Source organism: Paenibacillus chartarius (genome assembly GCF_042432825.1).
Classification (GTDB): domain Bacteria; phylum Bacillota; class Bacilli; order Paenibacillales; family NBRC-103111; genus Gordoniibacillus; species Gordoniibacillus chartarius.
Genome location: NZ_JBHLWN010000071.1, coordinates 54,462 through 168,190 on the forward strand (window position 1 = coordinate 54,462; position 113,729 = coordinate 168,190).

Here is a 113,729-nt window from a genome sequence, read left to right on the forward strand (position 1 = left end):
GCCCACTACTTGGAAAAATATAACGGGGGCCGCGGCATCCTGCTTGGCGGCGTGCCCGGCGTTCCTCCCGCCGACGTTATCATTCTCGGCGGCGGCATCGTCGGCACGAACGCGGCGAAGATGGCTCTCGGGCTTGGCGCGAATGTCGTCATTATCGAGCGGAGCGCAGACCGGATGCGCTACTTGGACGATGTGTTCGGGGGCCAGGTACGGACATTGATGTCCAATCCGTACAATATCGCATCGGCCGTCCAGAAGGCGGATCTGCTGATCGGTGCGGTCTTGATTCCAGGGGCTCGCGCTCCGCGGCTCGTCACCGAAGAGATGGTCAGGCAGATGAAGAACGGCTCCGTCATCGTCGACGTTGCGGTCGACCAAGGCGGCTCAATCGAGACGATCGACCGGGTGACGACGCACGATCAGCCGACGTATGTGAAGCATAACGTGCTTCATTACGCTGTCGCCAACATGCCGGGGGCGGTACCCCGCACGTCGACGCTCGCGCTGACGAATGTGACGCTGCCGTACGCAATGGAGCTGGCCGGTAAAGGCTTCGAACGGGCGGTCCGCGACAATCCGAGCTTGAAGCTGGGCGTGAACGTATACGCCGGAGGCGTCACGCATGCTGCCGTTGCCGAAGCGGTAGGCATAGCTTATACGCCTTCCCTGCCTAACTGACGGCCGTTAATAGACATATCGCGAAGAGAACCGTCATACGTTTGTCCTAAGGGAATTCCAGGAGGGATAAACGATGATCTTCTCTTATCGAAAGTGGATCGGCCGGCTGCATTTTCTGATGCTATTCATGGCGCTCACGCTGATCCTGTACCATATTATGGTGTGGCTCGAGAACTGGGTCCAGCCCCGCGACAAATACCGGGAGCCGTATAACCAAGCGGTGAAGGCGTTCACGCACGCCTCTCTCCCCGCCGAGCAGGGGACCGTAACGGATCGGCTCAAGCTGTTTTACTGGTACGGCGAGTAAACGGGCTAGGCGGAAGGAATTTCACGAGGGATTGGAGAAGTAAGGAAGCTGCCCGCCACCATGGGGGCAGCTTTGTATTTGTGTAAGCAATGATGCGAAGCATTGGCTTTGGAAATGCGGGGGCTTCCTGATAGGCATTCGAATTAGCTTCAGGGGGTAACGTCCGCTTGTCGGGGATTATGACGGAAGGAAGTCGATGAGGTTGGAACGCGATATCGAAGCGCTGCTTGCGGACATGGCGGCGGAACGCCGTCTTGCAGCGAATACATTGGAGTCTTACCGGCGGGATTTGCTGCCCTTCGTTGCCTACCTGCGCGAGCAAGGAGTGGACGAGCTCACCGGCTCGACGAAGACGAACGTTGCGGCGTACGCAGCCAAGCTCAGGCGGGACGGCCGTTCCGCAGCCACTTGTGCCAGAGCGCTTGTGTCCATTCGTGCGCTTTACGCACATTTGGTGCGAAGCGGGAGAATGGACCACGATCCGGCCCGGTTTATCGAGCCGCCGAAGGCGGAGCGAAAGCCTCCGGCGGCGCTGAACGTTGCCGATGTGGAGCGGCTGCTTGCGGCGCCCGATACGGAAACGCCTGCCGGCCTACGGGATAAAGCCATGCTGGAGCTGCTGTATGCGACCGGGCTGCGGGTGAGCGAGCTTGTCGCGCTGCAGGAGCCGGACGTGAACGTCGGCCTTGCGTTCGTACGCTGCGGCGGAGGAGGCGGGCAGGAGCGGATCGTACCGATCGGCGGCTACGCGCTGCAGTCGATTGCCGATTATTTGGCGGCCGGCCGTCCGAAGCTGTTGAAGCCAGGGCTGGCCACAACGGCGCTCTTCTTGTCCCAGCGGGGGGACGGCATGACGCGGCAGTCGTTCTGGGGGATCCTGAAACGGTATGCCGCTGCCGCAGGGCTCCCGGAGGGAGAGCTGACGCCGCAATCGCTGCGCAGCTCGTTCGCCGCCCATTTGCTGGCCAACGGGGCCGACGTAAGGGCGGTACAGGAGATGCTTGGCCATACGTCGCCTGCGGCTACTCAAGCGTATGCGCAGTCGGCCAAGCTGCTCATGAAGGACGTATACGACGCTGCGCATCCGCGGTCGGGCAAACGTACATAAGCGGTGCCCGGCTTTGATTTCGACCGTACCGCATGAGATAATGATTACCAGAATCATCAAATGGCTAGGAGGACGCTGGATGAGCTTCAAACGGATATGCTTTATTGTACTTGACAGCGTCGGCATCGGCGAGCTGCCGGACGCCGTCCGCTTCGGCGACGTCGGCTCCCATACGCTGGGCCATATCGCTCAGCGCGTTACGACGTTCTCGGTACCGAACCTGCAGCGGCTCGGACTCGGCAGAATCGCCGAGCTGGAACGTGTGCCGCCGGCGGACAAGCCGCTGGCCTACTACGGCAAGATGGCCGAGACGTCGGTAGGCAAAGATACGATGACCGGACACTGGGAGCTGATGGGGCTCAATGTGGAGATTCCGTTCCAGGTGTACCCGGAAGGGTTTCCAGCCGAGCTGATTGACGCGTTCGAGCAGGCGACGGGCCGCAAAGTTATCGGCAACAAGCCCGCTTCCGGTACGGAAATTTTGGACGAGCTCGGCGAAGAGCAGATGCGCACCGGCGCCTGGATTGTCTATACGTCGGCGGACAGCGTTTTTCAACTGGCGGCGCATGAGGACGTCATTCCGCTGGAGGAGCTGTACAACGCGTGCAAAATCGCGCGCGAGCTGACGCTGCGTCCGGAATTCGCCGTCGGGCGGGTCATTGCGCGTCCTTATACAGGGCAGCCGGGGGCTTTCAAGCGGACGCCGAATCGTCATGACTATGCGGTGAAGCCGCCCGCTCCGACGGTGCTGAACGCCCTGAAGGACGCGGGCTTGGACGTCATCTCGATCGGCAAGATCAACGATATTTTCTCGGGGGAAGGCATCACGGAAGCTTCTTCGACGAAGAGCAACGCGGACGGCATCCGCCAAACGATCGATGCGATGAAGCGGGATTGGCGCGGACTCGCGTTCACGAACCTGGTCGATTTCGACTCGCTGTACGGTCATCGCCGCGACCCGGAGGGCTATGCCAAGGCGCTCGAGGAGTTCGATGCGGCGCTGCCGGAGCTGATGGGCACGATCGGCGAGGACGATCTGCTGATTCTGACAGCTGACCACGGCAACGACCCTGTGCATGCAGGAACCGACCATACGCGCGAATATGTGCCGATTTTGCTGTACAGTCCGAGGTTTGCTTCGCCGGGCTCCATCGGGATTCGGCTGACGTACGCCGATGCGGGCGCGACTGTCGCGGACAATTTCGGAGTAAAGTGGACCGGGCATGGGACGAGCTTCTTGGAGCTATTGAAGTAACCGGATTGTTTCCAATAAGGAGGATACATACATTGGCACATGTAACGGGAGAGACCGCAGCCCGCATTCGCGAGGCGGCGGCGTACATAACGGAGAAGTCGGGCGCGCTGAAGCCTCGCATCGGATTGATTTTGGGTTCGGGTCTCGGGGTATTGGCCGATTTGATCGAAGACGCGGTTGTGCTGGATTACGGTGATATTCCCCATTTCCCGGTGTCTACGGTAGAAGGACATGCGGGCGAGCTGCTGCTCGGCACTGTGAAAGGAAAGCCCGTACTGATGATGAAAGGGCGCTTTCACGGCTACGAGGGCTACGGACCGGAAACGGTGTCGTTCCCGGTGCGGGTCATGAAGGAGCTCGGCGTACAGACGCTGATCGTGACGAACGCGGCGGGAGGCATTAACGAAAATTATCAGGTCGGCGACCTGGTCATACTCAAAGACCATCTGAATTTAACCGGCCGCAACCCGCTGATCGGGCCGAACGACAATGCGCTCGGCGTGCGTTTTCCGGACATGTCCGAGGCATACAGCAAGCGGCTGCGCACACTCGCGCACCGCGTGGCGGAGCGGCAGGGACTTGGTTTGCAGGAAGGCGTATATGTCGGGCTGATGGGGCCTTCCTACGAGACGCCGGCGGAGATCCGCATGCTGCGCATACTCGGCGGGGATGTGGTCGGCATGTCGACCGTGCCGGAAGTGATCGCCGCGCGCCATTCGGGCATCGAGGTGCTCGGCTTCTCGTGCGTATCCAACATGGCCGCAGGTATGCTCGATCAGCCGCTGTCGCACGCCGAAGTGATGGAAACGACGGAGCGGGTCAAGCCGAAATTCCTGCAGCTCGTACTCGGTATAATCGAAGAAATGGACTAAGGAGAGCTTAACGACGATGACAACTTCCGCGGAACGCAGCTATTTGCAAGAAATTCAAGAGGCGGCCGACTATTTGCGCAGCCGTCTCGGCGGCTTGACGCCGAAGATCGGGCTCGTGCTCGGCTCGGGTCTCGGCGATTTGGCCGAGCAGGTAGAGAACGCGACAATGGTCGATTACCATGATGTGCCGCATTTTCCCGTGTCGACGGTAGAAGGACATGCCGGACGGTTCGCGATCGGTATGCTGGAGGGCAAGCCGGTTATTGTCATGCAAGGCCGTTTCCACTACTACGAAGGCTACTCGATGAAAAAAGTCGTGTTCCCTATCTATGTTATGAAGCAGTTGGGCGTCGAAGCGCTTGTCATTACGAATGCTGCGGGCGGACTGAACCGCGGCTTCGCGCCGGGCGATCTGATGCTGCTAAGCGATCACATTAACATGACCGGCGATTCGCCACTGATCGGGCCGAACCATAGCGAGCTGGGAGTCCGCTTCCCCGATATGTCGGAGGCGTACAACCGCGATTATCGTACGCTTGCGAAGTATATCGGCACCGGCATTACCGGACCGGACGGCGACCCGCTGCGCCTTCAGGAAGGCGTCTACTGCGGTATTTCCGGACCGACCTATATGACGCCGGCCGAGCTCATTATGCTGGCCCGCGTCGGCGGCGACGCCGTCGGCATGTCGACGGTCGGTGAGGTCATCGCCGCGCGTCATGCTGGGCTGAAGGTGCTGGGCATCTCCTGCATTACCGACATGGCTGTAGGCGAAGAGCTGGAGCCGCTGACGCATGAGCAGGTCGTTGCGGTTGCAAACCGAACGAAGCCGAAGTTTGCGGCGCTTGTACGCGGTTTTGTGCGCGAGGTGAAGCTGTAGGGTCAGAGTGTTGAAGCTATAACGTTGTTGCTTGCTGCGGCCGCTTTCCAATGAAAGCGGCCCTTTTGCCGCTAGATCCCTAAAAACTGCTTACCCGAATGCACATTCATGCCATGATGTTCTATGTCGAATATTGAAAATAATGGAGAGGGATTATGTCGTTGGAAATAAGAGTGCTTGATTCCACCCTTCAAAGCCGTGTTGCAGAAATCTGGGGGGACATTGTAGTGTCAAGAGGGAAGGTACACCGCGTAAATGAACTGCAGGGATATGCCGCACTCCTGAACGGAGTAATCAAAGCGTCCGTCTCGTATTATGTCGACAACTGGGAATGTGAGATCGTTTCTCTGGAAAGCGCAATGCAAAATCAAGGACTGGGAAGCAAGCTCGTTCAGCTGGTCGTCGAGCAGGCCAAGGAGCGTCAATGTAAACGTGTTTGGCTGATTACCTCTAACGACAATGTGAGGGCGATCCGATTTTATCAAAAACGAGGGTTCGATATGAAAGCCATCCATTACGATGCGATTACGGAAGCAAGGAAGCTGAAGCCTGCCATCCCGTTAATCGGCGACGACGGCATACCGGTGCGTCACGAGGTTGAATTTGAAATGATTTTGTCATCATGAGCTCGTCATGGAAGGAGAGCAAGCTGTGAAACGGCTGCTGGGAGTTATTACAGGCGCATTCATCACTTATCAGGTTCAGCACATTGTAAAGGCTTATGCGTTCGGGTATACCGCGGAAAATCTTTATCATCGTTTGGGCGCCGTACTGTTCGGTATCGTTGTGCTTTTCATTTTCATGGAAACGTTCCGTCGGATGTTCGGTCAAGCCTTCTTCAATGGTTTTATCGTAGCAACCGGATTGTTTCTCAGCTTTGATATCGTGATTTTCCATTGGATATTCCGGCTGCATCGGATTACGAGCGGAGCCGAGGCCAACGTATTGGAGCCAATATTCGTAGCTTTCGGGCTCTTGTTTTTATGGCACGGGGTTCGAAGAGAGCTTCGCGGAAAGCGCAGTTAATCTTATACTGTTAACGGCAGCTTCACCGTTCCCAAGAAAGTGACGAATACCGCTCCACGGCGGCCTTCCTCCGCTCCGGTTGTGCCGGGACTCGGCATCAATCCGCAGCTGTATACAATCTCCACCTCGCGTCCGAACGGTTTTTTCTTCGAACCGACCAGCCGCGTCATCCCGCATCCGTCTGTAATGTTCATAGCTTGAAAGGAAGCAATAATCCGGCTTTCAGCAAACGCTTCCGTCACCCACGGACACAAAGAAGCCGCTATTAATCCCGATAAACCAAGCATTAGTGCGGCAAGTCCGGCTGCATGTTTCCACCCGAGCCGTTCCATCTCCCGACACCTCCCCCTGCCTTACCTTTCCAGACGACGCTTACAACGGTAGAGTTGCACGGAATGTATCCGAGTAACTTGTCAGGAGCTGGTTACACTAACCTAGAATAAGCAAAAATGTTGAGCGGGGAGGAACGTCGATGCGAATGTATAAGATGCTCAGGTGGAGCGTGCTCATGTCATTTGCCTTACTGCTCGGCTGCGCTATGGGAGGCATCAGCGGAAGCGGACAGCAGCAGGGATCGGAGAAGGCACAGAACGAGCAGCAGAAGGGCGGCGAACAAGGGGATGGCGGAGGCGAAGGCGCGTCCAAGGCGCAGTCCGAAGGGGACTCCACTGTCTTGGATAAGGAATTGAAGCGCCAAGGCGATATATATAAGGAATATATCCAGCATAACACGGAGCAGGCGCAGAAAGACCGCGAAGCCGATCAAAAGCTTTTGGAGAAGATGAGGAAGAATGAGCAAAGTGTTTTGAAAGAGGAAGGAAAACGCCAGCAAAGACTGCGGGGTCTTGATGAGGAGCAGGGGGAAGGGGCGCAGGAAGAAGGGAAAGGCGGCGAATCGGAATCATCCGGCGGTAATAAGAAATCCGATGCCGAAAGCGGTGAAAGCTCTCAGAAGGGATCCGGACAAGGACAAGGCGGCGGCAAAGGGGCCAAAAGCGGGAGCGGAATTTAGCTGTATCGATACAGCGAGCTGCATAAGTAAAGGCAGTCATATTCCTGAAAGCCGCAAAATACCGTCAAAGTTCACATATTCGTCACAAAAACTTCGAAATTTTGCCATTGGAATATTGAGACGGTGACGGCTCATTTCATGTACAATAAGTTTCGTGATGATTAACGAGGGGGACTGACAGATGCAAAAGTGGATTATGTTCGTATTGTTCGTTGCTGCGGGCGTTTTGGGGCTGGGTGTCCTCTTTAACGATATTTCCGAGAAGCAGGCCGAAGCCGCCGCGAGCAAAGCGGAAGCTGGTACGACGTTGAAGTTTACGATGAGCAATTGGAAGTTCGACAAGCCGGAATATCAAGTCAAGGCGGGCGAATCGTTGAAGGTGTCGCTCGTATTGGCTGAAGGCGTGCACGCGCTGGAAGTGAAAGACCTGGGCATCAAGCTGGACGGCCAAAATCGTTCTGTCGATTACAAATTCGAGAAGCCCGGCACGTACGAAGTGATCTGCACTCTGCCTTGCGGCGAGGGACATGCGGATATGAAAGCGAAGATTGTCGTTCAATAAATGTCGTGATCCCAAGCAGGCCGTTCCTTTTTTTGATAAAGGAGCGGTCTGCTTTTTTTTGCTTAGGGCCGGTATTGGAGCGTATACTGAACGATAGAGGAAAGTATTGACTATAGAAAAGGTGGAACGAAATCGATGCGGATGGTGGATTTGATTCAGAAGAAGCGCGACGGTCATGCGCTGACAGAGGAGGAAATCGGTTTTGTCGTGACCGGTTATACGCAAGGAACGATCCCCGACTATCAGATGTCCGCGATGCTGATGGCGATTTACCTGGTCGGCATGAACGACGAGGAAACGTCGCAGCTGACGCTGGCGATGGCGCGTTCCGGCGATGTGCTGGATTTGTCGGCGATCGGCGGCGTGAAGGTAGACAAGCATTCCACGGGCGGCGTCGGCGATAAAACTTCGTTGATCGTTGCGCCGCTCGTCGCGTCCGCCGGCGTACCTGTCGCCAAAATGTCCGGCCGCGGTCTTGGCCACACCGGCGGAACGGTAGATAAGCTGGAGTCGATTCGCGGCTTTCGGGTGGAGCTGACGACCGAGGAATTCATCCGCAACGTGAACGAAATAAAGCTGGCGCTAGTCGGTCAATCCGGGAACCTCGCTCCGGCCGATAAGAAGATTTACGCCCTGCGCGATGTTACGGCTACGGTGAGCTGCATTCCGCTTATCGCCAGCTCGATAATGAGCAAGAAGATTGCGTCCGGGGCGGACGCCATCGTGCTCGACGTGAAGGTTGGCGCCGGCGCATTTATGAAGGATGTCGAGCATGCTCGTCAGCTGGCGGAGACGATGGTGCGCATCGGCCGTTCTCTCGGACGCCAAACGGTAGCGGTGCTGAGCGACATGGATCAGCCGCTTGGAGCGGAGATCGGCAACGCCGGCGAGGTGCGGGAAGCGATTGCCGTGCTGCAGGGCGGCGGACCGGACGATTTGCGCGAGGTGTCGCTGGCGCTGGCGGCGCATATGACCGTGCTGGGCGGGGCGTATCCCGATTTTGATGCGGCGCGTGCCGGTCTGCAGCAGTCGCTGGAAAGCGGTGCGGCGCTTGAAACGTTCGCCCGCTTCGTCGCGGCTCAGGGCGGCGATGCCGAGCAAATCCGCAATCCGGACCAGCTGCCGAAGGCGGAGCGGGAAGTGAAGTTAGCCGCTGATGAAGGCGGCTACGTGGAGTTCATCGACGCGGAGAAGGTCGGACTTGCCGCCATGCTGCTCGGAGCAGGGCGGCAAACGAAGGAGGATGAGATCGACTATGCGGTCGGCGTCACGCTTCAGCGTAAAGTCGGCGATCGGGTGGAAGCGGGAGACACGCTCGCTCTGCTGCATGCGAACGGTCCGCACGACGATGGCCTGGCCATGCTGCGCAGCGCCTACCGAATTGGACCGAAGCCGCCGGCTGCCAAGCCGCTCATTTACGATGTTATTCAATAGCCGACGTATGGAAGGCGCCGGGCTGCGTGGAGCAGCCGCGGCGCTTTTTTGTCGTTATTTTTACCGGGCGCATCCCACTCCTTCCGAATATTTCCTTGTCAACTCGTCAACACTAAGAAGTAGCAAGTGAAAGATGACCATTGTAGAGGAGAAGATTGCACATGTTCAAGAAGGGCTTCATTACGATGATCAGTTTCGCTCTGATCCTGGCGCTGCTCGCGCCGGCGGCATTCGCCGAAGAGAAAAAGGCTGCGCAGCCGGTCGATCTGGCCCCGAACGCCAAGTCGGCGGTGCTTCTGGACGCGGATACGGGCACTGTCATATTCGACAAAAATAAAGACGAGAAGCTGCCTCCCGCCTCCATCACGAAAATCATGACGATGCTGCTGATCATGGAAGCGCTCGATCAAGGCAAAATCAAGATGAACGAAAAGGTGCGGACGAGCGAATACGCAGCGTCGATGGGCGGATCGCAAATTTTCCTGGAGCCGGGGGAAGAAATGACGGTCGAGGAAATGCTGAAGGGGATTGCGATGGCCTCCGGTAACGACGCTTCGGTGGCGATGGCGGAGAAGATCGCGGGCTCGGAGCAAGCGTTCGTAGCGATGATGAACGAGCGCGCCCAGCAGCTGGGGATGAAAAACACGCATTTTGTCAATCCGAACGGCTTGCCGGTTGCCGACCATTATACAACGGCTTACGATATCGCGATCATGTCTCGCGAGCTGCTGAAGCATGAGGAAATTACGAAATTTACCGGGACGTATCAGGACTATCTCCGTAAAGATACCGAGAAGCCGTTCTGGCTTGTGAATACGAATAAGCTTGTCCGTTTTTACCCAGGGGCGGACGGAATGAAGACCGGGTATACGAGCGAGGCGAAATTTTGCTTGTCGGCGACGGCAAAGCGGGACGGGCTGCGGATGGTGGCGGTTGTGCTCGGGGAGCCGAATACGAAGACGCGCAACGCGGAAGTGTCGCAAATGCTGGACTATGCGTTCTCTCAATATACGAATTATCCGATCTTCAAGACCGGCGACAGCTTGGGCTCGTTCAAGGTGAGCAAAGGCGAAGTAAGCGAGGTGCCGATGACGGCGAAGCATCCTTACAGCCTGCTGCTGAAGAAAGGCGAAGCGGCGCAGGGCATCCGCCATGAAGTGCAGTTCGATACGAACCTGAAGGCACCGATTGCCATAGGACAGACGGTCGGCAAAATCGTCATCTATAAGGACAATACGGCAATTGCCGAGTATCCGCTGCAGTCGCCGTCCGAAGTTAAGGCGGCCAGCTGGTGGAAGCTGTTCAAGCGCTCGATGAGCAATATGTTCTCGTAATCAAACGGTCCCCGCAAAGTACACGGAATAATCTTCGACAGCTTTAACGTCACTTTGTGGGGGGTTGGATTGTGGGGTCCCCGAAAAGTATTCGGAATAAACTTCGACAGCATCAACTTCACTTTTTGGGGTAGGGTGTCGCCTTTCTTCTAGTTTTGTCGGGGGGCAGGAATCCGCTTCTTCTTCGTAGAATTTGTGGGACAAGCATGAAGAAGGAGTGAGTCACCGATGAGTCTTCAAATGGAACTGGAGCATGGCAGGAAGGCGTTGATCGTTCGCCTGAAAGGCGAACTCGATCATCATACCGCCGAAGTGGTGAAAAGCCGCATGGAGGAAGCCATCGTCTCGGGGGATGTGCGCAATGTGATCCTGAGCCTCAGAGACTTGTCCTTCATGGACAGCTCCGGCCTCGGCGTCATCTTGGGGCGATACAAACAAATTTCAGCCAAAGGCGGCAAAATGGTCGTTTGCGACGTATCGCCTGCCGTCTACCGATTGTTTGAGCTGTCGGGTCTGTTCAAGATCGTAACCGTCCAGGAGAATGAAAAATCCGCAATCTCCAGTCTGGAGGCGGTCTAATGAGCGACAAGAACATGATGAAGCTGTCCTTCTCCGCTCGCTCCGAGAACGAGTCGTTCGCCCGGGTTGCGGTTGCAGCGTTCATCTCCCAGCTGGATCCTACGATGAACGAGCTGACCGACATTAAGACGGTCGTATCCGAAGCGGTGACGAACAGCATCATACACGGGTACGACAACGATCCGAACGGGATCGTCACCATCACGACCGAGATCGAAGGCGATATGATCCGCATTACGATCGAAGATCAAGGCAGCGGCATATCGGACTTGGAGCAGGCGAGACAGCCGCTCTATACGTCGAAGCCGGAGCTTGAGCGGTCAGGCATGGGCTTTACCATTATGGAAAATTTCATGGACGAAGTGGACATTACGTCAGCACCCGGCGCAGGGACCCAAATCCGTATGAGCAAGCGCATGGAATCGAAAAAAGCTCTTTACAATTAGGGGTTTGATCTATGGATGTAGATTTGAAGAACGCCTCTCACAGCTACCTCGACGATACCGAAGTCAAACGGTTGATTGCGCTCAGTCAAAGCGGAGACGGGCTGGCCCGGGAAACGCTGGTGAATTGCAATATCCGGCTCGTTTGGTCGGTCGTGCAGCGCTTCCTGAACCGCGGTTACGAAGCGGAGGATTTGTTTCAAATTGGCTGTATCGGTCTGTTGAAATCAGTGGATAAGTTCGATTTGTCGTACGACGTGAAATTTTCAACGTATGCCGTTCCGATGATTATCGGGGAAATTCAACGGTTTCTCCGCGATGACGGGACACTGAAGGTAAGCCGCTCGCTGAAGGAGCTCGCCAACAAAGTGCGCAAGACGAAGGACGAGCTGTCGAAGCGGATCGGCCGTCTGCCAACGATCAAAGAAGTGGCGGATGAGCTCGGCATTACGCCCGAGGAAGTCGTCTTTGCGCAAGAAGCCGGCAAGCCGCTGTCGTCGATTCACGAGACTGTGTTCGAGAATGACGGCGACCCGATTACGCTGATGGATCAAATCGCCGACGATACGCAGGACAAATGGTTTGAGAAGCTGGCCCTGAACGAAGCGATCGGATCGCTTAGCGAGCGGGAGCGGCTGATCGTCTACTTACGGTATTTCCGGGATCAGACCCAGTCGGAGGTCGCCTCTCGGCTCGGCATCTCACAGGTGCAGGTATCGAGGCTCGAGAAAAAAATATTGCAATCGATTCGAGACCAGATCGCGCAATAGCGGTCTGGTTTTTTCGTTGCCCGGAACCTTGGTTGAGGCACGATGAAGGCTTTATATAAGCTTATTGCAAAAGTTTGGCATCCCAACCGGCGATTAGCCGGTTCTTTGTTGTTCCATACTAGGATCATCCAGAACGGGGAGGGATTCGTATGAATGATGGCGTCCCCTGCCTCTACATACGGCTCCGGCGGCGCGCCCGGGTCCGGCGCGGGGTCGGCATCCGGCTTGGCGACATCGCGCAGATGATTGCGGAGCCGCAGATGGAGGAGACGCTCCGGCAGCTGGAGCTGATTCGTCCGAGCAAGGAAGACGGCAATCGGGTGTTGATCGATATGATGCTCATTGTCCGCAGTGTGAAGGAAGCGTTTCCGAATATTCAGATCGAACAGTTCGGAGAGCCGCACGTGCTGGTGGAAATCGAGGAGGCCGAGCGCCGTTCGAACATCGTCGCGATCGTGCTCGTTTGGCTGCTGCTTTTTATCGGTTCGGGCCTGGCGATTATGAATTTCCACGCCGATGTCTCGATGCTAGAGGTTCACCGCCGCATCTATGAGCTTGTGACCGGGCACCGCGTCGATCATCCGCTTCTCCTGCAAATCCCTTATTCGCTTGGCATCGGGATCGGAATGGTGCTGTTCTTCAATCATTTGTTCAAGAAAAAATTCAACGAAGAGCCCAGCCCGCTTGAGGTGGAGATGTTCATGTATCAGGAGAACGTGAATCATTACGTCATTACGGAGGAATACCGCAAAATCCACGACCGGGAACAGCGCGGTGACAGGCCGTGAGCGGGCTGCTGCTCGGGGCGGCGGCGGCTTTCCTCGGTCTGGCCGGCGGTCTGGCCGTAGGAAGCGGCTTTGTCGCCTTTCTTGTCGTGCTGGACATCATCCCGCGGCTGACACAGCTTACGAAATCGCGGCGATTTCTGCATACGTACGAGGGAGCGGTTATCGCCGGGGCGTTATTTTTTACATGGGCGGACTTTTACGACTGGCGTGCCTCCATGTTTCCGCTTGGAGCGGCGGCGGTCGGATTGTTTGCGGGCTGCTTCGTCGGCATGCTCGCTGCGGCGTTGACGGAGGTGATCAACGTGCTGCCCGTGCTGGCAAGAAGGGTCGGGATGGAGCGGTATATCGCTTGGCTGCTGCTCGCCATGATTTTGGGCAAGGTCGCCGGTTCGTTGTTCGAGTGGCTTTTTTACATCGGGGAGGGTTAGTATGATGAAGAAAATGTTGAATTTCGGGCGCAGTCATCACATTAGCGCGCCCGACGCTTCGGGAGCGGACGGACGTTCGGGCAACGATGAAGCGAAGCTGGAAATCGACCGTGAAGGCAATATTATTCATCGCGAGCTGGAAGACCCGAGCGGGAGGCTGCCGGAAGGCATGACAGCGGAAGAGATGCGGATGAAGCATGAGGACGATATTCCGCATTCTCTGGACGAGGTCAAACGGCTGCTTGAAGAACGGTGCGGATTGACGAAGAGCTTCGATCTGGTGCTGCGCGAGATGGTGTTCGGCGGCCGCCGTACCGGCATTTTCTACGCCAACGGATTGGTGAAGGACGCCGTTCTGACGGATGTTCTTATGCGATTGACGTTCACGGATCCCGATGAAGTCGAAGAGAAGGCGCTGCAGGCGTTTGACGAGCAGCTCGTGCCGCACATTCAGGTGGCGAAGGCCGATACGATGGAGAAAGCCGTCGACCTCGTGTTCAGGGGCGGAACGGCGCTTTTCATCGAAGGGGAGTCGACGGCGATTGTCATCGACGCCAAGAGCTTTCCGTCACGCACGACGCAGGAGCCCGATCTGGAGCGCGTTATCCGCGGCTCGCGGGACGGCTTCGTCGAAACGTTAATGACGAACGTGTCGCTCGTGCGGCGACGTGTCCGCGACCCGCGCCTTAAGCTCGAGCTCGCAGAAGTCGGGGAACGAACCAAAACCGACGTTTGCGTCGGCTATATCAGCGATATCGCCGATCCGCATCTGGTGAAGCATGTAATGGAAAAAATCAAGGAGCTAGAGCTTGACGGATTGCCGCTGGCGGAGAAGCAGCTGGAGGAGGCGATCATCAAGAAGGGCTGGAATCCGTATCCCCTTGTGCGATATACGGAGCGGCCGGACGTCGTTGCGGCGCATATGCTGGAAGGGCATGTTGTCGTGTTCGTTGATACGAGTCCGAGCGCCATGGTTTTGCCGACGACGTTCTTTCACCACCTGCAGCATGCCGAAGAATACCGGCAATCGCCGTTTACCGGCACGTATTTGCGCTGGGTGCGCTTCCTTGGCGCGTTTGCTTCCGTGTTCCTGCTGCCGATGTGGCTTCTGATGGTCAAGGATCCGGCGTACAAGCCTCCGCTGTTCGAGTTTGTCGGACCGGCGAAGTCGGCCCATCTGCCGATCATTGTTCAGTTCTTGCTGGCAGAGCTTGGGATCGACCTGATGCGGATGGCCGCCATTCATACCCCCGGGCCGCTGGCTACCGCAATGGGTCTCGTTGCCGCCGTGCTTGTCGGACAGATCGCCGTGGAAACCGGGCTGTTCGTCAACGAGGTGATATTGTATCTCGCGATCGCAGCGATCGGCATGTTCGCTACGCCGAGCTACGAGCTGTCTATGGCGAATCGGCTGAGCCGGCTTGGCCTGCTGCTGGCTACGGCCTTATTGGGCGGACCCGGGTTTATCGTATTCTCCACATTGTGGGTCATCGTGCTGACGGTACAGCGATCGTACAACTCGCCGTATTTGTGGCCGTTCATACCGTTTAATTTCATGGGCTTGTTGTCGGTGATCGTCCGCAGGCCGATTAATACGGCGAAGACGAGATTGAGCCTTACGAAAACAATTGACGGTACCAGACAGCGGACTTGATGAAAAATGGTACAGCCGGGGCCTTCGAACAAACCCGGCTGTTTCTTTATGCGCGCTAGCCTTATTGTCAATCGTGCCGGGGTGTGTTACTTTTATTCATATGCTTTGCGTACAACTCCCAAGCGATTAACATAAAGGAAGAGGTCATTCTATGTACTTGCACGGAACGAGCACCATTAACGATAAAGGTCATTTGGAGATCGGCGGCGTCGACGCAACGAAGCTTGCCGCCGAATATGGCACTCCGCTGTACGTATTCGACGAGGCGCTTGTTCGCCGCCGCTGCCGCGAGTTCGTCGAAGCGTTTCGCGAGTCCGGCATGAAGTTCCAAGTCGCCTATGCGAGCAAAGCGTTTTGCGTGAAGGCGATGTGCCGCATCGTGGAGGAAGAGGGACTGTCGCTGGACGTCGTCTCGGACGGCGAGCTGTATACGGCGCTGGAAGCCGGTTTTCCGGCCGGGCGGATCCATTTTCACGGCAACAACAAGACTCCGCAGGAAATCGAAATGGCGCTAGACGCCAAGATCGGCTGCTTCGTCGTCGACAATTTCGTAGAGCTGCATATGCTGAACGCGCTGGCCGGGGAGAAAGGCGTAAAAGCGAACGTATTGTTCCGCGTCACGCCGGGCGTTGAAGCGCATACGCACGAATATATTTCCACCGGGCAGGAGGATTCGAAATTCGGCTTCGACCTTCAGAACGGCTCGGCTATGCGGGCGCTGCAGGAAGCGAAGGAGCTATCCCAGCTCGTACTGCTTGGGCTGCATTCGCACATCGGCTCGCAAATTTTTGAGGTGGAAGGGTTCCGCCTGGCCGCGGAGAAGGTGGCGCAGTTCTCGGCTCGCGTGCGGACCGAGCTTGGCCTGACGTTCCCGGTCATTAATTTGGGCGGAGGCTTCGGTATCCGTTATACGGAAGATCATACGCCGCTGCCGATGGGCGAATACATTCGGGCCATTACCGACGCGGTGAAGAAGCAGTTCGCGCAGGTGGACTACCCGCTGCCGGAAATTTGGATCGAACCGGGCCGCTCGATTGTCGGCGACGCGGGTACGACGTTGTACACGGTCGGAACGATGAAGGATATCCCCGGCGTACGCAAATACGTAGCTGTAGACGGCGGGATGACGGACAATCCGCGTCCGGCGCTCTATGAGGCCAAGTATGAAGCCATGCTGGCGAACCGGGCTCGAGAAGCTTGCGAGGAAACCGTATCGATCGCAGGCAAATGCTGCGAGAGCGGGGACATGCTGATTTGGGATTTGGATTTGCCGCGGGTGAAGGTCGGCGACATTCTCGCCGTATCCTGTACGGGGGCATACAACTATGCTATGGCGAGCAATTACAATCGGATCCGCCGTCCGGCGGTGGTGTTCGTCCAGAACGGCCAGAGCGATTTGGTGGTGCGGCGCGAAACGTTCGGCGATCTCGTGAACAACGACGTGATCCCGGAGCGATTGGCGCGTGTCCAGCAGCAGGTGCCGAGTGTTTGACACTGGGCAGGCGTAAGCTGAGCGGAAGGGACTGACGGCGGAAGCCGTCGGTCTCTTTGTGGTATTTACGGAACCGCTGCGTTGCTGTTGAAAATGGAGCTGCCCGGTCGAGCAGGAGGAATAGGAGACCTTTCCGAACGGCTGGCTTAGAGCACCCCGAGTTGGTTATACTTGGTAGCAGATATGTTTGCTCCCGGACCATATGGATCCGTTAGGCTAAACATGAACTTATACTCTATGAATGATAGGACGGACTGACGATGACACGTGAACGACAAAGCCCCGGCGGACGCCGCGGGGCAAAACCTGCCGCTCCCCGCACCGAAGGTACCCGGCGCGGCGGAGCGGCAGACCGGCGCGGCCCGGCGCGCGCCGAAGGCGGCCGCGGGCCCGCCAGGCCGGCGGGCCGCGGCGCGGGAGGCGGTCCGGCTGCGCCGTGGACCGCAAGAAGCGGCGGCGCGCCCGGACGCGCGCCGCAAGGGCGGCCCGGCGGCCGCAGCGCCGCCGCCGGGGGCCCTCGCCCCGGCGCCGGCCTGACCGGCCGGCGCAAGGGCGAGTGGTTCGAGGTGGCGCTGCCCGACCACCTCGCCGGAGCGGGGCTGCGCGGCGTCGCCCCGCATTTGCCGCTGCCGCCGAAGCTGCTACGGGAAATGTCGGCGAACAATATGATCACCGTGCAGGGCAAGCAGCTTCGGCTCCGCTTGTTCCCGCGCGAGCCGCACGGGATTCCGGCCGACTGGATGGACTTGAACATCCTGTACGAGGATGATTTCTCGCTCGTCGTCAACAAGCCGGCCGGCGTCGAAATCCACCCGAGCGTCAAGGGTCAGCGCGGAACGCTCGCTAATGCCGTAGCCGCGTACTACGAAACGACGGGGCAGGCGGTGAAGGTGCGGCCGATGCACCGTCTCGACAAGGATACGACCGGCCCGGTGCTGTTCGCGAAGAACGAATTCGCGCAAGCCGTCTTCGAGCGGGCGCTGCGCGACAAAGAGGTCGACCGCGAGTACATCGCGATCGCCGAAGGCGTTATGCAGAAGAACAAGGACAAAATCGATCTGCCGATCGGCCAGGACCGCGGCCATTCAACACGCCGGCGCGTGAGCGAAACGGGCGAATCGGCATTGACCTATTACAACGTCGACGAACGGTTCCGCGACCATACGCTCGTGCGGCTGACGCTCGGCACCGGGCGTACCCACCAAATCCGCGTCCATTTGTCGGCCATCGGCCACCCGATCGCCGGAGACGGCATGTACGGCGGCGGCCGACGCTACATCCAGCGCCAGGCGCTGCACGGCGAGAAGCTGTCATGGGCGCATCCGTGGACCGGAGACAAGCAATCCGTGCGCGCTCCGCTCCCGGACGATATGATCTGGGCGATCAACGAGCTGCGCAAGGGGCGTTAACAGCTTTGTTCTGCACTGATCGAACGACATGGTTCCCAACGTTTGGCTTTGACGGCCGGATGGTGTACAATCTACCTTATGAACTATGAAGGAGGCTCCACTTATGAGCAAACAAGCGAAAATTAAGCTGGCGGGCGGCGGTGAAGTGCTGATCGATCTGTTCGAGAAAGACGCGCCGAACACAGTGGCGAACTTCGAGAAGCTGGCAAACTCCGGTTTCTATAACGGACTGAATTTCCACCGAGTGATTCCGGGCTTCGTGGCGCAGGGCGGCTGCCCGCACGGCACGGGCACCGGCGGACCGGGCTATACGATCAACTGCGAAATCAACCCGAACAAGCACGAGCGCGGTACCCTGGCGATGGCGCATGCCGGCCGCAACACAGGCGGCAGCCAGTTCTATATCTGCTACCAGCCGCAGCCGCACTTGGACGGTCAGCATACGGTATTCGGCAAAGTAACGAAGGGCATGGAATACGTTGACGCCTTCAAGGGCCGCGACGTGATGGAGAAAGTGGAAGTCGTTGACGTGTAAGATGGTGTTGGCAAGAAGTCCTGAAGCTAGCTCAGGGCTTCTTTTTTTCATGCTTTACCCCAAGAAATGATAGAAGCAGCTTTACAACGGATGCACCTAGCGTAACCATATATGTTTCCGTTCTTGCCCGAATGGACTTTATTGGAATGACGTATTTGATCGGAGGATTCATGTGAACGTGCAGCCATTTTACCCTATCGACGGCCATTAGCAGTAAATGCCTGCGTATATACAGGCATCTTTGCCGCGAAGGGGCGGCTATGAACGCTTTGAATGCAGATGCCTGCACTTTCGCAATAATCGAAACCAGTCGAGCAAGCTGTTGGCGAGATTCCTGTATGTATGCAGGCAATTTTGGCCACCCCCGTTTCTTGTGAACCCTTTCAAGTAAGTTCCGTCAAGCTATGCGGAAAACCTTGTGAGCTATAACGCTGAAAGCATTGCGAGTTGGGTGAATGACGTCCTTCCTCGTAGGGATAGGGAGCTTTACGATTTTAACCTGATGACTCTTCTTTTAACAAAGTAAGCTGTTTTTGATCATCCTCGGGGACATGCAGTTTATTCCATGTCTAGAAATTATTTGGGATGGTACGATGTTCACAACCTATACTTAGCGCAGGCAACAAGCATCAAGAAGAATGCTTTCACTTGAAATTCCCCTCCAAAATACTGAACACCCATTTTCACAAAAATCAAGCAGGATGCTGTCCAGCCAAGCGCACCTTATCGACATTTCCAAACCGTGATGTTAACCTATTCATAAAATATTATAGACCTATCGTTATACTGGGGATTGAAATATGGAATCGTAAGTGTTATTATTTTCACGTAGTTAGTATCTCTAACGTTTTACTAGTTACTTAACGTTCAACCTCGGGGCTGGGTGAAATTCCCAACCGGCGGTGATACGCCCGCGGCTTACCGCAGCCGCCCGGCGTTCAGTCCGTGACCCGTACGCCAAGCAAGAGCAGCGCTAGCGCTGCAGGTGTCCGGTGGACCCGGTGCAATTCCGGGACCGACAGTATAGTCTGGATGGGAGAGGGAGACGAACGCGTTGCTTTGGGTTTCGTTAGCTGGTATTTTTTCTTTGTGTCGAAAGGGTCGGTGACGACCTCTATTTCGATATGCCCTGCCGGAGGCGACTTCTTGAGAATGAACTGGGCAGGCAAAAAGAAGAACCGGGGCTCCAGGCTGTCCTTCAGTGGCAGACAGAGCTTCTATTGAGGCTACACGAAACCGGAAAGCCAAGCCGCCGGTCGTATCCGTACCTACGCCCCGTTCCGCGCGAACGGGGCTTTTTCGTTTGGTACATACTGAGAAAGGGAGGGCCAAGTATCTATGCTTCGATTTTGCCGGCTATGAGCGGATAAATATTGCGGTCCCCATAACTCGGCATACCGTAGGCCGGATCGGCGTGGTAGCATGACCGAGCGGCTGCGCGAACAATATCTACAAGCAGGAAGAGCGGGTGTAACGAATGTTTACTGGTCTGATCGAAGAAATCGGCGAGCTGCGCCGCATCCATAAGCAAGGCCAAGCGATGGTGCTGACAGTTGGCGCCCGCCGCATTCTGGACGATGTGAAGCTGGGGGACAGCATTGCCGTCAACGGCGTCTGTCTGACGGTGATTTCCTTCGACGCCGTTTCCGTCTCGATGGATGTGATGCCGGAAACGTTCCGCAAGACGAACCTCAAGCAGCTGTCGGCAGGCGACCCCGTTAATTTGGAACGGGCGATGTCGATGGCCTCGCGCTTTGGCGGCCATATTGTTCAAGGGCATGTCGATTCGGTTGGAACTATTGTGGGCCGCCGCAGCGAAGAGAACGCCGTTGTGTTTCATGTCGAGCCGGAGGACCCGGAGAAGCTGAAGTACGTGCTGGCGGGCGGATCGATTACGATTGACGGCATCTCCTTGACGGTAGTGGACGTAACGGACCACAGCTTTTCAGTATCGATCATCCCGCATACGCTGGCGGAGACGGTGCTGCAGCATAAGCATCCGGGGGATACGGTCAACCTAGAATGCGACATCCTTGGCAAATATGTGGAGCGGCTGTTGAATTTTCAAAAGCCCGGCGCTGCAGGCGGGAAAACAGGCAGGTTGACGCAAGCGTTCCTGCAGGAGCACGGATTTATGTAAACAGATAGGAGTGAGACCGATGGGAGAAATCAAATTCAATGCCATTGAAGAAGCGATCTACGATCTCATTCTGGGCAAAGTCATCATTGTCGTCGACGACGAGGACCGCGAGAACGAAGGAGATTTCATCGCGCTCGCCGACAAAGCCAATGCGGACGTCATTAATTTTATGATCAAGGAAGGCCGCGGGCTCGTCTGCGTACCGATTACCGAAGAGCGGGCGCAGGAGCTTGATTTGCCGCCGATGGTCAATCATAATACGGATTATCATGGTACGGCTTTTACCGTTTCGATCGATCATAACGATACGACAACGGGGATCTCCGCCTATGAACGGGCACGCACGGTGCAGGCGTTGATCGATCCGAAGACGAGACCGCAGGAGTTTCGCCGTCCGGGGCATATTTTCCCCTTAATTGCACGCAAAGGCGGAGTGCTGCGGCGTACGGGGCACACGGAGGCTGCCGTCGATTTGGCGCGGATGTGCGGCTCTTATCCGGCTGCAGTGATCTGCGAGGTGATCAAAGAAGACGGCACGATGGCGCGCGTTCCGGATCTGATGGAAATTGCCGCCAAGCATGACCTCAAAATCATTACGATTCACGATTTGATCCGTTACCGCAACGAGAAGGAAAAGCTGGTCAATCGCGAGGTAGAGATCAATTTACCGACCGACTTCGGTACGTTTAAAGCCATTGCATATACGAACGAGGTGGATCAGAAAGAGCATGTGGCGCTGGTAAAGGGCGAAATCGACGGCAATACGCCGACGCTCGTCCGCGTCCATTCGGAATGCTTGACCGGCGACGTCTTCCACTCCAACCGCTGCGACTGCGGCCCGCAGCTTGCTGCCGCCCTGCAGCAAATTACCGATCACGGCTCCGGCGTGCTGCTTTACATGCGTCAGGAAGGCCGCGGCATCGGACTGATCAATAAATTGAAGGCTTATGCGCTGCAGGAGCAGGGATTCGACACGGTTGAGGCGAATAATAAGCTGGGATTTGGAGCGGATCTTCGCGATTACGGGATCGGGGCGCAAATTTTGAAAGACCTCGGTGTCCGCCAAATTCGGCTGATGACGAATAATCCGCGCAAAATCCGCGGCCTGGAGGGCTACGGGCTCGAGGTTGTCGAGCGGGTGCCGATCCAGATGAAGGAAAATGAAAGCAATACGAATTATCTCCGTACGAAGAAGCTGAAGCTCGGACATATGCTGCAGTTTGACGAGCTGACGGATTCGGCGGGCATTTAAATAATAACTCAACCACCATATGAAGGAGACATCGACCATGAAAGTTTACGAAGGACAATTAATCTCGCAGGATTTGAAATACGGCATCGTTGTAGGGCGCTTCAATGAGTTTATCTCTTCCAAGCTGCTGAGCGGCGCTCTTGACGCACTGAAGCGTCACGGCGTGCAGGATGACGAGATCGAAGTCGCTTGGGTTCCGGGGGCTTATGAAATTCCGCTGATCGCCCAGAAGATGGCCGAATCGAAAAAATACGATGCGGTCATCACGCTTGGAGCGGTCATTCGAGGCTCGACGCCGCATTTTGACTTCGTATGCAATGAAGTTTCCAAGGGCGTGGCCGCGATTTCGCTGCGCACTGGAGTACCGACGATCTTCGGTGTCCTGACGACCGATTCGATCGAGCAGGCTATCGAGCGGGCCGGTACCAAGGCTGGGAACAAAGGCTGGGAAGCGGCGACCACGGCGATTGAGATGGCGAATCTGGCGCAGCAGTTCATGGAATAATGAAGGTCACGTACAAGCTCGAAGTATTTGAAGGGCCGCTCGATTTGCTGCTCCATTTGATTGATAAGAGCGAGATCGATGTCTATAATATCCCGATCAAAGAGATCACGGATCAATATCTCGAGTACGTACAGGCGATGCAGGAGCTGGAGGTGACGAGCGAGTTTCTCGTCATGGCCGCTACCTTGCTCGCGATCAAGAGCAAGATGCTCCTGCCGAAGCCGCCGGTGATCGAGTATGAGTTCGAAGATTATTACGACGAGGACTACGATCCACGTGCGGAGCTTGTCGAGAAGCTGGTGGAGTACCGCAAGTTTAAGGCGATTGCGGACTCGCTGCGGGAGAAAGAGCTGGAGCGCAGCTTGATTTATACGAAGGAGCCGGAAGACTTGACGCCGTTTCGTCCTACCGTTCAGCAAAATCCCGTCGAAGGTCTCGACGTGACGGATTTGCTGCAGGCGTTCCGGCGGACGCTGCGCAAGATGGTGACGCGTAATGCGGTCGCCCGGATTCAGCGTGACGAAATTTCCGTCAAAGACCGAATGAAGCAGGTTGTTGAGCTGCTTGTCGAGCGCGGCGGCAGACTGCTGTTCTCGAAGCTGTTCGACGAAAACGATCTGTCCAAGGATGAAGTGATTGTCACGTTCCTTGCGCTGCTGGAGCTGATGAAGGTCAAGCAGATTGAGTGCTATCAGCACCGTCTGTTTGACGATATTGTCATTCAAGCGAGAGAGGGGGCGAATGCAGATGGATTTTGGGGCGATGAAATCAGTTATTGAAGGCTTGTTGTTTGTGGCCGGAGACGAAGGGCTCGATGCGAAGGAGATCGGCGACGTGCTGGAGGTCGATACGCATCTCGCGCGAGATTTGGTGAAGGAGCTGCAGGCGGAGCTGAAGCGCAAGAAGCGCGGTCTGCAAATCGTCGAGGTGGCGAACGCGTTCCGGATGACTACCGTGCCGGCACACGCTCCGTACTTCGAAAGGCTTGCCGCGGCTCCGACCCGGTCTTCGCTGTCGCAGGCGGCGCTCGAAACGCTGGCTATCGTAGCCTATAAACAGCCGATTACCCGCATCGAGATTGAAGAGATTCGCGGGGTGAAATCGGACCGTGCGTTGCAAACGCTTGTAGCGAAAGAATTGATTCAAGAAGTGGGCAGAGCCGATGCGGTCGGCCGGCCGATTCTGTACGGAACGTCGAAACAATTCATGGATTACTTCGGGCTTCGCTCGATGGAGGATTTGCCGGACTCGTCCGCCTTTGAGGGAGCATTCGATTTGGAGGAGGAGACGAAGCTGCTGTTTGACAAGTTCGATGACAGCGAACAGATCACGATCGACGACGTGGAGGAAGAGCTGTAAGAGGCTGGCTCAAGCCATACCTTCCTTCCGGAACCAGGCAAATTTAATAAAACGAAACGCCAGGCGCAGCTTTCATAAGATGCGTTTTTTTGGCATATGCAGACGGACATTGGCGTCCGCGCGTCCCGTTCCCAATGCCGCGAATGTTTACCTGAATGACCGAACATAATAACTCCGAATCGACAGTCATGCAGCTGCGGTCGGAGTTTTTTGCTATTGCTGCAAGGAGGTAACTACGATGAGTATCACCGCTATGACCGTCTTGATTGTAATTGCCGTACTTGCCGTACTGGTTGCGGTCGTATTGATCAGCCGTATCCGGGTCGAAGTAACGGCGGCGCGCGTAAGGGAGAACGACCGGGTGAGCATATCGGTACGGGCTTTATTCGGATTCGTTCGGTACCGGCTTAACGTTCCGATGATTGATTTCCGAAACTTCAATGAAGGTATTGCCATCAAGCATCAAAGCGCAGGCAGTCCGGGCCTGCCGAAGGAATTTCACCTGAACCGCGAAAACATTCTCGATATGTTCGAGCGGGTGCGTCTCATCATCAAGAACGTATTCAATCTGTTGGAATGGATGAAGAGTACGCTGGCAAAGCTGGAATGTACAGCTTTCCGCTGGCACACGCACGTCGGGATCGGAGACGCTCCGGAGACGGCCATGACGACAGGACTCGTCTGGGGATTGCAAACGTCTGTAGCCGGACTTGTCTTCCAGCGCGTTTGCTTAAAGGCAGCAGCCGATGTACAGGTGTTTCCGCAGTACAACCAGCAAGTATTCGCTACCGAATTGGCCGGCAAATTTCAAATCCGTGTATGGCATGTCGCGGCGGCAGGCTTCAAGCTCATACCGCATATTTGGAAAGCGAAGGGCGATTGGAGAACCTGGAGCCAAATTTTGTTCCAGCCGCGTATGAAAAGTGTTGGTTAGTAACGGCAAGCGGCAAGAACGGCTCATATTTTTCCCGAGACAGGGCAAGCTACGATTGTATGGACCCGCTACTTTAATTGCTTGATACCGCAACAACCTACAACAGCCCAAGGAGGAATTTCACCATGTCTACGCATCCGATCGAAGGCTTAATGAAAGTCGCAATGGAAAATATTAAAGAAATGGTCGACGTCAATACAATTGTCGGCGATCCGGTGGAAACTCAGGACGGCACGATCATCATGCCGATCTCCAAGGTCGGTTTCGGGTTCGCAGCCGGCGGCTCCGAATTCCGCAATGAAACGGATACCGATTATATTACAACTACGCACACGACAATCGCCCGTACGGATGCGCACAACGCCAGCGTTTCGCTTCCGTTCGGCGGCGGCAGCGGCGGCGGTGTCTCCATTACCCCAATTGCTTTCCTCGTCGTCAGCAAGAACGGCAACGTCAAGGTGGTACCGCTGGACAATCAAACCCACATTTGGGAGCGTCTGATCGATTCGGCGCCTCAAGTAGTCGAGAAAGTTCAAAGCATGATTAAAGGCGGCGCCGGTGCGGCAGCCGGAATGGGCGCAGCAGGCGGCATGGCCGGCATGGCCGGTGCGATGCCCGGTATGGCCGGAGGGATGTCCGGAGGGATGACATCGGCAGGCTCGACATCCGGCTCCACGAGCCCGACCGTCAACAAAGGCAACGACAACCAAAACTTTATCGTGTAACCTAGGAAGCCATCCCGCCCGCCGCGGTGATGGCTTCTTTTATTAGTGCGCACTTCCTACATAACGCTCTTTGTCTGCGGAATAATAGAGTCATCTATAGTTTCCTGACCCGTTAAGAAGCAGAAGCCTGCCCTTTTGCAGCAGCACGAGTTTACCCGTCCGAATGAGTAGGCTTGTTGCAACTTTCAGACCGCCATGCACGTCAATGGGGGGGATGATGAGAAGGCTTTGCGGGGGGATTGGACGATGAAGCGTCTTAAGCTGCTTCAAGTATTTGAAGTGGATGGAATTACGCCCAAACGGCAAACGGACCGCTGGAGCTACACCAGCTTGCAGGGCAAGCTGCTGCGGGAATTGAAGCCGATCAAGGTGGGCTCGCATATGCTGCTCTCGCCCGACGATGCCTACGAGCCGGTCCGCTCTACAAAAGTTCAAGCCGTAGATGTGGACGGACACGATATGAGAGTACTGACCCGAAATTCCATTTATCATTTCGAGCTGGTTTAAACGATGAAGCCGCTTCTTTCTGCCAAGGGCTGGAAAGAAAGCGGCTTCATATTGGTTTAAAATATAGGAATGCGTGCCTTGGTGCCGTTATCGCCATAGAGAATCGCTTCCGCACTGAACAGCTCAATGCGCTCGATCGAGGCCTTGAGGGTAGACATCGTAAACTTGTTGTTGCGGAGTGCCGAAAGCAGGGAAGGAATGAGCTTATGGTCCGTGCCTATGAGATGCACGGCTACGCTGTTTTGGTTGACTTTAATGTTGGCTACTTTCATGGAAGTGTCATCTCCTTGATCAGATTTATTATCGGACAAGCTCCTTGCGCAGCCTACCTGCTACAAATGTTAACATAATGTAACTTGCTAAGTGCTCGAACGGTGTTGTCGAGTAGTGACTAGTTTTGACTAGGCTAAAGAGGATGCTGTTGGGTGCTGTCATGGAAAATGATACTTTGCTGCAGGAATGAACAAGGGCCATTTTTTCAAAATGAAAAGCGGCGGTTGGATTCGTTTGTCGGATATATTTTCTACGGATCGAAGCCTCTGGCTTCAGCGAACCGAGCTTCGATTGCAAGCGGCAGGAATATGAATAATATTTCTTCCAGCATGCCATAATACGCTTACATCCCACAAAAGGAGTGATTTACATGGCACAAGGTCAATCCAACAACAACAATATCCTGGTGGTTCCTCAGGCGCGTCAGGCTTTGGAGCAGCTGAAATACGAGGTAGCGCAAGAGCTTGGCATCCAAATTCCGCAGGACGGCTACTACGGCTACATGGCGACTCGCGATACCGGCGCAATCGGTGGTCATATCACTCGCCGTCTCGTTCAGATCGCAGAGCAGCAGCTGTCCGGTTTTGCCCGCCGCTAAGAGCAATAGGTTGATAAAAAATTACGGCCTGCTCCGGTTTCCCGGGGCGGGCCGTTTGCATGCGAAGCCGGGTTGCGAATAGCTTGCTTCGGCTTACCGCTGCACCCTTCTAATGCCTCGTTTGAATGATTCGTGATGGTCGTATTCCTCTTCCTCTTCATTGATATCCAACCCGTCAATAATGGCGTCATTGCCGATTTTCTCTAGTTCTACAAATTCGTTATCCATCATCAATTGCTCCTCTTTATTCGAATAGACCGAATGAATTCTTACGTCGCTCCCGCCTACATCATTCGAGAAGGTATACCTGAATTCCTACCTCTCCATCATGTACATTTCCCGTCGTTGCATAGAATACGTGCTTCGCCATATAATACGAATATACGTTCGTATTACGGGGTGATTAGATGATTAAGCATTACGGACTGACAGATGAAGAAAATGAACTGATCACTGCCTGCGTTGTGCTTCCGATGGTTTTGTCGGTAGTGGAGAAGAACAAATTCGCTATGCAGAGCGAGAAGCTGAGCTTAAAGAAGCTTTATCTCATGGCCGCCGACGTACTGATTTATCGGATCAAAGAGGAAATCGCACATGTAAAGAAAGAGGCGTGGAAGAGCAAGCTTATCGTCATCAAGGGAAAGCCCGATGAGCCGCTAAGCTATGCCTATGCTTGCCGCGGGTTATCGAACAGCCTGGAAATGCCGAAGGAGACCGCCCAGCGGGAGATCGGCGCCGCGCTCGAAAGGTTTATTAGGGATTTGGGGCAATGTTTGGTGAGCCGTTGATGGGGAAATTCAAGATTTCGTTGAGAAGTGATAAATATGAAAGGCTGTCATCGAAATGGAATTGCTGACATCAACAATATTTTGTTTGGCAGCCTAAAGCCATGACTGTCAATTTATAACGAAAATTCGGCTCTTTTGTTCAAGAATCACGTCGACTCCTGCGGTCGCCCGGGAAATAAGGGACGATCGACCTTCGAGTTCGTGATGGGGCAGGTACCGGTCCATGAAGCGTGATTGGCTTCAAGCTGCAGTAGCGCGGGCGCAAACGGCAAGAGGCACCCCAAAGTCAATATAGATGACTTGGGGCGCCTCTTCTTCATTATTTAACAACAATCAGTTCTTCTCGCTATCTCAAGAAATAATACCAATATGCCATTTCAATGGATTCCCCGACCGTCTTCGGTACATAGCCTCCATATCGCGACATTGCATGCGTTTCTGTCCCGCCGGCGAAAGTGCCGATCCCCACGGCTGCAACAAATGCGGTTACGAGAAATAATTTGCTGAATTTGTGTTTCATATTTATTACCTCCTGTTATGTTGTTTACATGTCTGATTATACCTCTGTTTTCAGATACAATCTGTATCGCAGCTCACAATTTGCAATTTATTTATTGGTATTTTGTAAAGAGCCAAGAGAGGGGACCTAAGGTCTTCAAAGAGGAACAGTTGGCTGTAATTTGAGACACATGTGGCTCACGTTTACCAATGCGCTCTTTTGTGATGTGACAAGAATAAGATGAAGGAAATATTTTTGTTATTGTAAGTAGGGGGCTCCATGATTCTGTTGCATAAAAAATTCGGGGCCCTCTTTCGAGAGCCCCTTCATGGGAGAGGAGAAACCGGACGAAGAGCTTATGGGGAAACGTAAGTCTTCTCCGCGGTTGTCTACGACATTCAAGATGTCGATACTCTAATGATGGACAACTTTGCCATTGTTTATACATATGCAGGGAAATTTTTGTGCGAATTCAATGAATGTGCTAAGATATCGTCATAGTTTAGGGAGGAAACGGGTGAACGGGCAGTGAGAGTCATTTCAGGCAGCGCGAGAGGGCGCCCGCTGAAGGCCGTGCCGGGATCGGGCACGAGACCGACGACGGACAAAGTAAAGGAAGCGTTATTCAGCATGATCGGTCCGTATTTCGACGGGGGGGATGTGCTCGATTTGTTTGCCGGGACCGGGGGACTTGGCATTGAGGCGCTGAGCCGGGGGATGGCGCGCGGAGTTTTCATCGATGCGGATGCGAAGAGCGTCGACGTCGTGCGCAGCAATTTGGAGGCGACGAAGCTGACGGAGCAGGCCGAGGTGTACCGCAACGACGCGTTTCGGGCGCTTAAGGCTCTGGCCAAGAGGGAAGCGGCATTCGAACTCGTATTCCTGGACCCGCCGTACCGGCTTAAGCGGATCGTCGAGCTGCTTGACGAGCTGCAAGAGCTGCGGCTGCTGAAGCCCGGCGCTACTGTCGTTGTCGAGCATGACGCCGGCGATATGCAGGAGGAACAGGTCGGGCAGCTGCGGCAGCGGCGGCGGGCCGAATACGGCGATACGGCGATTACGATATATGAATTGGAGGGCAACGCATGACCAAATCGGGATTGAAACACGGCATTACGGTGGCGGTTTACCCGGGCAGCTTCGACCCGGTTACGAACGGGCACCTCGATATCATACACAGGGCGGCAAAGGTGTTCGACAAGCTGATCGTGGCGGTATTGAACAACTCCAGCAAAAACCCGCTCTTCACTTTGGATGAGCGGGTCGAACTGCTTCGTCAGGTAACGAAGGATGTACCGAATGTGGAGATCGATTCGTTCCGGGATTTGCTCGTCAATTACTTGAAAAGCCGGGGTGCCCATCTGGTTGTGCGCGGGCTTCGCGCCGTGTCCGATTTCGAATACGAGCTGCAGATGGCGTCGACAAACCAGAAACTGGACGAGGATATGGAAACGTTCTTTATGACGTCTAAACCGAAATATTCTTATTTGAGCTCCAGCATCGTGAAGGAGATTGCCCGCTTCCACGGTCCGGTCGTCGATCTGGTGCCCCTGGAGGTCGAGCAGGCGCTGCGGATCAAATTCGGTACGGACAAGGCTACGATTTAACCCTGGAGCGGTGTGCGCCGTTCCGGTGGAAACCAAGCGATAACAGGAGCATCAGAAGTATAACGGCGGTCAGCAGCGCTAAGGCAATAACCGGCTGAGGGTATGCAGCGGCGGTGCCCGAAGGCGGTTGGCCCGCTGCGAAGCTTGGGGCGGATCCGAGCCAGCCGCTGACGGGCTCCCACACGGCCAAAGTGAGAACAAAGGAGTAAGCGGCATGCAGCAGCCGGGCAGCGACGAATGGCATATAGCCGAGATCGGTATCGTTCGTAATGCTGCGGACCTGCAGGTGGGAGGAGATGCCGCCCCAGCCTAATACGGCAGCAACCGCCGCCGCCGCGAATGCGCCGCTGAGACCTGACTTTGCGCCGAAAGCGTAAGTGCCGAGATGAATTTCCAAGAGCCCGGTTACTGCACTGCGAACGGCTTCGCCGTAGCTCGTGCTTCCCGTAACGAGCAAGGCGGCGTGCTGAATTATGGACGTCAAGCGGGAGATCTCAATAATTTGGACCAGCACGGAGAAAATGATCATGTATCCGCCGACCATCATCAGCGTCTGAACCGAAGAGGAAACGGCATCGCCCAGCAGCTTGCCGAAGGCGCGGCCGTCCTTCGTATGGGCGTCCTGCATGGCGGTTATTATCCGTTTGGTTAGCGGCTCCGCAGGCAGCGTCCCGGAAGGAGGCTGTCCCGGATGTCCCGGTACATACGTTTCCCGCTCTTGCGATCGCACGGATAGAAGTCTAATTGTCAGACCGACGGCCAGAGCGGCGACAGTATGAACAGCGGCGAGAAGCGCTCCTAAGCGCGCGCTGTGCAGAAAGCCGACGCCGACGATTGTTACAATAAATACCGGAGAGCTTAGATGAGAGACGGCAAGCAGCCGCTCCGCTTCCGTACGCGTCAGAAGTCCTTGCTTCCGCAGCGCCGCCGCCGCCCGCGCACCGGCCGGATGGCCGATCGTTGCGCCTAGAGCAAGCGCCCAGCCGCCGCTCCCCGGTATGCGAAGCAGGTTTCGCATTAATGGATCGAGCAGCGTCCCAAGCGCATGGACGACACCGTAGCCCAGCAGCAGCTCCGATAATATAAGAAAAGGAAGCAGCGCCGGAAAGACGTACTTCCACCAAACGGTCAGGCCTTGCAGGGAAGCGGAGAACGCCTGATCGGGGTAAGCAATGATCGACACGACGAGGATGGCCGCAAACAAGCCGAGCAGCGCCGTCGTGCGCCGTCTGCCGGATGCCTTGGGGTTGCCAGTCATTGCTAAACATCACCTTTCTCGGACAAGAGTTGGTATCATGTGTACGCGCTTGTCCGGGGGTTTAGACCAATACGCCAGGATGTAGTTCAGTGACATCACAGGTTCTGCGAGATGGGGGAGAGCATCATGCCGAGACAGCTGGCACAGCTGCGCCGGTATTTATTGTCGGCGTTTGCGGGGGTAGCCGCCGCTTACGTATTATTTTTCATGCCGCTGCCTTATTACATCTTAATGCCGGGCACTGCGGAGCCTGTCAAGCCGATGGTAAAGCTGGCCAAAGGGGAGCATAACGAGCAAGGGGCTTTCATGTTAACGACGGTGCGCGGCGGGGATGCGAACGTGTTTAACTATGTGGTTGCCCGTTTCCATCCCTATGAAGAACTTGTGAAGAAAGAAGATATGTTCGGCTCGGAGACGCCTCAGGAATATTCGCAGCGGCAGGAATACGTCATGCTGACTTCGCAAAGCGACGCGATGCAAGCCGCTTACCGGAAGGCTGGAATCCCGTATGAGATCGCGGGCGACGGAGTGATGGTAATTCGTACGATTCCGGGCATGCCGGCTGAGAAGGTGCTGCGCGGAGGGGACTACTTATTGAAGGTCGATCAGACGACGATCCATAAAGCACAGGAGCTTCTCGATTATTTGAGCGGCAAAAAAGCCGGCGATACGATCACCTTCACATACCGGCGCGATAAGGCAAACCTGGAAGCGCAGCTTACGCTGGCGACGCTGCCGCAGGAGAAGGATGAGCGGGGGAACCCCCTGCCGCAGCGGGCCGGCCTCGGGATCGTGCCCGGCGACGTGCAGTCGGTGAAAGCTGCCGATCCGGCGCACCAGTTCACAGTGAAGACGGAAGATATCGGCGGACCGTCGGCCGGCCTGATGTTCTCCCTCGAAATGTATGCCCAGCTGACCGGCAGCGACTTGACAAAGGGCTATCGTATTGCGGGAACGGGAACCATCACGCCAGAGGGTAACGTAGGACCGATCGGAGGGATTCAGCATAAGGTGATCGCTGCCGATCGGGAGCAAGCGGAAATTTTCTTTGCTCCGCAAGATGTGTATCCGAAGGAAGGCCAGAAATTTGAGCCTGTGCTCAATTATTCCGATGCCGTGGAACGGGCGAAGGCAATCGGCTCGAAGATGCGGATCGTTTCGGTCGCTACACTGGATGACGCCATAAAATTTTTGAATGAGCTGCCGCCAAAATCAAAATGATGGACATGACTGGTTAAAAATCGCAAAAGGTTGACAAAATAGAAGGAATGTCGCTATAATTATTTTTGTTTGTTTGGAGTGATGCTCATGCTGTTGAATGTGAAGGAAGTCCTGCAGAAGGATGTCCCGGTGAGCCTGCAAGGCCGGCTGGACATGACCCCGTTGTTAGGCTCCCGTCAAGATTTGGCGGGCTTTAGCGCAGCGGATGCCAAGCTGGAAGCAGTCCCCGGAACGGACATGGTCGTCGTTCACGGCAGCGTGAAGCTGGACGTTGAGCAGCGATGCTCGAGATGTCTGGAGCCGGTACATGATCGGCTTACCATTCCGTTTCAAGAGTCGTTTACCCAGTCCAAGGAAGCGGCCAGCTTGGATGAAGATCTCGTTCTCGTCAGCGAGGACAAGGTGGATCTGGATCCATATGTAGAGGAAGCCGTATTGATCGGTATTCCGTACATACCGCTATGCAGCAATGACTGCAAAGGGCTATGCCCCGTCTGCGGCACGAACCGGAACACGGACCCCTGCAGCTGCAAACAAGAGAAAATCGATCCCCGGCTCGCCGGGCTGGCGGATTTTTTCAAAGAGTAAGCGATCGTTGAGTTGTTGAAGGAGGTGTTATGCATGGCAGTACCTTTTCGTAAAGTATCCAAGACTCGTCGCGACAAGCGCCGTACTCACTTCAAGCTGGAAGTGCCGGGCATGGTAAAATGCGAGCAGTGCGGCGAGCTGAAGCTTTCGCACCGCGTATGCAAAAACTGCGGTACGTACAAAGGCAGAGAAATCGTTTCGCAAGCGTAATCCTCTTACGGGATCGAATAACACCTCATTGTTCATCAATGAGGTGTTATTTTTTTGCTTTCTCGCCCATAATTTTATATACTACATGTTAGTACTAGGTAATAAGAAGAGGTGCTAGTCATCACGGAGCTATGGGGAGAGGGTGTGGGCCGAATGGAGAAGCTTCCGAAACGCGAGCGACAACAGCAGCTTCTGGCGGCCATCGACAGAAACCCCTTCGTCACCGACGAAGAGCTGATGCGCACGTTCGGCGTAAGCATTCAGACGGTCCGGCTAGACCGGCTGGAGCTCGGTATTCCGGAGCTGCGTGAACGAATCAAGAGCATGGCGGAGAAGTCGTACGATCAAGTACGTACGCTTCCGCTCCATGAGATTATCGGGGACATAATCGATCTGCAGCTCGATAAGAGCGGGATCTCGATATTTGAAATTCGGGAGGAGCACGTATTCTCCCGCAACAAGATCGCCCGCGGCCATCACATCTTTGCCCAGGCGAACTCGCTGGCGGTTGCGGTCATTAACGACGAGGTAGCGCTGACGGCTTCGGCCGATATCCGCTTTCTTCGGGCCGTAAGGCTCGGGGAGAAGTGTATTGCGAAAGCGTATGTACGATCGTTGTCCCGGGGCAAAGCTAAGGTAGAGGTGCTGACCATGATTGGGGACGAGACAGTATTTCAGGGACAATTCCTGATCTTTCATTCCCGCAAAGATTTACGCAGCAAGAACGAAGGAGGGCATCAGGAGTGAACATCGCTATCGATGTCATGGGCGGAGATCATGCGCCGAAGGAGCCCGTTCAAGGGGCGCTCGAAGCGGCGAGAGAGTGGCCTGACGTTGAGCTGACGCTTGTCGGCGATGAAGCGAAGCTGCGGCCGCTGCTGGCGGGGGCGCCGAGCAATGTGCGTGTGCACCATGCCGCGGAGACGATTGAAGCGGAAGACGAGCCGGTGCGCGCCGTCCGCCGCAAGAAGGATTCGTCGATGGTCGTTGCCGGAACGCTTGTGAAGACGAAGCAAGCGTCGGCAATGATTTCCGCCGGCAATACGGGCGCTTTAATGACGACCGGCTTGCTCGTCGTCGGCCGGATCGCAGGCATCGAACGGCCGGCGCTGGCGTCGATGCTCCCGTCCGCATCGGACTCCGGCATACTTGCGCTGGACCTTGGGGCCAACATGGACGCCTCGCCGCAGCAGCTGCTGCAGTATGCAATAATGGGCAGCATTTATCGCAGCCGTGTCGACGGCATCGAACGCCCGCGTGTCGGGCTCCTCAATGTCGGCACAGAACCGGGCAAAGGCAACGAGCTGACGAAAGCATGCTTCCCGCTGCTGGAACAGGCTCCGATCCATTTTGCCGGCAATGTGGAAGCTCGCGATGTGCTTAAGGGAGCATGCGACGTACTCGTTTGCGACGGCTTCGCCGGCAACATTATGCTGAAGTCGCTGGAAGGCGCGGCCTCATTTATTTTCTCGGCGTTGAAGACGGAATTTACGCGGACTACGCTGACGAAGCTGGCGGCCGGGATTCTGAAGCCCGGGCTTTCCCGATTCCGCAAGAAGATGGACTACACGGAATACGGTGCGGCTCCGCTGCTTGGTATTGACGGACTTGTTTTGAAGTGTCACGGCTCTTCCGATGCGAAGGCGTTCAAGAACGCTGTAAGACAAGCGCGAATTGCAGTCAACAACCGCTTGGTCGGAGCCATATCGGACGAATTTAGCAAATGGGAGGCTGGGGAGCCGAAATGAGCTTGAAATCGGTAGGAGTCATTGGAGCGGGTTATTATGTGCCGGATCGTGTACTGACGAACCGGGACCTGGAGCAGATGGTGGAGACGAATGACGAATGGATCGTTACCCGTACGGGCATCCGCGAACGGCGGATCGCCGCGCCTGAGCAAGCGACCTCGGATTTGGCATACGAAGCGTCCGTCAAGGCTCTGGAGCGGGCAGGCATCACTGGCGAAGACCTCGATTTGATTATTGTGGCGACCATTACGCCGGATATGGCGTTCCCCTCCGCTGCCTGCTTGCTGCAGGAGAAGCTGGGCGCGAAGAAGGCGGCTGCCTTCGATCTCGCAGCGGCTTGCGCGGGCTTCGTTTACGGTTTGGCGAACGCGGCGAACTTCCTGGCAACGGGCATGTACAAGAAAGCTCTTGTCGTCGGGGCGGATTGCTTGTCGCGCATTACGGATTATACGGACCGGAACACATGCATCTTGTTTGGAGACGGAGCGGGTGCGGTCGTACTTGGCGAAGTGCCGGAAGGCCGCGGCTTCCGTTCGTTCGAGCTGGGGGCGGACGGCTCCGGCGGCGAGCTGCTTAAGCTGGAGGGCGGCGGCTCCAAAGCGCCTGCGTCGGCACAAACGCTGGAAAATAAGCTGCACTATATTTACATGAACGGCAACGAGGTATTTAAGTTCGCTGTGCGCATTATGGGCGCAGCTTCGGACGAGGCGCTTCGTAAGGCGGGCATGGGCAAAGAAGACATCGATTTGCTCATTCCGCATCAGGCGAATATCCGTATCATCCAGTCGGCATTAAACCGGCTTGAGCTTTCCGAAGACAAGTGCCACGTCAACATCGACCGGTACGGAAACATGTCGGCGGCCTCCATCCCGGTTGCCCTTGCCGAAGCGGCGGAAGCGGGGAAAGTGAAAGAAGGCGATACGCTGCTTATGGTCGGTTTCGGCGGCGGCTTGACCTGGGGCGCCTCCGTACTGGTTTGGTAAGCAATGGCCGATAATGCGGAGGATGAACTTGACTGTTGGGGAGGATCACCATGGGTAAAATAGCGTTTGTTTTTCCGGGTCAAGGCGCCCAGGCGGTTGGTATGGGGAAGGACGTTTACGAATCGAACGAAACGGCGCGCAGGCGGTTTGAAGAAGCGGACGAGGTGCTGGGCGAAAAGCTCAGTGAATTGATCTTTGGCGGTCCGGAAGATTCGCTGAGAATGACGGCGAACACGCAGCCGGCGCTGCTGGCCACCTCGATCGCATATTTAGAGGCGTTCCGCGCCGCGGGCATTACGCCTGACTATGTCGCCGGCCACAGCCTTGGAGAGTACAGCGCGCTGGTTGCCGCCGGAGTGCTGGATTATGCCGACGCGGTGCGAACGGTCAGAGCCCGCGGCCGGTTCATGGAGCAAGCGGTGCCAAGCGGACAAGGCGCAATGGCGGCTGTGCTTGGCGCAGAACGCGAGGCTCTTGCCGGTCTGTGCGCCGCTGTATCGGCGGATGTCGGCCCGGTCGAGATGGCTAATGTGAACTGCCCGGGACAGATTGTCATCTCCGGCTCGATCGAAGGCGTGCAAGCTGTCTCGGACCGCATCAAAGAAATTGGCGCCAAGCGGGCCAAGCTGCTCGAAGTGAGCGGGCCGTTCCACTCCTCGCTGATGAAGCCTGCTGCCGACATGCTGCGGGAAACGCTCCGTGGAGTGACGCTGCGCAATGCCGTTGTGCCGGTCGTTGCGAACGTGACGGCGCGTCCGGTAACGGAAGCGGAGACGATCCGCAGCTTGCTTGTCGATCAGGTCGTGTCTCCGGTACTGTGGGAAGATACGGTCGCTTGGCTGGCAGATGCAGGTGTCGATACGTTTATTGAAATCGGCTCCGGCACAGTACTCGCAGGATTGATCAAGAAGACGGTCAGCGGTGCCGTTATCCATTCGATTAATAGCGTGGCTGCACTGGAAGCGTTCATGGCGGAAACGAAAGTATAAAACCCTTATCTAGCAGCATTTGGGAGAGGAGTCTGCACTATGCTTACAGGTCAAGTAGCCCTCGTTACGGGGGCGTCGCGCGGCATCGGCCGAGCCATTGCGCTCGCCCTGGCGGAAGCCGGCGCTGACGTAGCCGTGAACTATGCGGGGAGCGAGGGCGCGGCTGCGGAAGTTGTCGAACGCATCGAGGCAATGGGTCGCAAAGCGGTCAAGCTGAAAGCCGACGTCGGGTCTGCCGAGGAGGCGGAGGAGCTTGTTAAGATGACGCTGGAAACGTTCGGACGTCTCGATATCCTCGTCAACAACGCCGGCATTACGCGCGACAATCTGATCATGCGCATGAAGGAAGAGGAGTTCGATCAGGTTATCAATACGAACCTGAAGGGCGTCTTCAATTGCATCAAGGCCGTCACTCGTCCGATGATGAAGCAGCGCTCCGGCCGGATTATCAATATTTCCTCCGTTGTCGGCGTGCTGGGGAACCCGGGTCAAGCGAACTATGTGGCTGCCAAAGCCGGCGTCATCGGCTTGACGAAGGCGACCGCCCGCGAGCTGGCTTCGCGCGGCATTACGGTCAATTGCGTTGCTCCCGGCTTTATCGAAACGGATATGACCGATAAGCTGTCGGAGGATACGCGGGCCGGACTGACGTCGCAAATTCCGCTCGCCCGTCTGGGCCAGCCGGAGGACATCGCTCGCGCCGTACGTTTTCTGGCTTCAAGCGACGCGGCCTATATGACGGGCCAAACGCTGCACGTTGACGGCGGCATGTACATGGGTTAAGAGGCTTGCCTGGCAAAGCCTTGTATCATAACCGGGAAACGGGCCAAGATGTAACCGTCTGCTGAAGTTTGCAGGTGCCTCTGGCATTCTGTACAAGTTTCCCTTATAATACACAGGAGGAGGTGAACCGGATGTCCGACGTATTGGATCGTGTGAAACGAATTGTAGTCGATCGTCTTGGGGTAGAAGAATCTGAAGTCACCCTCGAAGCGAATTTCAAAGACGACTTAGGCGCTGATTCTCTCGATGTAGTAGAATTGGTGATGGAGCTCGAAGATGAGTTCGATATGGAAATCTCCGATGAAGATGCAGAGAAGATTACAACCGTAGGAGAAGTAGTTGAATACATAAAAAAATCTCAAGCGTAAACGACAAGTCCCGCCTTCGTGCGGGGCTTCTCCTCATTTAGACGAAAATATCGCCAAGATCGAGGTGGGAAAGTGAAACGAGTCGTCATCACCGGTATGGGCGTCGTGACCTCCCTGGGTCAGGACCTGGATACGTTCTGGGGCAATCTCATGGCGGGTGTCTCGGGCGTCAGCCAAATCGAGGCGTTCGACGTCAGTGAATATCCAACCCGGATCGCCGCAGAAGTGAAAGACTTCAACCCGGAAGAATATATAGACCGCAAAGATGTCCGCAAAATGGACCGTTTCGCCCAATTCGGCGCCGTAGCCGCTATTAAAGCGCTTCAGGATGCAAAGCTCGATGTTCGCAACGATACCGACCCGGAGCGCGTAGGCGTTTCGATCGGATCCGGCATCGGCGGCCTGCAGACATGGGAAGAGCAGCATAAGACGCTGCTTGAGCGGGGACCGAAGCGGATGAGCCCGTTCTTCATTCCGATGATGATTGCGAATATGGCTTCCGGCCATGTGTCCATCATTACCGGTGCGAAGGGCCCGAATACAACGACGGTGACCGCCTGCGCAACCGGCTCGCACGCGATCGGCGATTCGATGCGCATGATTCAGCGCGACGAAGCCGATGTGATGATCTGCGGCGGCGCAGAAGCGACAATCCGCCCAACGGGGCTCGGCGGCTTCTGTGCGATGCGCGCAATGTCAACGCGTAATGAAGAGCCGACCAAGGCAAGCCGTCCTTACGATATCGACCGAGACGGGTTCGTGATGGGCGAAGGAGCCGGCGTCATCGTGCTGGAATCGCTGGAGCATGCCTTGAAGCGCGGCGCCCGAATTTACGGCGAGCTGATCGGTTACGGCATGAGCGGCGACGCCTACCATATGACCGATCCGGATCCGGACGGCGCAGCTCGCTGCATGGCGAAAGCGCTCAAGGATGCAGGAATTGAACCGACTGCAATTGACTATATCAATGCTCACGGCACGTCTACTCCGGTGGGCGATAAGTCGGAGACGGAAGCGATTCGCCGGACGTTTGGCGAGCACGCTTACAAGCTGGCGGTATCGTCGACGAAATCGATGACCGGCCATCTGCTTGGGGCTGCCGGCGGCGTGGAAGCGATTATTTGCGCTCTGGCGATCAATAACAGCCGCATCCCGCCGACGATCAACCTCGACAATCCGGACCCGGAGCTGGATCTGGACTACGTTCCGCACACGGCGCGTGACGCGAAGCTGAACACGGTGCTGTCGAACTCGTTCGGCTTCGGCGGACACAACGCGACGATCATTATGCGCAAGTACGAAGCTTAAGAAGAGCTGGGCCGCCTCGGGGCGCCTCGGCTGTCCCGATGTGGAGGATTCGAACATGAACCGCGATTTGCAATTATTGCAGCAAGCGATCGGCATCCGATTCAAGAATCAAGATCTGCTGATACAGGCGTTTACGCACTCTTCTTATGTGAACGAACATCGCGCCGAAGCGAAGCAGGACAACGAGAGGCTCGAGTATCTCGGAGACGCCGTGCTCCAATTGGCGACTGCGGATTATTTGTTCGCCGCCTATCCGACTCGTCCCGAAGGCGAGCTGACCAAGCTGAGAGCGGCGATTGTTTGCGAACCGTCGCTAGTCAAGTTTGCAGAGAAGCTTGACTTCGGTGCTTACTTGCTGCTGGGCAAGGGCGAGGAGCAAACCGGAGGCCGGACACGTCCTGCGCTGCTGGCCGATGTGTTCGAATCGTTCGTCGGGGCGCTCTATCTCGATCAGGGCTTCGATGCGGCACAGGCGTTCCTGAGCAAGCATATGTTCGCTCATGTAACGGAGCTAGGCAAGCAGCGGATTATCGACTTCAAGTCTCAACTGCAGGAGCATCTGCAGCAGCAAGGCAGAGGCACGCTCGATTACCGCATCGTCGGGATGCGGGGCCCTTCACATGACCGTGAATTTGTCGCCGAGGTGCACATGGAAGGCAAGCTGCTCGGCACCGGCGCCGGCCGCTCCAAGAAGGAAGCGGAGCAGCAGGCGGCTGCGCAAGCGCTGGCCGGTCTTAATGTGACGGTAGGGTAAATGATAGAAAAGCAAGGCTCGTGCCCGGACGGAGCTCCGGCACGGGCCTTTTGTCGTATACGGTGCTCGGTATCTATATATTTTCCGCGCGGAACTTGCTACAATAGGCGTTGAGGTGGAATAGCATGTTTTTGAAACGGATCGAGCTGTCCGGATTTAAATCGTTTGCCGATAAGACCGAGCTGGAGTTTGTGAAAGGCATTACAGCGGTTGTCGGACCGAACGGCAGCGGCAAAAGCAATATTTCGGACGGTATCCGCTGGGTGCTGGGCGAGCAGAGCGCAAAGTCGCTGCGCGGCGGCAATATGCAGGATGTTATTTTCGCCGGAAGCGATGCCAGGAAGGCGGTCAACTACGGTGAAGTGTCGCTGACGCTGGATAACGCCTCGGGTGCGCTGCCGCTTGATTTTCAAGAAGTAACGGTCACGCGCCGTGTACACCGCAGCGGAGATAGCGAATACTTAATCAATAAGCAGCCATGCAGGCTGAAAGATATAACCGAGCTGTTCATGGATACGGGGATCGGGAAGGAAGCCTATTCGATTATCGGACAAGGGCGTATCGAGGAAATCCTTAGTACGAAGTCCGAGGATCGCCGGGCGATCTTCGAAGAAGCTTCCGGTATCGTCAAATACAAATCGCGCAAGCGGGAAGCCGAGAAGAAGCTGGACGACACGGAGCAAAATTTGCTTCGAATCCACGACCTTGTATCCGAGCTCGAGGATCAAATCGAGCCGCTGCACGAGCAGGCGGACAAGGCTACGCGCTATAAGCTGCTGAAGGAAGAGCTGAAGCACAAGGAAATTGCGATGTATGTGTATCAGATCGACCAAGTGCACGTCGCCTGGAAGGAAGCAAGCGACATCGTCGAGAGGATGAAGAAGGAGCAGCTCGAGCTGTCGACAATCGTCAGCAAGCATGATGCCGAGCTCGAGACGCACCGGTCGGAAACGAGGCGCCTGGATGAGGAGCTGGAGGCGCTGCAGAAGGAGCTGCTGCACATTTCCGAGGAATTCGAGAAGTGTGAAGGCTACGGCGAAGTGCTGAAGGAGCGGAAAAAGAACTACGGCACCCAGCGCGAACAGCTGCTTCAATCGATTGCCCAGCAGGAGCAGCGCAAGCAGGAGAAGGAAAGCGAGCTTGCGGAAGCGAAGGAGAAGCATGCAGCGGTACAGTCACAGCTTACTCAGCTGCAGGCCCAGCTAAGTGCGGAGGAAATTCGTCTTCTCGGCGTTACCGGCGGTCTGGGCGGCAGCGCCGAGGATCAGTTGAAGGCGGAGCTGCTGGACAAGCTGAATCGGATGGCTCAGGCCCGTAACGAAATTCGGTATGCGGAGCAGCAAGCGGAAGGCTTGATCCGCAGGCTGGAGCGTCTGGACGAGGATCGCCGCAAGTGGGAAGAGCAGAAGGGTGCCATCATACAGCGAAAGACGTACCTGGAGAAGCGGCTGAACGACGCACTGCAAGCGATTGACGACATTCGCTCGCGCTATGCGGAGGCGTCGAAGACCGCGAGTGCGAAGCAGGAAATGCTGGAACAGGCATCGCTCACCGTCCGCAAGTGGGAGCAGCGGCTCGATGCGCTTGTATCCCGCCGGGATACGATCCGCGACCTGCAAAACGATTATGACGGCTTCCAGTACGGCGTCAAAGAAGTGCTGAAAGCGAAAGGCCGCGGGCTGCGCGGGATCCGCGGCGCCGTCGCGGAGCTGCTCAAGGTGCCGGCGAATGTGGAGACCGCTGTGGAGACAGCCCTTGGAGCGGCACTCCAGAATGTCGTTGTCGAGACAGAAGCCGACGGCCGGGCGGCCATCGGCTTCCTGAAGCAGAGGCAGCTGGGACGCGCGACTTTCCTTCCGATGGACGTTATCAAAGGGCGCCCGATCGGGGAAAGCGAACGGAGCGCGATGATGAATGCGAGCGGCTTCGTCGGCGTGGCGGTGGATCTGGTCGCTTTCGATAAGGAGTATGCGAATATTTTCTCCAATTTGCTGGGCAGCGTAGTTGTAGCCGAGACGTTGGAGGATGCCAACCGGATTGCCGCCAGAGCCGGCTACCGTTACAGAGTCGTTACGCTGGAGGGCGATATCGTCAATCCCGGCGGCTCGATGACCGGCGGCAGCCTGCAGAAGAAGACGGCCAATTTGCTCGGCCGCGGCCGGCAAATTGAAGAGCTGGAGAATGAAATTCGCGAAGCGGAGAAGCAGCTCGGCGATTTGCGCAGCAAGGGCGAACGGCTGCGCAAGGAGATCGCCGCCGATAATAACGGCCTGGAAGCGCTCCGTCAGGAAAGCGAGCAGGCGCGAATCGTGGAGCAGCAAGTTCGTGCGGCGCTGCAGCCGCTGGAAAACGAGGCGCGCACGGTGAACGAGCAGCTGGAGCTGGACAAGCAGGACCGGGAATCGCTTCAGCGCGAGCAGGCGGATTCGCTGCGCAAGGCGGCGGAGGCGAAAGAGCTGCTGGAGCAGCTGACGGCTGAAGAAGCGGCGCTGCAGGAGGCGATCCGAACCGCCGAGCAGGCGAGGAAGGCCAGCGAAAGCGAGAAGGAAGCGCTGATGTCGCAGCTCACCGACCTAAAGGTGAAAGTGGCTTCCGTCTCCCAAGAGAAACAGTCGCTGCAGGATCTCGTTCGCCGGGCCCAGCAGGACTTATCGGCGATTGAGCTGGAGCTGGGGAGCAATCGGGAGCGGCTTGCCGCAATGGAACATGAAATGGATACCCATGATGAGGAGAACGTGCGCCAAATCGAGCAGTTAAACGAGCTGAAGCTGAAGAAGCAGCAATGCTCGGAGGGGATTGATTTCAAGCGGGCGGAACGAGCCGAATGGCTGCGCAAGCTCGAATCGGAGGAGAACGAGACAAGAGAGCAGCGCTTGCAGCTGAAGCAAGTGGAGGAGCGGCTTCATCAGAACGAGGTCAAGGTGAATCGACTCGATGTGGAGCTTGACAACTTGCTCAAGAAGCTCGCGGAAGAGTACGAGCTCGGCTATGAGCTGGCGAAGGAGCGATATCCGGTGCCGGAGGACGTTGCGGGCACGCAGCTTAAGGTGCGGGAGCTCAAGCGCGAGATCTCCTCGCTCGGCACGGTCAACCTCGGCGCGATCGAAGAATTTGCCCGCGTGAGCGAACGCTACGAGTTTCTTACATCGCAGAAGAACGATTTGATCGAGGCCAAGACAGCGCTGTACGGTGTCATTCGCGAGATGGATCAAGAGATGTCGAAGCGGTTCCGCTCGACGTTCGACCTGATCCGCTCCCACTTTGTCGTCGTCTTCGCCAAGCTGTTCGGCGGCGGACGGGCGGACTTGATCTTAAGCGATCCGGACGACCTGCTGAACACGGGGATTGAAATTGTCGCTCAGCCTCCGGGCAAGAAGCTGCAAAATCTGCAGCTGCTCTCCGGCGGCGAGCGGGCGCTGACGGCGATCGGGCTGCTGTTCTCAATCCTGCGCGTCAAGCCCGTGCCGTTCTGCGTCTTGGATGAAGTGGAAGCGGCGCTCGATGAGGCGAACGTAACCCGGTTCGCGGAATATTTGCGGGAGTTTTCAGAGACGACCCAGTTTATCGTCGTTACGCACCGCAAAGGGACGATGGAGGAAGCCGACGTCCTGTACGGCGTAACGATGCAGGAAGGCGGCGTTTCCAAGCTTGTCTCCGTCCGTCTCGAGGACGAAGAGGCTATCATGGGAGCGTAAGGGCCATACTGGTATACTAAGGCATAGTGCTATTTACGGGAGTGAACGTTGTGAGCTTCTTTAAACGATTAAGGGAAAGCATTTCCTCCAAGGCGGAGGCGGTAACGAACAAGTTCAAGGAAGGCCTGGCCAAAACGCGCAGCGCTTTCATCGACCGGATGGACGATCTATTCCGCCGCCGGAAGAAAATCGACGAAGAATTTTACGAAGAGCTGGAAGAAATTATGATCGGTGCCGACGTAGGCGTGAACACGGTCATGGAGCTGATCGACGGACTTCGTGCCGAAGTGAAGAAACGCCGCATCGAAGATCCGCAGGAACTGCAGCCGATTCTTTCCGAGCGGCTGATCGAGCTGCTGCGCGGCGACGAGAAGGTCGGACTTCGTTATGCGGACAGCGGCCTGACCGTCATTCTGTTCGTCGGCGTCAACGGCGTCGGCAAAACGACGACGATCGGCAAGCTGGCGCATCAAATGAAATCCGAAGGCAAGAAAGTGCTGCTGGCCGCCGGCGATACGTTCCGGGCCGGAGCGATCGAGCAGCTTGAAATGTGGGGACAGCGAGTCGGTGTAGACGTGATCAAGCAGTCGGCAGGCTCCGACCCGGCGGCTGTAATGTACGACGCAATCCAGGCAGCGAAGAGCCGCGGCGTCGATGTGCTGCTGTGCGATACGGCGGGACGTCTGCAGAACAAGGTCAACCTGATGGAGGAGCTGCACAAAATATACCGGGTCATCCGCCGCGAAATTCCGGATGCGCCGCATGAAGCACTGCTGGTGCTGGACGCGACAATGGGGCAGAACGCCCTACAGCAGGCGAAGCTGTTCGGCGATAAGACGGGGCTGACCGGCCTCGTGCTGACGAAGCTCGACGGAACGGCCAAGGGCGGGATCGTCGTAGCGATCCGCCAAGAGCTGGACCTGCCGGTCAAATTTGTCGGACTTGGCGAGAAGATGGACGATCTGCAGCCGTTCGATTCGGAGCAGTTCGTGAATGCGCTGTTTACGAAATGGGCGTCGGCGGAAGCGGAGAAAGCGTAACAAGGGAAAGCCATAGCGAAGTTTGCGTATCGGGGAAGGACTAACTGGGGGAAGGCAAAACAAAGGTTGGCGTAACGGAGAAGCGTACCCAGGGAAAAGCCGACGCTTCTGTTCGCTCTGAAGCGCCTGCAGAGCTTAACAAGTGTTAGCCGGGGTTAGGCGTCAACAGATAGCGGCACATGCCGCAGGCTGTTGACGCCTATTGATTTGCCCATAAATCGAGCAGTCTAGAAACATTCCACACTGACAAGGTAAAAGCCTTGACATTGATCTTTGAATACAGTACACTAAGAAACGTTGTTGCGAGTGTCAAGGGGAAAGACTTGACGGCGGAAGTTGTCCGAAGGGGGTACATACCGTGCCGGAAGACAATGTGTTGGAGAAGACGAACCGCATTAACCTGCTGTTCGATTTCTATGAGCCGCTCCTGACGGAGAAGCAGCGGACGACGCTGCAGCTGTACGTTCATGACGATTATTCGCTAGGCGAAATTGCCGAGCATTTCGAAGTGAGCCGTCAGGCGATTTACGAGCATGTGAAGCGCGCAGAGCAGACGCTGTACGATTACGAAGCCAAGCTGGGGCTGCTGCGAAAGCACGAGGAGCGCCTTAAGCTGGCGGAGGAAGCGCAGTCCTACTTGAACCGGCTTGAGCCGGAGGCGAGGGGCCGAATCGGCGAGCTGCTCCAAGCGATTGTGAATATGGATTAGAGGTGAGCCGACTATGCCGTTCGAAGGCTTGGCATCCCGGTTGCAGAACGTGTTCGGCAAGCTTCGCTCGAAGGGCAAGCTGTCCGAGGACGACGTGAACGACGCGCTCCGCGAAGTGCGTCTCGCACTGCTGGAAGCGGACGTTAATTTCAAAGTCGTCAAAGATTTTATCGCGAAGATTCGCGACCGTGCCGTCGGGCAGGAAGTCATGAAGAGCTTTACGCCGGGCATGGTCGTCGTCGATATCGTGAACAAAGAGCTGACCGCCTTGATGGGCGGAGCGCAAAGCAAGCTGGCTCGTTCGAACCGGCCGCCGACGGTCATAATGATGGCCGGTCTGCAAGGGGCGGGTAAGACGACGTCAGCCGGCAAGCTGGCGAAAGTGCTGAAGAAGGAAAATCACCGGCCTCTGCTCGTCGCCGCCGATATCTACCGCCCTGCGGCGATCAAGCAGCTTCAGGTGCTCGGCGAGCAGCTTCAGGTGCCTGTGTTCGCATTAGGCGACAAGGTGAATCCGGTCGATATCGCGAAGCAAGGTCTTCAGCATGCGAAGGATAACGGCAACGACTACGTCATTATCGATACGGCCGGCCGCTTGCAAATCGACGAAGCGTTGATGGAAGAGCTGAAGAATATCCGCGAGGAAGTAAAGCCGGACGAGACGCTGCTCGTCATCGACTCGATGGCGGGTCAAGAAGCGGTCAACGTCGCGCAGAGCTTCCACCAGCAGCTGGAGCTGACCGGCGTTATCTTGACGAAGCTCGATTCCGATACGCGCGGCGGTGCAGCTTTGTCGGTCAGAGCCGTTACCGGCCTGCCGATCAAGTACGCGGCAACCGGCGAGAAGCTGGATGCGCTGGAGCCGTTCCATCCGGACCGGATGGCGTCGCGGATTCTCGGTATGGGCGACATGCTGTCGCTGATCGAGAAAGCGCAGGAAGGCATCGATGCCGAGAAGGCGAAAGAGATGGAGCGCAAGATGCGCAAAGCCGAATTCACCTTCGAGGATTTCCTGGAGCAGATGGAGCAGGTCAAGAAGATGGGGCCGCTCGATCAAATTCTCGAGATGCTGCCCGGCGCCGGCAAAATGAAGGGTATGCAGAACGTCAAAGTGGACGAGAAGCAGATCGACCGCGTACAGGCGATTGTCCGTTCCATGACGAAGCAGGAGAAGCTGAAGCCGGAAATCATCAACGCAAGCCGCCGTCAACGTATTGCGAAGGGCAGCGGTACGACGGTAGCCGATGTCAATCGTCTCCTCAAGCAATTCGAAGAGATGAAGAAGATGATGAAGCAGCTCTCCAGCATGATGGGGCCGAAGGGTATGAAAAACCTTAAGAGCCTGAAGGGCAAAATGGGCGGAGGCCGGCGGTTCCCGTTCTAATAGAGCAAGTTTATTCTGATGAGGAGGTGAAACATCATGGCAGTTCGCATTCGTCTGAAGCGGATGGGCGCGCACAAAGCACCGTTTTACCGTGTCGTTGTGTCCGACTCCCGTTCCCCGCGTGACGGTCGTTTTATCGAGGAAATCGGTTACTACAATCCGGTAGCTCAGCCTGCCGTTGTCAACATCGATGAAGAGAAAGCTCTCAAGTGGCTGACAACCGGCGCGCAGCCGTCCGATACCGTACGCAGCTTGTTCTCCAAGCAAGGTCTGATGACAAAATTCCACGAGCTTAAGCTGCAGAAGTAATTGCAGTTGGGCTACAACCGGAGGCTCTTATGAAGGATCTGATCCTCGTCATTGCCAAAGCGTTAGTGGACCACCCGGACGATGTGCGCGTTCGTGTCGTCGAACACGATGCGAGCGTCACGTACGAGCTGTCGGTAAATCCTGCGGACGTGGGCAAAATTATCGGCAAGCAAGGGCGCATCGCCAAATCGATCCGCACGGTCGTCACTTCGGCGGCGGTGAAGGAATCGAAACGGGTTAACGTGGAAATCGTATCATAAGGGGAAAGGTTAGGATACGATCCTAACCTTTTTTCTATTTGCGTAAAGGGGGCATGAAGCATGTCCGACAAGCTGTATACGGTTGGGAAAATCGTCAATACGCACGGCATTCGGGGCGAGCTGAAAATATGGCCGCAAACCGACTTTGCGGAGGAGCGGTTCGAGAAGGGCAGCGAGCTCGTGATCGAAACGCCGAACGGCACCTGCGTACCGGTTAGCGTAGAAACTTCAAGAATACATAAGAACATGGTGCTCGTTAAATTTAAGCAGTTCGATAATATCAACGAGTGCGAAAAGTATAAGGGCAGCCTGCTCAAGGTTGAAGAAAAGTATTTGGGTGAGCTGAACGAGGGCGAGTATTATTACCACGAAATCATCGGCTGCAAAGTCGTTACCGAAGAAGGCCAAGAGCTCGGGACGATCACCGAAATACTGACTCCGGGAGCCAATGACGTATGGGTAGTGAAGCCGCCGAAAGGGAAAGAAGTGCTGCTGCCCGTTATCGACGATGTTGTGCTTGAAGTCGATGTTGCGTCCAAGCTTGTCCGTGTACGTCTGCTGGAAGGATTGATTTAACCGATGAGAATCGATGTGCTGACGTTGTTCCCTGCGATGTTCGAAGGCGTGTTCGGCTCCTCGATCCTCGGGAAAGCGCGGGATAAAGGGCTGGTGGAGCTGAATACGGTCAACTTCCGCGACTATGCGACGAACAAGCACAATACGGTCGATGACGCACCGTACGGCGGCGGCGGCGGCATGGTGCTCAAGCCGGAGCCGATCTTTGCGGCGGTCGAGGATGTGCTGGCCAAGGCGGAAGAAGCGCGCAGGCGATCGGCGCGCGTTGGCGGATCGGGGGCTGCTGAAGCTGCCGGCGAAACGGAAACAGTGGGTGCCGAGGGGATAGCCCCGGAAGCAGGTGCGGTGAAAACTGCGGAAGCTGTGCGGAAAGTGGGAGCGGTGGATATAACGGGAGCTGCCGGTGTGGAAGGGGCGGAGTCGGACAATGGCCGTAACGGGGGACACTCTAGAGAGCGGACGGCAAAACGTCCGCGTGTCATTCTGATGTGCCCTCAGGGCGAGACGTTCACGCAGCGTAAAGCCGAGGAGCTGGCCGGCGAGGAGCATTTGATTTTCATCTGCGGCCACTACGAAGGGTATGACGAACGAATCCGCGAGCACCTCGTTACGGACGAGCTTTCCATCGGCGATTATGTACTGACGGGCGGAGAGCTGCCGTCGATGGTCATGATCGATAGCATCGTAAGGCTGCTTCCCGGCGTGCTCGGCAACGAGACGTCGGCTGTCACCGATTCGTTCAGTACGGGTCTGCTCGAATACCCGCATTATACGCGTCCTGCATCGTTCCGCGGCTGGGACGTACCGGACGTGCTGATTTCGGGACATCATGAAAATGTCGCCAAATGGCGGCACAAAATGTCGCTGCTGCGGACGGCCGAGCGCCGGCCGGACCTGCTGACAGACCGCGAGCTGGATAAGAATGAGCGGTCGTGGCTGGCCGAGTGGGAGAAGGAACGTCAAGGCAAACGAGAATCGTAATGTTGCGCTTGATTTTTATGTCTAGTAATGTTATTATATTGAACGTTGCGAATTTCGCAAAATGATCGAATACGGTGGTCCTCTACGCATAACTCGATCGTCAATAGGACGATGAGGCGCAAGAACACCTGTGTGGAAGGAGGTCGAGTCATCAATGAACAATCTGATTCATGAGATCACGAAGGAGCAGCTTCGCGGCGACATTCCGAGCTTCCGCCCGGGCGATACGCTGAAGGTGCACGTAAAGGTCGTCGAGGGTAACCGCGAGCGGATCCAGCTGTTCGAAGGCGTTGTTATTAAGCGCCACGGCGGCGGCATCAGCGAAACGTTCACCGTTCGTAAGATCTCTTACGGCGTAGGCGTAGAGCGTACGTTCCCGCTGCACTCCCCGAAGATCGAGAAGATTGAAGTGGCTCGCCGGGGTAAAGTTCGTCGCGCGAAGCTCTACTATCTGCGCGCGCTTCGCGGCAAGGCAGCAAGAATTCAGGAAATCCGATAAGCAAAAACGGGGGGCTTGTGCGAGCAAGCTCCTTTTCGTTTGCGTAGAGATACATATGAACGAAAGAAGGGACCATGATGGAGCAAGAACAAACGCTGGGCGCCGGACAGGATAACAACGAAACGAAGAAGCCGGTCTCCTTGAAAAACGAGGCGTGGGAATGGGTCAAAGCACTGCTGATCGCCGGGGTGCTCGTGTTTGTCATTCGCATGTTTTTATTCGCTCCTTTCATCGTGGACGGGCCTTCCATGGAGCCGAACTTCCGGACGTCGGAGCGGCTGATCGTCAACAAAATTTTGTACCAATTCCGTCAGCCTGAGCGCGGCGAAGTCATCGTACTGCATGCACCGGAAGGGAAGGATTATATTAAGCGGGTCATCGGCCTGCCGGGTGAAACTGTCAGAGTGGAAGGCGACAAAGTATATGTGAACGGCAGCATCATTGACGAGCCGTGGATCGCCGAAGCGGTGAATCAAGCGAAACAAAGCGGGGGACTTTACAATACATCAAGAGGATTCCCGGAAACGAAAGTGCCGGATAGCTCGGTGTTCGTCCTGGGCGATAACCGCAGCGTCAGCAAAGACAGCCGTTATGAAGATCCGGGCTTCATTCCGCTGAACAAAATCGTCGGCAGGGCGGACGTGTTATTTTGGCCGATCGGTGAAATAGGGTTCGTTAAACATTACTAAGATGGCGCAGGCCGTATGACGGAGAGGGGGAGTAAGCGATGGCGACGATACAATGGTTTCCCGGTCATATGACGAAGGCGAGACGGCAAATCGAGGACAAGCTGAAGCTGATCGATATCGTCATCGAGCTGCTCGACGCCCGCATTCCGCTGTCCAGCCGCAATCCGATGATCGGCGAAATTACGAAGGGTAAGCCGCGGCTGGTGCTTCTGAACAAAGCGGATTTGGCGGATCCGGCCCGGACTGCGGAATGGGTCTCGTATTTCGCCCGTGTGGAGGGCTTGGATGCTCTGCCGCTTGACGCGGTGTCCGGCAACCAGGTGAAAGAAATCGTGCCTCGTGCAAAGAAGCTGTGGGCGCACAAAATCGAAGCGATGCTGCGCAAAGGCGTCACGCCGCGTGCCGTACGGGCGCTCATTGTCGGTATTCCGAACGTCGGCAAATCGACGCTGACGAATACGCTGGCCGGGCGGAAAATAGCGGCGACGGGCGATCGCCCGGGCGTCACGAAAGGCCAGCAGTGGATCAAAGTCGGCAGCGGCGAGATGGATTTGCTGGACACGCCGGGAATATTGTGGCCGAAGTTTGAGGATCAGCAGGTCGGATTGCGCCTTGCGGCAACGGGAGCGATTAAGGAAGACATTTTATCGCTGGATGAGATTGCATTCTTTACGGTGCGGTACCTGTGCGAGGAATACCCGGACGCCTTGAAGGAGCGCTACGACCTGGAAAGGCTGCCGGACGATTTGACGGAAGCGAGCGAGGTCGTCGATGTGATGGAGGCGATCGGACGTAAGCGCGGAGCGGTCATGAGCGGCGGGCGGATCGATTTGGATAAAACGTCACTGCTCATATTGCGGGATTTGCGAGCTGGTAAAATGGGGCGGATCACGCTGGAGCGGCCGCCTGCGGAGACAGCGGAAGCGGAATAAGGGAAAGAGCTGCAGGGGGAAGCCTCTGCGGTTTTTTTGTTTCGGGGGATGTTGGAAGGGGGGGGAGGCGGAGTCGGGACTCGCATAGAAGTTATCCAAATCGCAGGCTTGTTCATACGTCTACTGCTTTTACCGCTAAGCCTAGAAGTACCGGAACGGCGGTCCCTTGTATTCGCGAATAACCGTTTCCCTTCGAAGCCCGTTCAGTGGTACCTGGCTGCTAAAATTTGGGATGGCTCGACCCTCCTGTCGTCCTATATAATGGGTGGATGGGAAAGGAGCTGGGCATAGTATGCTTCAAAATGAACAGCAAATTTGGGAGCAAGGGTATGCGGCGATAGCGGGGGTGGACGAAGTCGGACGGGGCTGCTTGTTCGGCGACGTCGTTGCGGCTGCCGTCATTTTACCGAAGGGCGCGGTCTTCGAGGACGTTAACGATTCCAAGAAGCTGACGGCGAAGACGCGCGAGCGGCTGTATGAGGTCATCATGGCTAACGCGGTTGCGGTAGGAATCGGGATTGTTGACGTGCCGACGATCGAGCGCATCAATATTAAACAGGCGGCCAGACTGGCGATGAAAATAGCGGTGGAGAAGCTGCAAGCGGAGCCGGACTATTTGCTGGTCGATGCGGAGAAGGTCGATGTGGAGCTGCCTCAGCTTGCGATTATTGAGGGCGATGCGCTCAGCCAGTCGATTGCGGCGGCTTCGATCGTCGCCAAGGTGACACGGGACCGGATGTGCCTCGAGTGGGATTTGCAATATCCGGAATATGGGATTGCGGTACATAAAGGGTATGCGACGAAGCAGCATAGGCAAAGCATTTTGGAATACGGTCCGACCCCGCTGCACCGCAGCACGTTTCTGCGCAAGCTGCTCAGCGGGCAGCAGGAGATGACGTTCTGAGCGGTGGAGAATCGTGCTGCCGATAGGAATGGCATGTACGTAAAGATTGACGGGTTAACTGCCGATATACATAGGTACTACGGTTGCTGAAATGAGGAACGGAACATGAACATAGCCGGTCTGGTGCGAAGTATGCTGGGCGACATGCAAGCCGCCGATGCGAAGACGCTTGAGCTCAAAATCGGTCAAATTGTAAAAGGCGTTATACTGCAAATGCTGTCCGAGCAGGATGCGTTAGTGAATATAAACGGCGTGCAGGTCAGGGCGAGGCTGGAGGCGCCTCTGAAGCAGGGCGATATGACGCTGCTGCAAGTGCAGCCCGAGTCCGCTTCGGGCCAGACGGTTCTCAAGCCTCTGCAGAGTGCGGGCGCGCAGCTGACCGATGCCTCGTTTCCCGGACTGCTCAAGGAGCTTGGGCAGCCGGATACGGCGGCGAACCGGCAGCTTGTGCTGACGATGCTGAAGGAAGGCGTGCCGCTTACGAAGGAGACGGTGGCCGAATTTGCGCAAGCGGCGAAGACGAAGCCGGCGAAGGTGAACGCCGAGGAGTGGTCGCAGACGGCCGCGTTCGCCCTAAAGCGCGGATTGCCTCTGACGGGAGAGACGCTGGGCGCTTTGCGGCAGGCGCTGAACGGCGCGCCGTTGTACGAGCTCGTGCAGCGCCTCGCTTCGGAGACGGAGGCGCAGCTGAGCGAGCTGCCGCCGTCGGTGCGGCAGCAGGCGGGGCAGCTTGCCGCGCTTGTGCGGCAAGCGCTGGGAGGAGCCGCCGCCGGGCTTGGCGGCGGCGATGGGGCAGCGCCGGCGCAGCCAGCGCTGCCGGAGGCGGCCGGCGCCGCAGCCGGCGCGGCGGGGGGCGGCGCGGACGCGCAGCCGCCCGGGGCCCGCGCGGGCGCTGGCGCCGCGCAGGAGGCGGCGGGCCAACGTGCGGCCGCCGCGACCCCGGGGCCAGCGGCCGGCACGCCGCCGCAGGCCCCGCAGGGCGCCGCTGCCGCGCAGCCGGCGCCAACACCCGCGGCTGCGGCCGCGCCGGCGGCTGCGGGGGAGGCCCCCCCGCCGCTCACGCGCGCTGCTGCGCAGCCGCAGACCGCGCCGCAGGCGCCCCCGGCCCAGCCGGGCGCCGGCGGCGGCAGCGACGCCCCGGCGGCGGCGTCGCCTGCCCCGACGGCCGATCACTGGATCGGCCGCCTGTTCAAGGCGCTCGGCATCGAGCACGAGCGCGGACTGGCCCGGCTCCCTGCGACCGCGCCGGAGAAGGACTCGCTGCTCCGCAAGCTCGTCCCCGGCCTGGAGCCTGGCCTAACCGCCGCATCCGGCGACGGCGAAGCTTTGCCGGGCACCTCGGCTGCGTCGTCCGACACGGTCAAGAGCTTGCTGCTGCAGCTCGTCCGTTCGGACGAAGTTCCTGCCGCCCTGAAGGAAACGATGCAGCAAACGCTGCAGCACATCACCGGCCAGCAGCTGCTGTTAACGCCGGACCGTCAGACGCCGTTCGCTCATGTCACCATGTTCGTTCCGTTCCGGGACGAGAACGGAGAGCAGACCGCATCCGTTCATATCGAATCCAGGCGCGGCAGCCGCGGCCAGCTGGATGCCGATAACTGCCGGCTGCTGTTTGACTTGTCCATGAAGCAGATGGGCAATACGCTGCTGGACGTGCGCGTCGTGGACCGGGCCGTTTCGCTGAACGTGCGAAACGATCATCCGATCGTGCCCAAGCTGCTGGATGGGGCGCGAGAGGAAGTCGCCGCGGCGCTTCATCGCACCGGCTATCAGCTGCTGTTGCTCCAATTCGGTCCGTATCCGACGCCTGCCGATTTCAAGCAGGAGCACTCCTCGGGCCAAACGGCCGATTCCGGCCGTGCGCAGCTGAAATCGCTGTATCAAACGAAACCGTACAAAGGGGTGGACTTCCGCGTATGACCGAACGTGGACCAAATGAGGATATGTCTCCCGCCCCGCAGCTTAAGAAAGCCGTTGCACTTAAATATTCGCCGGGAACGGCGGCGGCGCCGGTCGTAACGGCCAAAGGACGCGGCTATGTGGCGGACGCGATACTGAACAAAGCGCGCGAGCACGGCGTGCCGGTGCAGGAGGACGCATCGCTTGTGGAGGTGCTGTCGAAGCTGGACATCGATCAGGAAATTCCGCCGGAGCTGTACCAGCTCGTCGCCGAGCTGCTCAGCTTCATATACCGCTCCGACCGAAAGCTGAAGGAGCTGAGATCGTCCCCATGACCGGTAAGCCGTCCGCCTACGCCCGCCGTCAGCAAACCGGCAAGACGGGAGAAGAGGCCGCTGCCCGCTTGCTGCTCGGCAAAGGCTACAAAATCGTTGCACGTAATTGGCGCTGCCGAAAGGGCGAACTGGACATTATCGCCGAGGATCGCGAAACGCTCGTATTCATTGAGGTGCGCACCCGCCGCGCGACCGGGACGTTCGGGACGGCCAAAGAGTCGGTGAACATCCGCAAGCAAATGCAGGTCAGAGAGACGGCGCAATTTTATTTGTACGTAACGAAGCAATTCGATCGCAATCTTCGTTTTGACGTCGTCGCCGTCGAGCTTCCCGTCGGAGGGGACATACAGAGCGGAGCCGTGACTCTGGAGCATATCGAAAACGCGTTTTGACGAATGCCGCTAAGAATCGTATATTCGAATCCTCGTAGCAGGAAACAATTGCCTTGACTCGAGAAACGGACAGAGGATGAACAAACTGTCTGCGTTTCAGGTCCGGCTGCAAGTAGTTAATAACATGCTTGTTTCCGATCCAAGCTGCGGTATTGCAAAGCTTCGGCCACATGAGGGAGCTCGATCTGTTCGCTGCCTTCCAGGTCGGCAATCGTGCGGGCGATCTTCAGCACCCTGTCGTGAGCACGGGCGCTTAATCCGTAGGCCTCGAACGACTTCTTCAGCAATCCTTCGCTATCCGGATCGAGACGGCAGTGAATTCGCAGCAAAGCCCCGCTCAGCTCGGCGTTGTACAGCAATCCGGTGCCCGCATATCGCTGCAGCTGCCGCAGTCTTGCCGACTGTACGCCGGCATTCATTTCCGCTGAGCTTAATCTCGGGCCGTTCTCGCCATGAAACCATCGATATTCCGGCTTCGGCACATCGACATGCAGGTCGATCCGATCGAGCAAAGGTCCGGATACTCGCGCCCGATATTGCTGTACCTTTATCGCCGAACAGCTGCATCCGGGCTCACCCGTGCTGCCGTAATATCCGCAAGGACACGGATTCATCGAAGCCGCCAGCAGAAACTGCGCGGGATACGTGTACACGGCGCGAGCCCGGCCGATCGTAATGAACCGGTCCTCGAGCGGCTGCCGCAGCCCTTCCAGCACAGCTCTTGCAAACTCCGGCAGCTCGTCCAGAAACAATACGCCGCGATGTGCGAGAGACGCTTCGCCGGGCTTCGGTACGCCTCCGCCGCCAACGAGTCCCGCCGGCGAAATGGAGTGATGGGGCGCCCGGAACGGCCGTTCGCGGATAAGGCCGGTACCGGAGCCGAGCTTTCCGGACACGCTGTAGAGCTTCGTCACTTCCAGCGCTTCCTCCTCGCCCAGCTCCGGCATAATCGTCGGCAGCCTGCGCGCCAGCATCGTCTTGCCGGTGCCCGGCGGCCCGATGAGCAGCACGTTGTGCATGCCGGCCGCAGCGATCATCAGCGCCCGCTTCGCCGCCAGCTGTCCGGAAACATCGGCGTAATCCTCGCCGAATCCGACCCCGGGATCCCGGTTCCTGCATGAAACCCGCTCATCATCGCGCTCCATACCCGCACTGCCGTATCCTGCCGCAAACAGCTGCGCCTCATCTTCCAAAGCCAGCTCCCGCAGATGTCTTAGCCCGTACACCCGGATGCCTTCTATGACCCTGGCTTCATCCACATTGTCAGCCGGCAGCGCCACGGCGGGAATACCGCTCAGCCGGGCCTTATGCACCATCGACAGTACGCCCGGCACCGGCCTGATCGTTCCGTCCAGCGCCAGCTCGCCGAGAAGCAGGCAGTGTTCCTGCCATCGCCCGCGAATTTGCCCGCTCGTCATCAATATTCCGGCTGCTATGGCCAAATCGAAGGCCGAGCCCTCCTTGCGCAAATCAGCTGGTGCCAAGTTGACCGTAATCCGTTCCATCGGGAACGTAAATCCGCTGTTGCGCACCGCAGCCCGCACCCGTTCGGCGGATTCCCTGACGGCCGTATCGGGCAATCCGACGAGCGCGATGTGCGGCAGTCCGCTGGCAATATCGACTTCGACTTGAATCAGCTTGCCTTCGATGCCGTGGAGGCAAGCGCTGATCATTTTCCCGTACATAACAAAAAACACCTCTCTCCATATGATCGGCTTCCAAGCGTAAGGCCGTTCATCGGGGAAAGGTGCTTCCTTATCCGTCCAATGCGTTTGACACCACTATAGCCGATATTTTTCGGATTTTCAACACGGAACATACATGTTTTCCCTTCAGATGTACCATACTGGAAGATGAGGTGATCTTCCATGCAAAACCAACCGTATTTTTGCCCGAATTGTCGCTCCAATCGCGTAAAGTTCAGCGTCATTAGCTCCTATTCGCAAAAATTTCTCAAGGACGCGATTACCGGCGAAATCAGCGCCGTCGAAGAGCCGGTTCTTGTCGAATCCGGAGAGGCAAACATTCAGTGCCAGGTGTGCAGCTTCATGGGCAACGAGCTTCGCTTCATCAAGCAGGCGGAACGCGAGCCCCGCGCCGCCGCCGCAACGAATCCGGCATATTCGCCATACTGACAGCCTCGGCTATCGCCTTGGCTGTTTTCTTTGCTTGCCTCCATCATTCGACGCCTTTTATCACATTGAAAGAATATTTTTATGGTAAACATTAACGCATACGAAATAAAAGCGTGATACAATGGTTAAGGCTTGCCTGAGAGAGCGATACTATCCACGACCATACCGATAGGAGGAATTTGGTAAATGAATATCCATGAGTACCAGGGCAAAGAAGTGCTGAGACAGTACGGGGTTAGCGTCCCGGAGGGCAAAGTTGCCTTTACTGTAGACGAAGCCGTACAAGCTGCCAAAGATTTGGGCACTTCGGTTGTCGTAGTGAAAGCGCAAATCCACGCAGGCGGCCGCGGTAAAGCCGGCGGCGTTAAGGTGGCCAAAAATCTCGACGAGGTTCGTACATACGCCGAACAAATTCTCGGCAAAGTGCTGGTCACTCACCAGACAGGCCCGGAAGGCAAAGAAGTGAAACGCCTGCTCATCGAGCAAGGCTGCGATATTAAGAAGGAGTATTATGTAGGCGTCGTCGTTGACCGCGCTACGGGCTCCGTCGTTATGATGGCTTCCGAAGAAGGCGGCACGGAGATCGAAGAAGTTGCTGCACATACGCCTGAGAAAATTTTCAAAGAAGTGATCGATCCGGCAGTCGGTCTGCTGCAATTCCAGGCACGCCGTCTGGCGAATGCGATCAACATTCCGAAAGAGCTGGTGGGCAAAGCGGCTCAGTTCATGCTCGCTCTGTACAAAGCGTTCGTCGAAAAGGACTGCTCGATCGCCGAAATCAACCCGCTTGTCGTAACCGGCGACGGCAATGTTATGGCGCTGGACGCGAAGCTGAATTTCGACTCGAACGCTCTGTTCCGTCATCCGGAAATTCTGGAGCTGCGCGACCTGGACGAAGAAGACGAGAAAGAAATTCAAGCGTCGAAATTCGACCTGAGCTACATCGCGCTCGACGGCAACATCGGCTGCATGGTTAACGGTGCGGGTCTCGCGATGGCGACTATGGACATCATCAACTATTACGGCGGGCAGCCGGCTAACTTCCTTGACGTAGGCGGCGGCGCAACGACAGAGAAAGTAACGGAAGCGTTCAAGATCATTCTTTCCGACGAGAACGTTAAAGGCATTTTCGTAAATATTTTCGGCGGCATTATGCGTTGTGACGTCATCGCGACCGGTGTCATCGAAGCTGCGAAGCAGCTTGGCCTGGACAAGCCGCTCGTCGTTCGTCTGGAAGGCACGAACGTTGAGCTCGGCAAGAAGATGCTGAATGAATCGGGCCTGAACATCGTAGCTGCCGACTCCATGGCGGACGGTGCTCAGAAGATTGTTGCGCTTGTGAAATAAGATCATCCGGAAGCAGGACTATCTAACAATCAAGGGGTGTAACGAATCCATGAGTATTTTGATCGATAAGAATACAAAGGTCATTACGCAAGGCATTACCGGCAAAACCGGTTTGTTCCACACAAAGGGCGGTTTGGACTACGGCACTCAGATGGTTGCAGGCGTAACGCCGGGCAAGGGCGGCCAAAACGTTGAGATTACGCTCGAGAACGGCGAAGTGAAGCAGGTGCCGATCTATAACAGCGTGATTGAAGCGAAGGAAGCAACCGGAGCTACGGCTTCCGTCATTTACGTTGCTCCTCCGTTCGCGGCAGATTCCATTATGGAAGCCGTAGACGCCGAGCTGGATCTCGTAATTTGTATTACAGAAGGTATTCCGGTTCTGGATATGGTGAAAGTGAAGCGCTACATGGAAGGCAAGAAGACCCGTCTGATCGGTCCGAACTGCCCGGGTGTCATTACGCCTGACGAGTGCAAAATCGGCATTATGCCGGGTTATATCCATACGAAGGGGCATGTCGGCGTCGTTTCGCGTTCCGGTACGCTTACTTACGAGGCTGTTCATCAGCTGACAACCCGCGGCATCGGACAATCGTCCGCTGTCGGTATCGGCGGCGACCCGGTTAAAGGCTCCGAGTTCATCGATATCCTGAAGCTGTTTAACGAAGATCCGGATACGTATGCCGTCATCATGATCGGCGAAATCGGCGGTACGGCGGAAGAAGAAGCGGCGGAGTGGATCGCTGCGAACATGAAGAAGCCGGTAGTCGGCTTCATCGGCGGTAAGACTGCGCCTCCAGGAAAGCGCATGGGCCATGCCGGTGCGATTATTTCCGGCGGCAAAGGTACAGCGTCCGAAAAGGTCGCTACTTTGGAGCGCTGCGGAATCCGCGTTGCGCCAACACCTTCCGAAATGGGCTCTACGCTCGTTGCTGTGCTTGAAGAAAAAGGCCTGCTTGACAAATGCATTACCCGCAAGTAATGTAGTCGTATAAGAACATATTGGCCGGACGAATAGGTAAGCAACCTTTCGCCCCCCGTTATTCGGGGTGTGGAAGGTTGCTTTTTTATTTGCCGCCGGAGGAGGAATACATAGTGGACGCAAGAGACGTACTGTTTGGACTGCATGAGCTCAGCGGGATCGGATGGATGACGATGCTGAAGCTAATTCGGGAGGTAGAGCCGCTGACGAGAGTGCTGGATATGAATGAACGCGAATTGATTTCACTCGGCTTAAGACGGGATCAGGCGCAAACGATTGTACAGACACTACATGAAACGTTTGTCGAAACCAAACGTAATATGTATAATCAACGCGGTATCGAGATACTAACTATTGTCGACGAACATTATCCGGATCTTTTGAAGCAAACGATGCAGCCTCCGTGGGTGCTGTATGGAATCGGTCAATGGGCGAAGCTGTCGATGCCATCCATCGCTATCGTTGGAACGCGGACACCAACCGTCTACGGAAAGAAAGTCACTTTGCAGCTAAGCTCAGCGCTTGCGGCAGCAGGTCTTAGCATCGTCAGCGGGATGGCCCGGGGGATCGACGGCTGCGCCCACGAGGGCGCATTGTCGGCCGGAGGAAGCACGGTTGCCGTGCTCGGCTGTCCGCTCGACCGCATTTATCCCCCTGAGCATACCGGGCTGTTTCATGAGATCGCTCGGCGCGGTCTCGTCATTTCGGAATATCCGCTTGGGACGGCGATGAAGAAGGGCATGTTTCCGATGCGCAACCGGATCATTGCAGGAATCGGACTGGGAACCGTCGTCGTCGAGGCGGCGCAGAAAAGCGGCTCCCTGCTTACAGCCATGCAGGCGATGGACGAAAGCCGCGATGTTTTCGCCGTTCCCGGACCGATCACGTCGCCCAAAAGCGCCGGAGTAAATCAATTATTGAAGGACGGCACCGCCAAAATCGTATTGTCTTACGAAGATATAATAGAAGAGTATCGGCGCGTTCTTATAAGCGGCGTTTCCGCCCATCCGCAGCCTGCGAAACCGTCCTTTATGTTAACCGAAGATGAGCGGCAAGTGTATGACTACATGTCGCTGGATCCGGTAACGGTGGATGAGCTGGTAGGCCTAACCCAATTTACGTTTGGACATTTGCATTCAGTTCTGCTATCCTTAATCACGAAAAAGCTGATTCAACCAGTACATGGATCTGCATATATTACAACTTGAAACTTTTTCTATTTCCTGCACTTTCTACAACTATAGAGGGAGGGGACGGTCTATGGCGGATTGTTTGGTGATCGTAGAATCGCCGGCCAAGGCGAAGACGATCGGCAAATATTTAGGCAGCAAATTTATCGTCAAAGCCTCCATGGGACACATTCGAGACCTACCCAAGAGTCAAATGGGCGTCGAGATCGAAAACGGATTTGAGCCGAAATACATTACCATTCGGGGCAAAGGTTCCGTATTGAAGGAATTGAAGGATGCCCGCAAGAAAGTTAAAAAAGTATATCTCGCAGCCGACCCTGACCGTGAAGGGGAAGCGATTGCATGGCACCTGGCGCACTATTTGGAGCTGTCACAGGAAGAAGATTGCCGTGTCGTATTTAACGAGATTACGAAGCAGGCCGTGAAGGACGCTTTCAAATCGCCTCGTAAAATCAATCAAGATCTCGTCAATGCACAGCAGGCCCGGCGAATTTTAGACCGGTTAGTCGGATACAAGATTAGCCCATTATTATGGAAGAAAGTGAAAAAGGGCCTGTCTGCAGGACGCGTTCAATCCGTTGCGGTCAAGCTGATCATGGATCGCGAGAATGAAATCAAGGCATTCATTCCCGAAGAATATTGGTCGATTACGGCGGGTCTGGCGATTAATGGCGCGAACTTCGAGGCGAAGTTCCACGCGTGGAACGAAATCAAGGAGCTTCACTCCGAGGCTGAGGTGAAGGAAGTGCTCGCGGCCATAGGTTCGCAGCCGTTCCTCGTCTCGGAAGTGAAGGAGAAGGAGCGCCAGCGTAACCCCGCTGCACCGTTCATTACTTCGACGCTGCAGCAGGAAGCCGCACGCAAGCTCAATTTCCGGGCGGCCAAGACGATGTCCGTCGCTCAACAGCTGTACGAAGGCATCGATCTCGGTAAAGAAGGTACGGTCGGTCTCATTACGTATATGCGTACGGACTCGACCCGGATTTCGCCGGTTGCCCAAGAAGAAGCGAAAGCGTATATCGTAGGCAAGTACGGCTCGGATTACGTTCCGGAAACGCCGCGGAATTACACAAAGAAGAACGCGAATGCGCAGGATGCGCACGAAGGCATACGTCCAAGCTCCGTTGAACGTGATCCGGAGTCGATCAAGGAATATTTAAGCCGCGATCAGTATCGTTTGTATAAGCTGATTTGGGAGCGCTTTGTTGCGAGCCAAATGTCTTCCGCCGTGCTGGATACGATGACAGTCGATCTGAAAGCCGGAGAAGTCACATTCCGGGCGGCAGGCTCCAAGCTGAAATTTCCGGGCTTCATGAAAGTGTATGTAGAAGGCAACGACGACGGAACGACGGAAGAGGACAAGCTGCTGCCGCCGCTTCGCATTGGTGACGAGACGAAAACGAACGTAATCGATCCGAAGCAGCACTTCACGCAGCCGCCGCCTCGATATACCGAAGCCAGACTGGTTAGGGCGCTGGAAGAGATGGGCATCGGACGCCCGAGCACATATGCTCCGACGCTGGAAACGATTCAGAAACGCGGTTATGTAGCGATCGAGGAAAAGAAGTTCGTGCCTACGGAGCTTGGCGAGCTCGTTATCCAGCAGATGGAGCAGTTCTTCCCGGAAATATTGGACGTCGAGTTTACGGCCCAGATGGAAGGCGAGCTCGACCATGTCGAAGAGGGGAAAGAAGATTGGGTACGCGTGCTCGATCAATTTTATTCCTCCTTCGAGAAGCGTCTTGAGGTTGCTGAGGAAGAAATGAAAGAAATCGAAATCCAGGATGAGATTTCGGATATTGCATGTGAAAAGTGCGGGCAGCATATGGTGTACAAGATGGGCAGGTTCGGCAAGTTTCTGGCCTGCTCCGGGTTCCCGGACTGTCGCAATACGAAACCGATCGTCAAGGATATCGGCGTTACTTGCACAAAATGCAAGGAAGGGCACATCGTAGAACGGCGCAGCAAGAAGGGGCGCGTTTTCTTCGGCTGCGACCGGTATCCGGAGTGCGATTTCGTATCGTGGGATAAGCCGGTTGAAGCGCCTTGTCCGGATTGCGGCGCTATGCTGGTCGAGAAGCGGACGAAGTCCGGCGGTACAGTGCAGTGCACGGCCTGCGACTTTAAAGACGAATTGAAGGAAGAAGCGGCGGACGATTACGCCGCGATTGAAGATTAGGAGTTGGAACGATTGGCATCTGAGCAGAGAGTAACCGTCATCGGAGCAGGTCTGGCCGGCAGCGAAGCCGCCTGGCAGATCGCTTCGCAGGGGGTTCCGGTGACGCTGTATGAGATGCGCCCGGTAGTGAAGACACCGGCGCATATTACCGACAAATTCGCCGAGCTTGTATGCAGTAATTCACTGCGGGCAAACGGTTTAACGAATGCGGTAGGCGTATTGAAGGAAGAAATGCGCCGCATGAATTCGCTTATTTTGGCAAGCGCCGACCGTCACGCCGTACCGGCGGGCGGAGCGCTTGCGGTAGACCGCGATAACTTCTCGGGAGCAGTGACGAGTGCACTGCGCGAGCATCCTCTCATCGAAGTGCGCAACGAAGAGCTGCAGGACATACCGGAAGGCATCGTCATCGTCGCAAGCGGCCCGCTGACTTCCCCGGCACTGTCGCAGAAGCTGCAGGAGCTGCTCGGCGAGACGTATTTATATTTCTATGATGCAGCGGCGCCGATAGTCGAAAAAGATTCGATCGATATGAACAAGGTATATCTCGCTTCCCGATACGACAAAGGAGAAGCGGCCTATCTCAACTGTCCGATGACGGAAGAGGAATTTAACGTTTTCTATGATGCGTTAATCACTGCGGAGGTTGCAGCAGTTAAGGACTTCGAGAAGGAAATTTATTTCGAAGGCTGCATGCCGATCGAAGTGATGGCTAAGCGCGGCAAGCAGACGGTTCTGTTCGGGCCGATGAAGCCGGTAGGCCTAATTAACCCGCATACCGGAAAGCTCCCATATGCGGTCGTGCAGCTGAGGCAGGACAATGCGGCGGGAACGCTGTACAATCTGGTCGGCTTCCAGACGCATCTGAAGTGGGGGGAGCAAAAACGTGTGCTTTCGCTCATTCCCGGTTTGGAAAACGCCGAATTCGTCCGTTACGGTGTCATGCATCGCAACACGTTCATCAATTCTCCGCGGCTGCTTAAACCAACGTATCAATGGAAAGGCGCCGACCGCATCTTCTTTGCGGGACAAATGACCGGGGTCGAAGGCTACGTCGAATCGGCGGCCTCCGGACTGATCGCAGGTCTGAATGCAGGGCGGTTGGCCCGCGGCGAGCCACTGCTCGTGCTACCATCCGAGACAGTGCTTGGAGCGATGGCGCACTACATTACGACGGCGGATTACTCGCATTTCCAGCCGATGAATGCAAACTTCGGATTGCTGCCGCCGCTTCCGGGGAAGTTTAAAGGCAAGAAGCTCAAGAACGAGCAGCTGGCGGCGCGGGCAATCGATTCGATTGCGCAGTTTGCGCAGCAGGAAGTTCTTAACGCTTGAAGTGATTCCAATGGCTGTGCTACGATGGTGAGGCTGTATCTGTTATCGGTTGTAAGATATTGTCGAAAACTGACCATTGGACAAACAGGCAGTCCACGTTCATATTTTTCATGACGGCAGCGAATGGACTCAGCGATTCGCTGTTTTCTTTCCATTCATAGCTAAAAATTTATTTAACGAGGAGCGATACAGCGATGGACTCCTTTCACGCGACCACCATATTCGGCATTCGCCATCAAGGTAAAGGCGCAATTGCCGGAGACGGTCAGGTAACTTTCGGCAACAGCATGGTCATGAAAAGTACGGCGAAAAAGGTACGCAGACTTTACCGCGGGAAAGTGTTAGCAGGCTTCGCCGGCTCGGTAGCGGATGCGATTACGCTGTTTGAGAAGTTTGAAGCGAAGCTGGAAGAGCATCACGGCAATTTGCAGCGGGCGGCCGTCGAGCTGGCCAAGGAATGGCGCTCGGACCGCGTCTTGCGCAGGCTCGAGGCGATGATGATCGTGATGGACGCTACAGGGTTGCTGCTTATTTCTGGAACAGGCGAGATCATCGAGCCCGATGACGGTATTTTGGCAATTGGCTCAGGCGGCAGCTTCGCGCTCGCGGCAGGGCGGGCGCTGCACCGGCATGCACCGAACATGAGCGCGAAGGAGATCGCGAAGGCTGCGCTCGAAATGGCTGCCGACATCTGCGTCTTTACGAATCACAACATTATCGTGGAGGAGATCGAATAAGATGAAGAACAACTCCTTGACACCGCGAGAAATTGTGCAAGAACTGGACAAGTACATTGTAGGCCAGAAGAAAGCCAAGAAATCGGTGGCCGTTGCGCTGCGCAACCGTTACCGCCGCAGTCTGCTTGAAGAATCGCTGCGGGAAGAGATCGTACCGAAAAACATTTTGATGATCGGCCCTACCGGCGTGGGGAAGACGGAAATCGCACGCAGGCTTGCTAAGCTTGTCGGTGCGCCGTTCGTTAAGGTGGAAGCGACGAAGTTTACGGAAGTCGGCTATGTTGGCCGCGATGTAGAGTCGATGGTTCGCGATCTTGTTGAAACGTCGATTCGGATGGTGAAAGCGGAACGGATGGAGAAGCTGAAGGACCGCGCCGAAAAACTCGCAAACGACCGACTGGTCATTTTGTTGGCTCCGAGTCCTAATAAAAGCAAGCCGCAAAAAAATCCGTTCGAAATGCTGTTCGGCGGCAACGCAGGGGCCAACACAACGGCGGAGCCGGCGGACGACGACCGCGATGCCGGTCTTGCTGCCCGACGTCAGCAAGTGCGCGAGCAGCTGGCACGCGGCGAGCTGGAAAACGAACAGGTTGAAATTGAAGTCGAAGACCATACCCCCAATATGCTCGATATGCTGGGCGGCGGACAGGCCGGCGAGCAAATGGGCATGAACATGCAAGAGATGTTCGGCTCCTTGATGCCGAAGAAGACGAAGAAGCGTAAGCTGCCGGTTAAAGAGGCGCGCAAAGCTTTGACGCAGGAAGAAGCTCAGAAGCTGCTTGATATGGACGACGTCATTCAGGATGCTGTCGCGAGGGCCGAGCAGTCCGGCATTATTTTCATCGATGAGATCGATAAAATAGCAAGCGCGGGTCGCGGAGGCGGTCCTGACGTATCCCGGGAGGGTGTACAGCGAGATATTCTTCCGATTGTCGAAGGCTCGACCGTCATGACCAAGTACGGCCCGGTGAAGACGGATTATGTGCTGTTCATCGCCGCGGGGGCGTTCCATGTCTCCAAGCCGTCGGATTTGATTCCGGAGCTGCAAGGACGGTTCCCGATTCGCGTGGAGCTGAGTTCACTGACGCTCGAGGACTTCGTATCGATTTTGACCGAGCCGAAGAACGCACTCACGAACCAGTATACGGCGCTGCTGCAAACGGAAGGCATCAAAGTGACGTTCGCTCCCGAAGCCATACGCGAGTTAGCCCGCATCGCGGCGGACGTCAATCAAAACACCGAAAATATCGGGGCTCGCAGGCTGCATACGATTTTGGAAAAGCTGCTGGAAGACTTGTCGTTCGAAGCGCCTGACATCACTTTAGAGGAAATCGTCATCTCTCCGGAATACGTTCGCGAGAAGCTGGGAGATATCGCGCAGAACCGCGATTTGAGTCAATATATTTTGTAATGCAGATATGCAATAGCAGGAGGCACCCGACATGACGTTACTAATGAAAACCCGGAGGCTCACAAGACTCCTTCAGAACGAAGCCGGACATGCCGTGAATTTCATGGATATGGCCGAGGTGCTGCGGGAGACGATTGCCGCTAACACCTATGTCGTGAGCCGTAAAGGAAAAATCCTCGGCTTTGCGCTTACGAATGACGTTCAGTCGGTGGAGACCGGCCTTATGGTGCAGGAACGCCGTTTCAAGGATGAATATAATGAGATTCTCATGAAGGTAGACACGACGGCCAGCGACAACGACAACGACCCGTTGAAAAATTTGACGGCGAAGGTCGGAAACATGTTCGAATTCAAGCATTTAATGATCGTGCCGATCGTCGGGGGCGGGACAAGGCTAGGGACTTTAGTCCTATCCCGCAAGCAATCGCCGTTCGTTGACGACGATATGATTATAGCTGAATATGGTTCCACAGTAGTGGCAATGGAGATTCTTCGGATGCGTTCGGAGGAAATCGAGCTGGAAGCACGGAGCAAAGCGGTCGTTCAAGTGGCGGTCGGTTCTCTATCGTTCAGTGAGCTTGAAGCTGTCGAACATATTTTTGAAGAGCTCGATGGCAATGAGGGACTGCTTGTAGCTAGCAAGATTGCCGACCGTGTCGGCATTACACGCTCCGTTATCGTGAACGCACTCCGCAAACTGGAGAGCGCAGGCGTCATCGACACTCGTTCGCTTGGAATGAAAGGCACGTACATCCGGATTTTGAACGACCAGCTCGTTCAGGGAATCGAGCAGGTGAAGGCGAAGTCATAATTTTCCTATGTAATAAGCACTAATTTCATAAAGTTCGTTGTATATTACTGAAAGCTCCGTCTGTTGGGATGGGGCTTTTTTCTTATTGCCAGAAGTGACGAATTCCAGCATGATAGTACATATCGCCTGAGTCTGCGGGGCAAAGGCGCTCCTACATTCTGACAAGCGTGTTACAATTTTTTTTAGAAATACGTCGAATTGTAGGAGGAGAATTAAGAACACATGTGGAATACAGATGAGGAACAAACAGCGAAAGAGGGAAAAGTGTGATGGTTTTGCTGAACAAGCCGGGCTTTACGATGATGGAACGCTCGCTCGACGCCTCCGCACTTCGACAAAAAGTGATAGCGAATAACATCGCGAATGTGGATACGCCTAATTTTAAACGTTCGGATGTGCTGTTCGAGGAATTGCTGGAGAATGAAATGAACGGCGGGGTGTCGGGAATTGTCGGTAATCGCACAAACCCTCGTCACTTCTATATCGGCAACCGGTCGGCACAAGTTGAGGCGAAAATTCAAACGGACGAGTCGACCACTATGAACAACAACATGAATAACGTCGACGTCGATTACGAGATGTCTTTGCTCGCCAAGAATCAACTCCGCTACAATGTTATGATTCAGCAGGTGAATGCGGATTTTCAAAAGCTGCGCACGGTTCTCGGGGGGAGATAATGTATGAGACTGACAAATGGCTTTGATATCAGTTCTTCCGCCTTAACGGCGCAGCGGTTCCGGATGGACGTTATTGCTTCTAATATTGCCAACGCGGACACAGCCCGCGCGAAGCTGGTGGACGGCAAATGGCAGCCATACGCCCGCAAGCTCGTCACGTTCGAGCCGAAGGCGCAGGCCTCGTTCCAGCAAGTGCTGAACGGCGCAATGGCGGACAGTTCCGGGCAAGGCGTGAAGGTTACGCAAGTGACGGAGGATACGTCCCCTTTCAAGCAAGTGTACAATCCTACGCATCCCGACGCGGATGCGAACGGGTTCGTCCTGATGCCGAATGTGGATGTGTTGAAGGAAATGGTCGATATGATCTCGGCTACACGGTCATACGAAGCGAATGTAACGGCGCTGAACGCCAGCAAGTCTATGATTGCAAAAGCACTTGAAATCGGCAGATAAAAACGCGTCCATCAACTCTGGGGGGATAAAACTTGATTGAGAAAATCGCTTATAAACCGCTGACGCTGGCAGGAAACGCCACTATATCTTCTAACGGCGCAGGAGCGGCGGAGGTTGCAAATTCGTTTGGTTCTTTTTTGAATAATGCGATCGAAGACCTGAATGCACAGCAAAATACGGTGGACCGGCTGAATCAGCAGTTTGTCAAGGGCCAGCTGTCCGATGTTCATCAGTTGACGATAGCTTCCGAGAAAGCGTCGATTGGCCTTCAGCTCGCCGTACAAATGCGCAACAAGGTTGTCGAAGCTTATCAAGAAGTTATGCGGATTCAAGTGTAATCCTCTCCCGGATAACGGCTAGAGAGAGAGACCATTTTCTCGGATGAGGTGACAAAGTGAACGAGACTGTTCTCCAATATTGGAATAACGTCAAACAATATTGGAATCGATTCAGCAAGGTTCAAAAATGGATGTTCGGAGCAACGGTAGCGGCACTCCTCATCGTAATCGCACTTATTACGTACAACATGTCGAAGACGGAGTACTCGCTCGCGTTTACCGATCTTCAGCCGAACGATGCGGCGAACATTAAGAACTATTTGGACGAATCCAAAATTCCTTATAAGCTCAGTGCCGACGGGAAGAGCATCGGGGTTCCGACAAACGAAGTAGCAAACGTAAAGATCGCCGTCGAATCGCAAGGGCTGAACAAAAGCGGTTCTATCGGATATGGCGCATTTCAGTCAAACAGCATGTTCGGCATGAGCGACCAAGTGTTTAAGGTCAAATACGTCGAAGCCATGCAGGGAGAGCTGCAGCAGCTCATCAATTCCAACAGCGCCATCAGCGGTTCGAAGGTGCTGATCAATTATCCGGATCAAGGCGTGTTCCTTACGGAGAATCAAGAGAAGGCTTCCGCTTCCGTCGTGCTTCAGGTGAAGCCGGGCTACAAGCTCGATCAGGCGAAGATCGATACGATCTATAATCTCGTATCGCACAGCGTGAAGGACTTGCCGATTGAGAACATTACAATCACGAACCAAGACGGAGAAGCGATGCCTTACTCCAAAGCTTCGGGCGCGGGAACAGCGTTGTCGACCGTAACGAGCAATCTGGAACTGAATAAGCAGTTTCAAATGGATATTCAGAAAAATATAACGAATCTGCTTGGCACCATTCTCGGCAAGGATAAAGTAATCGTCAGCGTTTTCTCGACGATGAACTTCGACCAGCAGACATCGCATCAACAGCTTGTAACGGCTCCGAATGAAATTGACCAGAAGGGTCTGGAGATTTCGCTGCAGGAAGCTCAAAAGTCCTATGAAAGCGACGGAGGGTCGGCGGCAGGCGGTGTGCCGGGTACGGGTCAATCGGATGTGCCGAACTACGTAGCCGGTTCGAGCAGCGGAAAGTCGAACAGCGAAGAGACATCCCGGACGGTTAATCTCGAAGTGAACCGCATTACGAACGATATCATTTCTACTCCATATGTCGTAAGGGACCTTAGCGTCAACGTCGGGATCGAACCTCCGAATCCGGATGATCCGAATTCGCTAACACAGGAAACGAAGGACGCTGTGCAGCGGGCGCTTGTCAACATCGTCCGCGCCGCATTGGCTGACAACAAGCAAACCTATACGGATGCGGAACTGGCTAATAAAGTGACGGTATTTGCGCATTCGTTCGCCCGTACGGAGGTTAATAACGCTTCGGCAGCGAACGCTTGGCTCACTTACGGCGGCATTGGTCTTGCGGCGCTCGCACTCGGCGGTGTCGGCGCATACGCGCTGTTACGACGCAGAAGACAGCAGCAGCTGGAAGAAGAAATGGCTGCCGCGGCAGCGGCGGAACCAGCAAAGGTCGAGTATCCGACCATCGATATCGACAACGTATCCAACGAGAATCAGATGCGCAAGCAGCTGGAGACTTTGGCCAAAAAACGGCCTGAAGATTTCGTTAACCTGCTTCGCACTTGGCTCGTCGATGAATAGAGGTGTACCCATTGGCTAAAGCAGCCCAGCAGCAAATGCTGACAGGACGACAGAAAGCCGCAATTTTGCTGATTAGCTTAGGTCCGGATGTGTCCGCCCAAATTTTCAAACATTTGCGGGAAGAAGAGATTGAGCAGCTGACTCTTGAGATTGCCAATGTGCGCAAAGTCGATTCGATGGAGAAGGAAGCGATACTGGCTGAATTCCATCAAATTTGTCTGGCGCAGGAGTTTATCTCCCAGGGCGGTATTACGTATGCCAAGGATATTCTCGAGAAGGCGCTCGGCTCTTCGAAGGCGATGGACATTATTAATCGTTTAACGGCTACGCTGCAAGTGCGTCCGTTCGATTTTGCGCGAAAAGCCGACCCGGCTCAAATCTTGAACTTTATTCAAAATGAAAATTCACAGACAATTGCGCTCGTATTGTCCTATTTGCAGCCGGATCAATCTTCGATTATCTTATCTTCTCTGCCGCAGGATAAGCAGGCTGACGTAGCGAAGCGGATTGCGCTGATGGACAGCACGTCGCCGGAAGTTATCGCTCAAGTGGAGCGTGTTCTGGAGCAGAAGCTGTCGGCAACCGTAACGCAGGACTATACAAATGCCGGCGGCATTTCCGCAATCGTGCAAATCCTTAACGGGGTCGACCGCGGTACGGAACGTACGATTCTCGATTCCCTGGAGATTCAGGATCCGGAGCTTGCGGAAGAAATCAAAAAGCGGATGTTCGTGTTCGAAGATATCGTCAATATCGACAACCGCTCGATTCAACGGATTATCCGCGATATCGAGAACGCCGATCTGCAGCTTGCACTTAAGGTGGCGAGCGAAGAAGTGCGAGAGGCTATATTTAAAAACATGTCGAAGCGTATGGCCGAGACGTTCAAAGAAGAAATGGAATTTATGGGGCCCGTTCGGCTGCGTGACGTCGAGGAAGCGCAAACCCGAATCGTCTCGACGATCCGCCGCTTAGAGGAGTCCGGTGAAATTATCATCGCCCGCGGCGGAGGAGATGATATCATTGTCTAACATCTACAAGGCGCATAGCTATGTTCCGGTTGACGATAAGAAGCTCATCGAAGCGCTTCGGCTCGTCTTCCCTTCGCCAGCCGAGGATCAGGGGCTTTCGCCCGAGCAGCAAGCGGAGCTGGATGAGGCGAACGAGTTGAAGACGCAAATTCTCCGCGATGCCGAGTCGTTTGCACAAGAACAGATCGACAAGGCGATGCAGGAGACGGCTGCGATGCGCGAGCAAGTTCAGCTCGAGATCGATGCATGGTGGCGGGAAAAGCGCGACCAGGATGAAATGATTGTTGCGGAAGCACGGCAATCCGGTTTCGAGCAAGGATACCGGGAAGGGCTCGCTGAAGCGCAGGCCGAAGTGCTTCGTCAATACGACGAGATGCTCCAAGAAGCTCGTACCATACTGGAACAAGCTTATACGCGTAAACAGCAAATTATTGCCGAAGCCGAACCGTTCCTGATCGAGCTTAGCTGCTCGATCGCGGAGAAAATTGTCGATCGGCAGCTGACGCTGGAACCGGGCTGGACGATCGATCAAATTAAACGGCTGCTGCAGCGGCGTAAGGAGAAAGGGACGATCACGCTTTGCGTTTCTCCGTCGCAATACGCGTATATTCAGGATGCCCGGGAAGAACTGCAAAATGCGATTGATTCTCAAGCGGAGCTGGAAATTTTGCCCGATTCGACCGTTCAGGATCTAGGTTGCGTCATTCGATCTTCATTCGGCAGTATTGACGCGAGAGTCGATACGCAGCTGCGGGAGATCAAGTCGGCGCTTCAGGAAATTGCCATGAGAGGCGAGGAATGACGTATGGCAACGGTACCGCAAGCCGGCAAATATATGGATGTACTCCGCCAGCTCGATCCGATCCGCATCAACGGTAAAGTGACGCAGGTGATCGGGCTGACCGTGGAGTCCGAAGGTCCTGATGCGAGCATAGGCGATGTTTGTTATATTTATCCTCCGAAGTCGTCGAAGCCGCTCAAGGCTGAAGTCGTCGGTTTCCGAAACAACAAGGTTATCTTAATGCCGCTCGGAGAGCTGAGCTCTATCGCTCCCGGCTGCGAAGTCGTCGGTACGGGCCGTCCGCTTACGGTGCAGGTCGGGCACGAGCTGCTTGGCAAAGTGCTGGACGGACTTGGGCAGCCGCTGGATGGTTCGTTCCTGCCGTCGCGCATGACGCATTATCCGACGATGAATACGCCAGGCAATCCGCTGCAGCGGCTGCGGGTAAGCGAACCGATATCTGTCGGTGTTCGCGCCATTGACGGCCTGTTGTCTATAGGCAAGGGGCAGCGGGTCGGCATTTTTGCAGGTTCGGGGGTCGGCAAAAGTACGCTGATGGGGATGATCGCGCGCAATACGTCGGCCGATGTGAATGTGATCGGACTGATCGGCGAGCGGGGACGCGAAGTGCTCGATTTCATCGAACGTGATCTTGGACCGGAAGGCCTTGCGCGTTCGGTTGTCGTCGTCGCTACGTCGGACCAGCCGGCGCTCATCCGCATCAAGGGTGCGCTTATCGCAACCAGCATCGCCGAATATTTTCGGGAACGGGGTCTTAACGTCATGCTGATGATGGACTCCGTCACCCGATTCGCTATGGCGCAGCGGGAAGTCGGTCTAGCCGTCGGGGAGCCACCGGCAACCCGCGGTTACACGCCATCGGTATTCGCGACGCTGCCGAAGCTGCTGGAGCGGTCGGGGACCGGGGCGAAAGGCTCGATTACGGCGTTCTATACCGTTTTGGTCGACGGTGACGATATGAACGAACCGATCGCGGATGCGGTTCGAGGCATTCTCGACGGTCACATCGTCTTGAACCGGGATTTGGCGAATAAGGGGCATTATCCTGCCATTGATATTTTGTCCAGCGTCAGCCGTGTGATGAAAGAAATCGTTCCGAGAGAACAGCAGGAAGCGGCCGATTATTTAAAAAGGCTGCTCGCCATCTATAAAAGTTCGGAAGATTTGATTAACATTGGGGCGTATCAGCGCGGATCAAACCCCGAAATTGATATGTCCTTGCAGTACATTCAATCGATATGGGATTTCACGAAGCAGAGGACGGACGAGAAGCTATCGTTCGAGGAAACGCAGCAACGGCTGATTGCCGATTTTTACCGAGGTGAATAAGGGGCATGAAATTCCGGTACGCGTTCCAGCAAATCGTTGATTTGAAAAATAACGAACGTACTCAGGCCGAATGGGTCTTATCGGAGGCGATCGGCGTGCTTCGCACCGAACAGACGATGCTGGATACGCTCGAAGCGGAGAAGCAGCGTCTGCAGCAGGAGCTTGCGGGAACGACCGAGCGGGTGACGACGATTTCTCATATGCAAGGCATGCAGCATTATGTGAATCATTTGCATCGGCAAATCGAGAAGAAGCATGTCGACGTTCGGCAAGCGAAGCAGCATGTCGAACAGAAACAGCAGCTGCTGACGGACCGGATGGTGGATGAGAAAGTATGGACGAAAGCGCGCGATAAAGCATTTCGCCTGCACACGGCCCTCACGCTCAAGAAAGAGCAAGAGGCGTTGGACGAGATGGCTTCGGTCCGATACCTTCGCTCGTCTCCCCAAGTGTAAGATGAAGCGGCTACGTAGGAGGAATGGAAGATGGCAAGCCCTGATGCGGAGAACTCGTCGTCATACGGTGCGATGGAACGGTTTTTGATTTGGTTTTTGATCCCATGCGTGTTCACGTCCGTGCTGCTCGGGGTGCTGTTTTCAATTTTTGATACAAACGTGAAAAACACGGTGCTCCGTACGGCGAACAGCATACCGGTTATTGGCTCTTTGGTTCCGGACCCGGTTGACAAGGCCAATGGGGAAGGGAGTGCCTCGTCAAAGACAAGCTCGGATGCCTCGGTGAAAGCGAGCAATGACCAGATCGCCGCGCTCAATGCGAAAATCGCCGACCTGGAAAGTTCTTTGAGCAAGGCGACTGAAGTGAACGCACAAAAGGATCAGTCGATCAAAGACTTGCAGACGAAAATTACGGATTTGACGGAGCAGCTGAATACAAAAACGCAAACGGATGAGGAGTACACGAAGCAGGTGCAGCAGCTTGCTTCGATCTACAGCAAGATGGATGCAGGGAAAGCGGCGCCAATTATTGAAAACTTGGCACCTAAAGAGCAGGTGTTGGTGCTTAGCATGATGAAACCTGATAATCAGGGAGCAATTCTGGCCAAGATGAATCCGAAGCTGGCTGCTGAAGCCTCGATCGCTTTAAAGGATGTCGTGCCGGTAAAAGATCGCGAGATTGCCGCCCTGCAAAGCCGGCTCGCTATTCAAGGCGGGGGGACGACAACTGCGGCGACTCCGCAGCTGACCAAGAGCGACATCGGTCAAACGTTTGGGAACATGACGCCGAAGAGTGCGGCTGACGTTTTGATTCAGCTGCAAGGAACGAGCCCTGACCGTGTAATTTCGATTCTTAGCTCGATGGATACGGCTGCCCGCTCGAAAGTGCTGACGGCGATTTCCGATGCCAACAAGGAAATGGCGGCAACGATTTCGTCCAGACTGGCTGCATCCGCTAACTGACTCGGGAAAACTCATTTTGCTTGAAGGGAGGTGAGAAAGAAAATGGAAATAACGAATGTATCAGTCCCAACTCCAGCTGCAGCTTCGACTAGCTCAGGATCTACAGGTGCAGCGTCCGGCAAAGCCGGCGGTTCCGGCGAACTGGATTTTTCGGTCATTATGGCGAATCAACAAGCGGTTGACGATTCGGCAGAAGGCACGACGACCGACACTCAACTATCTTCGTTAATGGGATTGCTTCAAATGCTGCAGCAACTCATTGCTCCGTTGCGCGGATCGGCTGCGGTCTCCTCAAAGAACGATGGACAGGATGAGCAAAGCCTCCCCGAATTGCTGGTTCAAGCGTTAAATAAGAATTCGGAGCTGACCGATGCGTTGCTGAAAGATCCGGAAATGCAGAACTGGCTGGCACAAGCGGCCGCATTGATTCCGGTACTGAGCCAGTCGAGCCAAACTTCCGTAACGGGAGCCGCCCAGGTGGCGTCTGGCATCCAGCCTGCACAGGACCAGCTGTCCGCACAAGAAACGCTGCTGCATTTCGCCGCACTTGTCGGGCAATCGCCGAACAATCCGATCGTACGTCACTTGATGAATGAGCTTCGTCAAACCGTTGAACCGTTGTTGTCGGCAGTCGCTGGGCAAGAAGCACCTGCCGTTGCCGAAGAAGTGACGGTGCAAGCTCTTGAAACGCAAGTGCGTAAAGGTGAGGCCGGCGGAATGCGTTCGGGAACGGGGATCGACTCGTTGAAGCTCTCCGGTAACGAAACATTCAGCGTAGATGCCGCTCAGGCTTCGGACAGCGCGATTCAACAAACGAAGTCAAAGCTGGAGGTACTGGCAGCCCGCAGCAGTGCTGTAGCTGCAGTGGTTCAGCAAATCCAAACCGGACAAGGAGCTAAAGAAAGCGGCTCCGAAGCAGGCGGACAGGATTCGATGGCATCGCAAACGCCAGTTGTACCGCTACAGGATTTATTGAAGACGATTCAACAGGCAGAAGCTGCGCCTAAGATGGCACAAGCTACGATTCCAGCGCATACGTTCGTTCGAGATATGAGCGGTTTCATGGTGTCGAACATGAAGCTGTCGATGAATGAAATGATGAAGGAAGCCAGATTGATTCTTCATCCGGAGCATCTTGGTCAAGTCGATGTGAAGATTACGCTTCAATCGAATGGCCAGCTCGTAGCCCAGTTTATGGCCGATAACGCTGCCGGAAGACAATTGCTTGAGAGCCAGCTCCCGCAGTTAAGACAAGCGCTGCAAAACCAGGGCTTGCAAGTCGAGCGTCTGGAAGTGTCGCAGCAAGCCGCTGCTTCGGGTATGTTCCAGCAATCCCATCAGCAAGGCGGTAATGGTCAGCCATTTGCCCGCAATCAGCGCGAGCGCGTAAACGAGACGGATACCGTTGACGGTGAATTGACCAATGACCTGCGTACTTTAGCGGAACATCGTCAAGAAAAATTGAAGTCTTCCGGCTCTTCGTTCGACGAAACAGCGTAATTATAAGGAGGTGAACGCATGGCATCCGTTTATACGCCGCCTGTCGGAGATCCTACCAAAACCACAACGGCAACTAGCACGACGCCCGCCAGTAAAGCAGGCCAAAGCAGTTTGGGCAAGGACGATTTTCTCAAAATTTTGATTACGCAGCTAAAAAATCAAGACCCGATGCAGCCGATGCAGGACAAGGATTTCATCGCTCAGATGGCGCAATTCAGCTCTTTGGAGCAAATGACGAACGTCGCATCCACGCTGGCTCAATTGCCGCAAATGCTCGGCTATGCATCTTCGTTAATCGGCAAGACGATCAGCTGGATCAGCACGGATGAAGCCGATAACGGCGAGATCAAATCCGGTCAGGTCGATTCGATTATTTTGAAGGACGGCAAGCAATATGCTGCTGTGGAAGGGGAGAACGTAGGTCTCGATCAAGTGACGCAAGTTGCTTTGACCGAAGCTGCAGAGTAATGGAGCGAATACAAGTAGGGCATCTGTATCCGAATGCGGTCGCTCCCGTACAGCCCAAACAACGACCCGCGTCCGCAGGCTCTCCATCAGGTGTGCAGACGGGTAAAGCAACGTTTCAGGACATTCTTCAGAGCCACATCGTTCGCTTCAGTCATCATGCCGAAGTGAGGCTTAAGCAGCGAGGGATTCAGCTGAACAACGATCAACTCACGAAGCTCGGATCGGCTATAGACAAAGCCGCTTCCAAAGGGGCGAAAGATTCGCTGATGCTGCTGGACGGCACGGCGCTAATCGTGAATATCCCGAACCGGACGGTCGTTACGGCACTGGACGGAGCTTCCATGCAAGAGCATGTATTTACTCAAATCGATAGTGCGGTAATTATTTCGTAATTCATTTCGGCGGGTTGGACCTATGAGGAAACCCGATGGCTGCGGATCGATGGATGCAGCCTAATGACCAATATGAGTAAATTCGGAGGTATTTGAACACTTATGTTAAGATCCCTATATTCCGGCGTATCCGGTATGCGCGGCTTTCAAACGAAACTTGACGTAATCGGTAACAATATCGCTAACGTAAATACGATCGGCTTCAAGTCCGGGCGTGTTATGTTTCAGGACATTTTGAGCCAGACGGTATCGGGCGTAACAGCACCGAATGGCGCCGACAGCGGCGGTGTGAATGCAAAGCAAATCGGTCTTGGCTCGACGATTAGCGCGGTCGACACGGTACATACCCAAGGCAGTGCGATGACAACGAACGTTGCAACAGACCTTCGAATTGCCGGAGATGGATTTTTCGTCGTGCAGGATGCTACAGGCGCACAGTACTTGACTCGTTCCGGAAATTTCACACTGGATGCGAATCGTAACCTGGTGAATGCAGAAGGACTTAGGGTAACGTCTGTAGGCGGAGAACCGATTACTTTAGAAGCTGAAGTAACGGCCTTCACCATCGCTCAAGACGGTACGATCATGACTACAGTTAACGGTGTAACCGGTCCTTCGGATTGGCAGATTGCCGTCACGAAAGTATCGAACCCTAACGGTCTTGAAAAAGTAGGAGGCAACTTATATCGTGCGACGCCGAACTCGGATGTGGAAGCGGAGGACATCGGAGAAGCACTGGCTAACGATCCAGCACGAGGCACAGGAGCGATCATCGCCGGACAATTGGAAATGTCCAATGTTGACTTAACAAGCGAATTTACCGAAATGATCGTTACGCAGCGTGGGTTCCAGGCGAACTCCCGGATCATTACGACTTCCGATAGCATCCTTGAAGAAGTAGTTAACCTGAAACGATAATTGATAGCTTGATTCTAGCGGGGGAGCATGTCTCCCCCCAGTGAAATCTGGAGGGAGACATGATCACCGTTACTCGTTTGAACGGTAAGCCGATTACCGTAAATGCCTTATTGATCGAATCGATTGAAGAAACGCCTGACACCATGATTACGCTCACTACAGGTAAGAAGATTACCGTTCTCGAGAAGGCCGAAACCGTCGTTACGCTCGTTCTGAGCTTTCTTCAGACCATAGGCGCCGTGAACGCAACGTTAAAGTCCAACGGACCGGAGGGGTCGTAAGTGTTTAAAAATAAAATTTTCATCATGGTTATCGGCATGCTTATCGCCATCACGCTGATTCTTGCGGCCGCATTTTTCTTGTATCCGCTTGTCAGCAATTCGGGGACGGCGGAATCCGGTTCTGCTGCACAGACGTCCGCGGAGAAGGTGAAGCCTGCCAAGCAGCTTTCAGCCGAAGAAAGAAAAGAAAATACTGTCGTGCTGAAAGATATTCTCACTAACCTCGCAAATAACAGCCGCTTCATTAAAGTCAGCTTTGCTTTTGAGCTGGAGAACAAGAAGGCGAAGGCCGAGTTCGAAGCGCTGCAGGACTCCAAGGTCAAGGGCGCCATTATTAAATCGCTTAGCGACCTGACACCGGAGCAAGTCAGCGGAAGCAAAGGTCTTGACAGCTTGTCGGCGGCGTTGATGAATATCTTAAACCCATATTTGCATGAAGGTAAGATCAAAGAAATTATGATTACAGATTTTGTCTTGCAATAATGGCACACGTACTGCATACATTGATCGCGGCTTTGAAGGGGGTGACTTGACATGGTGGATGTTCTTTCGCAGAACGAGATTGACGCCCTTCTGGCGGCGCTGTCCTCCGGTGAAATGGATGCCGAGGAACTAAAAAAAGAAGAAACGCAAAAGAAGGTCAGAGCCTACGACTTCAAGCGTGCTGTACGATTCTCGAAGGATCATATCCGGAGCTTGACTCGTATTCATGAGAACTTCGCTCGATTCCTGACGACATATTTTTCCGCTCAGCTTCGTACGTTCGTACAAATTAATGTGGTACAGGTCGAGCAGCTGCCCTATGACGAGTTCATTCGTTCCATTCCGAAAATGACGATATTGAACATCTTTGAAGCGGAGCCCTTGGAAGGCCGTATGGTACTGGAGGTTCATCCGAACGTTGCCTTTGCAATGCTGGACCGGCTTCTGGGCGGTGCGGGCACTTCCCCGAACAAAATTAACGCATTAACGGAAATTGAAACCATCGTCATGGAACGAATCTTCAGCAGGGCGCTGGATACGCTGCAGGAAGCATGGAAGACGATCATAGATTTGTCTCCTCGCTTGGAGGCGTTAGAGACGAATCCGCAGTTCATGCAAATTGTTTCGCCAAACGAAACGATAGCGCTGATTTCGCTCAGTACGAAGATCGGTGACACGACAGGCATGGTCAATCTTTGTATACCGCATGTGGTTATCGAACCGATTATGCAGCGGCTGTCGGGCCACCATTGGTTCGTATCCCAGAAGAAAACGAGAGCGCCAGAGGAAGAAGAAGTACTCCAAGCGCGCCTGACGAAAGCGAAGCTGCCGATCATTGCCGAGCTTGGAACGTCGCAAATTAACGTGCGCGAATTTCTCGGTCTTATGTCGGGAGACGTTATCTCGCTCAATAAACCGGTTGACGAACCGCTGCAAATTAAAGTCGGCGAGAAGCTGAAATTTATCGGTTCTCCGGGAACGATACGCGGGAAAGTAGCAGTTCAGATTACTGATATTGTAACCGAAGGAGAGGAAGAGAATGACGAGTAATAAGGATTACTTGTCACAGGAAGAGATCGACGCGCTATTGCGGCAATCTTCCGATGACAGTTCCTATGACGGGGGAACAGGCTCTCCTCGCATTGAGGACTATTTGTCTTCACTTGAGCAGGATGCTCTTGGTGAGATTGGCAATATTACCTTCGGAAGTGCGGCAACGGCACTCTCCACACTGCTCGGCAAGAAAGTTGATATTACGACACCTAAAGTATCCGTTATTGCCCGGCCGGAGCTGGTCGGCGAGTTTCCTCACCCGCACGTAGCCGTCCATGTCGATTATGTCGACGGCTTTGACGGTATTAACCTGCTCGTTATTCAAACCCGCGATGCTCAGGTTATTGCTGATCTGATGATGGGTGGAGACGGCACCGGTCAGATGGGGAATGAGCTGACGGAAATTCATATCAGCGCTGTCCAGGAAGCGATGAATCAAATGATGGGGTCGTCGGCTACGTCGATGTCGACAATTTTCAATCGATTCGTCAATATTTCTCCACCCGGAATCGATATTATGAATCTGTCGGCCGGAGAAGGAAATTTGCCGGATGAAGACGTATTTATTAAGGTATCGTTCCGACTTACGATTGGTGACTTGATTGACTCGACGATTATGCAGCTGCTGCCGGTCTCTTTTGCGAAAGAGATGGTGTCTATTTTGCTCGGCGGTGCATCGGCCCCAGAACCATCGTCGTATAATGAGCCACCGGCAGCTCCGCCGGTTCAGCATACGCCGCCGCCGTCGGCACCGCCATCTGCACCTGCTTATCAGGAGCCGTATGCGGCCCCGATGTCGCAGCCTCCTGCAGGAATGCCGATGGATCAGCATATGTATCAGCAGCCGATGTACCAACAGCCGATGTACCAGCAGCCCGTGTATCAGCAGCCGCCGATGTACCAACAGCCGCCTATGCAGCAGCATCCGGCCACTTACGGAGCGCCGACGAACCGCAACGTAAACGTTCAGCCGGTACAGTTCAGTAATTTGAATGGCAATCCGCTAAGTCAAGCTGAAGATACGAACCTGAATTTGCTATTGGATATTCCTCTTAAGGTCACTGTAGAATTAGGTAGAACGCATAAGGTGATCAAGGACATCTTAGAGCTCTCCCAAGGTTCAATTATCGAACTGGACAAGCTTGCGGGCGAGCCGGTCGACATCCTCGTGAATAACAAGCTGATCGCTAAAGGCGAAGTCGTCGTTATCGACGAAAACTTCGGGGTTCGAGTCACCGACATCGTAAACCAATGGGAACGAATTCAGAAGTTACAATAATACTACCTTCGGGAGGACTGTTAGGATATGGCTAAACGGATTCTAATTGTGGACGACGCTGCGTTTATGCGAATGATGATTCGCGATATTTTGACTAAAAACGGTTTTGAAGTTGTCGGAGAAGCGAATGACGGGCTGCAGGCGATTGAGAAGTTTAAAGAGCTGCACCCCGATTTAATTACGATGGATATTACGATGCCCGAGATGGACGGCATTCATGCGCTGAAAGAAATTAAAAAGCTCGATCCGAACGCGAAAGTCATCATGTGCTCCGCTATGGGCCAGCAAGCGATGGTTATCGATGCTATTCAAGCAGGCGCTAAAGACTTTATCGTGAAACCGTTCCAAGCGGACCGCGTTATCGAGGCTATTAAGAAAACATTAGGGTAATCGTTCGCTCACGGCTTCAAACGCTTAATATCAGCAGAAGGGATGTGGGAAGTTGTCGAAGCTACCGAAGAAAATGCTGCCAGCCCTTCTGATGACCTTTACAACCTCGCTCATCCTGACAACTTACGTCGGTGCCACAGCGAACGGCGCCGACGGGAGTGAGCTGGAAGCAACTCCCGATTTGGGAACAGGTCTGCAATCGTTCTACATGGTGCTCAAAGTGATGTTCGTTCTAGCCATTCTGATCGGATTGTTTTTTATTGCTATCCGGTTGCTTGCCAAACGAAATCAGGCCGTAGGTATCGGTCGGCCATTGCGTTCGCTGGGCGGTGTTCCGTTAGGCCCAAACAAGTCGATTCAGATGGTCGCCATTGGAACGTCGCTTTATATTGTCGGCGTCGGTGAGAACATCCAGCTTCTGGATAAGATCGATGATCCGGAGGTCGTTGCCGAACTGACGGAGCAGTTTACAGGCGGAGGGACCACCGTTTCGCCGCAATTTATATCGGTAGGAAATTGGCTCAAGCGACTCCGACAACGCGAGAAGCCGGTAGAAGAGGAGGAGCTGCCGAGCTCGTCGTTCGGTCATGTGTTTCAAGAAAAGCTGCAGCAAATCTCGAGTACGAAGAAGAGAACGCAGGAGCTTCTCGAACAGCACAAGAACAGCGATCGGTCGATCCATGATGAATAAGTATCGCGTATTGTTGACTGCTCTGCTGACGATCGGCTTCCTATTCTTCGGTGCGACGACCACATGGGCGGCTGATCCGATTCCGGGTATTAATGTAACCGTAGGTTCTGCGGAAGGCACCGCAGGAGCGTCCAATACGGTTACGATCCTGCTAATGCTCACCGTTCTTAGTCTGGCGCCATCGATCCTTATTTTAATGACATGCTTTACAAGAATCGTGATCGTGTTGGGCTTTGTTCGAACATCGCTCGGCACGCAGCAGATGCCTCCCAACCAAGTCATTATCGGACTTGCACTGTTTATGACATTCTTTATCATGTCGCCGACAATTTCCGAAATCAATCAAACTGCAGTTCAGCCATATTTGCAAGGTCAAGTGGCTCAAACGGAGGCGCTTCAGAAAGCCGCACTGCCGCTTAAGAAATTTATGTGGGCACATACGAGGCCGAAAGACTTGAAGCTGTTCCTGGATTACGCCAAGGCGCCGACGCCGAAAGGCTATGAGGATACTCCGTTAACGGCGCTCGTTCCGGCATTCGCCATCAGTGAGCTAAAGACGGCGATGCAAATGGGCTTCATGATATTCATTCCGTTCCTGGTCATTGATATGATTATTTCCAGTACCTTGATGGCAATGGGTATGATGATGCTGCCGCCCATGATGATTTCGCTTCCATTCAAAATTTTGCTGTTCATCTTGGTAGACGGCTGGTACCTTGTAGTGAAATCGTTGTTGCTCAGCTTTAATACGTAGCCCAGCACGAATCCGGAGGTGACAACGTGGGCTCAGAATTCGTCATCCGCATTGCCGGCGAAGCCGTATATACGGTGCTGAAGGCAAGCGCGCCGATGCTGCTCCTTGGTCTCGTTGTCGGTCTGATCGTCTCGATCTTCCAAGCAACAACGCAAATTCAGGAGCAGACGCTCGCCTTTGTACCGAAAATTGTGGCGGTCCTGCTTGGATTGCTGGTATTTGGACCGTGGATTCTTACAACGCTAGTGGATTTTACGTATAACGTATTCGACAATTTATACAAATTTATCGGTTAGGAATGAGAGCGAATGGAACAAGTATTGGCATTCGTTCCTACCGTCATTTTAATATTATGTCGGATTACCTCATTTTTTGTCGTTGCACCGGTATTTTCGTTCCGAACGATCCCGAATTCGTTTAAAGTAGGGCTCGCAGCGGCTGTTACGCTGATCACGTTTACTGTCGTCGGATCCCAATCGCCGGTGCAAATGGACGGACTTTTTTTTCTTCTCATAATCCGTGAGATTATGGTCGGTATTTTGCTCGGCTTTGTCGCAACGTTATTTTTCAATGCCGTTCAAATTGCCGGATTCTACATGGATATGCAGATCGGCTTTAGCATGGCGAATATCATCGATCCGATGACCGGAGTATCCAGTCCTCTACTCGGCAACTTCAAGTTTATGATCGCCATCATGCTGTTTCTTACTTTTAACGGTCATCATTATTTTTTACAGGCGATAATGGACAGCTACCGTTGGATTCCGCTCGACAACGGGCTGTTTGGCCAGTTGGCAAACGGCAGTCTTTCCGACTTCCTTGTACGAACATTTGCTACGGTGTTTACGATCGCTTTCCAGCTCGCGCTTCCAGTGCTGGCCGCGATGTTACTGACCGACATTGGCCTTGGGCTGCTCACAAGGGTATCCCCGCAATTTAACATATTCGTCATCGGGGTGCCGTTGAAAATAATAATCGGCTTGGTCGTGCTGACGATTTTGTTTCCGGGTTTCATCAGTCTATTCCATGATCTGTTCATGCAGATGTTTGAGACAATGAAGCAGATGCTCGGGCTCATCGGCAAAACCGGATAAAGGAGGGTCGCAGATGTCTCGTCCGTACCGCTATTCGCTTGATCTTCAAATGTTTGCCGGGGAGCGGACGGAGAAGGCGACTCCCAAGAAGCGCGGTGAAGCCCGGGGAAAAGGTCAAGTGGCGAAAAGTCAAGAGATCGTCGGGGCGTTCATTCTATTGTTTACGTTTCTGTTGTTTGGCGTTTACGGGACGACGTTCCAAAGCCAGTTGACGCTGCTTGTGTCAAACTTGCTGCAGCATAAGCTTACGATGGCCATAACGGAACAAAATGTGAAAACGTTGTTTTTGGACCTGACTCTGCAGTGCGTATGGCTGCTGCTGCCGGTGGTCGGTGTCGCGTTCATCATTGCATTAGCTGGAGAATATTTCCAAGTTGGCTTTCTGTTTACGCTGGAACCGCTCAAGGTCAAGTTTGACAAAATCAATCCGATTCAAGGCTTTAAACGGATGTTTTCTATGACAATCGTCGTCGAATTCGTCAAATCTATGCTGAAGATGATCATTGTTGGGGTTGTTATTTACATGACCCTGTGGGATGAGAAGGCGAAGCTCATCGAGCTCGCCCGTTACCCAGTTTCCGGATCTTACGCTTATATTGCCGGTCTCGTGTTCAGCTTAGGGGTCAAAATCGGTATTACGCTCGTCTTTCTCGGAATTCTGGATTTTTTCTATAAGCGTTATGAACATGAGAAGAGTTTAAAGATGAGCAAGCAGGATATCAAGGATGAGTACAAAAACACGGAAGGCAACCCGCTCATTAAAGGGAAAATTAAGGAAAAGCAGCGCCGGCTTGCTATTCAGCGGATGATGCAGGAAGTGCCGAAAGCGGACGTCATCATCACGAACCCGACTCACTACGCCGTCGCCTTGAAATATGACGCCGGAAAGATGGAGGCGCCTACCGTCATTGCGAAAGGTACGGATTACTTGGCGTTAAAAATCCGTGAAGTAGCCAAAGAGCATGGCGTTATGACGATGGAAAACAAGCCGCTCGCCAGAGCGTTATATAGTCAAGTCGAAATCGGACATTCGATACCGGCCGACTTGTTTCAGGCGGTCGCCGAAGTGCTTGCTTATGTGTACAAGATGAAAGGGCGAGTCACGACGAGGGCGAAGCGCCAGCGGTAACGATATGCGTATACAGCGGAGGGAAGGGAGGAAGGCGCGATGAAGATACGGGATCTGGTCGTTCTTATTGGTGTCATTGGAATTGTGCTTATGATGGTCGTGCCGATTCCTCTGCCGCTGCTTGATTTTTTGCTGATTATTAATATTACGATTGCGATTATCATTTTGTTGGTTGGCATGAACACCGTCGATGCGCTTCAGTTTTCCATATTTCCATCGATGCTGCTCATCACGACCATATTCCGCCTCGCTTTGAACGTTTCAACGACGAGAAACATTCTTGCCAACGCAGAAGCCGGCAACGTGGTCAGAACTTTCGGATCCTTCGTCGCCGAGGGCAATATTGTCGTCGGCTTCGTTGTATTTCTGATTTTGGTCTTGGTGCAATTTATCGTCATTACCAAAGGTTCTGAGCGCGTTGCCGAAGTTGCTGCCCGCTTCACGCTCGATGCGATGCCGGGCAAGCAGATGAGTATCGACGCGGACTTGAACGCCGGGATGATCAACGAACAGCAAGCACGCGAACGCCGCCAGAAGATCGAGCGGGAAGCGGATTTTTACGGAGCGATGGACGGTGCGTCCAAATTCGTCAAAGGCGATGCCATTGCCGGCATTATCATCCTCTTCATTAACTTGATCGGCGGCTTCATCATCGGAATGGCGATGAAGGGCATGGACGCATCCCAAGCACTCGAAAATTACGCGATCCTTACGATCGGTGACGGTCTCGTCAGCCAAATCCCGGCCCTGCTGATCTCCACGGCGGCAGGTATCATCGTGACGAGGGCTTCTTCGGAAGGCAATTTGGGTCATGACATCACGGCGCAGCTATTCGCTCAGCCGAAGCTATTGTATATCGTAGCCGGTACGTTAGTGTTTCTGGGGATATTCACCCCTATCCATTGGTATACGACCTTTCCGGTTGCAGCGGTTCTCGTTTTCGCAGCAATCAAGATGCAGAAAAACCTGGAGCTCAAGCAGGAGCAGCAGGAACAGCTCGTCGAGGAGCAGCAGATCGAGGAAGTGCGTTCGCCGGAAAGCGTGCTGGGTCTCTTGCAGGTGGATCCGATTGAGTTCGAGTTCGGCTACGGCTTGATTCCGTTGGCCGACACGCAGCAGGGCGGCGACTTGCTCGACCGGATCATTTTGATTCGGCGTCAATGTGCGCTTGAGCTGGGGATCGTCGTTCCGGTAATCCGCATTCGCGACAACATTCAATTAAAACCTAACGAATATGTAATCAAAATTAAAGGAAACACCGTGGCGCGCGGCGAACTGCTGCTTAATCACTATTTGGCGATGAGCCCAGGCTACGAAGACGATTCCATTTCGGGCATCGAAACGAAGGAGCCGGCATTCGGACTGCCTGCGTTATGGATTGACGAAGCGACGAAGGAGCGGGCCGAATTGTCGGGCTACACCGTCGTCGATCCGCCGTCCGTCGTGGCAACGCACTTGACGGAAATCGTCAAGAAGCACGCGCATGAGCTGCTCGGACGCCAAGAGACGAAAGCGCTGGTCGAGAATGTCAAGGAAGCCTATCCGGCGCTTGTCGACGATTTGATTCCGAGCATGATGACGATCGGGGACTTGCAGAAGGTGTTGGCCAAGCTGCTTAGGGAGAAAATATCGGTACGGGATTTGGTTACGATTCTGGAGACGCTTGCCGATTACGCTTCCTATACGAAGGATACCGACGTGCTGACGGAATACGTCAGACAGTCGTTATCCAGGCAAATTACCCAGCAGTACTCGACCGGCACCGATTCGCTCAAAGTCATTACGGTCGGTCCTTCGCTCGAGAAAAAAATCGCCGAATCGGTGCAGCAGTCCGATCAAGGTACGTATTTGGCGCTCGATCCGTCGACGTCGCAGATCGTCTTCCATCGACTCAACGATCAAGTGAGCCGCATGATCCAATCGGGCCAGCAGCCGATCATCCTTACTTCGCCGACGATTCGCATGTACTTCCGGCAGCTGCTGGAACGTACCATGCAGGATATTCCCGTGCTGTCTTACAGCGAGCTTGAACCGAATATTGAAATTCAAAGCTTGGGAGTTGTGAACTTATGAGAGTGAAACGGTATGTCGTCGATTCGATGCCAGATGCACTGCAAAAAATTCGCACCGACCTCGGGAAAGATGCCGTTATTCTTAACACGAAGGAAATTCGTTCCGGCGGATTCCTCGGCATGTTCGGCAAGAAAAAGATTGAAGTGATTGCGGCAGTCGACGGCACCGCAGCGGCGGGCGGAACGTCGCCGAAACCGGCGGCTCCGAAGCCGGCTCCCGCCAAGGCCCAGCCCCAAGCTGCTGCGGCTAGGGCAGCCCCTGTCGCAATGCTAGAGCATGATCAACTCGAATTTCCGGAAGTTCCGGATGTATTGCCACCCGTTCAGCAGTCATTGAAAATCCGGGAGCATGCTCCTGTTCGCAAAGAGCTGCCTCCGGAATCGACTGCCGCGGCATCTCAAGCCGGAGTTTACACACCGCCGAAGCCGGCTCCTGTCAAGAGCAGGGAAGATCTGCTGTTCGAAGAGCTTCGTCAAATGCGGGAAATGATGAACAAGCTCGCATTACAGAACGGGGGCGAATCGAACGCCAATCTGGTTCCTGCTATTCGTCAAAGGCTCATCGACCATGAAGTGGACCCGGCTTTGATCGATACTTGGATCGATCGGGCTAAAGTGGAGGCGGAAGAGCTCGCCGAACCGTTCACGGAATCGTTCGCATCGCGTTCGATCCGGCTTCAGATCGCCGATATCCTGAAATCAAACGGACGCAAGTCGATTGCGCCGGAGACGAAGATCGCACATTTTGTCGGTCCTACGGGAGTAGGCAAGACGACGACGATCGCCAAGCTTGCCGCGGAGCAGGTGCTGAAGCATCGCCGAAAGGTAGGTTTTATTACTTCGGACACATACCGGATTTCAGCGGTCGAACAGTTGAAGACGTATGCCAACATTTTGAACGTGCCGCTTGAGGTTGTGTTTTCACCGCAGGATCTGCTAAAGGCGTTCGACGCTCTTAAGGATTGCGATCTTATTTTCATGGACACGGCCGGCCGTAATTTTCGCAACGAAATGTACGTGTCCGAGCTAAATGCGCTGCTGCGCTCCCAAGGGGACTCCGAGACGTTTCTGGTCCTCAGCATGACGACGAAATACAAAGATATGAAAGCTATTACGGGCAATTTCACCAAATTTAAGCTGGATAAAGTGTTGTTTACCAAGATGGATGAAACCGATTCGTTCGGTGCCGTCGTGAATCTCGTCCACGATTTCGGCCTGCAGCTGTCTTATGCAGCGAACGGCCAGAATGTACCGGATGACATCAGTGTGGTAGATGAGCAAGCGATCATCGATCTCATTATGGAGGAGCTGCCAGATGAATGACCAGGCGCAGGCCCTTCGCAAATTGGTTCAATCGCAGCAATCCGGCCGTACGACCCGAATTATTACGGTGACAAGCGGCAAGGGTGGAGTAGGCAAATCCAATTTCACATTAAATTTTGCCTTATCGCTGCAAGCGAAGGGATACAAGGTTCTCGTGTTCGACGCCGACATCGGACTAGCCAACATTGACGTGCTTATGGGCGTTTCACCGAAGTACAACTTGTATCATCTGCTGAAGAAAGAAAAAACGATCTGGGAAATCGTGCAAAAGGGTCCAGGCGAGCTGGAATTCATAGCCGGCGGCTCCGGGTTTCAGGATTTGATCCGGTTATCCGAAGAAGAATTAGATTATTTCTCCGAGCAGATTGGCCAATTGAACGGCTATGCCGATTTTCTGATCTTCGATACAGGTGCCGGGTTGTCGAAGGAGACGTTAAAATTTATTCTCGCGGCGCAGGAGACTATCGTCGTGACGACGCCGGAGCCGACGTCCATTACGGACGCCTATGCGATCATCAAGATGGTGCATGCAATGGAATACAATGTAAAATTCCAGCTGGTTGTCAACAGGGTCACCGATCCGAATGAGGGCAAGCACACTGCAAATAAAATCAGCCTTGTGGCCAAGCAGTTTCTGCAGCTTGATATTCCGACGCTGGGCTATGTCAGCGACGACCCGCTCGTGTCGAAGGCTGTCAAGAAGCAGGTGCCGTTCTCGGTCGCATTCCCGAATTGCCCGGCATCCAAAGATTTGCAGGAGCTGGTCAACCGGTTCGACCATGGGCTTCCGGCGCCAGAGCCGGAGCAGCAAAGCGGTGTCAAAGGGTTCTTGTCTCGCATGATCCGTCTGATGAAATAATCTTACTTACAACATAGAACCGCACTATTACGGATGGAAGGGGGGAGGGCAGCGATGGGGTATCGTATATTAGTCGTTGACGACTCTGTATTCATGCGAAAAATTGTTTCCGATATTGTCTCCGAACACCCCGAGCTGGAAGTCGTCGGGACCGCTAAGAACGGCAAAGAGGCCGTCGAGCAAGTGAAGCTGCTCAAGCCTCATGCGGTCACGCTCGACGTTGAGATGCCGATCATGAACGGACTTGAAGCGCTGCAGAAAATTATGAAGGAAGCGCCGACGCCGGTCGTGATGCTGAGCTCTCTCACCGAGGAAGGGGCGGCCGAAACGATTAAAGCTTTAGAGTTCGGTGCGTTCGATTTCATTCGAAAGCCTTCCGGTTCGATTTCCCTCGATTTATATAAGGTGAAGCAGCAGCTTCACGAGAAGTTGCTGGCAGCTGTAAAGGTTACGATGAGGAGCATTGCCCAGCCTTTCGCCGGCAGCGCCCCCCCGTTGGTATCCCGGGGGACGGCCGTAAATAAGCCTGGCGTGCTGTCTGCCGCAGAAAGCGTCAATAAAGCAAATGCCGGTAAACCGAGATCGTCCAAATTCGATCAGCTGATAGCGATCGGAACGTCTACGGGAGGACCCAGGGCGCTTCATCAAGTGATTTCCCAGCTGCCGGGCGATTTGCCTGCTCCAGTGCTGATCGTTCAGCATATGCCGCCGAGTTTCACCAAATCTTTGGCCCAACGGCTTAACGACGTATCTCAGCTTAAAGTCGTCGAGGCCGAGGATGATCAGCTGCTGGAGACAGGAACCGTTTATGTGGCGCCGGGCGGCTGGCATATGATGGCGAGGCGTGAGCAGGGCGGAGGATACCGCATCAAGCTGACGAAGGACGAACCGCGCTCAGGTCACCGGCCGTCCGTGGACGTTATGTTCGAATCTCTCGTACCGATGAAAGAATTAAAGCGGCATGCCGTGATCATGACCGGTATGGGCAGCGACGGCGCCAAAGGCATGCTGGCTTTACGGAAAAGCGGTGCCGTCATCACCATTGCCGAGGCGGAGGAAACATGCGTCGTTTACGGTATGCCGAGGGCCGCGGTTGAACTGCAGGGAGTTACGGATGTTGTGAAACAGCCCGAAATTGCCCGAAAAATTGTCCAGTCCGTTCATTCTGCTTCATCCTAACGCTTTGCCGTTTCACACATCGCAATCGTACCGATACGACTTATGGAGGTGTACGTGATGGAATTAAGTCAATATTTGTCAATGTTTATTGACGAATCGAAAGATCATTTACAAGCAATGAACGAGAATTTGCTGGCACTGGAAGGCAATCCGACAGATATCAGCATTGTACACAACATATTCCGCTCCGCACACACGCTCAAAGGCATGTCCGCCACGATGGGCTTTGAAGATTTGGCGAAGCTCACTCACGAGATGGAGAATGTTCTCGATCTTGTCCGGAATAACAAGCTGGATATGGATCCATTTATTTTTGATTGTGTATTCAAGAGCTTGGATGCCCTCGAGACGATGGTTGAAGACATTATTCAAGGCGGTACCGGACAAGCGGACGTCACGGACATCGTGGCTTCGCTCAAATCGATTGTCACGGGCGATTATAAGAAACAGGCGGCCGATGCAGCTGCAGCACCGCCGGCATCAGCTTTGGCAGCTTCCGGAATAGAAGTGGACGAGTTTCAATATTCCGTGCTGCAGCAGTCGATCGATTCGGGCCATATGGTATTTTACATAGAGGTCGCAGTCAGGGAAGATTGCGTTTTAAAAGCAGCTAGAGCCTACATGGTGTTTGATGTACTCGACCGTAACGGCGAAGTCGTCAAATCGACGCCGTCGGTTCAAGATATCGAACAAGAGAAGTTCGAACGAAGCTTCTCCGTTTATTATATTTCCCAAATAGACCGTGAAACACTGCAAAAAGAGATTTTAAACGTGTCCGAAATCGAATCCGCGTCCGTCATCGAGGTTGATAAAGATTCGCTTTCGGAGATGATCAAAGGAGCTCGTAAGGCTCCTGCGGAGGAAGCGATTCCGGAAGCCCTCGCTGCACAGCAGGAGACGGCGGCTGCTGCCGCGGCGCCTGCAGCACCCGCTGCGGAAACGAAAAAAGCTGGGCCTTCGGGCGGCGCACCGGTAGCAGGGCGTACGATCCGCGTCGACATCGAACGTCTGGACGCCCTGATGAATTTGTTCAGCGAGCTTCTTATTGACCGCGTTCGTCTCGAGCAGCTGGCAAGCGAGGTTCACCGCAGCGATTTGACCGAGACGGTTGAGCATATGTCGCGGGTTAGCAGCGATTTGCAAAACATCGTATTGAAGCTTCGCATGGTGCCGGTCGACTCCGTCTTCAACCGCTTCCCGCGCATGGTACGGGATGTAGCGAAGACGCTCGGCAAAAAAGTCGATCTGGTTATCAGCGGGGCGGAAACGGAGCTGGACCGTACCGTTATCGATGAAATCGGCGATCCGCTCGTTCACCTTCTCCGCAACTCGGTCGATCACGGTATTGAATCGATCGAAAAGCGGCAGGCGGCAGGGAAAAGCGATACGGGTACCGTTCATCTTCGCGCCTTCCATAGCGGCAATCACGTGTTTATCGAGGTGGAAGACGACGGTGCCGGCATCAACCGCCCGAAAGTTCTGGAGCGTGCCGTAAAAAACGGCATCTTAACGGTCGAGCAAGCCGGACGCATGTCCGATTTCGAAGTCGATCAGCTGCTGTTCGCTTCCGGATTCTCGACTGCCGACAAAATTTCGGACATTTCCGGCCGAGGCGTAGGACTAGACGTCGTGAAAACAAAAATCGAATCGCTCGGCGGCACGGTGCAGGTGGAATCGAGACCGGGCTTCGGCTCCAAGTTTTCCGTACAGCTTCCTCTTACGCTTTCGATCATTTCAGCGATGCTTATTCGTCTCGGCAGCGAGAAATATGCGATTCCGTTGTCTTCCATCGTGGAAACGTCGGCAATCGATCCTGCCAAGGTCCGCAATATCCACGGCAGCCGTGTCATCGAATACCGGGGATCGGTTATCCCGGTCATTTCGCTCAGCGAAGTGTTCGAGGTGAAAGACTACAGCGAAGACGGCGAGACGGAAACCGAGATAGTCGTCATCCGCAAAGGCGATAAGATGGCTGCACTCATGGTTGACGAATTTATCGGTCAGCAAGAGATCGTGCTGAAGACACTTGGCAAGTATTTGACGAATTTGTTTGCTATATCCGGTGCTACGATTCTCGGTGACGGACAAGTCGCCCTGATTGTCGATACGAACGCATTGATTAAATAACGATCCATTCATAGGAGGGATATTCCATGTCCGAAGAAAAGAAAGTGATCGTCTTTGCTCTAGGGACGGAAGAGTATGGTGTTGAAGTGGAGAAAGTCAAGACGATCGAGCGCATGCAGCCTTTAACCCGCGTGCCGAAATCGCCTGAATTCATCAAAGGCGTCATCAACCTGCGCGGTGTCGTCATCCCGATTATCGATCTGCGCAGCCGATTTGGACTAACCGTGGATGAATACACGGACAATACGCGCATTATTATCGTTTCGGCCGGCGAATACGAGGTCGGACTGATTGTGGACGCGGCCAACGACGTCATCGATTTGGACGAGAGCCAGATCGACCATCCTCCTGAGGTCGTTGGTGGCATTAAAGCCAAATACTTGCGCGGGATCGCCCGGATCGGCGATGACCGGCTGCTCGTATTGCTGAACTTGGATCAAGTGCTTAACAAACAAGAGATCAATCAATTAAGCGAAATAGAAGAATAGAGGTTCGAAGATGGACGCTTTCAGTCGGTTTCAGGATTTTCAGATGGACGTCTTGAAGGAAGTCGGCAATATCGGGGCGGGACATGCGGCAACGGCTCTCTCCACTCTGCTGAACAAACCGGTGGATATGCAAGTGCCGAAAGTACGGCTCCTTCCTTTTGAAGAAATATCGAACAGCGTGGGTGGAGCCGAGCAAGTCGTACTTGCCATCTTTCTGCGAGTGGAAGGCGAGGCGCCGGGCAACATGTTTTTCATCCTGAGGATGGAATCCGCCAAGAAGCTTCTGAAAAACTTAGTCGGTCTCGAGACGGTGTCCGAAGACGGCGAATATACCGAGCTGGAGCTGTCCGCTTTGAACGAAATCGGGAATATTTTGGCTGGATCGTATCTTTCGTCGTTAGCCGATTTTACGCATTTGCATTTGTCGCCTACCGTCCCGTCGCTGGCAATTGATATGGCGGGTGCAATCCTCAGCTTCGGGCTGCTGCAATTCGGGCAGATGGGGGATAATGCACTGTTGATCGATACGAAATTTCTAGAAGGGAATCAAGAAGTGGAAGGACACTTTTTCCTAATTCCCGATCCGGAGTCGTTCGACAAAATCTTCGCCGCATTAGGGGTAGACACTCCATGATGCAGGATTCCATCATCAAAGTCGGAATGGCCGACCTTAATGTCGCTCAATCAGCAGGTGTGTTGAAAACGACGGGACTGGGCTCATGCGTAGGATTGACACTCTATGATGCAAGAACCAAAGTAGCGGGAATGGCGCATGTAATGCTGCCCACTTCTGATATTGCCAAGGAAGGCTCGCTGAATATTGCCAAGTATGCGGATACGGCGATTCCCGAGCTGGTTGCCCAAATGCAAAAGCTGGGTGCTGTCGTCGCGAGGATGGAAGCGAAAATGGCCGGCGGCGCTCAAATGTTTGCTTTTGCCGCCAATCATGATACCATGAGAATAGGCCCAAGAAATGTAGAATCTTGTAAGGAACAAATTAAGAAATTCGGCATACCGCTGATCGCCGAGGATACAGGTGGGAACTATGGAAGAACGATCGAATTCGATTGCGTTACCGGCATACTTCTCATTCGAAGCGTACAGCATGGTGTTAAGGAGATGTAAGCCATGACCGGTACGATTCGTTGGAATCTATACGGCGGAGCGGTCGCCTTCGTTCTGACTTTTATTGCTTCGATTACGAGAAACATATTCGTGACGACGCTGCTCAACAGCTTTTACAGCTTTGTTCTTGTGTTCGCCATTATTTTTTTATTTCGATTTGTCCTGCACCTCATATTGAATGGGCCGGGAACATCGGTTTATGCAGAGTCGCCCGAAGCGGCCGAAGCCGCTGAAGATGCCGGTACCGGATCGAATATCAATTTGGCGACGCCGGATGACCATTCGCTGAATGATTTGCTGAAACCGAAAGCAAGCCATTCCGATGGATTTGGCGACGACGCCGGATTTGCACCGCTTAAGCCGCCGAAGCTTGTTTCACAGGCACCGGAATTGAACCCCGAGGAGTTGGCGAACGCACTTCGCCGCATGTCAGAAGAGTAAGGACGGTGAAACGGACTCATGATCGAACAGAAGCCAGCGAATCTTGCACATATGGAGCTTTGGCAGCAGTGGAGAGAGCAAGGAAAGCTGGAAGCCAAGCAAGCACTGATTGAAGCCTACTTGCCGCTCGTCGATTACGTTTCCGGACGGATGGCGATCGGTCTTCCCAAAACCGTCTCCCGCGAAGATTTGGCGAGCTACGGCGTAATGGGGTTAATTGACGCAACGGACAAATTCGATTATCAGCGCGGCTTGCAGTTTGAGACTTACGCCTCTTGGCGTATCCGCGGGGCGATTATCGACGGTCTGCGTCAAGGGGACTGGGTACCGCGTTCCGTACGGGAGAAGGCCAAGAAAATCGAAGATGCTTACCAAAAGCTGGAACAGCAATATTTGCGTTCGGTAACCGATGCCGAAATCAGCGAATATTTGCAAATCAGCGAAGGCGAATTTCAGCAAATGCTTCAGGACATTGCCATTACTACCGTCTGTTCGATCGATGAGCCGATCCGGGAGGAAGAAGCGGAGACGAGGCTGTCTCTTCTTATTGATGACAAGGCCAAAAATCCGGAATACAAGGTTGGGGAATTTTTCCTCAGAGAATCGCTCGCTAAAGCTATTGAACGTTTAACGGAAAAAGAACGCATCGTCGTATCGTTGTTTTATTATGAAGATTTGTCGCTAAGCGAAATCGCCGAAGTGATGAACTTGTCGCCATCCCGCATTTCTCAGCTGCACTCCAAGGCCATTTTGCGTCTGCGCGGAGCACTGGGGCGTATGAAGACACAGTTGTTTCAGGAAACGTGACCATTTGATCGAGGGGGGAGACTTATGGGCGAACGCGCCATGCCGCTGGAATATTATATTTCCTTCACGGTATCGGACGATAAGCTGACAGGCTATTTGCAGTTTACCCAAACCGAGGATGACTTCACGATTACTGCTGCAGAATTGGAACAGCTGGCTGCCGCTAGCGGCATTGTTCATGGCTTGAATCGAGAGAAGCTCTCTCAGATCGCTGCAGATCCGAAATCGCATTTTATGCAAATGAATGAAATCGCTTATGGCAACCCGCCGGTGAATGGAGAAAACGGTTATCTGCGGTTTTTGTTCGAGCTGGACGAGCATGAAAAGAGACCGTTAGAGCTCGAAGACGGTACTGTCGATTATAAAGAACTCATTTCTCTTCATAATGTCAAGAAGGGGCAGATGATTTGCGAGCGGATGCCGCCCAAGCCGGGGAAAAGCGGCCTAGCGGTTACAGGCGAAACGATCCCGGCAAAGGACGGGAAGGAAGCCCGTTTCAAGATCGGTAAGAACGTTGTGGTCGATTTAGAGCAAACGGCTATGTATGCTGCAATCGACGGCATGATTTCCAAGACGGACCGTGACAAAATCAACGTTTTTCCCATATATGAAGTGAACGGTGACGTCGATTTCCGTGTCGGCAACATTGATTTCGTCGGCAGTGTCGTGATCCGCGGCAACGTTCAACCGGGGTTCAAGATCAAAGCGGCGGGAGATATTCGAATTACCGGCGGCGTGGAAGCGGCTGAGCTTGAAGCGGGTGGATCGATTGAAATTCAGGCAGGCATCGTTGGGCAAAATAAAGCGAAGGTGCGGGCCGGCAAGTCGCTCAAAAGCTCTTTCATTCAGGACGCACTCGTTGAAGCCGGCGAAGACGTCTTTGTATCACAGAGTATTATGCACTCTACGACGCGCGCCGCTCGTGCCGTTATTTGCAATGGTCCGAAAGGATTGATTGTCGGCGGGACGGTGCAGGCCGGAGAGAAAGTGACGACAAGAACGGTCGGGAATTCGATGTCTACTGTAACCGTAATAGAGGTCGGCGTCGTACCGGAGCTTCGCAACGAATTGATTTCACTGCGGCAGCAGCTTAAGGGCCATACGGAGAATCTGGATAAGACCGAGAAGGCTTTGACTTTGCTGGATCAAATGGCGGCAGCCGGACAATTGAACTCGGAAAAGCTGGCACTTCGTCTGAAGCTGAACCATACGAAGAAGCAAGCTGTCGAAGAAGAGAATCATATGCGCGAGCGCATTCTCGAAATTGAGAAGTCGTTGGAAGAAACGGAGCGTGCGCGCGTCGAAGTGATTGCTAACGTCTATGGCGGCACGAAGATTGTTATCGGAAGGTATACGAAGTTCGTGAAGGACGCCATTTCCCGTGTCGTTTTCTGCTTATCGGAAGGCGATATCGCCATGATTCCTTACATGTAATGACGGGAATGTTCCGAACATGTCAGGAAGGAGTGTACAGCCGTGAGCTTAAAGTCGATCGATTTGCAAATGGCGATTCACCGGAATGACGAAGCTGGTCTTCGGCAGCATCAAGTGCAGCATAAGCCCGAGGTTGATCAGTCCCAGCTTGGTAACCAGGCTCTCAAGCACGCCGACCGCGAACGGGAGAGGGCAGGCCGTTTGGAGGAAAGCCCTGAGGCGCACATCCAGGCCGGTGATCATGATGCGGGGCAAGGCGGCAGCCATCGGGATTCGAAGCCGCGGCAGCGAAAGGAAAACGTTCCAGGCGAAATGAAGGCGCCGCTCCATCCGTTCAAAGGTCACAGGTTGGATGTGTCGATGTAATTGTGAGGTGAAGAAGCGTGACATTACAGCCGTGGATGTATGTCGTTCTGCTGGGACTCGTCTGTTTGGTCTATGCTCAGTTGATCCCGCGCAGAGAGAAGGAAGCTCCCTCCGGGACGATGATGAAAGAGCTGGAGCAGTCCATGGAAATGTTTGCTTCCGATATGGAGGAGCAGAATGAAGCGCTGCTGGAGCTGTTCTCGGAGACGAAGCGCGATTACGAAGGGCACCTGGCGAAGCTGTCAGGCAGGCTGGAGCAGCTGGAGAAGCAAAATCAACGTCTGATCGAAGAGCTGAGCAAGCCCCGGGAAGCGTCCCCGCAGCCTCACATTCAGTCCGCACAGGAAGCGCAGTTCAAGGAGGACGTGTCATTGCCGCGGCAGGAGCTGCCTGCTTTGACGGATCAAGTCATGCCGGGGGAAGGGATATCCGTATCCGATGGGAATGTACGTTCTCCGTCAAACGATGAGACGATTGACGAAACTTCGCGCGATCCTTTACTAATGAATATTAAGGATCGATACGCGGAGCTGTTCAAGCTGTATGGCGAGAGCAAATCCATTGAATACATTGCGAAGAAGCTTCAAATGAATAAAGGCGAAGTGCAGCTCATCATCCAGCTGGCCAAACAGGAGGAGAGCGCGCATGTTTAAGAATCGAACTTTGATTATGGGCATCGGCATCGGTCTTATCGTCGGCGCTCTTTTACTGCAAATTATGATTGTTGCCAAAGAGCCCGGTTCGGCGTCGGCTGCGCCCGGCACTACCGAAATGCCTCAGGCGGATGAAATGAGCCAGCAGCAGGTCAAGGAGCTGGCCAGCCGCTATTTCAACGTGTACGACAAGAATGAGAAGATGTATACGCAGGCGGAGCTCGACGCTAAAGTTCAGGAGGCTCTCAAAGCGCAGCCTCAAGCTCCGGCCCCCCAGCCCGCCGCGGTGGAGAAAAAGGTATCCGTATATATTTCTTCCGGTCTTATCGCAACCCAGGTTGCCGAATTGCTGTACCGGAGCGGTGTCGTTGCCGACCGGTTCGCATTCGAGAAAATGCTGACCGATCAGAAAATTACGGATAAAATACAGAGCGGCTATCACGAGTTTGTAGGGAACCCTGACCCGCAAGCCGTTATCGGCGTTCTTACTTCCAAACAATGAGACCGAACCGATGCCGTGAGGCTGGGTTCGGTTATTTGTTCTGGGGGAGATGTGATAAGGTGAGGGATATTGTCAGCTTCGCTTAGTTATTGGCCTATGGGTCGCGCTGCGGAATGGCCTAAGGGGGTTCCGGCTTCCTTAAACTCAGGTTTCACTGAACTTCCTTGAAAGGTAGAAGCCTGAGTTCAAAAGCGCACGCTGTCGCTCTCCACCCCATAGGCCATCCTCCGCTCCGCCTCGCCGGCCGAAAGCCATCTCTCGTTTATGCCCGGTTCAATTGTTATTATCCGAGGCCGGCGCAGCAGGCTACAGGATAAAAAAACAATCTGTGCAACCGGCATAAACAAAGCGGCGGTTGCATAGCGATCCGACTTTGTGGTATAGTAATTGTCGGTGTTGCAGGTGTTTACAAAAACACACGCCAGGTCAATTCGGATGACGGTGCTCCCGCCGGGAGTTTCATCCGAAGATGCGACTGGCGGAGGCTGGCACGACAAAAAACCATTTGAGGAGGTGCGTGAGGATGGCAGTAATTTCCATGAAACAGCTTCTCGAAGCTGGGGTACACTTCGGTCACCAAACCCGTCGTTGGAACCCTAAGATGGACAAATACATCTTCACCGAAAGAAACGGCATTTATATTATCGACTTGCAGAAGACGGTCAAGAAAGTCGAAGAGGCGTACAACTTCGTTCGCTCCCTTGCGGCTGACAACGGCACGATCTTGTTCGTAGGTACGAAGAAGCAAGCTCAAGATTCCGTTAAAGAAGAAGCTGAGCGCTGCGGCATGTACTTCATCAACCAGCGTTGGCTCGGCGGTACGCTGACGAACTTCAGCACGATCCAGAAGCGGATCGACCGTCTGCACGAGCTTGCTCGTTGGGAAGAAGACGGCACGTTCGACGTTCTTCCGAAGAAGGAAGTTATCATCCTTCGCAAGGAGCAAGAGCGTCTCGAGAAATTCTTGGGCGGTATCAAGAACATGAAGCGTCTGCCAGACGCCCTGTTTATCATCGACCCTCGCAAAGAGCGCATTGCAGTAGCCGAAGCACGCAAGCTCGGTATTCCGATCGTTGGTATCGTTGATACGAACTGCGACCCGGACGAAATCGACTACGTGATTCCAGGCAACGACGATGCGATTCGCGCAGTTAAACTGCTGACAGCAAAAATCGCCGATGCGGTTGTTGAAGCTCACCAAGGCGAGCAAACAACAGCGTAATCGAACTAAATAGTGCAAGCGGAGAAGGGTGGTTGAAGGCGCAAGCCTATCACCGCCCTTTTCCATAAAATAATAATGCGAATCGAAAGAACTCAGGAGGTTCCTTTCCCATGGCTATTTCCGCTAGTGCAGTAAAAGAATTGCGCGAGAAGACAGGCGCAGGTATGCTCGATTGCAAGAAAGCGCTCGAAGAAGCTGGTGGCGACCTGACTAAGGCAGCCGAGCTGCTCCGCGAGAAGGGCTTGGCCGCTGCAGCGAACAAAGCTGGCCGTATTGCAACGGAAGGTCTCGTAGAATCGTACATACATGGCGCCGGCCGGATCGGCGTTCTCGTCGAAGTCAACTGCGAAACGGATTTCGTTGCGAAGACGGAGCAATTCCGCGAATTCGTACGCGACATCGCTATGCAGATTGCAGCAGCAAGCCCTCAATACGTTCGTCGTGAAGAAGTTCCTTCCGAAGCTCTTGAGAAGGAGAAGGAGATTCTCCGTAACCAAGCACTTAACGAAGGCAAGCCAGCCCACATCGTTGACAAGATGGTTGAAGGCCGCATGAGCAAGTTCTACGAGGACGTATGTCTGATGGAGCAAGCTTTCGTGAAAGACCAAGACAAAACAATCAGCACGCTGCTGAACGAGAAAATTGCCGCAATCGGCGAGAACATCTCGATCCGCCGCTTTGTTCGTTTCGAACTGGGCGAAGGTCTCGAGAAGAAGCAAGACAACTTCGTTGAAGAAGTAATGGCGCAAGCCAAGCTGTAAGCCGAATTTCGGCGCAGCTTCTTACATAGGCATCACTCATCGGAACACGCCCGTGTTCCTTTTTTTTAAGTATAAGTATGGGAGGAATCCTTCATTGGAGAAGCCAATCTATAATCGCGTCGTGCTCAAACTTAGCGGGGAAGCTCTCGCCGGCCAAATGGGATACGGCATTGATTCGGAAATGATCAGTTCCATCGCTTCTCAAGTGAAGGAAGTTGTCGATCTGAAGGTCGAAGTTGCGATCGTTGTCGGCGGAGGCAATATTTGGCGGGGAATCGCAGGGAGTGCCAAAGGGATTGACCGGGCTACCGCGGATTACATGGGCATGCTGGCTACCGTGATGAACTCGCTTGCGCTGCAAGATGCTTTGGAAACGATCGGTGTTCCGACCCGGGTACAGTCATCGATTTCCATGCAGCAGGTAGCCGAGCCTTATATTCGACGCAGAGCGATGAGACATCTGGAGAAGGGCCGCGTCGTTATTTTTGCTGCCGGAACGGGCAATCCGTACTTCTCTACCGATACGACAGCGGCACTGAGAGCAGCCGAGATCGAAGCGGAAGTCATTCTCATGGCCAAAAACAAAGTGGACGGCGTATATTCGGCCGATCCGTTCAAGCATAAGGATGCCGTCAAATATGAAACGCTGACGTATTTGGACGTTCTGAACCAAAATCTCGGCGTTATGGATGCAACGGCTTCCTCGCTTTGCATGGACAATAACATCCCGCTTATTGTGTTCTCCATCACCGAGAATGGCAATATCAAACGTGTCGTCCTCGGAGAAAAAATTGGTACCATCGTCAAAGGGAGTGTCTAAACATGCCGCAATCCGTTAAGAAGAACGCCGAAGAGCGTATGAATAAGGCGTTGGACGCGCTTCGCCGCGATTTGACCGCGCTTCGTGCGGGCCGCGCTTCGCCGGCTTTGCTTGACCGTGTTCAAGTGGAATATTACGGCGCTATGACGCCGGTCAATCAGCTCGCGAACATCAATACGCCGGACTCCCGTACGCTGATGATTCAGCCATGGGACAAGTCTTCGATCGGAGCGATCGAGAAGGCGATCTTGAAGTCGGATCTCGGGTTGAACCCGGCCAACGACGGCGTTTCGATCCGAATCGTGCTGCCTGCTCTCACGGAAGAGCGGCGTGCCGAGCTGGTCAAGATGACGAAAAAGTACGGCGAGGAAGCGAAGGTTGCCGTTCGCAACATCCGCCGCGACGCCAACGACGACATTAAGAAAATGGAGAAGACGGCGGGGCTGTCCGAGGACGAGGTTCGCCGCCACCAGGACGATATTCAAAAGTCGACGGATAAATTTATCGCCGAAGTCGACAAGATTCTTGCAGCTAAAGAAAAAGAGATCATGGAAGTGTAATCGATGATCAACCCATTCCGCAAGTGGCTGGGTCGCGATGAGAGAACGGAACTGCCGCCTCTAGACCCCGAAAATATTCCCGAGCACGTTGCCGTCATTATGGACGGCAACGGTCGTTGGGCCCGCAAACGTGGTTTGCCCCGCGTAGCAGGTCATCATTCCGGCATGAAGAATGTAAAGAAGATCGTCATGGCCGCGAACGACCTCGGCGTGAAGGTGTTGACGATGTACGCATTTTCCACCGAGAACTGGGGACGCCCCAAAGACGAAGTCGACTTCCTGATGAAGCTGCCTCAGGAATTTTTTCCGCTGGAAATTGACGAATTGGACGCAAACAACGTGCAGGTTCGGATGACGGGGCTGCGAGACGGCTTGCCCGCCCACACGCTTGAGGCTGTTCAGGGTGCAATTGAGCGAACGAAGAACAATACCGGACTGATTTTGAATTTTGCTCTGAATTACGGCGGCCGCAAAGAGATTATTGCCGGTGTCAAGCAAATCCTGCAAGATGTGCAGGACGGAATACTTCGCGCCGATGATGTGAACGAGGACCGGTTTGCGAAGTATATGCTGACATCCGATCTGCCGGATCCGGATCTGCTGATCCGAACGAGCGGGGAACTGCGGATAAGCAATTTTATGCTTTGGCAGCTTGCCTATACGGAACTTTGGTTTACGGATGATTATTGGCCGGAATTTACCGAGGAGCATTTCCATCAAGCGATCGCCGAGTATCAGCGTCGGGCACGCCGGTATGGCGGAGTGTAACGCTGCAATACTTTATCATCGAGCGGAGGAACATACGTTGAAGCAGCGAATTATGACCGGTGCGATCGCCGGCGCGGTGTTTGTCGCGCTGATCGTTATCGGAGGCTATTGGTATGCAGCACTTATCATGCTACTTTCAATTGTCGGATACTTGGAATATGTGCGCATGATCGGACTGGGCCGTAATTCGCTGACGTCACTGTTCGGACTTGCAGCCGCAGCGGTCATAGCGGCACCATGGAGCCTGTTCGATTGGCTTTCGTTCCCGTATCGAGGAGAATCCGTGCTCTGGCTGCTGTTGTTCGGCCTGCTGGCGTTGACTGTGTGGACTAAAAATCGCATTACTATCGACCAAGCGGCGCTCGTCTTTTTCGGCGTCGTTTATTTAGGCTTTGGCTTTCATTACATGATTGAAACGCGCTTGCATGAACAGGGGTTGTTTTGGACCCTGCTTGTATACGGCTGCATTTGGATCACCGATTCGGCGGCGTATTTTGTCGGTTCCAAGCTGGGTAAACATCCGTTGTGGCCGGCTATCTCTCCAAAGAAATCGGTGGAAGGAGCCGTTGCCGGCGTAGTCGCATCAATCGCAGCAGCCCTGCTGTTTGCGGGGATCCGCCCCGATCTGGTGACAGTATTCCATGCGGTTCAGATCGGACTGGTGATCGGGATTGTCGGTCAGCTGGGCGATCTGATGCAATCCGCTTACAAGCGTGTGAAAGGGATTAAAGATACAGGAGCGATCTTGCCAGGGCACGGCGGTGTGCTGGATCGGGTTGACAGCTGGCTGATCGTGTTTCCGTTCCTGCACGTGACGGGATTGCTTCAGTTATAAAGGTTTGTGCTTACATAAAGGGGCGAATGCCAACATGACCAAACGGATAGCGATTCTCGGTTCAACCGGGTCGATCGGTACGCAGACACTGGACGTCATCTCCCACTATCCCGAGCGGTTCCAAGTAACCGCACTTGCAGGCGGATACAATGTGGAACTGCTTGCCGAGCAAGTGCGGCAATTCCGTCCGAAGCTGGTTTCAGTGGCAACGCGCGAGCTTGCCGAGCAGCTGAAGGCGACGCTGCCGTACAGTCCGCGCATCGTGTACGGTGCGGAAGGCCTCGTGGAATCGGCGGCTGCGTCCGACGCCGATTCGGTCGTTACCGCCGTGGTGGGCAGCCAAGGCTTGCAGCCGACGCTGGCCGCGCTGGAGGCGGGCAAACATATCGCGCTGGCAAACAAAGAGACGCTTGTGTCCGCCGGACACCTCGTGATGTCGCTCGCCAAAGAGCGGGGGCTGTCGATTTTGCCGGTGGACAGCGAGCATTCGGCGATTTTCCAATGTTTGAACGGGGAGCCGCGGGAGCGGATCCGGCGTATTACGCTGACGGCTTCCGGAGGGTCGTTCCGGGACAAAACTCGGGCCGAGCTGGACGGCGTAACTGTCGAACAAGCGCTGAAGCATCCGAACTGGTCGATGGGCGCCAAAATTACGATCGATTCGGCAACGATGGCGAATAAGGGACTCGAAGTGATGGAGGCCCACTGGCTGTATGAGCTGCCTTACGATCGGATTGACGTGCTTATCCATCCGGAGAGCATCATTCATTCGTTCGTCGAATTCGAGGACAGCTCGATCATCGCACAGATGGGGCTGCCCGATATGCGCGTGCCGATCCAATATGCGCTTACGTACCCGGACCGTCTTCCGACGCCCGTCGGTTCACTGAACTTAGCCGAGCTGGGCAAGCTGCATTTTCGCGAGATGGATCAGGAACGTTACCGGATGATGCGGTACGCATACGAGGCCGGCCGGATCGGCGGCACGGCTCCGACGGTATTCAACGCCGCCAACGAAGCGGCGGTTGCCCGGTTCCTGCGCGGCGAAATCTCCTTTCTCCAAATCGAGGAGCTGGTGGAGAGGGCGCTAGAGCGGCATGCCGCGATTTTCAATCCGGGGCTTGAAGCGATCCTTGAAGCGGACGCCTGGGCTCGCGGCGAAGCTTCTCAATCGTAACTCTTATAACGACAGCCGGGAGGCGGCTCTGCCGGGAGCGCTTCCCGGCTTTGCTGTGTCACCGCGTCTATTTCATCCGGTTGTCCCGTATACTGAACCGAGCGGGTTCCGTTTGCTTGTATGAACCTGTCCAAAGATGGTAAGCTTAGTAAAGATATACGAGATTTCGTTGCCGCTTCCGGGAACGATCAGGAGGATGAGAGATGACCATCGAGACGATCCTGAAAATCATACTGCTCTTTTTCGTGCTGGTCTCGATCCACGAATGGGGCCATTTTTATTTTGCCAAGCGGGCGGGCATTCTCGTCAGAGAGTTTGCGATCGGCTTCGGTCCGAAGCTGTTCTCGTATAGACGCGGTGAAACCCGGTACACCCTTCGGCTGCTGCCGATCGGCGGCTTTGTGCGAATGGCGGGAGAGGATCCGGAGGTCATTCAGCTGCAGCCTGGCCAAACGGTGGCGCTGAAGCTGGACAAAGACAAAGTGACGCATATTTTTACCGATCAAATCGAAATGCGCTCCGGGGCGATCATCGGAACGGTCGAGCATGCCGATCTCGAGCGTCAGCTGAACGTTCGACTCGTTGTCGATGGTGAACCGACGAAGCTAGCCGTTCACCCGCAAGCAATGATGGTTTCCAAAGGAAGAGAAGTGCAAATCGCTCCTCTGGACCGCCAGTTCGGTTCGAAGACGGTCGGCCAGCGGGCGCTAGCGATTGTCATGGGGCCGGTAATGAACTTCCTGCTTGCGGTCGTATTGTTCGTTGTCCTGGTCATTATTTCCGGGATTCCGATCAACGTCAAGCTGGATGGAGTGTCGAAAGATTCGGCCGCTGAGAAAGCCGGGCTCAAGGCGGGGGATATCATTTTATCGGTCGATAATCAGCCGATTGGCGACAGCACGGTCAAGCTGCGCGATATGATTGTCGATTCCAAAGGCAAGACTCTTGTTTGGGTTGTTCAGCGTGACGGTCAGGAGAAGCGCATTGAAGTTACGCCGGAGCTGAAAAAGCTGGATAACGGACAGGAAGTGCCGCAGGCCGGCGTGCTGCTCGGTTCCGATAAGCGGTCGGCATCGGCCGGGGAAATCGCGAAAAATTCGTGGACATATTTATCGGAATCGACGGTAGGCATTTTGGATGGGTTCCGCAAAATGGTGATGGGGCAATTCAAGCTGGACGATCTCGGCGGTCCGGTGAAAATCGTGCAGGTAACCGGAGAGATGGCGTCGCAGGGCACGCCTTCGTATTTGTTCTGGGCGGCGCTGTTCAGCTTGTATTTGGGGCTGTTCAACCTGCTGCCGTTCCCGGCGCTGGACGGAAGCCGTCTCGTCTTCCTCGGCATCGAGGCGATCCGCGGCAAGCCGATCGATCCGAATCGCGAAAGCATGGTGCATTTTATCGGATTTGCCATGCTGATGCTCCTGATGGTTGCAGTTACGTACAATGATATTTTAAGCTTAATAAAAGGTTAATTTCGTGTTACAATCGAAGACAGAGTTGGGACGGCCCTTACTATCAGCATGTCCGCAGTTGTCGTCGTAGGAGGATCACATGTCGAACGAGAAGCAAGCAGTCAAAGAAATTACACCGCAGGCCGAAGATTTTTCCAAATGGTATTTGGATGTCATTAAGAAAGCGGACCTGATGAGTTATTCGCCGGTACGCGGCTGTATCGTGTTCAAGCCGGACGGCTATGAAATTTGGGAAAATTGCCAGCGCGAGCTCGACCGCCGGTTCAAAGAAACGGGTCACCGCAACGCCTATTTCCCGCTCTTCATTCCGGAGAGTTTCTTTCAGAAGGAAAAAGAGCACGTCGAGGGCTTCAACCCGGAGCTGCCTTGGGTAACTGAAGCAGGCGGCGAGAAGCTGGAGGAGCGGCTCGCCATCCGTCCGACGTCGGAGACGATGATCGGCCATATGTACGCGGAATGGATCAATTCCTACCGCGACCTGCCGCTGCTCATCAACCAATGGGCGAACGTGGTGCGCTGGGAGAAGCGTACGCTGCCGTTCCTGCGGACAAGCGAGTTCCTGTGGCAAGAGGGGCATACCGCCCACGAAGACGAAGCCGACGCCCGCCGCGAGACGCTGCAGATGCTCGATGTGTACACGGATTTCGTCGAAAATGTTTTGGCGATCCCGGTTATTAAAGGGCAGAAGACGCCTTCGGAGAAGTTTGCCGGTGCCGTCGACACGTATTCCATCGAAGCGATGATGAAGGACGGGAAAGCCGTGCAGGCGGGTACGTCCCACTACATGGGAACGAACTTCGCCGTTGCCTTCGATATTAAATATTTGAACCGTGAAAATAAGCACGAGTTCGCGCATACAACATCATGGGGCGTGAGTACCCGGCTGATCGGCGCGCTGATCATGGTGCACGGCGACGACCGCGGACTTGTAATGCCGCCGAAGGTGGCGCCGACGCAGGTGATCATGATTCCGATCGGACCGCCGAAGACGCGGGAGCAAGTCGTCGGTCGCATCGATGAGCTGTTCGCGGAGCTGAAGAAAGCGGGGGTCCGCGTACGCGTCGACGACCGCGACCAGAGCCCGGGCTGGAAGTTCAACGAGCATGAGATGCGCGGCGTTCCGATTCGCGTCGAGCTCGGACCGCGCGATATGGAGGCCGGACAAGTCGTTCTCGTTTCCCGCGTAACCGGCGAGAAGAAGACGGTTGCCCAGGCGGACTTCGTAAGCGAGGTGCAGGCGCTGCTCGAGCAAATCCATACCGATATGTATGAGAAGGCGAAGACGTTCCTGCATGAGCACATTACTCCGATCGACACGCTGGACGAATTCCGGACGCTGCTCGAGAACAAAGGCGGCTTCGGTCTGGCCGGCTGGTGCGGTTCCGCTGCCTGCGAGGAGCATGTCAAGGAACAAACGAAAGGGACGAGCCGCAACATCCCTTTCGAACCGGCCGTCCGCAAGGAAACCTGTTTTGTATGCGGCGAAGCGGCCAAGCATACGGTCGTGTGGGGACGCTCGTATTAATTTGCGCAACGATTGACGATATGACGGCAAAGAGTGCTTGTGTCTTTGCCTTTTCTTTTTCACAGGGGAGGAAAAACGACGATGAGCAATTTGGCGGAGAAGCGCAGCCGCTTCGAGCAGCTCCTGCTTCAAGCGGACGTGCCGAACGATTTGGCACGGTCCTTTTTCGCAGATGCTTATATTGACCAGGTCATTGTCAGCCGGAAAAATCGGGACTGGCAATTCTCGCTCGTTAATACCGTGCTGGTACCTCAGGATGCGTACCGTACGTTTTGCCGCATCATTCAAGAGAAATTCGCTCATATCGCCCGAATTCGCTTCAAGATCCGGTTTGCCGACGTGGATCCGGGGGCTGTGGTGGAGCAATATTGGAGCATGTTCCTCGAATGGATTCAGCGCGAGCAGCCGACGATTAACGGCTGGCTGACCCGATCTACAATCGAAACGGCAGGGTCTATGGTGACGCTGCGTCTGCTTAACGAAATGGGCATCGAGATGGCGCGCAAGAAGCAGATTGACGATTGGGTGCGCCGGTTTTTCCAGGAATATTTTCACGTTGAGCTTCAAGTCCGTTATGCGTTGAACGAGGCCGGCGACAAGGAAGAGCAGTTCGAGAAGTTCCAGAAGCAAATCGAAGAGGAAGGGCGCAGCTATTCGCAGGAGATGTTATTGGCTGCGCCTGCGGAGGAAGAGATCGAGCTGCCGGAAGGCGAGCTGAAGCTCTTTGTCGGCTACGAAATCAAGGAACCGCCGGTGCCGATCGAGCAAATCAAGGAAGAAGAGAAGAAGATCACGATCCAGGGGACGATCTTCGGTCTTGAATCCAAGGAGCTGCGCAACGGCTCGACGCTGTTTACGTTCTCCCTCACGGATTTCACCGATTCGCTGCAGCTCAAGATGTTCGCCAAGACGAAGGAGGATGTGAAGATTCTCAGCCTGCTGGCGAACGGCAAATGGGTGCGCGTGCGAGGCAAGGTGGAATACGACCGTTTCATGCAGGTGCCGGAGCTCGTCATGATTCCGAACGATTTGACCGAGGTGCTGCCGCCTAAGGATCGCGTCGACGATGCGGCGGAAAAACGTGTCGAATTTCACCTGCATACGTCGATGAGTACGATGGATGCCATCACGTCTGTCGACGAATATATTAAGACGGCGGCCAAATGGGGCCATAAGGCGATAGCCATTACGGATCACAGTGCGGTGCAGGCGTATCCGGAAGCGAACAAGGCGGCGAAGAAGGCCGGCATTAAAGTGATTTACGGACTGGAAGCGAATGTCGTCAATGATGCGGTTCCGATTGTGATGAATGCGCGGGACGAAGAGCTGAAGGAAGCCGAATATGTCATTTTTGACATTGAGACGACCGGTTTATCGGTCATGAACAACAAGATCATCGAGATCGCCGGCGTGCGGATGAAGAACGGCCAGGAAACCGGCCGGTTTGCAACGTTCATTAATCCGCATGAGCGCATTCCTTACAATATCCAGCAGCTGACGAACATTACGGACGATATGGTGAAAGACGCTCCCGAGCTTGCGGACAAGCTTCCGGAATTCGTGGACTTCGTGGGCGATGCCATCCTGGTCGCTCATAACGCCAGGTTCGATATGGGCTTCATTCAAGCGAACTTGAAGCGGCTCGGTTTACCGGAGCTGCCGAATCCTGTGCTTGATACGCTCGAGCTGGCGCGTCTCCTATTCCCGGGGATGAAAAACCATCGTCTGAACACGCTCGCCGACAAATTCAAAGTAAGCTTGGACAATCACCACCGGGCGATTGACGACTCGATTGCGCTCGGCCATGTGCTGTTCCATCTGATCAACGAGAGCGTCGACCGAGACTTCACGAATCTTGCGCGGCTGAACGATAACGTCGGCAAAGATTTGTCGAACCAACGTCCGTTCCATTGCTGCATTTACGCGAAAAATGCTGTCGGAAAGAAAAACTTGTATAAGCTGGTTTCCATCTCGCATACGGAATATTTCAACCGCGTAGCCACGATCCCCCGCAGCAAGCTGGTGGAGCTGCGAGAAGGGCTGCTTGTTATCTCCGGCTGCGAGAAGGGCGAGTTCTTCGAGGCTGTGCTGAACAAATCGCGGGAAGAAGCGGAGCAGGTTGCGGAATTTTACGATGTGCTCGAAATTCAACCGGTGAGCTATAACATGCATCTGGTGGATAAGGGCTTGGTCGGCTCCCGACGGGAGCTGGAAGAGGCCGTTAAGGTAATCGTCGACATCGGACGCAAGCTCGGCAAGCCGGTTATCGCTACGGGGAATGTGCATTACTTGCACCCAAGGCAAAAGATATTCCGCGACATAACGATTCACGGCATAACGGGTTTCTCGCCGCTCAAGGATATGAAGAAGCCGGATGCGCACCTGCGGACGACGAAAGAAATGCTGGAGGAATTTCAATTCCTCGGACCCGAGCTCGCCCACGAGGTGGTCGTGGCCAACACGAGCGCGCTGGCCGATGAATTCGAGGAGCTGCAGCTGTTCCCGAAGAAGCTGTTCTCGCCGATTATCGAGGGCGCCGAGGAAGAGATAGAGAACAAATGCTACACCAGGGCGAAGCAGCTGTACGGCGATCCGCTGCCGGAGCTGATCGTCGAGCGGCTGCAGCGGGAGCTGACGCCGATTATCAACAACGGCTTCTCGGCGAACGTCCTGATTTCCGAGCGTCTTGTGAAGAAATCGAACGCGGACGGCTATATCGTCGGCTCGCGGGGATCCGTAGGCTCATTGTTCGTAGCGAACATGCTCGGCATCTCCGAGGTGAATCCGCTGCCGCCGCACTACTTGTGCTTAAGCTGTCAGCATAACGAATTTTTCACCGACGGTTCGATCGGCTCGGGCTTCGACCTGCCGGACAAAGAGTGTCCTAAGTGCGGTGCAATGATGCTTGGCGACGGTCAAGATATTCCGGCGGAAACGTTCATGGGCTTCACCGGGGAAAAGGTACCGGATATCGACTTGAACTTCTCCGGAGAATATCAGCCCGAAGCGCACAACTATACGAAGGTGCTGTTCGGTGAGCGGAATGTGTTCCGCGCCGGGACGATCGGTACGGTCGCCGAAAAGACGGCTTACGGCTTCGTTAAGAAGTATGAGGAGGACAAGGCCGTCGACAAAAAGTGGCGGGGAGCCGAGCTGAACCGGCTTGCCCAAGGCTGCACCGGCGTGAAACGGTCAACCGGTCAGCACCCGGGCGGTATCGTTGTCGTTCCGGACTACCTCGATGTCGAAGAGATTACGCCGGTGCAGTACCCGGCCGACGATACGAGCGCCGAATGGAAGACGACACACTTTGACTATCACGCCTTTGACGAGAACCTTCTCAAGCTTGATATTCTGGGGCACGACGATCCGACAATGATGCGAATGCTGCAGGATTTGACCGGCGTCGACCCGACAAAGATCAAGATGAACGACCCGAAGGTGATGAGCGTATTCAATTCGACGGATGCGCTCGGCGTAACGCCGGAGCAGATCAGGACGCCGGTGGCGACGTACGGGGTGCCCGAGATGGGAACGAAGTTCGTCCGGCAAATGCTGGAAGAGACGCGCCCGTCGACCTTCGCCGACCTGCTGCAAATTTCCGGTCTATCGCACGGAACGGGGGTTTGGCTCGGCAACGCTCAGGAGCTCATCCGCAAAAACATTTGTACGATTAAGACCGTTATCGGCTGCCGTGACGACATTATGCTCTACCTTATCTACAAGGGCGGACTCGATAAGGCGCTCGCCTTCAAAATTACGGAAAGCGTACGTAAGGGTAAAGGTCTTACCGACGAATGGAAGCAGACGATGAAGGAGCACAATATCCCGGCTTGGTATATCGATTCGTGCGAGAAAATTGAATACATGTTCCCGCGCGCGCACGCCGCCGCTTACGTTACGTCAGCTGTGCGGACCGCGTTCTTCAAGGTTTATTACCCGATTGAGTTTTATGCGACATATTTCTCCGTACGTGCGGCTGACTTCGAGCTCGAGCTCATGTGCCAAGGCTATGATGCCATCTTGGCGCGGCTGATCGAGATCGAAGAGAAGGGCTTCCAGGCGCCGCCGAAGGAGCGGGCGATGATCTCGATTCTCGAGATGGCGCTCGAAATGACGGCGCGCGGCTTCACCTTCAAACCGCTTGACCTGTACCGTTCGCATGCGACGAAGTTCATTGTCGACGGGACATCGCTCATTCCGCCGTTCTCGGCGCTGGCCGGCATCGGCGAGAACGCCGCCAAGAACATCGCCGCAGCCAAGGAGGACGGGGACTTCCTTTCTATTGAGGACTTCCAGAACCGCTCCAAAGCGTCGAAAACAATCATCGAATTGCTGACCCAAATGGGCTGCTTCCGCGGCCTGCCGGAGTCAAACCAACTGTCCTTATTTTAATTTTATCAACCCCGCCGATTCCGGCGGGGCTTTGTATATTCCGCGGGGATAAGAAAAGATGATACCCCGTGTAACCGCCGCTGCATATGCAGCCGGAGCCGTCGCGAAGGTGGAGGATGGCCTGTGGGGGCGGTGAGCGAAGCGCGCGCCTTTACAGGCGGGTTCCAACTGTTAAGCAGTAATTGGCGGAACCCGGCTGTAACGAAGCCGCAGCCCCCACAGGCCGATCCGCAATCGCAGCCTTTGGCGCCCCTAACAGCACGCACCGACCGATTTATTTTTTAAAAATTCCACGTCTTGTCATCACTTTAACGTTTATGGTATAATCTATCTTGGTAATAATGAAGATATCTGCTTCTGATCAATGAGAGTGGGGAAACCCACTCTTACTCTTTTGAATACGGAAGTTTCGGACTGCGAGGGAAAAAGAACGGCGATGAATACCGCAACCATTAAACCAATCGTGGAAGACATGCTGAAGGGATATCTCGACGAGCATCACATCGAGCTGGTCGATATCGAATATGTGAAGGAAGGCAGCAACTGGTTTCTCCGTGTCTATGTCGACAAGGAGGGCGGCATCGACATCGATGATTGCGGCCGTGTCAGCGAATATTTGAGCGCTAAGCTCGATGAGAAGGATCCGATTCCGGACGCTTACTTCCTGGAGGTTTCATCGCCGGGTGCCGAGCGGCCGCTGAAGAAGCCGCAGGACTATGTTAGGGCGGTTGGTCAGAACGTGTTCGTAACGACCTACGAGCCGATCGACGGGAAGAAGGAATTCGAAGGTACGCTTGAAGCTTTTGACGGTGACACGTTAACGGTTCTCCACAGCAAAGGGAAGAAATCGACTGCCGTTCCGCTGGCGAAAGTCGCGAGCGCCCGTCTTGCCATCGTATTTTAATCCAAGGTCAATTTCATGAGAGGGGGAACCCAGTTCAAATGAACACCGATTTTATTGAAGCCCTGTCGGAAATCGAGCGGGAGAAAGGCATCTCGAAGGAACTGCTGATCGACGCCATCGAGGCAGCTATGATCTCCAGCTATAAACGCAATTTCAACACCGCACAGAACGTGCGTGTCGATATTAACCGGCAAACCGGACTTATAAAAGTGTATGCCCGCAAGACGGTCGTGGATGATGTGCTGGATCCGAGAATGGAAATTTCGCTTCATGCAGCGCGCGAGATCAACGGTAACTATCAGCTCGGCGACATTGTCGAGATTGAAGTGACGCCGCGGGATTTCGGGCGCATTGCTGCACAGACGGCCAAACAAGTTGTGACCCAACGCATTCGCGAAGCGGAGCGGGGCCTCATTTACAATGCGTTCGTCGACAAGGAAGAAGATATCGTAACAGGTATCGTGCAGCGTCAAGACCTGCGCAACCTGTACGTCGATCTCGGCAAGGTCGAGGCGGTGCTGCCGCTGACCGAGCTGATGCCGAACGACAAATTCAAGCAAGGCGACCGGGTAAAAGCGTATATTACGAAAGTGGAAAATACGACCAAAGGACCGCAAATCGTGCTTTCCCGAACTCACCCGGGGCTGCTGAAACGCCTGTTCGAGCTGGAAGTCCCGGAAATTTACGACGGTGTCGTCGAGATCCGTTCGGTAGCCCGCGAAGCCGGGTTCCGTTCCAAGATCGCCGTCTATTCGCGTAACGAGGAAGTCGATCCGGTCGGCTCCTGCGTCGGCCCGAAAGGCGTGCGCGTGCAGACGATCGTCAATGAACTGAAGGGCGAGAAAATCGACATCGTCCGCTGGGTGGAGCAGGTCGACGAGTACGTCGCCAACGCGCTCAGCCCGTCCAAGGTCATTGAAGTCGAAGTGCATGAAGCAGATAAGCTGGCGCGCGTTATCGTGCCGGACTACCAGCTGTCGCTGGCGATCGGCATTAAAGGACAGAACGCCAGACTGGCGGCCAAGCTGACCGGCTGGAAGATCGATATCAAGAGCGAGACGCAGGCGGAGCAGGAGTTCGGACGTCCG

At 54.7% G+C, this 113,729-nt stretch carries 123 protein-coding genes and 1 riboswitch (2 of these 124 cut by a window edge); of the genes, 117 read left to right on the forward strand and 6 right to left on the reverse strand.

Translation table 11 applies throughout. From position 1 onward, the window contains the following. The 8 genes from ald to ACFFK0_RS17690 form a co-directional block, all read left to right on the forward strand. Positions 1 to 678, forward strand: partial view of an alanine dehydrogenase gene (gene ald / locus ACFFK0_RS17655; RefSeq protein WP_377471612.1) — the 3' portion only. It extends 435 nt beyond the left edge of the window; 678 of the gene's 1,113 nt are visible here — the last part of the coding sequence; the start codon falls outside the window, past its left edge; its stop codon occupies positions 676 to 678. A gap of 73 nt (positions 679 to 751) precedes the next feature. Beyond that, positions 752 to 985, forward strand: a complete 234-nt coding sequence (locus tag ACFFK0_RS17660; RefSeq protein ID WP_377471613.1) for a DUF4227 family protein — start codon at positions 752 to 754, stop codon at positions 983 to 985. Between the two features lie 196 nt (positions 986 to 1,181). Continuing rightward, positions 1,182 to 2,093, forward strand: coding sequence for a site-specific tyrosine recombinase XerD (locus ACFFK0_RS17665; protein ID WP_377471614.1), 912 nt, complete (start codon positions 1,182 to 1,184; stop codon positions 2,091 to 2,093). A gap of 79 nt (positions 2,094 to 2,172) precedes the next feature. Beyond that, the gene (deoB, locus tag ACFFK0_RS17670) at positions 2,173 to 3,348 is read left to right on the forward strand and encodes a phosphopentomutase (RefSeq protein ID WP_377471615.1); all 1,176 of its coding nucleotides are present in this window, start codon (positions 2,173 to 2,175) and stop codon (positions 3,346 to 3,348) included. Between the two features lie 32 nt (positions 3,349 to 3,380). Beyond that, complete coding sequence (locus ACFFK0_RS17675) at positions 3,381 to 4,220, forward strand: purine-nucleoside phosphorylase (protein WP_377471616.1); 840 nt, start codon at positions 3,381 to 3,383, stop codon at positions 4,218 to 4,220. A 16-nt stretch (positions 4,221 to 4,236) separates the two neighbouring features. Beyond that, entirely contained in the window at positions 4,237 to 5,100 is an 864-nt protein-coding gene (locus ACFFK0_RS17680; protein ID WP_377471617.1) for a purine-nucleoside phosphorylase, read from the forward strand. A 227-nt stretch (positions 5,101 to 5,327) separates the two neighbouring features. Further along, a complete protein-coding gene (locus ACFFK0_RS17685) occupies positions 5,328 to 5,726 on the forward strand; it encodes a GNAT family N-acetyltransferase (RefSeq protein ID WP_377471619.1) in 399 nt (132 codons plus the stop codon). A gap of 25 nt (positions 5,727 to 5,751) precedes the next feature. Continuing rightward, on the forward strand, positions 5,752 to 6,126 hold the full coding sequence (locus ACFFK0_RS17690; protein ID WP_377471621.1) for a DUF2243 domain-containing protein: 375 nt from the start codon (positions 5,752 to 5,754) through the stop codon (positions 6,124 to 6,126). Positions 6,127 to 6,128: 2 nt separating this feature from the next. Here the strand turns inward: ACFFK0_RS17690 and ACFFK0_RS17695 are convergent, their stop codons facing one another. Further along, positions 6,129 to 6,458 (reverse strand): hypothetical protein, encoded by a 330-nt coding sequence (locus ACFFK0_RS17695; protein ID WP_377471622.1) that lies wholly within the window; start codon positions 6,456 to 6,458, stop codon positions 6,129 to 6,131. Positions 6,459 to 6,634: 176 nt separating this feature from the next. Here ACFFK0_RS17695 and ACFFK0_RS17700 point away from each other — a divergent pair, with 176 nt between their 5' ends. From ACFFK0_RS17700 to ACFFK0_RS17800, 21 genes are all read left to right on the forward strand, one after another. After that, complete coding sequence (locus ACFFK0_RS17700) at positions 6,635 to 7,138, forward strand: hypothetical protein (protein ID WP_377471623.1); 504 nt, start codon at positions 6,635 to 6,637, stop codon at positions 7,136 to 7,138. 181 nt (positions 7,139 to 7,319) lie between these two features. Continuing rightward, the gene (locus tag ACFFK0_RS17705; protein WP_377471624.1) at positions 7,320 to 7,700 is read left to right on the forward strand and encodes a cupredoxin domain-containing protein; all 381 of its coding nucleotides are present in this window, start codon (positions 7,320 to 7,322) and stop codon (positions 7,698 to 7,700) included. A 135-nt stretch (positions 7,701 to 7,835) separates the two neighbouring features. Next, positions 7,836 to 9,134, forward strand: coding sequence for a pyrimidine-nucleoside phosphorylase (locus ACFFK0_RS17710; RefSeq protein ID WP_377471625.1), 1,299 nt, complete (start codon positions 7,836 to 7,838; stop codon positions 9,132 to 9,134). 161 nt (positions 9,135 to 9,295) lie between these two features. After that, positions 9,296 to 10,468 (forward strand): D-alanyl-D-alanine carboxypeptidase family protein, encoded by a 1,173-nt coding sequence (locus ACFFK0_RS17715; protein ID WP_377471626.1) that lies wholly within the window; start codon positions 9,296 to 9,298, stop codon positions 10,466 to 10,468. A 228-nt stretch (positions 10,469 to 10,696) separates the two neighbouring features. Further along, the gene (spoIIAA, locus tag ACFFK0_RS17720) at positions 10,697 to 11,047 is read left to right on the forward strand and encodes an anti-sigma F factor antagonist (RefSeq protein WP_377471627.1); all 351 of its coding nucleotides are present in this window, start codon (positions 10,697 to 10,699) and stop codon (positions 11,045 to 11,047) included. After that, positions 11,047 to 11,493: an anti-sigma F factor gene (gene spoIIAB, locus ACFFK0_RS17725; protein ID WP_377471628.1), complete on the forward strand. Its 447-nt coding sequence runs from the start codon at positions 11,047 to 11,049 to the stop codon at positions 11,491 to 11,493. The genes spoIIAA and spoIIAB overlap by 1 nt, the downstream gene beginning before the upstream one ends. Positions 11,494 to 11,504: 11 nt before the next feature. Further along, positions 11,505 to 12,260, forward strand: coding sequence for an RNA polymerase sporulation sigma factor SigF (gene sigF / locus ACFFK0_RS17730; RefSeq protein WP_377471629.1), 756 nt, complete (start codon positions 11,505 to 11,507; stop codon positions 12,258 to 12,260). A 149-nt stretch (positions 12,261 to 12,409) separates the two neighbouring features. Then, positions 12,410 to 13,048: a stage V sporulation protein AA gene (locus tag ACFFK0_RS17735; protein ID WP_377471630.1), complete on the forward strand. Its 639-nt coding sequence runs from the start codon at positions 12,410 to 12,412 to the stop codon at positions 13,046 to 13,048. After that, a complete protein-coding gene (locus tag ACFFK0_RS17740; protein WP_377471631.1) occupies positions 13,045 to 13,476 on the forward strand; it encodes a stage V sporulation protein AB in 432 nt (143 codons plus the stop codon). Before ACFFK0_RS17735 ends, ACFFK0_RS17740 begins: the two co-directional genes overlap by 4 nt. A 4-nt stretch (positions 13,477 to 13,480) precedes the next feature. Continuing rightward, a complete protein-coding gene (locus ACFFK0_RS17745) occupies positions 13,481 to 15,130 on the forward strand; it encodes a spore germination protein (protein WP_377471745.1) in 1,650 nt (549 codons plus the stop codon). Positions 15,131 to 15,281: 151 nt separating this feature from the next. After that, a complete protein-coding gene (gene lysA, locus ACFFK0_RS17750) occupies positions 15,282 to 16,622 on the forward strand; it encodes a diaminopimelate decarboxylase (protein WP_377471632.1) in 1,341 nt (446 codons plus the stop codon). 566 nt (positions 16,623 to 17,188) lie between these two features. After that, positions 17,189 to 18,031 (forward strand): RluA family pseudouridine synthase, encoded by an 843-nt coding sequence (locus tag ACFFK0_RS17755; protein ID WP_377471633.1) that lies wholly within the window; start codon positions 17,189 to 17,191, stop codon positions 18,029 to 18,031. Positions 18,032 to 18,134: 103 nt separating this feature from the next. Then, on the forward strand, positions 18,135 to 18,566 hold the full coding sequence (locus ACFFK0_RS17760; protein ID WP_377471634.1) for a peptidylprolyl isomerase: 432 nt from the start codon (positions 18,135 to 18,137) through the stop codon (positions 18,564 to 18,566). An 865-nt stretch (positions 18,567 to 19,431) separates the two neighbouring features. Further along, positions 19,432 to 19,614: riboswitch (FMN riboswitch) on the forward strand. Between the two features lie 429 nt (positions 19,615 to 20,043). After that, positions 20,044 to 20,706, forward strand: a complete 663-nt coding sequence (ribE, locus tag ACFFK0_RS17765; RefSeq protein ID WP_377471635.1) for a riboflavin synthase — start codon at positions 20,044 to 20,046, stop codon at positions 20,704 to 20,706. Positions 20,707 to 20,725: 19 nt separating this feature from the next. After that, positions 20,726 to 21,958 (forward strand): bifunctional 3,4-dihydroxy-2-butanone-4-phosphate synthase/GTP cyclohydrolase II, encoded by a 1,233-nt coding sequence (locus ACFFK0_RS17770; protein WP_377471637.1) that lies wholly within the window; start codon positions 20,726 to 20,728, stop codon positions 21,956 to 21,958. 37 nt (positions 21,959 to 21,995) lie between these two features. After that, the gene (gene ribH, locus ACFFK0_RS17775; RefSeq protein ID WP_377471638.1) at positions 21,996 to 22,463 is read left to right on the forward strand and encodes a 6,7-dimethyl-8-ribityllumazine synthase; all 468 of its coding nucleotides are present in this window, start codon (positions 21,996 to 21,998) and stop codon (positions 22,461 to 22,463) included. Continuing rightward, on the forward strand, positions 22,463 to 23,242 hold the full coding sequence (locus tag ACFFK0_RS17780) for a segregation and condensation protein A (RefSeq protein WP_377471639.1): 780 nt from the start codon (positions 22,463 to 22,465) through the stop codon (positions 23,240 to 23,242). The genes ribH and ACFFK0_RS17780 overlap by 1 nt, the downstream gene beginning before the upstream one ends. Continuing rightward, a complete protein-coding gene (gene scpB, locus ACFFK0_RS17785) occupies positions 23,211 to 23,822 on the forward strand; it encodes an SMC-Scp complex subunit ScpB (protein ID WP_377471641.1) in 612 nt (203 codons plus the stop codon). The genes ACFFK0_RS17780 and scpB overlap by 32 nt, the downstream gene beginning before the upstream one ends. Before the next feature lie 238 nt (positions 23,823 to 24,060). Further along, a complete protein-coding gene (locus tag ACFFK0_RS17790) occupies positions 24,061 to 24,756 on the forward strand; it encodes a DUF2953 domain-containing protein (RefSeq protein ID WP_377471642.1) in 696 nt (231 codons plus the stop codon). A gap of 125 nt (positions 24,757 to 24,881) precedes the next feature. Beyond that, positions 24,882 to 25,481, forward strand: a complete 600-nt coding sequence (gene ytfJ, locus ACFFK0_RS17795) for a GerW family sporulation protein (protein ID WP_377471643.1) — start codon at positions 24,882 to 24,884, stop codon at positions 25,479 to 25,481. A gap of 246 nt (positions 25,482 to 25,727) precedes the next feature. Beyond that, positions 25,728 to 25,988 (forward strand): hypothetical protein, encoded by a 261-nt coding sequence (locus ACFFK0_RS17800; RefSeq protein WP_377471644.1) that lies wholly within the window; start codon positions 25,728 to 25,730, stop codon positions 25,986 to 25,988. Between the two features lie 56 nt (positions 25,989 to 26,044). Here the strand turns inward: ACFFK0_RS17800 and ACFFK0_RS17805 are convergent, their stop codons facing one another. Beyond that, entirely contained in the window at positions 26,045 to 26,260 is a 216-nt protein-coding gene (locus ACFFK0_RS17805) for a hypothetical protein (protein ID WP_377471645.1), read from the reverse strand. A gap of 371 nt (positions 26,261 to 26,631) precedes the next feature. Between ACFFK0_RS17805 and ACFFK0_RS17810 the strand changes: the two genes are divergently transcribed. Then, on the forward strand, positions 26,632 to 26,859 hold the full coding sequence (locus tag ACFFK0_RS17810) for an alpha/beta-type small acid-soluble spore protein (protein WP_377471646.1): 228 nt from the start codon (positions 26,632 to 26,634) through the stop codon (positions 26,857 to 26,859). A 93-nt stretch (positions 26,860 to 26,952) separates the two neighbouring features. Here the strand turns inward: ACFFK0_RS17810 and ACFFK0_RS17815 are convergent, their stop codons facing one another. Further along, positions 26,953 to 27,090 (reverse strand): hypothetical protein, encoded by a 138-nt coding sequence (locus ACFFK0_RS17815; protein WP_377471647.1) that lies wholly within the window; start codon positions 27,088 to 27,090, stop codon positions 26,953 to 26,955. A gap of 176 nt (positions 27,091 to 27,266) precedes the next feature. On the opposite strand from ACFFK0_RS17815, the gene ACFFK0_RS17820 reads away from it, so the two are divergent. Continuing rightward, complete coding sequence (locus tag ACFFK0_RS17820; protein WP_377471648.1) at positions 27,267 to 27,647, forward strand: YhjD family protein; 381 nt, start codon at positions 27,267 to 27,269, stop codon at positions 27,645 to 27,647. Between the two features lie 346 nt (positions 27,648 to 27,993). Here ACFFK0_RS17820 and ACFFK0_RS17825 read toward each other — a convergent pair whose 3' ends face one another. Beyond that, the gene (locus ACFFK0_RS17825; RefSeq protein WP_377471649.1) at positions 27,994 to 28,167 is read right to left on the reverse strand and encodes a hypothetical protein; all 174 of its coding nucleotides are present in this window, start codon (positions 28,165 to 28,167) and stop codon (positions 27,994 to 27,996) included. A gap of 507 nt (positions 28,168 to 28,674) precedes the next feature. Between ACFFK0_RS17825 and rsmD the strand changes: the two genes are divergently transcribed. Both rsmD and coaD read left to right on the forward strand, forming a co-directional pair. Beyond that, on the forward strand, positions 28,675 to 29,235 hold the full coding sequence (gene rsmD, locus ACFFK0_RS17830) for a 16S rRNA (guanine(966)-N(2))-methyltransferase RsmD (protein ID WP_377471650.1): 561 nt from the start codon (positions 28,675 to 28,677) through the stop codon (positions 29,233 to 29,235). Next, complete coding sequence (gene coaD, locus ACFFK0_RS17835; protein WP_377471651.1) at positions 29,232 to 29,753, forward strand: pantetheine-phosphate adenylyltransferase; 522 nt, start codon at positions 29,232 to 29,234, stop codon at positions 29,751 to 29,753. Before rsmD ends, coaD begins: the two co-directional genes overlap by 4 nt. Here the strand turns inward: coaD and ACFFK0_RS17840 are convergent. Next, complete coding sequence (locus tag ACFFK0_RS17840; protein WP_377471652.1) at positions 29,743 to 31,011, reverse strand: nucleoside recognition domain-containing protein; 1,269 nt, start codon at positions 31,009 to 31,011, stop codon at positions 29,743 to 29,745. The two genes, coaD and ACFFK0_RS17840, sit on opposite strands and share 11 nt — an antisense overlap. A 126-nt stretch (positions 31,012 to 31,137) precedes the next feature. Between ACFFK0_RS17840 and ACFFK0_RS17845 the strand changes: the two genes are divergently transcribed. The 26 genes from ACFFK0_RS17845 (at position 31,138) to ACFFK0_RS17970 (ending at position 54,567) form a co-directional block, all read left to right on the forward strand. Then, a complete protein-coding gene (locus tag ACFFK0_RS17845) occupies positions 31,138 to 32,232 on the forward strand; it encodes a SepM family pheromone-processing serine protease (RefSeq protein ID WP_377471654.1) in 1,095 nt (364 codons plus the stop codon). Between the two features lie 87 nt (positions 32,233 to 32,319). Beyond that, positions 32,320 to 32,820, forward strand: a complete 501-nt coding sequence (locus ACFFK0_RS17850) for a YceD family protein (RefSeq protein ID WP_377471655.1) — start codon at positions 32,320 to 32,322, stop codon at positions 32,818 to 32,820. Positions 32,821 to 32,853: 33 nt separating this feature from the next. Further along, a complete protein-coding gene (rpmF, locus tag ACFFK0_RS17855) occupies positions 32,854 to 33,030 on the forward strand; it encodes a 50S ribosomal protein L32 (protein ID WP_377471656.1) in 177 nt (58 codons plus the stop codon). Positions 33,031 to 33,183: 153 nt separating this feature from the next. Beyond that, entirely contained in the window at positions 33,184 to 33,777 is a 594-nt protein-coding gene (gene fapR / locus ACFFK0_RS17860; protein WP_377471657.1) for a transcription factor FapR, read from the forward strand. After that, positions 33,774 to 34,778, forward strand: coding sequence for a phosphate acyltransferase PlsX (gene plsX, locus ACFFK0_RS17865; protein WP_377471658.1), 1,005 nt, complete (start codon positions 33,774 to 33,776; stop codon positions 34,776 to 34,778). The genes fapR and plsX overlap by 4 nt, the downstream gene beginning before the upstream one ends. After that, positions 34,775 to 35,761, forward strand: coding sequence for a beta-ketoacyl-ACP synthase III (locus ACFFK0_RS17870; protein ID WP_377471659.1), 987 nt, complete (start codon positions 34,775 to 34,777; stop codon positions 35,759 to 35,761). Before plsX ends, ACFFK0_RS17870 begins: the two co-directional genes overlap by 4 nt. Before the next feature lie 50 nt (positions 35,762 to 35,811). Further along, positions 35,812 to 36,750 (forward strand): ACP S-malonyltransferase, encoded by a 939-nt coding sequence (gene fabD, locus ACFFK0_RS17875; RefSeq protein ID WP_377471660.1) that lies wholly within the window; start codon positions 35,812 to 35,814, stop codon positions 36,748 to 36,750. A gap of 39 nt (positions 36,751 to 36,789) precedes the next feature. Next, positions 36,790 to 37,533, forward strand: a complete 744-nt coding sequence (fabG, locus tag ACFFK0_RS17880; RefSeq protein ID WP_377471661.1) for a 3-oxoacyl-[acyl-carrier-protein] reductase — start codon at positions 36,790 to 36,792, stop codon at positions 37,531 to 37,533. Positions 37,534 to 37,664: 131 nt separating this feature from the next. Continuing rightward, positions 37,665 to 37,901, forward strand: coding sequence for an acyl carrier protein (locus ACFFK0_RS17885; RefSeq protein WP_377471662.1), 237 nt, complete (start codon positions 37,665 to 37,667; stop codon positions 37,899 to 37,901). Positions 37,902 to 37,973: 72 nt separating this feature from the next. Continuing rightward, complete coding sequence (gene fabF / locus ACFFK0_RS17890) at positions 37,974 to 39,209, forward strand: beta-ketoacyl-ACP synthase II (protein WP_377471663.1); 1,236 nt, start codon at positions 37,974 to 37,976, stop codon at positions 39,207 to 39,209. A gap of 55 nt (positions 39,210 to 39,264) precedes the next feature. Further along, entirely contained in the window at positions 39,265 to 39,963 is a 699-nt protein-coding gene (gene rnc / locus ACFFK0_RS17895) for a ribonuclease III (RefSeq protein WP_377471664.1), read from the forward strand. Between the two features lie 125 nt (positions 39,964 to 40,088). Beyond that, the gene (gene smc, locus ACFFK0_RS17900; RefSeq protein WP_377471665.1) at positions 40,089 to 43,658 is read left to right on the forward strand and encodes a chromosome segregation protein SMC; all 3,570 of its coding nucleotides are present in this window, start codon (positions 40,089 to 40,091) and stop codon (positions 43,656 to 43,658) included. 50 nt (positions 43,659 to 43,708) lie between these two features. After that, entirely contained in the window at positions 43,709 to 44,698 is a 990-nt protein-coding gene (gene ftsY / locus ACFFK0_RS17905; RefSeq protein WP_377471666.1) for a signal recognition particle-docking protein FtsY, read from the forward strand. A gap of 358 nt (positions 44,699 to 45,056) precedes the next feature. After that, a complete protein-coding gene (gene ylxM, locus ACFFK0_RS17910) occupies positions 45,057 to 45,407 on the forward strand; it encodes a YlxM family DNA-binding protein (RefSeq protein ID WP_377471667.1) in 351 nt (116 codons plus the stop codon). 13 nt (positions 45,408 to 45,420) lie between these two features. Further along, on the forward strand, positions 45,421 to 46,791 hold the full coding sequence (gene ffh, locus ACFFK0_RS17915; RefSeq protein WP_377471668.1) for a signal recognition particle protein: 1,371 nt from the start codon (positions 45,421 to 45,423) through the stop codon (positions 46,789 to 46,791). Between the two features lie 36 nt (positions 46,792 to 46,827). Continuing rightward, complete coding sequence (rpsP, locus tag ACFFK0_RS17920) at positions 46,828 to 47,100, forward strand: 30S ribosomal protein S16 (protein WP_377471669.1); 273 nt, start codon at positions 46,828 to 46,830, stop codon at positions 47,098 to 47,100. 29 nt (positions 47,101 to 47,129) lie between these two features. Beyond that, positions 47,130 to 47,360, forward strand: a complete 231-nt coding sequence (locus ACFFK0_RS17925; RefSeq protein WP_377471670.1) for a KH domain-containing protein — start codon at positions 47,130 to 47,132, stop codon at positions 47,358 to 47,360. Positions 47,361 to 47,420: 60 nt separating this feature from the next. Next, complete coding sequence (gene rimM, locus ACFFK0_RS17930) at positions 47,421 to 47,936, forward strand: ribosome maturation factor RimM (protein ID WP_377471671.1); 516 nt, start codon at positions 47,421 to 47,423, stop codon at positions 47,934 to 47,936. Between the two features lie 3 nt (positions 47,937 to 47,939). Further along, positions 47,940 to 48,917, forward strand: coding sequence for a tRNA (guanosine(37)-N1)-methyltransferase TrmD (gene trmD, locus ACFFK0_RS17935; protein WP_377471673.1), 978 nt, complete (start codon positions 47,940 to 47,942; stop codon positions 48,915 to 48,917). 154 nt (positions 48,918 to 49,071) lie between these two features. After that, a complete protein-coding gene (gene rplS / locus ACFFK0_RS17940; RefSeq protein ID WP_377471674.1) occupies positions 49,072 to 49,416 on the forward strand; it encodes a 50S ribosomal protein L19 in 345 nt (114 codons plus the stop codon). Between the two features lie 77 nt (positions 49,417 to 49,493). After that, positions 49,494 to 50,105 carry a signal peptidase I gene (gene lepB, locus ACFFK0_RS17945; protein WP_377471675.1) on the forward strand — a complete coding sequence of 204 codons (612 nt, stop codon included), beginning with the start codon at positions 49,494 to 49,496 and terminating at the stop codon, positions 50,103 to 50,105. A 38-nt stretch (positions 50,106 to 50,143) separates the two neighbouring features. Continuing rightward, entirely contained in the window at positions 50,144 to 51,037 is an 894-nt protein-coding gene (gene ylqF, locus ACFFK0_RS17950) for a ribosome biogenesis GTPase YlqF (RefSeq protein WP_377471676.1), read from the forward strand. Positions 51,038 to 51,329: 292 nt separating this feature from the next. Then, positions 51,330 to 51,941 carry a ribonuclease HII gene (rnhB, locus tag ACFFK0_RS17955; protein WP_377471677.1) on the forward strand — a complete coding sequence of 204 codons (612 nt, stop codon included), beginning with the start codon at positions 51,330 to 51,332 and terminating at the stop codon, positions 51,939 to 51,941. Between the two features lie 105 nt (positions 51,942 to 52,046). Then, the gene (locus ACFFK0_RS17960) at positions 52,047 to 53,861 is read left to right on the forward strand and encodes a TP0910 N-terminal domain-containing protein (RefSeq protein ID WP_377471678.1); all 1,815 of its coding nucleotides are present in this window, start codon (positions 52,047 to 52,049) and stop codon (positions 53,859 to 53,861) included. Further along, positions 53,858 to 54,175: an EscU/YscU/HrcU family type III secretion system export apparatus switch protein gene (locus ACFFK0_RS17965; RefSeq protein ID WP_377471679.1), complete on the forward strand. Its 318-nt coding sequence runs from the start codon at positions 53,858 to 53,860 to the stop codon at positions 54,173 to 54,175. The genes ACFFK0_RS17960 and ACFFK0_RS17965 overlap by 4 nt, the downstream gene beginning before the upstream one ends. Next, the gene (locus ACFFK0_RS17970) at positions 54,172 to 54,567 is read left to right on the forward strand and encodes a YraN family protein (protein ID WP_377471680.1); all 396 of its coding nucleotides are present in this window, start codon (positions 54,172 to 54,174) and stop codon (positions 54,565 to 54,567) included. The genes ACFFK0_RS17965 and ACFFK0_RS17970 overlap by 4 nt, the downstream gene beginning before the upstream one ends. Before the next feature lie 116 nt (positions 54,568 to 54,683). Here ACFFK0_RS17970 and ACFFK0_RS17975 read toward each other — a convergent pair whose 3' ends face one another. Then, positions 54,684 to 56,252, reverse strand: a complete 1,569-nt coding sequence (locus tag ACFFK0_RS17975; protein WP_377471682.1) for a YifB family Mg chelatase-like AAA ATPase — start codon at positions 56,250 to 56,252, stop codon at positions 54,684 to 54,686. Positions 56,253 to 56,435: 183 nt separating this feature from the next. Between ACFFK0_RS17975 and ACFFK0_RS17980 the strand changes: the two genes are divergently transcribed. From ACFFK0_RS17980 to nusA, 58 genes are all read left to right on the forward strand, one after another. Then, positions 56,436 to 56,702 carry a hypothetical protein gene (locus tag ACFFK0_RS17980; protein WP_377471683.1) on the forward strand — a complete coding sequence of 89 codons (267 nt, stop codon included), beginning with the start codon at positions 56,436 to 56,438 and terminating at the stop codon, positions 56,700 to 56,702. Positions 56,703 to 56,888: 186 nt separating this feature from the next. Continuing rightward, positions 56,889 to 58,049, forward strand: coding sequence for an ADP-forming succinate--CoA ligase subunit beta (gene sucC / locus ACFFK0_RS17985; protein ID WP_377471684.1), 1,161 nt, complete (start codon positions 56,889 to 56,891; stop codon positions 58,047 to 58,049). 49 nt (positions 58,050 to 58,098) lie between these two features. After that, the gene (gene sucD, locus ACFFK0_RS17990) at positions 58,099 to 59,031 is read left to right on the forward strand and encodes a succinate--CoA ligase subunit alpha (RefSeq protein WP_377471685.1); all 933 of its coding nucleotides are present in this window, start codon (positions 58,099 to 58,101) and stop codon (positions 59,029 to 59,031) included. Between the two features lie 113 nt (positions 59,032 to 59,144). After that, positions 59,145 to 60,239 (forward strand): DNA-processing protein DprA, encoded by a 1,095-nt coding sequence (dprA, locus tag ACFFK0_RS17995; RefSeq protein WP_377471686.1) that lies wholly within the window; start codon positions 59,145 to 59,147, stop codon positions 60,237 to 60,239. Positions 60,240 to 60,291: 52 nt separating this feature from the next. Next, positions 60,292 to 62,400: a type I DNA topoisomerase gene (gene topA, locus ACFFK0_RS18000; RefSeq protein ID WP_377471688.1), complete on the forward strand. Its 2,109-nt coding sequence runs from the start codon at positions 60,292 to 60,294 to the stop codon at positions 62,398 to 62,400. Positions 62,401 to 62,412: 12 nt separating this feature from the next. Next, positions 62,413 to 63,735, forward strand: a complete 1,323-nt coding sequence (gene trmFO, locus ACFFK0_RS18005; protein WP_377471689.1) for an FADH(2)-oxidizing methylenetetrahydrofolate--tRNA-(uracil(54)-C(5))-methyltransferase TrmFO — start codon at positions 62,413 to 62,415, stop codon at positions 63,733 to 63,735. Between the two features lie 194 nt (positions 63,736 to 63,929). Continuing rightward, a complete protein-coding gene (gene hslV / locus ACFFK0_RS18010) occupies positions 63,930 to 64,472 on the forward strand; it encodes an ATP-dependent protease subunit HslV (RefSeq protein ID WP_377471691.1) in 543 nt (180 codons plus the stop codon). A 1-nt stretch (position 64,473) separates the two neighbouring features. Then, positions 64,474 to 65,883 (forward strand): ATP-dependent protease ATPase subunit HslU, encoded by a 1,410-nt coding sequence (gene hslU / locus ACFFK0_RS18015; RefSeq protein WP_377471692.1) that lies wholly within the window; start codon positions 64,474 to 64,476, stop codon positions 65,881 to 65,883. A gap of 31 nt (positions 65,884 to 65,914) precedes the next feature. Beyond that, positions 65,915 to 66,694 carry a GTP-sensing pleiotropic transcriptional regulator CodY gene (gene codY, locus ACFFK0_RS18020; RefSeq protein ID WP_377471693.1) on the forward strand — a complete coding sequence of 260 codons (780 nt, stop codon included), beginning with the start codon at positions 65,915 to 65,917 and terminating at the stop codon, positions 66,692 to 66,694. A 269-nt stretch (positions 66,695 to 66,963) separates the two neighbouring features. Next, positions 66,964 to 67,371, forward strand: coding sequence for a flagellar basal body rod protein FlgB (flgB, locus tag ACFFK0_RS18025; protein ID WP_377471746.1), 408 nt, complete (start codon positions 66,964 to 66,966; stop codon positions 67,369 to 67,371). Between the two features lie 3 nt (positions 67,372 to 67,374). Beyond that, positions 67,375 to 67,824, forward strand: a complete 450-nt coding sequence (flgC, locus tag ACFFK0_RS18030; RefSeq protein WP_377471694.1) for a flagellar basal body rod protein FlgC — start codon at positions 67,375 to 67,377, stop codon at positions 67,822 to 67,824. A gap of 83 nt (positions 67,825 to 67,907) precedes the next feature. Further along, positions 67,908 to 68,162 (forward strand): flagellar hook-basal body complex protein FliE, encoded by a 255-nt coding sequence (gene fliE, locus ACFFK0_RS18035; RefSeq protein ID WP_512700676.1) that lies wholly within the window; start codon positions 67,908 to 67,910, stop codon positions 68,160 to 68,162. A 56-nt stretch (positions 68,163 to 68,218) separates the two neighbouring features. Next, on the forward strand, positions 68,219 to 69,814 hold the full coding sequence (gene fliF / locus ACFFK0_RS18040) for a flagellar basal-body MS-ring/collar protein FliF (protein WP_377471696.1): 1,596 nt from the start codon (positions 68,219 to 68,221) through the stop codon (positions 69,812 to 69,814). Between the two features lie 35 nt (positions 69,815 to 69,849). After that, a complete protein-coding gene (gene fliG / locus ACFFK0_RS18045; RefSeq protein ID WP_377471747.1) occupies positions 69,850 to 70,845 on the forward strand; it encodes a flagellar motor switch protein FliG in 996 nt (331 codons plus the stop codon). Continuing rightward, positions 70,838 to 71,647, forward strand: a complete 810-nt coding sequence (locus ACFFK0_RS18050) for a FliH/SctL family protein (protein ID WP_377471697.1) — start codon at positions 70,838 to 70,840, stop codon at positions 71,645 to 71,647. The genes fliG and ACFFK0_RS18050 overlap by 8 nt, the downstream gene beginning before the upstream one ends. A gap of 3 nt (positions 71,648 to 71,650) precedes the next feature. Next, positions 71,651 to 72,976 carry a flagellar protein export ATPase FliI gene (gene fliI / locus ACFFK0_RS18055; RefSeq protein ID WP_377471698.1) on the forward strand — a complete coding sequence of 442 codons (1,326 nt, stop codon included), beginning with the start codon at positions 71,651 to 71,653 and terminating at the stop codon, positions 72,974 to 72,976. A 5-nt stretch (positions 72,977 to 72,981) separates the two neighbouring features. Continuing rightward, the gene (gene fliJ / locus ACFFK0_RS18060) at positions 72,982 to 73,431 is read left to right on the forward strand and encodes a flagellar export protein FliJ (protein ID WP_377471699.1); all 450 of its coding nucleotides are present in this window, start codon (positions 72,982 to 72,984) and stop codon (positions 73,429 to 73,431) included. A gap of 30 nt (positions 73,432 to 73,461) precedes the next feature. After that, positions 73,462 to 74,394, forward strand: coding sequence for a hypothetical protein (locus ACFFK0_RS18065; RefSeq protein ID WP_377471700.1), 933 nt, complete (start codon positions 73,462 to 73,464; stop codon positions 74,392 to 74,394). Between the two features lie 42 nt (positions 74,395 to 74,436). After that, positions 74,437 to 75,894: a flagellar hook-length control protein FliK gene (locus ACFFK0_RS18070; protein ID WP_377471701.1), complete on the forward strand. Its 1,458-nt coding sequence runs from the start codon at positions 74,437 to 74,439 to the stop codon at positions 75,892 to 75,894. 18 nt (positions 75,895 to 75,912) lie between these two features. Next, the gene (flgD, locus tag ACFFK0_RS18075) at positions 75,913 to 76,362 is read left to right on the forward strand and encodes a flagellar hook assembly protein FlgD (RefSeq protein ID WP_377471702.1); all 450 of its coding nucleotides are present in this window, start codon (positions 75,913 to 75,915) and stop codon (positions 76,360 to 76,362) included. Continuing rightward, a complete protein-coding gene (locus tag ACFFK0_RS18080; protein WP_377471703.1) occupies positions 76,362 to 76,754 on the forward strand; it encodes a TIGR02530 family flagellar biosynthesis protein in 393 nt (130 codons plus the stop codon). Before flgD ends, ACFFK0_RS18080 begins: the two co-directional genes overlap by 1 nt. A gap of 102 nt (positions 76,755 to 76,856) precedes the next feature. After that, entirely contained in the window at positions 76,857 to 77,672 is an 816-nt protein-coding gene (locus ACFFK0_RS18085) for a flagellar hook-basal body complex protein (RefSeq protein WP_377471704.1), read from the forward strand. Positions 77,673 to 77,731: 59 nt separating this feature from the next. Next, positions 77,732 to 77,953, forward strand: a complete 222-nt coding sequence (locus tag ACFFK0_RS18090) for a flagellar FlbD family protein (RefSeq protein WP_377471705.1) — start codon at positions 77,732 to 77,734, stop codon at positions 77,951 to 77,953. Continuing rightward, positions 77,954 to 78,436, forward strand: coding sequence for a flagellar basal body-associated FliL family protein (locus tag ACFFK0_RS18095; protein WP_377471706.1), 483 nt, complete (start codon positions 77,954 to 77,956; stop codon positions 78,434 to 78,436). Between the two features lie 51 nt (positions 78,437 to 78,487). Then, positions 78,488 to 79,486 (forward strand): flagellar motor switch protein FliM, encoded by a 999-nt coding sequence (gene fliM, locus ACFFK0_RS18100; protein WP_377471707.1) that lies wholly within the window; start codon positions 78,488 to 78,490, stop codon positions 79,484 to 79,486. Continuing rightward, positions 79,476 to 80,768: a flagellar motor switch phosphatase FliY gene (gene fliY, locus ACFFK0_RS18105; RefSeq protein WP_377471708.1), complete on the forward strand. Its 1,293-nt coding sequence runs from the start codon at positions 79,476 to 79,478 to the stop codon at positions 80,766 to 80,768. The genes fliM and fliY overlap by 11 nt, the downstream gene beginning before the upstream one ends. Positions 80,769 to 80,795: 27 nt before the next feature. Beyond that, complete coding sequence (locus tag ACFFK0_RS18110) at positions 80,796 to 81,158, forward strand: response regulator (protein WP_377471709.1); 363 nt, start codon at positions 80,796 to 80,798, stop codon at positions 81,156 to 81,158. Between the two features lie 52 nt (positions 81,159 to 81,210). Beyond that, positions 81,211 to 81,849 carry a flagellar biosynthetic protein FliO gene (locus ACFFK0_RS18115; protein WP_377471710.1) on the forward strand — a complete coding sequence of 213 codons (639 nt, stop codon included), beginning with the start codon at positions 81,211 to 81,213 and terminating at the stop codon, positions 81,847 to 81,849. Then, positions 81,842 to 82,603, forward strand: coding sequence for a flagellar type III secretion system pore protein FliP (fliP, locus tag ACFFK0_RS18120; RefSeq protein WP_377471748.1), 762 nt, complete (start codon positions 81,842 to 81,844; stop codon positions 82,601 to 82,603). Before ACFFK0_RS18115 ends, fliP begins: the two co-directional genes overlap by 8 nt. Positions 82,604 to 82,629: 26 nt before the next feature. Next, complete coding sequence (gene fliQ / locus ACFFK0_RS18125; RefSeq protein WP_377471711.1) at positions 82,630 to 82,899, forward strand: flagellar biosynthesis protein FliQ; 270 nt, start codon at positions 82,630 to 82,632, stop codon at positions 82,897 to 82,899. 12 nt (positions 82,900 to 82,911) lie between these two features. After that, the gene (gene fliR, locus ACFFK0_RS18130) at positions 82,912 to 83,697 is read left to right on the forward strand and encodes a flagellar biosynthetic protein FliR (RefSeq protein ID WP_377471712.1); all 786 of its coding nucleotides are present in this window, start codon (positions 82,912 to 82,914) and stop codon (positions 83,695 to 83,697) included. Between the two features lie 13 nt (positions 83,698 to 83,710). Then, on the forward strand, positions 83,711 to 84,826 hold the full coding sequence (gene flhB / locus ACFFK0_RS18135; RefSeq protein WP_377471714.1) for a flagellar biosynthesis protein FlhB: 1,116 nt from the start codon (positions 83,711 to 83,713) through the stop codon (positions 84,824 to 84,826). Between the two features lie 39 nt (positions 84,827 to 84,865). Then, on the forward strand, positions 84,866 to 86,899 hold the full coding sequence (flhA, locus tag ACFFK0_RS18140) for a flagellar biosynthesis protein FlhA (RefSeq protein WP_377471715.1): 2,034 nt from the start codon (positions 84,866 to 84,868) through the stop codon (positions 86,897 to 86,899). Further along, a complete protein-coding gene (gene flhF, locus ACFFK0_RS18145) occupies positions 86,896 to 88,221 on the forward strand; it encodes a flagellar biosynthesis GTPase FlhF (RefSeq protein ID WP_377471716.1) in 1,326 nt (441 codons plus the stop codon). The genes flhA and flhF overlap by 4 nt, the downstream gene beginning before the upstream one ends. Then, the gene (locus ACFFK0_RS18150; protein WP_377471717.1) at positions 88,214 to 89,080 is read left to right on the forward strand and encodes a MinD/ParA family protein; all 867 of its coding nucleotides are present in this window, start codon (positions 88,214 to 88,216) and stop codon (positions 89,078 to 89,080) included. The genes flhF and ACFFK0_RS18150 overlap by 8 nt, the downstream gene beginning before the upstream one ends. 54 nt (positions 89,081 to 89,134) lie before the next feature. Beyond that, the gene (locus tag ACFFK0_RS18155; protein WP_377471718.1) at positions 89,135 to 90,259 is read left to right on the forward strand and encodes a protein-glutamate methylesterase/protein-glutamine glutaminase; all 1,125 of its coding nucleotides are present in this window, start codon (positions 89,135 to 89,137) and stop codon (positions 90,257 to 90,259) included. Between the two features lie 57 nt (positions 90,260 to 90,316). Beyond that, the gene (locus tag ACFFK0_RS18160) at positions 90,317 to 92,386 is read left to right on the forward strand and encodes a chemotaxis protein CheA (RefSeq protein WP_377471719.1); all 2,070 of its coding nucleotides are present in this window, start codon (positions 90,317 to 90,319) and stop codon (positions 92,384 to 92,386) included. A 26-nt stretch (positions 92,387 to 92,412) separates the two neighbouring features. Beyond that, positions 92,413 to 92,874, forward strand: coding sequence for a chemotaxis protein CheW (locus tag ACFFK0_RS18165; RefSeq protein WP_377471720.1), 462 nt, complete (start codon positions 92,413 to 92,415; stop codon positions 92,872 to 92,874). Between the two features lie 10 nt (positions 92,875 to 92,884). Beyond that, positions 92,885 to 93,508, forward strand: a complete 624-nt coding sequence (locus ACFFK0_RS18170; protein WP_377471721.1) for a chemotaxis protein CheC — start codon at positions 92,885 to 92,887, stop codon at positions 93,506 to 93,508. Beyond that, positions 93,505 to 93,999 carry a chemotaxis protein CheD gene (locus ACFFK0_RS18175; RefSeq protein ID WP_377471722.1) on the forward strand — a complete coding sequence of 165 codons (495 nt, stop codon included), beginning with the start codon at positions 93,505 to 93,507 and terminating at the stop codon, positions 93,997 to 93,999. Before ACFFK0_RS18170 ends, ACFFK0_RS18175 begins: the two co-directional genes overlap by 4 nt. Positions 94,000 to 94,002: 3 nt before the next feature. Then, entirely contained in the window at positions 94,003 to 94,440 is a 438-nt protein-coding gene (locus tag ACFFK0_RS18180) for a hypothetical protein (RefSeq protein ID WP_377471723.1), read from the forward strand. An 18-nt stretch (positions 94,441 to 94,458) separates the two neighbouring features. Then, the gene (locus ACFFK0_RS18185) at positions 94,459 to 95,247 is read left to right on the forward strand and encodes a FliA/WhiG family RNA polymerase sigma factor (protein WP_377471724.1); all 789 of its coding nucleotides are present in this window, start codon (positions 94,459 to 94,461) and stop codon (positions 95,245 to 95,247) included. A 24-nt stretch (positions 95,248 to 95,271) separates the two neighbouring features. Further along, positions 95,272 to 96,681 carry a flagellar assembly protein A gene (locus ACFFK0_RS18190; RefSeq protein WP_377471725.1) on the forward strand — a complete coding sequence of 470 codons (1,410 nt, stop codon included), beginning with the start codon at positions 95,272 to 95,274 and terminating at the stop codon, positions 96,679 to 96,681. Between the two features lie 42 nt (positions 96,682 to 96,723). Continuing rightward, a complete protein-coding gene (locus ACFFK0_RS18195) occupies positions 96,724 to 97,047 on the forward strand; it encodes a hypothetical protein (RefSeq protein ID WP_377471726.1) in 324 nt (107 codons plus the stop codon). Positions 97,048 to 97,064: 17 nt separating this feature from the next. Continuing rightward, a complete protein-coding gene (locus ACFFK0_RS18200; protein ID WP_377471727.1) occupies positions 97,065 to 97,700 on the forward strand; it encodes a hypothetical protein in 636 nt (211 codons plus the stop codon). Then, positions 97,693 to 98,202: a hypothetical protein gene (locus ACFFK0_RS18205; protein WP_377471728.1), complete on the forward strand. Its 510-nt coding sequence runs from the start codon at positions 97,693 to 97,695 to the stop codon at positions 98,200 to 98,202. The genes ACFFK0_RS18200 and ACFFK0_RS18205 overlap by 8 nt, the downstream gene beginning before the upstream one ends. 523 nt (positions 98,203 to 98,725) lie before the next feature. Further along, positions 98,726 to 99,424, forward strand: coding sequence for a 30S ribosomal protein S2 (gene rpsB, locus ACFFK0_RS18210; RefSeq protein ID WP_377471729.1), 699 nt, complete (start codon positions 98,726 to 98,728; stop codon positions 99,422 to 99,424). Positions 99,425 to 99,534: 110 nt separating this feature from the next. Next, on the forward strand, positions 99,535 to 100,185 hold the full coding sequence (tsf, locus tag ACFFK0_RS18215; RefSeq protein ID WP_377471730.1) for a translation elongation factor Ts: 651 nt from the start codon (positions 99,535 to 99,537) through the stop codon (positions 100,183 to 100,185). A 94-nt stretch (positions 100,186 to 100,279) separates the two neighbouring features. Next, positions 100,280 to 101,005: a UMP kinase gene (pyrH, locus tag ACFFK0_RS18220; protein ID WP_377471731.1), complete on the forward strand. Its 726-nt coding sequence runs from the start codon at positions 100,280 to 100,282 to the stop codon at positions 101,003 to 101,005. Between the two features lie 2 nt (positions 101,006 to 101,007). After that, a complete protein-coding gene (gene frr, locus ACFFK0_RS18225; RefSeq protein WP_377471732.1) occupies positions 101,008 to 101,565 on the forward strand; it encodes a ribosome recycling factor in 558 nt (185 codons plus the stop codon). A gap of 3 nt (positions 101,566 to 101,568) precedes the next feature. After that, a complete protein-coding gene (gene uppS, locus ACFFK0_RS18230) occupies positions 101,569 to 102,333 on the forward strand; it encodes an undecaprenyl pyrophosphate synthase (protein ID WP_377471733.1) in 765 nt (254 codons plus the stop codon). Positions 102,334 to 102,370: 37 nt separating this feature from the next. Continuing rightward, positions 102,371 to 103,168: a phosphatidate cytidylyltransferase gene (locus tag ACFFK0_RS18235; RefSeq protein WP_377471734.1), complete on the forward strand. Its 798-nt coding sequence runs from the start codon at positions 102,371 to 102,373 to the stop codon at positions 103,166 to 103,168. Positions 103,169 to 103,202: 34 nt separating this feature from the next. Beyond that, positions 103,203 to 104,345: a 1-deoxy-D-xylulose-5-phosphate reductoisomerase gene (locus ACFFK0_RS18240; protein WP_377471735.1), complete on the forward strand. Its 1,143-nt coding sequence runs from the start codon at positions 103,203 to 103,205 to the stop codon at positions 104,343 to 104,345. A 203-nt stretch (positions 104,346 to 104,548) separates the two neighbouring features. Continuing rightward, positions 104,549 to 105,817, forward strand: coding sequence for an RIP metalloprotease RseP (gene rseP, locus ACFFK0_RS18245; protein WP_377471736.1), 1,269 nt, complete (start codon positions 104,549 to 104,551; stop codon positions 105,815 to 105,817). Positions 105,818 to 105,896: 79 nt separating this feature from the next. Beyond that, positions 105,897 to 107,342: a proline--tRNA ligase gene (gene proS, locus ACFFK0_RS18250; protein WP_377471737.1), complete on the forward strand. Its 1,446-nt coding sequence runs from the start codon at positions 105,897 to 105,899 to the stop codon at positions 107,340 to 107,342. Between the two features lie 81 nt (positions 107,343 to 107,423). Beyond that, on the forward strand, positions 107,424 to 111,737 hold the full coding sequence (locus ACFFK0_RS18255; RefSeq protein ID WP_377471738.1) for a PolC-type DNA polymerase III: 4,314 nt from the start codon (positions 107,424 to 107,426) through the stop codon (positions 111,735 to 111,737). Positions 111,738 to 112,173: 436 nt separating this feature from the next. Next, positions 112,174 to 112,641 carry a ribosome maturation factor RimP gene (gene rimP, locus ACFFK0_RS18260; protein WP_377471739.1) on the forward strand — a complete coding sequence of 156 codons (468 nt, stop codon included), beginning with the start codon at positions 112,174 to 112,176 and terminating at the stop codon, positions 112,639 to 112,641. 38 nt (positions 112,642 to 112,679) lie between these two features. Then, positions 112,680 to 113,729, forward strand: partial view of a transcription termination factor NusA gene (nusA, locus tag ACFFK0_RS18265; RefSeq protein ID WP_377471740.1) — the 5' portion only. The gene runs 48 nt beyond the window's last position; the window shows 1,050 of its 1,098 coding nt (coding positions 1-1,050); the start codon lies at positions 112,680 to 112,682; its stop codon lies beyond the right edge, outside the window.

Bases quoted from the DNA above. Each gene is read 5' to 3' on its own strand.
- ACFFK0_RS17660 (WP_377471613.1), top strand. From the start codon at position 752: ATGATCTTCTCTTATCGAAAGTGGATCGGCCGGCTGCATTTTCTGATG.
- ACFFK0_RS17665 (WP_377471614.1), top strand. From the start codon at position 1,182: ATGAGGTTGGAACGCGATATCGAAGCGCTGCTTGCGGACATGGCGGCG.
- deoB (WP_377471615.1), top strand. From the start codon at position 2,173: ATGAGCTTCAAACGGATATGCTTTATTGTACTTGACAGCGTCGGCATC.
- ACFFK0_RS17680 (WP_377471617.1), top strand. From the start codon at position 4,237: ATGACAACTTCCGCGGAACGCAGCTATTTGCAAGAAATTCAAGAGGCG.
- ACFFK0_RS17695 (WP_377471622.1), bottom strand. From the start codon at position 6,458: ATGGAACGGCTCGGGTGGAAACATGCAGCCGGACTTGCCGCACTAATG.
- ACFFK0_RS17700 (WP_377471623.1), top strand. From the start codon at position 6,635: ATGTCATTTGCCTTACTGCTCGGCTGCGCTATGGGAGGCATCAGCGGA.
- ACFFK0_RS17705 (WP_377471624.1), top strand. From the start codon at position 7,320: ATGCAAAAGTGGATTATGTTCGTATTGTTCGTTGCTGCGGGCGTTTTG.
- ACFFK0_RS17710 (WP_377471625.1), top strand. From the start codon at position 7,836: ATGCGGATGGTGGATTTGATTCAGAAGAAGCGCGACGGTCATGCGCTG.
- ACFFK0_RS17715 (WP_377471626.1), top strand. From the start codon at position 9,296: ATGTTCAAGAAGGGCTTCATTACGATGATCAGTTTCGCTCTGATCCTG.
- spoIIAA (WP_377471627.1), top strand. From the start codon at position 10,697: ATGAGTCTTCAAATGGAACTGGAGCATGGCAGGAAGGCGTTGATCGTT.
- spoIIAB (WP_377471628.1), top strand. From the start codon at position 11,047: ATGAGCGACAAGAACATGATGAAGCTGTCCTTCTCCGCTCGCTCCGAG.
- sigF (WP_377471629.1), top strand. From the start codon at position 11,505: ATGGATGTAGATTTGAAGAACGCCTCTCACAGCTACCTCGACGATACC.
- ACFFK0_RS17735 (WP_377471630.1), top strand. From the start codon at position 12,410: ATGAATGATGGCGTCCCCTGCCTCTACATACGGCTCCGGCGGCGCGCC.
- ACFFK0_RS17745 (WP_377471745.1), top strand. From the start codon at position 13,481: ATGAAGAAAATGTTGAATTTCGGGCGCAGTCATCACATTAGCGCGCCC.
- lysA (WP_377471632.1), top strand. From the start codon at position 15,282: ATGTACTTGCACGGAACGAGCACCATTAACGATAAAGGTCATTTGGAG.
- ACFFK0_RS17760 (WP_377471634.1), top strand. From the start codon at position 18,135: ATGAGCAAACAAGCGAAAATTAAGCTGGCGGGCGGCGGTGAAGTGCTG.
- ribE (WP_377471635.1), top strand. From the start codon at position 20,044: ATGTTTACTGGTCTGATCGAAGAAATCGGCGAGCTGCGCCGCATCCAT.
- ACFFK0_RS17770 (WP_377471637.1), top strand. From the start codon at position 20,726: ATGGGAGAAATCAAATTCAATGCCATTGAAGAAGCGATCTACGATCTC.
- ribH (WP_377471638.1), top strand. From the start codon at position 21,996: ATGAAAGTTTACGAAGGACAATTAATCTCGCAGGATTTGAAATACGGC.
- ACFFK0_RS17780 (WP_377471639.1), top strand. From the start codon at position 22,463: ATGAAGGTCACGTACAAGCTCGAAGTATTTGAAGGGCCGCTCGATTTG.
- scpB (WP_377471641.1), top strand. From the start codon at position 23,211: ATGGATTTTGGGGCGATGAAATCAGTTATTGAAGGCTTGTTGTTTGTG.
- ACFFK0_RS17790 (WP_377471642.1), top strand. From the start codon at position 24,061: ATGAGTATCACCGCTATGACCGTCTTGATTGTAATTGCCGTACTTGCC.
- ytfJ (WP_377471643.1), top strand. From the start codon at position 24,882: ATGTCTACGCATCCGATCGAAGGCTTAATGAAAGTCGCAATGGAAAAT.
- ACFFK0_RS17800 (WP_377471644.1), top strand. From the start codon at position 25,728: ATGAAGCGTCTTAAGCTGCTTCAAGTATTTGAAGTGGATGGAATTACG.
- ACFFK0_RS17805 (WP_377471645.1), bottom strand. From the start codon at position 26,260: ATGAAAGTAGCCAACATTAAAGTCAACCAAAACAGCGTAGCCGTGCAT.
- ACFFK0_RS17810 (WP_377471646.1), top strand. From the start codon at position 26,632: ATGGCACAAGGTCAATCCAACAACAACAATATCCTGGTGGTTCCTCAG.
- ACFFK0_RS17815 (WP_377471647.1), bottom strand. From the start codon at position 27,090: ATGATGGATAACGAATTTGTAGAACTAGAGAAAATCGGCAATGACGCC.
- ACFFK0_RS17820 (WP_377471648.1), top strand. From the start codon at position 27,267: ATGATTAAGCATTACGGACTGACAGATGAAGAAAATGAACTGATCACT.
- ACFFK0_RS17825 (WP_377471649.1), bottom strand. From the start codon at position 28,167: ATGAAACACAAATTCAGCAAATTATTTCTCGTAACCGCATTTGTTGCA.
- coaD (WP_377471651.1), top strand. From the start codon at position 29,232: ATGACCAAATCGGGATTGAAACACGGCATTACGGTGGCGGTTTACCCG.
- ACFFK0_RS17840 (WP_377471652.1), bottom strand. From the start codon at position 31,011: ATGACTGGCAACCCCAAGGCATCCGGCAGACGGCGCACGACGGCGCTG.
- ACFFK0_RS17845 (WP_377471654.1), top strand. From the start codon at position 31,138: ATGCCGAGACAGCTGGCACAGCTGCGCCGGTATTTATTGTCGGCGTTT.
- ACFFK0_RS17850 (WP_377471655.1), top strand. From the start codon at position 32,320: ATGCTGTTGAATGTGAAGGAAGTCCTGCAGAAGGATGTCCCGGTGAGC.
- rpmF (WP_377471656.1), top strand. From the start codon at position 32,854: ATGGCAGTACCTTTTCGTAAAGTATCCAAGACTCGTCGCGACAAGCGC.
- fapR (WP_377471657.1), top strand. From the start codon at position 33,184: ATGGAGAAGCTTCCGAAACGCGAGCGACAACAGCAGCTTCTGGCGGCC.
- ACFFK0_RS17870 (WP_377471659.1), top strand. From the start codon at position 34,775: ATGAGCTTGAAATCGGTAGGAGTCATTGGAGCGGGTTATTATGTGCCG.
- fabD (WP_377471660.1), top strand. From the start codon at position 35,812: ATGGGTAAAATAGCGTTTGTTTTTCCGGGTCAAGGCGCCCAGGCGGTT.
- fabG (WP_377471661.1), top strand. From the start codon at position 36,790: ATGCTTACAGGTCAAGTAGCCCTCGTTACGGGGGCGTCGCGCGGCATC.
- ACFFK0_RS17885 (WP_377471662.1), top strand. From the start codon at position 37,665: ATGTCCGACGTATTGGATCGTGTGAAACGAATTGTAGTCGATCGTCTT.
- rnc (WP_377471664.1), top strand. From the start codon at position 39,265: ATGAACCGCGATTTGCAATTATTGCAGCAAGCGATCGGCATCCGATTC.
- smc (WP_377471665.1), top strand. From the start codon at position 40,089: ATGTTTTTGAAACGGATCGAGCTGTCCGGATTTAAATCGTTTGCCGAT.
- ffh (WP_377471668.1), top strand. From the start codon at position 45,421: ATGCCGTTCGAAGGCTTGGCATCCCGGTTGCAGAACGTGTTCGGCAAG.
- rpsP (WP_377471669.1), top strand. From the start codon at position 46,828: ATGGCAGTTCGCATTCGTCTGAAGCGGATGGGCGCGCACAAAGCACCG.
- ACFFK0_RS17925 (WP_377471670.1), top strand. From the start codon at position 47,130: ATGAAGGATCTGATCCTCGTCATTGCCAAAGCGTTAGTGGACCACCCG.
- rimM (WP_377471671.1), top strand. From the start codon at position 47,421: ATGTCCGACAAGCTGTATACGGTTGGGAAAATCGTCAATACGCACGGC.
- trmD (WP_377471673.1), top strand. From the start codon at position 47,940: ATGAGAATCGATGTGCTGACGTTGTTCCCTGCGATGTTCGAAGGCGTG.
- rplS (WP_377471674.1), top strand. From the start codon at position 49,072: ATGAACAATCTGATTCATGAGATCACGAAGGAGCAGCTTCGCGGCGAC.
- lepB (WP_377471675.1), top strand. From the start codon at position 49,494: ATGGAGCAAGAACAAACGCTGGGCGCCGGACAGGATAACAACGAAACG.
- ylqF (WP_377471676.1), top strand. From the start codon at position 50,144: ATGGCGACGATACAATGGTTTCCCGGTCATATGACGAAGGCGAGACGG.
- rnhB (WP_377471677.1), top strand. From the start codon at position 51,330: ATGCTTCAAAATGAACAGCAAATTTGGGAGCAAGGGTATGCGGCGATA.
- ACFFK0_RS17960 (WP_377471678.1), top strand. From the start codon at position 52,047: ATGAACATAGCCGGTCTGGTGCGAAGTATGCTGGGCGACATGCAAGCC.
- ACFFK0_RS17965 (WP_377471679.1), top strand. From the start codon at position 53,858: ATGACCGAACGTGGACCAAATGAGGATATGTCTCCCGCCCCGCAGCTT.
- ACFFK0_RS17970 (WP_377471680.1), top strand. From the start codon at position 54,172: ATGACCGGTAAGCCGTCCGCCTACGCCCGCCGTCAGCAAACCGGCAAG.
- ACFFK0_RS17975 (WP_377471682.1), bottom strand. From the start codon at position 56,252: ATGTACGGGAAAATGATCAGCGCTTGCCTCCACGGCATCGAAGGCAAG.
- ACFFK0_RS17980 (WP_377471683.1), top strand. From the start codon at position 56,436: ATGCAAAACCAACCGTATTTTTGCCCGAATTGTCGCTCCAATCGCGTA.
- sucC (WP_377471684.1), top strand. From the start codon at position 56,889: ATGAATATCCATGAGTACCAGGGCAAAGAAGTGCTGAGACAGTACGGG.
- sucD (WP_377471685.1), top strand. From the start codon at position 58,099: ATGAGTATTTTGATCGATAAGAATACAAAGGTCATTACGCAAGGCATT.
- topA (WP_377471688.1), top strand. From the start codon at position 60,292: ATGGCGGATTGTTTGGTGATCGTAGAATCGCCGGCCAAGGCGAAGACG.
- hslV (WP_377471691.1), top strand. From the start codon at position 63,930: ATGGACTCCTTTCACGCGACCACCATATTCGGCATTCGCCATCAAGGT.
- hslU (WP_377471692.1), top strand. From the start codon at position 64,474: ATGAAGAACAACTCCTTGACACCGCGAGAAATTGTGCAAGAACTGGAC.
- codY (WP_377471693.1), top strand. From the start codon at position 65,915: ATGACGTTACTAATGAAAACCCGGAGGCTCACAAGACTCCTTCAGAAC.
- flgB (WP_377471746.1), top strand. From the start codon at position 66,964: ATGGTTTTGCTGAACAAGCCGGGCTTTACGATGATGGAACGCTCGCTC.
- flgC (WP_377471694.1), top strand. From the start codon at position 67,375: ATGAGACTGACAAATGGCTTTGATATCAGTTCTTCCGCCTTAACGGCG.
- fliG (WP_377471747.1), top strand. From the start codon at position 69,850: ATGCTGACAGGACGACAGAAAGCCGCAATTTTGCTGATTAGCTTAGGT.
- fliI (WP_377471698.1), top strand. From the start codon at position 71,651: ATGGCAACGGTACCGCAAGCCGGCAAATATATGGATGTACTCCGCCAG.
- fliJ (WP_377471699.1), top strand. From the start codon at position 72,982: ATGAAATTCCGGTACGCGTTCCAGCAAATCGTTGATTTGAAAAATAAC.
- ACFFK0_RS18065 (WP_377471700.1), top strand. From the start codon at position 73,462: ATGGCAAGCCCTGATGCGGAGAACTCGTCGTCATACGGTGCGATGGAA.
- ACFFK0_RS18070 (WP_377471701.1), top strand. From the start codon at position 74,437: ATGGAAATAACGAATGTATCAGTCCCAACTCCAGCTGCAGCTTCGACT.
- flgD (WP_377471702.1), top strand. From the start codon at position 75,913: ATGGCATCCGTTTATACGCCGCCTGTCGGAGATCCTACCAAAACCACA.
- ACFFK0_RS18080 (WP_377471703.1), top strand. From the start codon at position 76,362: ATGGAGCGAATACAAGTAGGGCATCTGTATCCGAATGCGGTCGCTCCC.
- ACFFK0_RS18085 (WP_377471704.1), top strand. From the start codon at position 76,857: ATGTTAAGATCCCTATATTCCGGCGTATCCGGTATGCGCGGCTTTCAA.
- ACFFK0_RS18090 (WP_377471705.1), top strand. From the start codon at position 77,732: ATGATCACCGTTACTCGTTTGAACGGTAAGCCGATTACCGTAAATGCC.
- fliM (WP_377471707.1), top strand. From the start codon at position 78,488: ATGGTGGATGTTCTTTCGCAGAACGAGATTGACGCCCTTCTGGCGGCG.
- fliY (WP_377471708.1), top strand. From the start codon at position 79,476: ATGACGAGTAATAAGGATTACTTGTCACAGGAAGAGATCGACGCGCTA.
- ACFFK0_RS18110 (WP_377471709.1), top strand. From the start codon at position 80,796: ATGGCTAAACGGATTCTAATTGTGGACGACGCTGCGTTTATGCGAATG.
- fliP (WP_377471748.1), top strand. From the start codon at position 81,842: ATGAATAAGTATCGCGTATTGTTGACTGCTCTGCTGACGATCGGCTTC.
- fliR (WP_377471712.1), top strand. From the start codon at position 82,912: ATGGAACAAGTATTGGCATTCGTTCCTACCGTCATTTTAATATTATGT.
- flhB (WP_377471714.1), top strand. From the start codon at position 83,711: ATGTCTCGTCCGTACCGCTATTCGCTTGATCTTCAAATGTTTGCCGGG.
- flhA (WP_377471715.1), top strand. From the start codon at position 84,866: ATGAAGATACGGGATCTGGTCGTTCTTATTGGTGTCATTGGAATTGTG.
- flhF (WP_377471716.1), top strand. From the start codon at position 86,896: ATGAGAGTGAAACGGTATGTCGTCGATTCGATGCCAGATGCACTGCAA.
- ACFFK0_RS18150 (WP_377471717.1), top strand. From the start codon at position 88,214: ATGAATGACCAGGCGCAGGCCCTTCGCAAATTGGTTCAATCGCAGCAA.
- ACFFK0_RS18155 (WP_377471718.1), top strand. From the start codon at position 89,135: ATGGGGTATCGTATATTAGTCGTTGACGACTCTGTATTCATGCGAAAA.
- ACFFK0_RS18160 (WP_377471719.1), top strand. From the start codon at position 90,317: ATGGAATTAAGTCAATATTTGTCAATGTTTATTGACGAATCGAAAGAT.
- ACFFK0_RS18165 (WP_377471720.1), top strand. From the start codon at position 92,413: ATGTCCGAAGAAAAGAAAGTGATCGTCTTTGCTCTAGGGACGGAAGAG.
- ACFFK0_RS18170 (WP_377471721.1), top strand. From the start codon at position 92,885: ATGGACGCTTTCAGTCGGTTTCAGGATTTTCAGATGGACGTCTTGAAG.
- ACFFK0_RS18175 (WP_377471722.1), top strand. From the start codon at position 93,505: ATGATGCAGGATTCCATCATCAAAGTCGGAATGGCCGACCTTAATGTC.
- ACFFK0_RS18180 (WP_377471723.1), top strand. From the start codon at position 94,003: ATGACCGGTACGATTCGTTGGAATCTATACGGCGGAGCGGTCGCCTTC.
- ACFFK0_RS18185 (WP_377471724.1), top strand. From the start codon at position 94,459: ATGATCGAACAGAAGCCAGCGAATCTTGCACATATGGAGCTTTGGCAG.
- ACFFK0_RS18190 (WP_377471725.1), top strand. From the start codon at position 95,272: ATGGGCGAACGCGCCATGCCGCTGGAATATTATATTTCCTTCACGGTA.
- ACFFK0_RS18205 (WP_377471728.1), top strand. From the start codon at position 97,693: ATGTTTAAGAATCGAACTTTGATTATGGGCATCGGCATCGGTCTTATC.
- rpsB (WP_377471729.1), top strand. From the start codon at position 98,726: ATGGCAGTAATTTCCATGAAACAGCTTCTCGAAGCTGGGGTACACTTC.
- tsf (WP_377471730.1), top strand. From the start codon at position 99,535: ATGGCTATTTCCGCTAGTGCAGTAAAAGAATTGCGCGAGAAGACAGGC.
- frr (WP_377471732.1), top strand. From the start codon at position 101,008: ATGCCGCAATCCGTTAAGAAGAACGCCGAAGAGCGTATGAATAAGGCG.
- uppS (WP_377471733.1), top strand. From the start codon at position 101,569: ATGATCAACCCATTCCGCAAGTGGCTGGGTCGCGATGAGAGAACGGAA.
- ACFFK0_RS18240 (WP_377471735.1), top strand. From the start codon at position 103,203: ATGACCAAACGGATAGCGATTCTCGGTTCAACCGGGTCGATCGGTACG.
- rseP (WP_377471736.1), top strand. From the start codon at position 104,549: ATGACCATCGAGACGATCCTGAAAATCATACTGCTCTTTTTCGTGCTG.
- proS (WP_377471737.1), top strand. From the start codon at position 105,897: ATGTCGAACGAGAAGCAAGCAGTCAAAGAAATTACACCGCAGGCCGAA.
- ACFFK0_RS18255 (WP_377471738.1), top strand. From the start codon at position 107,424: ATGAGCAATTTGGCGGAGAAGCGCAGCCGCTTCGAGCAGCTCCTGCTT.
- rimP (WP_377471739.1), top strand. From the start codon at position 112,174: ATGAATACCGCAACCATTAAACCAATCGTGGAAGACATGCTGAAGGGA.